A 110,165-nucleotide genomic window follows, 5' to 3' on the forward strand; every position below is an offset into this window, starting at 1 on the left:
GCAGACATTACTTCACCCGTAATCGAGATCGGTATGTACAGGGACTTCTGGTCGAATGCAACTATGCTCGCTATTTTCACTAGCATAAACTAGCTGACTGTTCAAGCACTAACTTTGGTGTAGAGCCAAAAATAATAAAGCCATTTAAAAATAAAAAAGTTGTTTAAAAATATGGTGTGAAATGGAAGTTTCATATGTTGTAAAATATAATGAATATAAGAATATTTTGATATTCGTATATTTAAGAAATGGGCATAATAGGAGTGGATTAAGATGTTGGATAAATTGAAAGATGCATTTCTATCTAAGGAATTAACTTGTACTAATTGTGGTAAAAAAATCGGAGAAGGTGAACGTTTTACTGCTATTTTAACAATGCCTTCTGAAAAAGATATGTTAGTATCACGATTAGATAATGCAATCGCAAGAACTGCTGATAGTGTATTGTGTGAAAGCTGTAAATAAGGGCGCACTTTTATAAGATTGTTCTCCGAAAATTATACAACTTTATTATCAATTCACAAATCTTTCATTAACGGATGCGTTAATTGAAAAAGAAAGGATATAACATATTAGTCATATAAAATATGTTATATCCTTTCTTTTATCTAACTTTTTTTAATTTAGGTCTTGATAACAGTAAGAAGATTGGTCTTTTTGGGCTTGGCCAAGCTGCTTCAATCAGACGAAATGGTTTATAGAACTCTCATTTTGAGTTAATATGGATATCAGCGGACCCATCAGGTTTCGGACCAGGACTAGGATCAGGATTCAGATAGACGTTAAGTGACAGGAAAGGTATGGTAAAGAATGGATCAGCATAAAATGGTAATCGGGCAGGCCGAGCGTTTCGTACAAGAAGAGCTCGGGACTGACCGCAGCGGCCATGATTGGTGGCATATCCACCGTGTCAGGAATATGGCTTTGCGTCTTGCGCGCCAGGAACAGGCCGATTTGCTGGTGTGCGAGCTGGCGGCGCTGCTCCATGACATTGCGGATGAGAAGCTAAACGCCTCCAAAGAAGCAGGACTGAATAAAGTAAGTGTATGGCTGCAACGGCATGTTTCCGATGAGGACGTGATTCATAAAATCATGTCGATCATCTCCACGATGTCCTATAATGGAGGCAAGAACCCGCCGATGACGACATTGGAGGGGGAAATTGTACAGGATGCCGACCGGCTGGATGCGATAGGCGCGATTGGCATAGCCAGAACCTTTGCTTACGGAGGCTCCAAAGGCAGATCTATGCACGAACCGGAGCGCGATTTTTCGAATATGGATTATCGAAGTGAAGGCAATACGTCCATTCATCATTTTTACGAGAAGCTTCTGAAGCTGAAGGACCTGATGAACACAGACTATGCCAGACAGCTGGCAGAGTCCAGACACGCCTTTATGCAGCAGTATTTGGACCAGTTTTATCAAGAATGGGACGCAGCAGACAAAGATGCATAAATAATGACTGACGACAGGTGATACAGGTGAGAATTGCTTTTTTTGATTCCGGGATCGGCGGAATAACCGTACTGCATGAAGCGATGAAGAAGCTTCCTGACGAGGACTTTCTTTATTTTGCCGATACCCTTCATGTTCCTTATGGAACGAAATCCTTGACCGAGGTAAATCAATACGTAAAAGAGTCGGTTGGCACCATTATGCAGGAGGAGATCAAAGCGCTGGTCGTGGCCTGCAATACTGGTACAAGCGCGGCGATCAACGAACTGAGAAGCCTATATACGATCCCGATCATCGGGATGGAGCCGGCTGTCAAACCTGCAGTAGAAAGAAGTCTCGAAGAAGGAAGAAGAGTGCTGGTGTTCGCTACACCACTGACGCTCAGTCAATCCAAGTATGCCGATTTGGTTGCGCGTGTCGATGACCACTCCATCGTGGATTCCTTGCCTCTTCCGGAACTGGTAGAATATTGCGAGAATCTGAACTTCGACCGTCAGGAAATCGGGAACTATTTTAAACGGAAGCTTGGGCATCTGGACTTGGGGCAATACGGAACGGTAGTGCTTGGATGCACGCATTATCCCTTCTACAAGGAGATTTTAAAGGAGATCTTGCCAACGCACCTTGAACTGATCGATGGCAGCAGGGGGACTGTAAACAGGTTAATCGACAGGCTCAGGGAGCAAGGTTTGCAGGGAACGCATGGGACAAACGATATCAAGTTCATGTGCTCGAATGAAGATCCTGCTTATCTGGACAAGATGGAGCGGGCGCTTGCCTTCCTCAGGAACCGTTGATTTTTAAACCGCACAAGAAGCTCTGATCAAAAGGCGATAAATGCGCAGACTGTCCTTGCTGGACGGTCTTTTTTAGAATAAGGGGGACCTAAAGATGATTTTATTTCAGAGCGGGTACATCCAAGCCAAACGCTTGACTGAAGCTGATTCTCCACTTCTGGTAAAGTGGCTTTCGGATGTAAGGGTTTTGGAGTATTACGAGCAGAAAGGATGAACAGCCATGAAAAGACTCTTGCTGGCGGACGATGATCCGCATATCCGCACACTGCTCAGGCATTTTTTGACCGCCGAAGGATATGCGGTATTGGAAACAAGGGACGGGCAGGAAGCTATGGACAGGCTGCAAAGCGAACCGGTGGATCTGGCTATTGTGGATGTCATGATGCCGAAGGTGAACGGTTTGGAGCTCTGCAGCCACATTCGGGACAATTATGATATACCCATCATTCTGCTGACTGCCCGCGAGCAACTGGCGGATAAGGAACAGGGATACATGCGCGGGACGGACGATTATGTCACAAAGCCTTTTGAACCGGAGGAGCTTCTCTTCCGCATACAGGCGCTCTTTCGACGCTACTCGCTTGCATCCAAGGACCGGATCAGGCTGGGCAAAGTGATCATTGACCGTAAAAATTATGAGGTGCTGGATGGAGATTCCGTCATGCTGCTTCCACGAAAAGAGTTCGAGCTTCTGGCCCAATTAGCCCAGTTTGCCGGACGCTTATTTGCGCGGGAAGAGCTGATCCGGCTTGTCTGGGGGCCGGATTATGACGGGGATGAACGCACCGTGGATGTGCATATCAAGCGTTTGCGGCAGCGTTTTGCCGATTATCAGGAAATCTTCGCGATTCAAACGGTCCGCGGTCTCGGCTACAAGCTTGAGGTGACGGGCAAATGAAATCGCTCTATGTGCGGATTTGCCTGATGACGCTTGCCACCATCATTATCAGCAGCTTTCTCGGATTTATAGTGTCCAATGTTTATTATCATATGAAACTGAAACCGTATAATGATAGGAAGCTGACCCGGATGGTTCAGGACATGCAGCGGTTTATGGAGCGTAATGCCGGCGAAACCGATGAATATCTCCGGAACATAGGTTCCCTGGGATATGAGATTTATTTGACGGATGGAAGAGGAGAGGATCGTTTTTACGGGGCGCGTTTCCGGTTGCAGGATTTGGCGGCGGAGAACATCCGGCTTGTCCTTCAAGGACAAGCTTACCACGGGGTAGCCGAATTTCCCGGCGGTCCGTTGATTACGGGCTTTTTCGATAACCGGCTTAGCAATACAGTCGGCGCTCCGGTTAATATTAATGGCGCTAACTATGCGCTCTTCATGCGTCCGGATACGAAAATGCAGTTTGGAGAGCTGCGGATTTTCTTCGCCATGATTATTCTTTTTACGGTGCTTTTCAGCATTATGCTCTTCTTGATTGCCGCAAGGTATGTGGTTAGGCCGATCACGCGGCTGACGGAAGCAACCAAAGCCATCGCGGGTGGCCGTTACGATATCAAGCTTGCCACCCGGCGGCGGGATGAAATCGGGCAGCTTGCATCCCATTTTACGGTAATGAGCCAGGAACTCAAGCGTTCGGACCAATCGCGGCAGGAGTTTGTATCGAATGTGTCCCACGAAATTCAGTCGCCGCTTGCTTCGATCCAGGGATTTGCCGCAGCGCTCCGGAAGAAGGAATTGTCTCCCCCTGAGCAGGAGCATTACCTGAATATCATTGAAGAAGAGAGCCGCCATTTGTCGACGCTGAGCAAGCAGCTGCTTACCTTATCCATGCTGGATGATAAAGAAGAAGGCGGTATACCGAAGGAGACGGTCGAGCTGCGTTCCCAGCTGTGTCAGGTCGCGCAGGTTATGGAGTGGCAGCTTGCCGGGAAGGAGCTGGCCCTCCTGATGAATGTGCCCGAGTTGTCTGTCCCCGGGAACAGCGGACTATTGTATCAGGTTTGGATGAACCTGCTGTCCAATGCCGTCAAATTCACCCCTGCCTCCGGGACGATCCGAATCCGCGCCTGGAAGGAGGGGGCCTGGTGCAAAGTGGCTTTCTCCGATACGGGCGAAGGGATTTCGAAAGAGGAGCTTCCCCATGTATTTGACCGGTTCTATAAAGCTGACAAAGCCAGGGATCGCTCTTCAAACTCATCAAACAGCACCGGGCTCGGCCTTTCCATCGTTCGGAAAATAGTAAGCCTGCACGAAGGAACCATTGAAGTGTCCAGCCGACCGGGAGAAGGGAGCACCTTTACGGTGACTTTACCACATTTGTAAAGTGTTATTCACATTGCGTTCATATTCGCTTCCTAAACTGGGTCTGTACCCTTGATCAGTCCCTGTTAGGAGTGAATGAACCATGTTTTTATCCCTTCGGGAAATCCGGCACGCGAAAGCGCGTTATGCCCTTTTGCTGGTTATTATGCTGCTGCTAACCTTTCTGGTACTGTTCGTAACAGGTTTGGCCAGAGGTCTGGCCTATGCCAACGGCTCAGCCATAGAGAACATGCCGGTAAATTACTTTATGCTGCAAAAAGATTCAGATAACCGTTTCAGCCGCTCCATGCTGGACCAAACTCAGCTGAATGAAGCGCGAAGCCGGATCGGTAAAGATAAGATGGCTTCTCTCGGCATTCGGATGAGCACCATTACCGTAGACGGCGGTTCCCGGAAAACGGATATTGCCGTTTTTGGCGTCGATATGTCGGGTCTGCTGGCGCCTGACGTGATCCAGGGAAGCGCAGTCGCGGATACGGACGAAGGCAAGGTTGTTGCCGATCGCAAGCTTGAACAATCGGGCGTGAAGATCGGGAGCACGATTAAGGATCAGGCCACCGGCATGTCCTGGAAGGTCGCCGGATTTACGAGCGATGCTTCTTACAGCCATGCGCCTGTTGTCTTTATGAATGAGCTGGAGTGGAGCAAGCTCGCCCGGACGTCCTCGATGCCCGGCGGGCCCGCAGAGGGAGCTTTCAATGCGATTGCTGTCAAAGGCGATAAAGCCGTTTTGGCGGAAGCGGCGGGCACGATGACCGACGTCGATCTTATTTCCAAAAAGACAGCCATTGCCGGCATCCCGGGATATTCGGCAGAGCAGAAGTCGCTAACGATGATGATCGCCTTTCTGTTCATCATTGCCGCATTTGTGCTAACGGTTTTCTCTTATGTCATCACGATTCAGAAAACGGGCCAGTTCGGAGTTTTAAAGGCGATTGGCGTGAAAACCTCTTATTTGGCAGGCAGCGTGCTCACCCAGATGCTGCTGCTGTCCTGTACAAGCGTAGCCATTAGCCTGCTGCTTACGTGGGGGATGGTTCAGGTCCTGCCTGCGAGCATGCCGTTCAGCTTGAAACCTGCGGTCATCGCCTTTACAAGCCTGCTAATGATTGCCGTCTCGGCGGCGGGAGCGCTCATTTCTGTCATTCGCGTCGCCAAAATCGATGCGCTGGATGCGATAGGGAGGGCGGTCTGATGAAAAGAACCATGCTGGCGTTGCGTCATGTCACCCGGACCTTTGGAGACGGCGAATCTTCGATCACTATTCTTGACGATTTGTCATTTGAAGTGAGTGAAGGCGAATTTGTGGCCGTGCTGGGTCCTTCGGGATCGGGAAAAAGCACCTTTCTCTCCATCGCCGGCGCTCTGCTGACTCCGACAGAAGGGGAGGTCGTCATTGACGGACAGCCATTAAGCGGATTAAACAGTCAGAAACTCGCCGGTCTCAGGCTGAACAAGATCGGTTTCATGTTTCAGAGCGCCAATCTCATTCCTTATTTGAAAGTCGAGGAGCAGCTGTTGTTTGTGGCCAAACTTTCAGGCATGGACAGGCGGGAAGCGCAGCGCAGAGCAGGTGAGCTGCTTGAACGGCTCGGTCTTGAGAAGCGGAGGAACTACTATCCGGAGAGGCTATCGGGCGGCGAGAAACAGCGGACCGCCATCGCCCGGGCCTGGATGAACAGGCCGGCGATTCTGCTGGCCGACGAGCCAACGGCAAGCCTCGATTCAAACCGCGGACAGATGATTGTGCGCATGATTGCCGAAGAAGTGAAAGCGGAGAAGAAAGCCGCCGTTATGGTTACGCATGATGAACGGATGCTTCATTACTGTGACCGTGTGCTGCATCTGGAAGACGGCAAATTAAGAGAAGCTTAAGGCCGTTGTTGCCCCTTCCGAAACCCAGAAGGGGCTGCTTCAGTTCTGGCATAACCTTCATTCAGGACAGCAGCTCAATCGGCTCATCAGGGGCTTCCTGTACAAGCCTTGCTTTGGTGTTCCGGTGCGTCCAGGTCCGGTAATATTGGGAGTTCTTGCCGTAGGAATTGTCGATCAGCACGTGCGGCTTATCCATCAAGCAAGCGAGTATATGACCGTGCAGCCGGGAGGTGTGAATGATCCGGTAGGAGCCGAACAAGCTTACCGCTTTGCGAAGCAAATAATCGGTGTACATGTACCAGAACAGCCGGGTGGGCAAGTATCCGCCCAGTTTTTTATCAAGCTTGCAGAATTTCGCCAAATGATGCGTAACTTTGCTTTCCATTCGGCTGAACAGCGTGTCCCAGTCCCGGAAATCGCTTTGATTTCCTCCAACATTCTGCGGCTGCGCATTCCCCGCCTCGATATCGGTTCGAATGAAGTAAAGGAGATCCTTCTCGCCCTTTTTGGGCGGAACGATCGGCCAAAGCTGGTGAGCCATGTCCGGCGAGAGGTAAACGCGGCAGCCCGAAAACTTTCGTTTCGCAAGTTCATAGCACGCTTTGTCCCGGACATAGAGATGGAGGTCAGGGTGGGCATTGAAAATAGCTGCCGACTTGTCGTAGTTGGCCTCATTCTGGAAGTAGATCGTTTGCGGCATGATGACAATGCGGTGTGTTGGAAACTGTTTCACTACTCGCTCCCGAAGCTCCTGATGATGAGTGTACAAATCCCCAAAGTTGCCTCCGCCGTTCAGAACAAATATACTGCCTGGAACGGCTTGAAGCTGATCCGGAAAATCATACAGGTTATAGCGGGCCAGAATATGGATGCCGTAATCCTTGAAAAATTTTTCCGTTCCTTTCATGATCAGCATATCCCCGCCGTTGTTGTACACCGGATAATCCAAATAATAGATTTCTGAACCTGAAGGAATGACGTCCAGAATTTGACGGAGCTGTTCTTTCAATTCAGCCATGGGATGCATATTCATGTACCTCCTCTTTGCGGTGTTTTCGTTTATCGCCAATCGTTTGGAGCAGGAAGGACAAGTCGCTCGGGTCAAACAAAATGCGTCTTAACGGGACTTTAAAGAACACCGGGAAAGACAGTACGGATACAGCCAGCCGGACAAGCGCTCCCGATAACAGGGCAAGCGCAATGCCGGGAAGTCCGAGCCAAGGCGTAAATACAAAAAACAGTCCGGCCGTAACGAGATAGGCTGCAATTTGCCGCACAAGGACAAGTCCCGGGCGTCCCAGGGCATTAAAGGCGGAAGCAAGGATCCAGGAGGCCCCGCCGATAATGCATTCCACCGAGAGCAAATAAAAGGTTCCGGCTCCGGCTAAAAACGTAGTGCCATACAGCAGGCCGAGCAGGTATTTGCCGACGAACAGGCTGGGAACGATCACGATGGCCATGCCGACCATCGAAATCCGAAAGGCTCTGCCGATTTTGTCGATAATGGCGTCATGCTGCATCCCGGTTACTTTTGGAAAAATGACGCTCGTAATTGCATTCTGCACAACGTTGAATACGCGCGACAGGGCATACACAACGGAATATAGCCCAAAATCGGCGGGCGAGAGCAGGGAGACAATGACGATTTTATCCGTTTGATTGCTGAGCGTCCCCATCAGCTCCATCCCGTAAACGCGGGCTCCGTAACTATAGTAAGGGCGGAGCACATTGTTTTGGACAAACCAGCGGAGTGCGCGCCAATGAAGCTGTCCACGCATCCGGTACAATGCCCATGCGAGCGTGGCGATCCCGGCCGTTAGATTAACGGCGGATGCAGTCAGGACATCCAGCGAGCCGAGCAGCCACAATACGATCAACCCGCCGAAGGTCAGGAACGGGACGAAAAAGAGGATGGCATTGTACACGCCAAATTTGTCCAGACTCTGCGAAAGCGCGATGCCAAGGTTGGTCAATACCGCCAGCGGAATGGCGGCGAGCGTATAGATTTGCGCCACGCGTATGACATCCGGCGGATAATTTCCGAGCCAGAGCGGCATGAGGATCCATGCAAGAACTCCTGCGGCCAGGCTAGCCGGAATCTGGATCCGCAGCGCGAGACCGAGCAGATCTGTGACGCTGCCCGTTTTTTTCTTCACGTTATAAATCAGCGAAGTGGGAAGGCCAAATCCGATTAGGCTGCCCAGCAGGGAAGGCCAGAACAGTACGGCTGACAGCTCGCCTTTTCCATCCGCGCCCAGCATCCGGGCGGTCAGAATGGAAGTCAGTGTGGTCACCATCAGAACGAAAAAGTTGTTGAAGCTGGTGCGCATGATTGTTTTGGCCAGGCTATTCCCTCCGAAAACTTGCTTGGCTGCGGAAATGGCGCTCATTGTGCAATCCTTCCTTCCACCCTTGTTCTTGTAAGCATTCTCTCTAGTCTCATCTTGCCCCCAAGCGGGACGCTGCTAATCAGCCAAAAATTCACGATATTTGTTCTTTAGGGGGTTGAGTACGAAGCCGATCCCCCGGATGTAGCCCAAGGCAGCTCCCAAATTTCGCTTGACTGTCTCTTTGCCGGTCAGGTACAAAAGCGTCCACATGAGCGCAACATAACCGCCGGGCCCGGCTTTGCGAAGAGCCAGCAAATAATAGTGATTGACCGCGGTAGCCATGGCCACCTTGCCCGCACGGTCGCGCGAACGGGGGGACTCATGGTGCACGATTTTCAGCTGAGGGTTGACCAGAAGCTTTCCGTATCTGGCCGCAAGACAGCACATATACAAGTCGTCGCCTACGGCGTAGCTGGTCATCCACGGAAAAGGGAGCATATCGCGCAGCGCATCACGCTTGAAGGACATGTTGCAGCCGTGGAAAAAATCGCTTTCAAACGGCCGCTCGGCTTCTCCCCAGTACAGCAGCGACCCCGCCAGACTGCTCGGGGACAGCTTGCCGGGAGAGGTAGACATCTGGCATGACAACACACCCAGCAGCCTGCCCAGCCGGCTTGTCCGCAGGCCTTTGGCTACCCCGCCGACGCCCGCAATGCTTTCATCCTGCTCATACATATCGATCAGCCGCCGAATATAGAGAGGGTCGTCAAGCTCGGCGTCATCGTCGAAATAGAGCACAATATCATGGTGGGCGAGCGTGAGCGCCTCGTATCTCGACAGCCAGACGCCTGGTCTTGTTTTTTTATAGTAGATCAGTTCTGCGCGTCCCATTACGGCGGCAAGGGTCCTGAATTTCTCAAGCACGTCCTGCGGAATTTGACCGTCATCCACGATGATGATCTGGATTTCGGTGTCTGATATTTGCTGCTGGGAGCAGATCGACTCTACACAGCGGGACAGATCGGGAACCCTGTTGCGCGTTGGAATAATAATGGACACGTCAAACATGCATTGGCACCTCCTCTACAGCCGGACGGCCGTGCCGTCAAGCCGCTTGTATTTAATCCCCGAGAACAGATTCCATAATCGGAACATACAGCAGATAGCAAAAAATCGGCCGAATATGTCGCTGGAGAGACTTCCGCCGGTCCTCTCACGGTAAATGCTCATCGACCGACCAAAGGCGAGACGGCGCATGTAGAGGCCAAACTGGGAGGCATCCGCTGAAGAGGTTGTTTTGAGCGCCTGGCCGATCATTTTTCTGCCTCCGCCCGATTTGTAGATTTGCGTTATGCAGGCATTCATCAGATCGTACAGCAGAACCGGGAGAACGGGCTCAATTTCCTGCCTGCGGCTTAAACGGTCGCAGTAATGTTTAAATCGTTCGACAAGCGTTACGTACTGAGCTCCGATCTGGGGGGAAGGAGCCTGCATAAGCGAACCCTCACGCTGTAAATAGAAATAGAACGATCGGTCAATTGCAGCGATATTCCGCGCATGGCAGAGAACATAAAGGTTAAACAGCAGGTCCTCCGAAAAAATTTCCTTATTCGGCTCGAAGCGGATCGCGTTCTGCACCAGAATGTCGCGCCGGTACAGCTTGTTCCATACTTCATGACCATGCGCATAAGTAAACAGATAGCGGTACATATATTCCGCCAGCCCTAGCTTCCGGACGTCTACGATCTCTTCTTTCATTTGCAGAAAGCTCCGTTCGGTATGGTCTGCAAATACTTTATCGTAGTTGCACACGACCAGATCGCAGTTTCCAGCTTCTGCTGTATCGTACATGTGCTCCAGCATCTCCGGTGCAATCCAGTCATCGGAATCGATAAACGCGACATAATCACCGGTGGCGATCTCCATTCCCGCGTTGCGCGCGGAGGAAAGGCCGCCGTTCGGCTTGACGACCATTTTGATTCGCTTGTCCCGAAGCGCATACTCGTCGATAATCCGTTCGCTGCCATCCTTCGTTCCGTCGTTGACGATGATAATTTCCAAGCGGGAATAAGTCTGGCCGCATATCGAATCCAGACACTTCGGCAAATAGTTTTCGACATTGTACACTGGCACGATAACACTGATCAGCCGATTCATCGCCCAATCACTCCTTGTCAGCCCTATTCTTCCCGCGCATCCAGTGCGAGCCTTATTTGCGGGTGTCCGGCTTTATAATGCTAAGGATTTAATAATTTTCTGCTTACGCAAAGCGATCCGCATAAATTGCAAAGTAATTTCGTAACTTTGCAGCGGTTATTTTTACAGTAAGTTTACTCTCGTCGCATGGAAGCGTACATACCACTTTTGTATACTTTTTCTGCATGCGCGAAGAGCAACAAAAACGCGTTCCGTAAGGAACCAGTTTGAGGTTCCGACCATTGAACGCTGAACTATTTTCAGCATATTTAAAGGTCAAGTCATGGCGATTGAAACGCCCCAAATATCTTTATTCCGCAAAAATGGTTAAATATAGTAGAATTAATTGGGGTTCATACAAATTATCCTGCATTCAAGTACACAAGAGGATTCGGATCGCGTGTTCCGGATTTAGAACAAGGAGGAGAACATGAACAAAAGAGCAACCGGCATGATGTTTATCGGCATTGCGGCATTTTTATATGGCATTCGGTATCTGGCTGCGGCGATCTTTAGCTCAAATATCACTTCCTGGAGCACAGAATTATTCCACACGATGCTGGATTATATTGGGAATGGACCGCTCGTTTTGGCGTGCATTTCATTGGCGATCGGGGTAATCTATCTGCTCATCGCCGAATTTGGCACTCATATGCAGCGGCAGATGGACCGAGTTAAACAGAACTGGAATGAAAATGAGGATGATGAATTGAAAAAGGGGCAGCCCAAAGACGAATAGACCGTCAGGAGAGCCCCTAATTCCATTATTTCTTCAACAATGCTCGAACTTGATCGTTTACGGCATCAACATCAACCGATTTTAGCGGCTTGTCGCTCAAATTGTATTTTTGCTTGAGCTTAAGGACCCGGTACACATGCTTGTCGATGTCTTCCGAAGAAATCGTGCCGTTTCTGGCGGCTTCTCTTAAAGCCTCAACAACTGCGGATTCGCTTTTGTCGTCATGCCCGACGAGGACAAGGTCGCTGCCCGCCTGAACCGACTTGACGGCTGCCTCAGCGATGCCAAAATGTTTGATGATTCCGCCCATGGTCATATCATCCGTGATGACGACTCCGTCATAGTGAAGGGAGTTTCGCAGCAGATCCGTTATGATCTTGCTCGACATGGAGGCTGGGAACTTGTTATCGATTTTCGGGATTAAAAGATGAGCAACCATGACTGCATCAGTGTCGTTTTGGATGGCCGACTTGAACGGAAGCAGCTCGAACGATTCCAGATTTTTAAGGCTTTTGTTCACAACAGGCAGCTCGAGATGCGAATCTACGGAAGTATCGCCATGACCGGGAAAATGCTTCACAACAGCAGCAACTCCCTCGGACTGGATTCCTTTCATGACCGCAATGCCATGCTTGGTAACGGTATCGGCCTTGGCGCCAAATGACCGGTCACCGATCACCGGATTGTCCGGATTGCTGTTAATGTCGAGTACGGGCGCGAAATCCATGTTGAAGCCGAGCGACTTCACCTCTTCGCCCAGCGCCTGACCGATGCGGTTAGCGTAATTTTCGTTATTCGTATTTCCAATTTGCCGGGCTTTAGGAAGCTTCACATAACTCTCAGGCATGCGGCTGACCCTGCCGCCTTCCTGATCCACGCTTAGCCATAATGGGGCAGCGTTGTTCCGGTTGGCCTTTTTCAGTTCATTCAGGAGAGCCGGCGTCTGATCCGCATCGGTAATATTGTTCTTATACAAAATAAACCCGCCAACCTTGTAAGTATCGATCATCTTACGGGTCTGCTCCTGAAGGGTGGTGCCTTCCAACCCGACAATGACCATTTGGCCGATCTTCTCGTCCAGGCTCATGTTCTTCAGTTTCTCCTTCACGGGATCGGGCGTTTCGGTAGGCTTTGGAGCCTCCGGTACAGTAGAAGTTTCGGCAGAGGGAGTGGGCGAAGGGTGATCGGTGCTTGCCGAACTGGAATTGGAATTCGCATTTGCATTCGCATTGGTATTTGTATTGGATTGGCCGCAGCCGGCCGGAAAGATACAGATCGCAGCAGCTGTCAGCAGAAGCAGTAACCGTTTGCTTTTTATCATCGTAGATACCTCCCATGGTGCGATATCGCGTGAACAGGATTTTTCATTCGTATGTAGAATAATCAAAAAAATGGAATAGCGCAAACATTCCGGACAATCTAGCAGCGGACAAGGCAGGATCATAACAAGTGGCATAAGGAAGTGGGTTTATGGAAAATTTGAACAATCAAAGGTATCATGTGCTCGCAAGAGGAGTGATCGTGTCTGAGGGGCATTTGCTGATCGCTCACTGCAAAGGATTGGATAATACATTTCTGCCGGGCGGCCATGTGGAGTTCCATGAGGGCATTAGGGAAACGCTGTCCCGGGAAATTCGTGAAGAACTGGGCTGGGCCAGTAAGGTCAAGGAATATATTGGAGCGGTCGAAGCTGAATTTGACCATGAACAGGTTTACAACCAGGAGATGAATCATCTGTTTGCCGCCGAAATTCCAGGGCTTGATTGCAGCACGAATCCGGTGTCCCAGGAAGGTCATCTGGAGTTCTACTGGATCTCTCTGGACACGATGGAAGAGCACAATCTGCAGCCTTTTCCGGTCAGGGAGATGATCAGGGATTACATTCGAAATAGAAGAGGGGCGGGCCGATTCGGCACTACATTTTCATCATGAAGGATTGCTTGCTTTGAATAAAATGAGTTTAACAAAGCTACAGCTTGTCATAGTTCATTCCCCAAATTCCGCCGATGGCATATATTAAGGCAAGGAAAATAATCAAGATAAGAAAAAGACGATAGATATTGAAGGATTTTCCTCTACGGTATGGTCTTTTTTTCATCGGACTGTCCTTCTCTCCTTCCACTTCAAATTTCGGCATCGGGCATCTACAAGTATATCAAAAAATCACATCATTATGGTAAAGTAGGATTCAAAATGGATGAGGGAGAGAAGAAATGAACGACATCAAAGAGCAATACAGCATTACGGAAATGACAATCGATGATTATGAAGGGGCCTATCGGCTCTGGAAAAATACGAAGGGCATGGGACTCAGCGCCGCCGATTCCCGGGAATCGATCGCTTCCTATTTGCAGCGCAACGAAGGACTAAGCTTTGTCTGCAAGCAGGACGGACAGATCGTCGGGACCGTTCTATGCGGCCATGATGGAAGAAGAGGGTTTATGTATCCGTTGCGGTTGACGAAGAACACCGCGGTCAAGCCATTGCCGGGACACTTGTGGACCGGAGCTTGTCCAAGCTGCGGGAGCAGGGAATCGGCAAGTGCCATCTGATGGTGATTGAAGACAATGAAGTCGGCAAGCGGTTCTGGTCGAGATCCGGATGGCTGAGAAGAGACAACATCTTATTATACTCGCAAGATACATAAAATGGGGGAAGCTTTCATGGTTCATCACGATTTTATCATCAAGCAAGCAGGTATCGAGTAGCTGGATGACGCTTGTGTCCTGTTCGAACAATAAGGATTACCGGGTGTACTACAAGCAAGCGGAAGTCCGAATTTGCGCGCTCTAATTCCGGAACTTCCGCTTTTACTCTCCAGTGGATGGATAGCTTGCTATTCGTCTTCCTTAAAGACGGGGGAGATCAGCAGCTTAAAGGCAAACTGCTTTTCCTCAAGCCGATAACGGTTCTGTAGCTGCGGTCCGCAAGACCCTGAGCCTACACCGCTCATTTTGTAGTCCAAATTCACGATCGTTTCTTTCCGTTTCTTGAGTTCATACGTATGCGCCGCTTGCGTCAAATCCTCCGGCGTGAAATGCGAAGCATTGAAAGAGAAAGGCTGTTCCGCTCTAAATTTAAGGCCCATTCCGAGCAGATTGGAGACGATAGTCCAATCGGTCCCGTAGCGTGAACCATTTTCCTGCGGCATAATATAGTCCGTGAACATGCCGTCTACAGTTGTCAGATATTCGCCTTTTCGGACACTAAGCCGTTTGTCCATATAGCTTTCATGAGGACCGTAGCCGTAATACTGGACTTCTTCCGTACCTGCGGGCATGGTCAGTTGCAGGCCAAAACGGGGCAAATAGTCAATCGTTTCTTTCACGGCAGCGTCAAGATCCAGCAGGATTTCCCCGGTTCCGAATACGGTCCAGCGGGCGGAGCCGTGCAGGATCGGGCTTTGAGTATACCCGCCCAGAGAAAAGTCCACCTTGACTGTGGCCGAGTCTTCCGCTTTTTGCTGGACTTGCCAGCGATATACCTTCATAAAAGCACGGTCAAGGCCTTGGGACTTCCACATCGAAGTGACGTGCATGTCATTATCGATTGGAGCCCGCCAAATTTGAAACCGCGCGGGGGCTGCAAGAAAAGGAACGCCGTTTTTGGAGATCTGGCTGAACATACCGAGATCAGTATCAAATCTGTGGCAAAAATCATGGCCCTCGATCACCAAACCATTCTCCTCCTGCACCACCGTTACAGGTCTAGCATTATCTTTCGTTTGGGGCAGAAGCGTGCTGGCAGGAGCAACAGCAGGAAGTTCAAATTGTTCGAAAGTCAGCTCATATCCGGCAGGAGCCCAGAATGTTTCTTCCCGAGTCCGGCACGAAAGAGTCAGCAGGCAGGATTCGCCGGATTTTTTCAATAGTGCGGCCGGCGCTTCAGGAAGAGCCAGGATTCCGGAGCTTTGAGGTTCGATCTTCAGATCATCGATTGTACCTTGAGCTGCAATCCGGCCGTTCTGTTCGATTTTCCAATGGATGAAGATAGATGAAAGATCCGTGAAATCATACCGGTTAACGACATTCAATTTGCCCTGCTCCAGATCGACTGCCTCAATCCGGACCGGAGCCAAAATTTTCTTCAATTCCAGCAACCCGGTATGGGGCTTCCGGTCGGGCGATACGAGGCCGTCGATACAGAAATTGCCGTCATGGGGCAGATCTCCGAAATCTCCCCCATAAGCGTAATAAGGGACGCCGTCTTTCGTTTCCACCCGAATGCCGTGGTCGCACCATTCCCATACGCAGCCGCCGATCAGCTTGGAAGCCTGGTAAATGATGTCCCAATAATCCGCTAGATCTCCGGGACCATTGCCCATGGCATGTGAATACTCGCAGAGCAGCAGCGGCTTGGTGCTGGCCGGATCCTCCGCATATTTCCGGATTTCTTCAGGAGAAGAGTACATCCGGCTCTCCAAATCCAGACATGCCGTGTTGGTATTCCCTTTATAATGAGGAGCCGCTCCTTCATAGTGAACCGGTCTGGAGGCGTCCCGCTGCTTGGTCCATTCCGCCATGGCGATGTGGTTGATGTCATACCCGGACTCGTTGCCCATGGACCAGATGATGACGCACGGATGATTTTTGTCCCTTTCCACCATGCGGACAGCCCGATCTATAAACGCCTGCTGCCATTCCTCGTTCGCCGACAATTGATGAAAGGCGCCTTCAGCCCAGTCAAAGGCAGAGCCCATCCCGTGGCATTCGAGATCCGCCTCGTCGATTACATAAAAACCGTATTCGTCGCACAAATCCAGAAAACGGGGATCATTCGGATAATGGGAAGTGCGGATCGTGTTAATGTTATGCTGCTTCATAAGCATTAGATCCTGTTTCATATGGTTCAGCGGAACCGTCTGCCCGAGAAGCGGGTGGGAGTCGTGACGGTTTACCCCCTTCAGTTTGATAGGCACGCCATTGATCGTAAATACTCCATCCGATATGGAGACCGTCCGAAATCCGACCGTAAACCGAAGCACCTCTGATCCCGCAAAAATATAGAGCTGATAAAGGTAAGGGCGCTCCGCGTTCCACAGAACAGGCTGTGTGACATCAAACTTGGCCTCATAGGTTTCGGCGCTTTCTTGTACGGCTGCTCCCTGTGCGATTGTTTGGTGATCCGCGTCCCTAAGCTCGATCCGGGGGGCGATGTTTCCGGAAGATTTCAATTGAATACATAGCTCTCCGGATGAGAAATCGGCCGAAAGCTTTTGCTGAATCTCTACATCGCGGATGTGCTCCTTGTCCCTTGCCAGCAGATAAACATCCCGGAAAATGCCGCTGTACCTCCACAAATCCTGATCTTCCAGGTAAGTGCCATCGCACCATTTAAGGACCATAACGGTGATCCGGTTTCTTCCTTCGGTCAGATAGGAGCTGATCCGAAATTCGGCAGGCACCCGGCTGCCTTGGCTGTAACCGGCAAACTGCCCGTTGACCCAGAGATACAAACAGGAATTTACGCCCTCAAAAACGATATATTTCTCTTTGTTCTGCCACAAGCCGCTCAAATGAAACTCGCGGACATAGAGTCCGGCAGGGTTACGGTCAGGGACGAACGGAGGGTCGCACGGAATCGGGTAATTGACGTTCGTATAGTGCATTTGGTCGTAACCGATCGTTTGCCAGCAGGAGGGGACAATCAGCTCATTCCAGCTGCCGACATCCGCGTCCCGTTCGAAAAAGCGGTCATTCACCTGCTGCACGCTTTCCCTGTAATCAAATTTCCAGCTTCCGTTTAAAGTTTGATAATAGGCGGAAGAGCCGCGCCTAGCCGCTCTGGCTGACGGCGAATCCTGATAAGGTATGAAGGCTGCCCGAGCCGGTTCCCGGTTTTTGTGCAGAATGCCCGGGTCCTGCCAATATTGTTCCAGTTCTATCATTCTTCCCGATCTCCCTTTCCGTCATTTCAACTTTTCGCTACAGCCAAATTATAAATGTGTTATATTGTGAACCATAGGGTTGATTGGGACAAAATACCGCACAAAAAGGACATCGGTAAACAGGATATGAAGTTGTATGAGCTCAGAACAAACTTGAATATGCCTTTCTCGGAGGGGCTTCCTTTCGGAATTTATACGGTCGGTACGGAGCAGCAGGCGCCGATAACCAGATTTCGCGGATTTTCAGCCAAGCAGATCATCCTGACCTTCTCCGGGTCGGGTGCTTTTCGAAAGATAGGCCATGACAATTGGGACATCATCACCGCCGGAAAAATGCTGTACATTCCGGCTGGACTTCCGCATCAGTATGTCCCGATGGCCGGAGAGCCCTGGCAGGTAGGATATGTTACTTTTGTGGATGGACCCAAGGGAGGGCTGCAAAGCTGGGGGTACGGCGATCACCTCCATATCGCAGCTTTGGCCGAGACGGAGAGACTGTTCTCCCTGATCGAGCAAATTTGGCGCTGTTCAGGACCGGATTATGATTTGTGGCGTTCCGCCGAGCTTTTTCTGCAGTTTTGCGTGGAGCTCAAGAAGCAGACAGTCACAGTCGCGGGAAAGCAGCTGTTTCATCAGCTTCCCTCACCGGATCGGCATCCGAGTACGATGGTGGACCGGATGACCCGCTTTTTGCATGACCATTTGGAACGGAACTTCACTATGTCGGAGCTTTCCTCCTATGTTGGGTACTCCGCCAAGCAGACCGTCAGGTTGTTCAGACAGCAGCATGGCATGACGCCGCATCAATATTTACAGAAAATACGGCTTCAAACTGCCGCCCAGCTTCTGCAAGATCATCCGGATATGACGATCGGTCAGATCGCGGCCCATGTCGGGATGGAACCTGTTTATTTCAGCAGGCAATTCAGCAGGCTGTACGGCGTTGTACCCTCTGCGTTCAGATCCAGAGGCAATAAGAGACCTTAAGCAGACTAATGATCAGGAACACCACCGCATTTTTAAATATAAGGAGAATTCGCATACATGAATCTGAAATTGCACTCGTCCCAATCGGCGGTCGACACCGCCTCCACCTCCATAACCCGCACGAAAAGAATCACTTTCGCCGTAATTTTGGGGATGCTGTCCGCGATCGGTCCTTTTTCGCTGGACATGTACTTGCCTGCGCTGCCGGGAATGGCCAATCTGTTTCATACCAGCGCATCTGCGGTGCAGCTTAGTCTTACGGCCTGTATGCTGGGTTTGGCGTTAGGCCAGATTTTTGCCGGTCCCTTAAGCGACATGAGGGGGAGAAGGGGGCCGTTGATCGCGGCTCTTTCGGTCTATGCCATAACTTCCTTATTATGCGCGTTAAGTCCGAACGTCGGGATCTTGGTTGCATTAAGATTGCTCCAGGGATTATCCGGCGCTGCCGGAATTGTGATATCGAGAGCGGTGGTCAGGGATTTGTTCTCGGGCTCCGAGATGACGCGTTTCTTTTCGCAGCTTATGCTGATTAACGGTGCGGCTCCCATTATTGCTCCTGTACTGGGCGGCCAATTTCTCAGATTCGTCTCATGGAGGGGAGTATTCGTCTTCCTGTTTGTTCTCGGCCTTGCCCTCACGCTTGCCGTAGTCTGGGCGCTGCCTGAAACGCTGCCCAAGGATCGGAGGCAGAGCGGCGGTTTGAAAAAAACGCTGGACACATTCAAGAATTTCGGGTCCGATCGTCTGTTTATGGGGTACGTGCTCGCTTTGGGGCTCGTATCTGCAGGAATGTTCGGCTACATTTCCGGTTCATCCTTCGTCCTGCAAAATTTGTATCATGTCTCCGAACAGGGATATAGTCTGATCTTCGCCATGAACGGTCTTGGCATCATTCTGGCTTCCCAGATTACGGGTCGCCTTGCTGCAAAGTTTGATATCGGCCGTCTGTTCCTGAACGGACTTGGCGTGGCCATGACAGGCGGAGCAGCGCTGCTGCTGTCGGTTCTTCTTGACGGCGGACTCGTCTTTATCGTGATTTCACTGTTCCTAGTTGTTTCCAGTGTCGGTATTGTAAGCACGACTGCGTCTTCTCTAGCCTTGCAAAATGCAGGCAAAGCGGCAGGAAGCGCCTCCGCGCTGCTCGGACTCCTTCAATTTGTGCTCGGAGCTGTCGCTTCTCCGCTTGTCGGCCTGGGAGGCAGCAATACGGCGCTGCCTATGGCCGTTACCATTTTCAGTGCGGAAATACTGGCCGTTCTGATCTGTTTCATTCTAGTAAAAGGCCGCAGAAAAGCAACTGAATAAAATGCCGGCGCCTTTGGCGAAAGGGTCGGTTTCTATAACGCATGAACCACCTTGATCCGCTGCCAGATTGCTTGCCAGTTCTTCGTGACAAGGCGTCTTTCGTAAATGCTCGCCCCTTGCGCACTTCCCAATTTCAAAAAGTACGGTGATGGCCTAACGACCATATTCAGTACATCTTCAATCCCGCAGGGAGCCCTCAAAATTACGCGATGCCGGGCATCCAATTTCAGCCCCAATGCCGTAGCCGTTTCGGGGAATTTGGAAATCGCGTCCACCGCTGAGGAATAAGGCGGAATGTTATTGACGGTATGCATTCTGGCTTCATTTTTGACTGACCAGGGAACGTCAGGCATTATGCTTCTCAGCTTTTCTTGCCATTTCTTCTCCGTTTCTTCCAGGACACTGCTTGGATCAAAATAGATCACATCGATATCGGGCAAAGGCGTTCTTTCGGTAAAGCCGTGCAGCATATCCCAAATTTTGGAGCGCACAAAACCGGCGCAAACCCACCAATCAGGCAGGTTAAGGGTAGCTGCGGTTTCCAATATATCCATCATCCATCCGTCTGCTTCAACAAGGTTGATAATGTCTTGTTCATCTTTCATGATCCAAGCGGTGCCTCCTCACGAACATATATTCCCATTATAGCTTAGAATTTTGTCTTCAACCAGCTTGAAATTCAGAGTGCCGCCAAACCTTTGAAACGGGATGGTCTTTTATTTTATATTTAATAATTGTAAAATTATAGGATGACCAATGGGTCCAGGCTATGAGAAAGGAACCTCTGCTATGAATAAATTATCCATCAAACCGATTGCCGCGCTGCTCAGGACGCAGCCGGTCTTTTATGTATTTGTGCTGCTGCTGCTCAAGCTGCTGCTGCTGCGGTATTTTCTGTTCCGGGATATTATGTGGAGCAAAGTGTGGGCGGACGCTTTTGCGCTGTGGGTGATTCTTGGCCTGTTTGAACTGATTTCGCCTGCGGGATGGAAGAAATATGTGTACTGGCTGCTGAATTTGCTGATTTCGTTAATTCTGTTTGCGTCTACGCTATACTACACGCACTTTGGTTCTGTCCCGACCTACACGGCGCTTTTGCAGCTCCATCAGGTTATGCAGATCAAAGCCAGCGTCCAGTCTACGATCCGGACCGAATTTTATATGTTTTTCATTGATTTGCCGATATTGGCGGCAGTCTGGCTGATCAGACGGAAGCAAAGAGTCCGTGCGGCAAGAAGAAACGTGGTCTGGAAAACGGCAATTTTGGTCACGGTTATTGTGTGCTTCTTCCTGTCGGAACGAAGCATTCAGGCTGGCAGCTCCATTGTGAACGAAATTGTGCAGGTGGAGCATCTCGGGTTTCTCGATTATCAGGTCGCTGCGGCGATTAAGACGAGCCGGGAGGAGGCGGCTATACGTAACGGAAACATTCAGGATACGATTAAAAAAATCAGGGCTCTGGAATCCACGTACACTTATCAAAGCAAAACTTCTGCTGCCGCAGCAAAGCCTGCCCATTTTGGCGCGGCAAAAGGCAAAAATCTGATCATCGTGCAGTTGGAGGCGTTCCAGAACTTCCCGATCAACCTGAAGGTGGACGGGCAGGAAGTGACGCCGAACCTGAACAAGCTGCTCGGCACCAGCTTCTATTTTCCTTATGTCTATCAGCAGATCGGACAGGGGAATACGTCGGATGCGGAGTTTATGTCCAACACATCCATCTATCCGACCGGAACAATAGCGATGTCGACAGGGTTTGGTGACCGGGCGCTGCCGAGCCTGCCGAGGTTGCTTGAAAAATACGGCTATGAAGCGGACACCTTCCATGTGAACGATGTCGCCTTCTGGGATCGGATCAAGCTGTATCCCGCGCTGCACTTCAAGCGTTATTTCGACAAGCCTGATTATAAGAACGATCACTTTAATGACTTCGGCGCGTCGGATGAGGAATTGTACAGGGTTGCGGTAAACAGGATGAAGGAGATTTCGGATGGCGGTCAAGCCTTTTACACCCAACTTGTTACCGTATCCAACCATTTTCCGTTCAAGGTGCCGGAGGATCGCAAACGGATTACGCTGCCGGATTCGCTGAAGAATACCCAGCTCGGCGACTATTTAACGGCTGTTAACTACACCGACTATGCGGTTGGGACATTGATCGACAGGCTTAAAGAGGCGGGGCTGTGGAACAATTCGGTGCTTGTGCTGTATGGCGATCACTTCGGCCTGCAGCCCGATGCCAACGATCCGGATTGGGTCAAGTCCCAGCTCGGCATCAAATACGATTCGAGAGTATCGAGGTTCAATATTCCGCTGATCATCCATTTGCCGGGAGAGCAAAAAGGGCAGAGGATAGACCAGGTCGGCGGCCAGCTTGATATCATGCCGACAATCGCCAATCTGATGGGCATTTCCCTGAAGGGTGAGAACTTTACGGCCTTTGGCCACGATCTGCTGAATATCGACCACAATGTGTTCGGCATGCGGTATTACTTGCCGACCGGATCCTTTTTCAATGATGATATCCTGTTCGTATCGGGCACCGGCTTCGATGACGGAACAGCCATTTCGCTGAAAACACTTGAACCGGTGCAGGATATCGCGCCTTATCGCAAAGATTACGATTACATCCTCAAGATGATGGGGTTATCGGATGAATATGTGAAGCTGTTGCCCAAGCGTGGGCCGGGCAGCGATTAAGAAAATCCATCACGCCACAAGGACATGCGTATAGTGGAGAACGCCGCGCTTTGCGCTTTTGGGACCGGAACGTTCCGGGTCGTTTGCAAACCGTAAGATGAACGTGTCTTTCAAGGAGAACAAGGATTTCTTCCGCAATCAGCGAGAAAGAATCCTTGTTTCTTGTTTTCCGGTTATTTTATGCTTCCTCTGAGGGTTGCTTGATCTTCTCAAAAGCCTGGGCAACGAACCGCTTGTGTCTTTTTCTCATTTTTTGCTCCGTTCGGGTGTCCAGACCCCACCCTGCCAGTTTGGAGGCCGGGCGCAATGCGGCGCACAAATCCCAGTAAGGAAGGGTCGAAATATCGATTTCGTTATGTTTTAGATAATGATCCGTAAAGCTGTGCATAGCCTCTAGCCCGAAAGCCCACAGCAGTTCCAGACGGACATTTGCCAAATCGGCAAGCGGGTCGCCGGTTTGGGCGTCCTCCCAGTCAATAACGGCTGCAATCCGGCCGTTTTTCCATAATACGTTCCCTGGCCAGAAGTCCCCATGCAGAAGAGCGGAGTTGTTATGCTGCGGCAGCGGCCAGACCTTCTCCAAAACATCGCGGATTTCACCTTCCTGAAGTGATTCATCCAGCGTTTCAGGTCGATTCCCGATCCTCTTGCCATAATCGTCGTGCAGCCGGGGCAAAAAGGACAAATCTGCCCTTGAAATATCCAGCTTGTGGATGCAGGATAATTGCTCGGCAAGCTGAAAGATATAAGAGGGGGAAGGGTCCTCGGGGAAATCTGTGCTACCTTCTACGTATTCGATGACGAGGTACGGTTTATCCCAATCAACCGAAGACTGCAGAGCATAGTAGTAAGGCTTCGGTACGGCAAAACCTTGCGTGTGCAGCATATGCAGCAGTTCGTATTCATCTTTGGCCACTTTTGGATTCCGTTTGCGGTCAATTTCACCGTATTCACGGACAATCTTTTTTTGAATCCTGTCGCCTTTTTGTTCAATTTCAACATACATGACGTTCGCTGAGACCCCGCCCGTAAGTTCTTTGGCATATAGCAGCTTGTTTTGGGCATCCATCTGCAGGATCAATTGCTGGAGTGCGTCGTTAATCATGATATTATGTCTCCTATCTTCAGGGGTTTCCTGGAAAAAGCAGGATAATTCTTGATTGAATTATTATTCGTATGGATGTATTATTATTTATATTTTATTAGAGGAGGTATTGCGCCCTGAATCTTTCCTATCGCACGGAGCTTCCCGCCAAGGATGAGTATTTTCATTTATACCAGAGTACGGGTTGGGACTCAAAGGGTTTTTGGACTAAAGACATTTTATACGAGGCCGTCAAAAATAGCTGGTACATAGTCACTGTTTATGATAATGATAGACTAGTGGCTTCAGGGCGTATAGTGTCAGACGGGTATCTACAATGTTTTATTTGTGAAATGATTGTCCTGCCTGCTTATCAGCATAAAGGGATTGGCCGAGGGATTATGGACCGTCTTCTGAACCATTGCAAAACTCAAGGAATTCGGTGGGTTCAATTGGCGAGTGCCAAAGGCAAAAAGGGTTTCTATGAAAAATTCGGATTCCAAGCGAGAGATGCTGATGCTCCGGGTATGAACTTGGTTCTTAATTGATAGGTAGAGGAGTCAGAAAGCATGTATCTAAGTGACTGGATCGTAGAGTCGGACATTGAGTCCATGCAAAGGGCTATGGAAAAAGGAGAGGTATGCTCCGTTGATTTGGTGGAAGCCTATTTGCAGAGAATACATAAGTTCGATCCTCTTTTACATTCCGTTCTGGAAATGAATCCGGATGCGGCGCAAATCGCACGTTTCCTGGACGAAGAGCGGAAAGAAAAGGGCAAACGAGGTTTGCTGCACGGAATTCCTATTCTGCTCAAGGATAATATCGATACGAAAGACGCTATGCATACCAGCGCAGGGTCGCTAGCATTGGCAGGTACAGTTGCCCGGGAGGACTCCGCAGTGGCAGCGCGTCTTCGAGAAGCCGGAGCGGTGCTGCTCGGCAAGACCAATATGACGGAATGGGCCAATTACATGTCGGGCTCAATGTGGGCCGGGTACAGCGCCAGAGGTGGGCTAACATTGAATCCTTACGGGCCAGGCGAGCTGTTTGTAGGCGGTTCGAGCTCAGGTTCTGCAGTCGCAGTCGCCGCCAATTTCGCAGCTGCCGCTGTCGGAACGGAAACCTCCGGCTCTATTATAAGTCCATCCTCTCAGAACAATCTCGTAGGCATTAAGCCGACTATCGGACTTGTTAGCAGAACGGGGATTATCCCTATTACACGCAGCCAGGATACGGCAGGTCCCATCGCCAGGACTGTGGCCGATGCAGCTGCTCTGCTGGGCGCACTAGTCGGTACTGATCCGAAGGATGAGGCCACTTTGCTGGCAACAAATCGCATGAAACAGGACTACACGGCTTATCTGGACAAGTCTTTCCTGAAGCGCTCCAGAATCGGGATACCGAGATATTATTACCGGAATTTGGACGAAGCCAGACTTTCCATAGTTGAACAGGCGATCTCTGCGCTTCGTGATCATGGGGCCACAATTGTAGATCCTGTTTCGCTTTCCTGCGAACAGACCAAATGGGAATGGAACGTGCTGCGCTATGAGTTTAAAAAATACGTCAACGATTACTTGGGCAGCTTGAGTGAAGACGCACCTGTGCACAGCTTGGCGGAAGTGATCGATTTCAACAATAAGTATGCCGAAGCCGCTCTGAAATATGGGCAAAATTTGCTGATCTGGGCCGAACAAACGAGCGGGACTTTAACAGAGGAAGAGTATTTTGCCAGCCTGAAGCTTAATGAGTCGGCGCGCCGGGGAATCGACCAAGCGCTTGAGCAGCACGAACTGGACGCGCTGCTGTTCCTCGGCAACGAAGGAGGAGCCGACTTGGCGGCCAGAGCTGGCTATCCAAGCATTACGGTGCCCGGCGGTTATATAACCAAGGGCCCGCAAGGCATAACGTTCGTCGGAACCGCATTCAGCGAACCGACCCTGATCAAGCTTGCTTACGGATTTGAGCAGTTAACGAAGCATCGTTATGCGCCAAGGTTTAAAGCCCGTTGAAAAAAACGCTTGACTAGCAACTCTAAATGTAACTATAATAGTTACATCAAACTCTTAAAGGGAGGGTCATCATGAAGATCAGCAGTCGTTTTTCTGTGGCCGTCCATATTTTATCCCTGATTTCAATCGAGAACAATGAAGACAGGTGCACTTCGGAATGGATTGCCGGGAGCGTCAATACGAACCCGGTAGTCATCCGCAGAATTATGAGCATGCTGAAAAACGCGGGGTTTATCCAGGTTCGCCGCGGCACCGGCGGAGCATCGCTGATACGGCCCATTGACGAGATTACTCTGCTGGATATCTACCAGGCCGTAGATGTGGTGGATGAGGGCGAATTGTTCCAAATCCACGAGAATCCGAATCCGGATTGCCCTGTTGGGGCGAACATTCAATTTGTGCTGGAGATTATTCTGATAGAGGCCCAGGAGGCGATGGAGTCGGTTTTGGCAAACGTTCGACTGAACCAGATCATTTCGGGTATAAAAGAAAGGATTCAATGATCCTTTTTTTTAACCAATATGTAACTAATACAGTTACATCTTATATATATTTTAATATATCCTATTGGAGGCAGGAATTATGAAAATTGGAGTTATTGGAGCAACCGGCAAAGCAGGCAGCCTGATTGTCAAAGAAGCGCTGAGCAGAGGGCATGAGGTTACGGCCATCGTTCGCGATGCGACAAAGGTGAAAGAGGATACGGTTTCCATTTTGGAGAAGGACATTTTTGATCTTACCGGCGAAGACGTCAGTGCTTTTGACGCAGTGGTCAACGCCTTTGGCGCTCCGCTGGGATCCGAGCATTTGCATGTGGAAGCGGGCCGCTCCCTGATTAAAGCATTCAAGAAGGCCCCGGATACCCGGTTACTCCTGGTTGGAGGCGCAGGCAGCCTTTACGTGAATGATGAGAAGACGGTGCGTGTTGTAGACAGCCCCGATTTCCCTCCCCAGTACAAGCAGACTGCATTAAATCAGGCCCAAAACCTGCAAGATTTGAAGCAAAGCGAGGGCATCAAATGGACGTTCATCAGCCCATCCGCTTTCTTCGACCCGGCAGGCAAACGCACTGGATCCTATGTGGCAGGTCAGGAAAATCTGCTCCTGAACTCCAAAGGCAACAGCTATGTAAGCTATGCGGATTACGCGATTGCCGTTGTCGATGAGATTGAGACCGGGAAGCACGTGAACCAGCGTTTTACGGTAGTTTCCGAAGCGGAGTAAGATGGTTTGCTCAGCCAGACATATCGTAGAAAAAGATAGAGAACAGTCCAGACGCATCCTATGCGGCCTGGGCTTTTCTTTTTCACGAGCGACATCATGCATTCGCTGATCTCCCTTTTTAAAGCATCTGTCACTTTTGCTCGGATAAACTTCCCCGCGGATGATCCTACGTTAAACTGGGGATGCTTTTGATATGTCCGCATTTGGCGGAAATAGATCAAAGTATAGGAGAGAATATACGTTATGATGATTGTCGGAATTATTGTGGGAGTCCTCTTGCTGATTGCGGTTGCCGCTTATATCTTCATCCAGTTGTACCCGCCGTATGGGGGTACGGTGGACAGAACCCGTAAATTAGCGGATTCGGATCATTACGCGGATGGGAAATTTATAAACTTGATCCCCACCGAGTCAAGGGATCGCAGCTTTAGAAGCACCGTTACCCTTTTTTTAGACCGTTTGAAAAAGGATCCGAAACGGAAGCCGCAATCGGACCTGCCTGTACATAAGGTAAGCGCTGAAGCATTTGAGAACAAGACAGGTTCCTCAGTCACATGGCTTGGTCACTCCGCTGTGCTGCTGAAGCTGGAGGAAGCTACGCTGCTGCTGGATCCGATGTTTGGCAAGTACTCATCGGCTATCCAGGGAATCGGTCACAAGCGATACAGCCCTGTCCCGCTAATTATCGAAGAGCTACCGAAAATCGATGCGGTTCTAATATCCCACGATCATTGCGATCATCTTGATTATACATCCATTCGGAAATTAAAAGACCGCGTAGAAACCTTTTATGTTCCGCTCGGGGTGGGCACCCGTCTGATCCGTTTTGGGGTCGAGAAGGAGCAAATTCGGGAATTTGACTGGTGGGAGGATACCGACTTGAAGGGACTGAAGCTGGTGTGCACACCGGCCAGACACTTTTCGGGAAGAGATCCGCTTAACCGGGACAAGGATTCCACCTTATGGTGCTCATGGGTCATCACCAGCCAGAGTACAAGGGTATATTTCAGCGGGGACAGCGGTTATGGCCCTCACTTCAAAAAGATCGGCGAAACCTACGGCCCCTTTGACGTCACCTTGATGGATTGCGGCCAATATGACCGGCGCTGGGCCGATATTCATCTGTTTCCGGAACAAGCCGTAGAGGCCCATCTGGATGTTCGGGGCAAATTGCTGCTACCGGTCCACTGGGCGGTATTTGTATTGGCTTTTCACGGCTGGGCTGAGCCGGCGGAACGAATTTCCCTGGAAGCCAAGCGAAAAGGCGTGCAGATTACTACACCTTTGATCGGAGAGACAGTCGTTCTGGGGCAAGCGCATGCTCCGGCAGAAAAATGGTGGAGACTGGTGAAATAAGCCTGTTTCGGCGGGGGTGTGAGGTTTTAATTGGGAAATTCATCCGGGCAAGCGTATAATAATAGACGGATGGATTTAGGAGAGGAGGAGAAGTATGAGCGGAACTATAAAAGATACAATCACGCTCAATAACGGAGTACTTATGCCTCAGCACGGTTTCGGGGTGTACAAGATCGAGAATTTGTCCGAAGGGGAGACCGCGATCCGCAAAGCGATTGAGGTCGGCTATCGTTCGTTCGATACGGCTCAATTTTACAACAATGAAGGCATGCTCGGTCAAATTCTGAAAGACAGCGGAGTTCCCCGGGATGAACTGTTTATTACAACGAAGATAACGAACGAGAAGCAGGGATATGACCAGACCTTGTCTTCCTTCGAGCAGTCGATGAAAGAGCTGCAGCTGGATCAGCTCGATTTGCTCCTAGTCCATTGGCCGAGCCATCTTCATTTCTATGATACATGGCGGGCTTTTGAAAGATTGTATGATGAGAAAATAGTTAGGGCTATCGGGGTAAGCAATTATCAGATTGACCATCTGGAGAAGCTTGCGGCCAAAGCCAACGTCATTCCGGCGGTGAATCAGATCGAGTGCCACCCTTATTTGACGCAAAAACCTTTGATTGCCTATATGAAGGAGCATCAAATTGCTTCGGAAGCGTGGAGTCCGCTTGGCCGTGGAGCCGTGCTTAAGGATGCTAAACTGGAGGAAATCGCTAAACGCTATAATAAATCCGTGGCGCAGATTATTTTGCGGTGGCATCTTCAGTCGGGCAACATCATTATTCCAAAATCAAGCACGCCCGGCAGGATTGCGGAGAATGCAGATGTGTACAACTTCCTTCTGACGGAGGAGGACCTGGCCGCCATTGACGGGTTAAATCAGGACATGCGGACGGGTCCGGATCCGGATAAAGTATATTTGGAAATTTAAACGGATGAACATTAAAGCAACAACAAACGGGAGCCCCTGGACTGTCTGTCCAGGGCTTCTTTGTATTGACAACTAGCGGCAATGATCTTACGATAATTATCGCTTCAGAATGAAAATATTGAGAATAAAAAAAGAGAGAGAGTATAACACATGTCTGCCAAACCCAATGCCGCAATAACATCGCAATCCCAGCTGTACACCTGGTATCCGGTTTTGTTCGCCATCAGTTTTGTCCATTTGCTGAATGACACGATCCAGTCGGTTATTCCAGCGCTGTTCCCGATCTTGAAAACATCTCTTGCCCTGAGTTACTCCCAGATTGGCCTGATCTCGCTGATGATCAATTTGACGGCCGCGGTGCTTCAGCCTGTGATCGGGCTGTACACCGATTCAAGACCGCTGCCTAAACTGCTTCCCGCCGGAGTTCTGTTTACCTTAACGGGGGTAGTCCTGCTTGCCTTTGCAAGCGGCTTTACGTTTGTTCTGTGCGCGGTCATGCTCATCGGAATCGGCTCGGCCATATTCCATCCGGAATCGTCCCGGGTAGCATATCTGGCCGGGGGAGCCAAAAAAGGAGTGGCCCAGTCGATTTTTCAGTTTGGCGGGAACATCGGCCAGTCCCTGGCACCGGTTATGACGGCACTTGTCTTCGTATATACCGGCCAGCGGGGGGTGATCTGGTTTTCGCTGCTGCTGGTGATCGCCTTCGGCGTACAAACCTATGTATCCGGCTGGTACAGCCGTTACACAGCCCGTAATCCTGTGGACAAGAAGCCTTCTTCAGCGAACAATCTCGCTGGCGGCGGACTTCCCAAGGGACGGGTCGTTTTTGCTTTCATCGTACTGATGGTGCTTGTATTCTCGAAAAACGTTTATATGGCCGCTATCACGAGCTATTATTCGTTTTTTGCGATATCGCATTTTGGTCTTTCGACCGGAGGGGCTCAAATGCTGCTGTTCGTGTTCCTCGTTGCGAATGTGCTTGGCCTGATTATCGGCGGCATGCTTGCCGACAAGTTCAGCCGAAGGGGGCTGATCTGGTTCTCAATCCTTGGCACGGCGCCATTCGCTCTGGCGCTTCCTTATGCGAATCTGGCTTTTTCGATCGCGCTAATTTTCTTTGCCGGCCTTATCATGGCCTCCTCCTTTTCCATTATTATGGTGTATGCCAATGAGCTTTTGCCTGGGAAGGTAGGATTGGTCTCGGGCATCTTCTTCGGATTGGCTTTTGGGCTCGGCGGAATCGGCTCGGCAGTAATGGGCAAACTGGCCGACGCTACAAGCATCAGTTTTGTGATTTCATGCAGTTCATACCTGCCGCTGCTTGGATTGTTCACCGTTCTGCTGCCCAAAGACGAGAAACTGAGAGAGCTACGGGAATCCAAGGCTTAATCGGGCTAAATCCATGAGCATCCTTCCAGGTTGCCTTGAGGCCCTATTGCCAAAAACAGACCAATCCGATATATTTAACTTTAACTTCATAGTGAACACGGGGGCTGGATGAAGTCCGGCTGAGATTGGAGCCTTATGTTCCTGACCGTTAATCTGATCCAGGTAATGCTGGCGTAGAGAAACGTTTTCGAATTGTTAAAGCCATTCGTGTGTTCTCGGATGGCTTTTTTTATTTTAAAAAGGCTTGTTTCGATGAAGGAGGGATAACGATACGATGGCGGAACGATTTACGGAGAGATTACATACTTCTGTTCGGGAGGTGTGGCGCGCCTGCCACAATCATCCTTTTCTGGTTGAGCTGAGGGAAGGGACGCTGGATCAGGAGCGGTTTATTTTTTACATGAAGCAGGACTATGTCTTTTTGAAGGAATATGCCAAGATGTTTGCCCTCGGCAGCTTGAAAGCGCAGGATCTTGCGACTATGGGCAAATTTGCGGAACTGCTTCATTCGACGCTGAATGTCGAGATGGAGCTGCATCGGCAGTATGCGCAGCGGTTCGGCATCACAAGCGAGGAGCTGGAGAACACGCAGGCGGCTCCCATCACAGTCGCTTACACCAGATATATGCTGGAGGCCGGATTGCAAGGCTCGCTCGGGGATGTTGCAGCTTCGCTGCTCCCCTGCATGTGGAGCTACCGCGAGATTGGCAGCTCTTTTGTCCGGGATTATCCGCATTGCCTGAATCATGAGCTATACAAGGAATGGTTTCTGATGTACAGCTCGGAGGAGTTCGGCACGCTGACGGACTGGTGCATCGATTTGATGGACAGCATCGCGGAAGGCCTGCCGGAAAGGGATCTGGCAAGGCTTGAGGAGCGTTTTGTAACCACATCGAAGTTTGAATATATGTTCTGGGATATGGCCTACCGGCAAGAGGAGTGGCCGGTGTAATGGCGGCGGAACTTGAGGGTATGAACCTATCCTTGTCCGTTCGCGGCCTCTGCTATTCTTTCACGAAGGAGCAGCCGCTGTTTCAGGATTTGGATTTCGATTTGCGGCAAGGCGAATTCGCCTCTTTGCTTGCGCCGAGCGGACTCGGAAAAACAACGCTGTTCCGGCTCATTGCCGGCCTGCTTGCTCCGGAACGCGGAACGATCCGCATCTTCGATAATCAGGCAGCAGAACCCGTGAACGGGTCCGTTCGCCGGCCCGGACGGGTGGGCTATATGCCCCAGCGCGACTGCCTGATGCCGTGGCGAAATGTAGTGGACAACGCCGCGCTCGGGCTTGAAATCAGCGGTATCCCGAGACGGGAGGCCAAACGGGTCGTAACCGGCATGCTGCCTGAATTCGGGCTCGAAGGGGCGGCTGACCGCATGCCCCATCAGCTGTCCGGCGGAATGCGGCAAAGAGTTTCGTTCATGCGCTCCATGTTAAGCGGAGGGGACCTCCTGCTCCTTGATGAGCCTTTCAGCGCCCTGGATGCGATGACACGTATCAGCATGCAGGAATGGCTGCTGCAAATTTGGGAGAAGCACCGCAAGACAATCCTCTTCATTACGCACGATGTGGATGAAGCGCTGCTGCTGTCGGACCGGCTGCTCGTGGCATCTGCCGCGCCGGTTTCGACTCTGGCAGAGGTAGAAATTCGGCAGCCGAGGCCGCGTACCTACAAGGATTTGATGAACGGAGAGTTCATTGCCCTGAAACAGCAGGTGCTGGAGCTTCTTCACTACCGTCTTGATGTGACGGAACGGAAGACAGGCGCGGCTGAAGAAGAAGGGACGGAAGGGGGGGCTTTTCGTACATGATGAAGCGAATGAAGTCGGCCCTTCCTGTTCTGCTGCTTCTGCTGCTGCTCGCCGCCTTGTGGGAAGCCGCGACAGCCCTGCTCCAAATCCCGCATTATATGATTCCGAAATTGTCAGACGTATTTGTATCGATGTGGGACAACCGGTCGCTGCTTGTCAAGCATTTTGGCGTTACGCTGCAGGAATCGCTGATCGGCTTATGTTTCTCGGTTGTGCTTGGCACACTCGCAGCCGTCTGGATCGAAAGCTCCTCGCTTGCCAAGAAGACGATCTACCCGCTGATCATCGCCTCGCAGACCGTTCCGATCATCGCCTTGTCTCCGATCATGGTCATGTGGTTCGGCTACGAAATCTGGAGCAAGGTGGCAGTGGTCATACTGTTCTCCTTCTTTCCCTTGGCCGTGAATACGGCGGACGGATTTCGCACGGCGGACGAAGGAATCGGGGAATTGATGCGGACGATGGGGGCGGGAAGACGGGATCTTTTTCTCAAATGGAAGCTGCCGTCGGCACTGCCCGGTTTTTTCACAGGACTGAAAATGGCGGCAACCATCAGTGTAGGGGGAGCTACTCTGGGGGAATGGCTCGGCGGCGAATCCGGACTTGGCATGTACACCAAAAGAGCCTCCAATATGCTGCGCGGGGAAGCTGTATTTTCAGGCGTTCTGCTGCTTTCAGTCATGGGGATTCTCATGTTCCTGTTCGCGTCCTTGCTGGAGGCGATCGTTTTGGCCCGGAGAAACGGGCGTAAGTAACAAACGTTTATTTGAAGCTTGAATGAGAAGGAATCTTACACATAAAGGGGAATGTAATACAATGAAGGCTTACGTACTTAAGAAAAAAAGGCTGTTTCTGTTTATGATCGCGATGTTGTGCTTATCCTTGAGCTTCACGGCCTGCTCATCAGACAAGCAAGCGAACAAAGACTTAACGGAAGTTACGGTTCTGTTGGATTGGTATCCTAACGCCGTCCATTCCTTTCTGTTTGCGGCCCAGCAGCAGGGATATTTCGAGCAAGAAGGCCTTAAGGTGAATCTGGAAACGCCGGCCGATACGAATGATGCGATCAAGCTGCTGGCCAGCGGCAAGGCGGATTTGGCGCTCAGCTACCAGATGCAGGTGGCAATGTCGCGTGCCGAGGATATTCCGGTTGTGTCCGTTGCGGCTCTGGTCCGCCATCCGCTGAATCAGCTGTTCGTGCTGGAATCGTCCGGCGTTAAAAGCCCGAAGGATTTGGAAGGTAAAAAAGTAGGCTATCCTTCCATTCCGCTAGACGAGGCGATCGTGAGCACGATGGTGAAAAGCGATGGCGGCGATCCGTCCAAGGTGAAATATGTCGATATCGGATGGGATCTGATTCCGGCCATGACCACAGGCAAAGTGGACGGGATCATCGGCGGATACATCAACCACGAAAAGCTGCTGATTGACAAAGAAGGCGTCAAAATGGTGACCTTTGATCCTTCGAAGTATGGACTTCCGGATTATTACGAGCTGGTTTTGACAGCTAGTGAAGACGGCCTGAAAACCAAGGGAGACATTATTCAAAAATTTATGAAGGCAGCTGCCAAAGGGCAGGAATATACGGTACAGCATCCTGACGAAGCGCTGAAAACGCTGCTGGATCACGAGAACAAAGACTTTCCGCTTGATCCTGAAATCGAGAAGCAGAGTCTGAATATTTTGCTTCCGTTGATGGATGGCGGTTCGGAAGGGTTTGGCGCGCAATCCGCCGAGTCCTGGAATTCGGTGATCCAGTGGCTGAAAGAACATGATCTGATCAAAAAAGAGATTAAGGCAGAGGATGCGTACCGTAATCTTTAATAAACGGGAAGTGAGAGAATCGTGAAAGAGCGGTATTCGAGGCAAATGCTGTTCGCCCCGATCGGCGAAGCGGGGCAGAAGAAGCTTATGGACAGCGCCGTTTGTATCGTTGGCATGGGGGCGCTTGGAACGGTGCTGGCGAGTCATATGGTCCGATCGGGCGTAGGCCATGTTCGGCTGCTAGACCGGGATTATGTGGAGCCCAGCAACCTGCAAAGGCAGATGCTGTATGACGAGGAAGATGCGGAGCAGGTCTTGCCAAAGGTTTTTGCTGCCAAAAACAAGCTAGGCCGGATTAATTCCTCCGTGCGCATTGAAGCCATTTTTTCGGATGTTACTGCGCGTAACATTCACGAGGCGCTGGAGGGCATGGACCTGGTGCTCGACGGAACGGATAATTTTCAAACCCGGTTTCTGCTGAATGACGCCTGTTATGAACAAGGAATTCCTTTTATATACGGCGGTGCGGTCAGTTCACGCGGGATGAGCGCTTTATTCGTACCCGGTGTCACTCCGTGCCTGCGCTGCTTCATCCAATCGGCAGATTCCGGCGGTCAAACGTGCGATACGATTGGCGTTATTTCGCCGATTGTGGACATCGTGGCCTCTTATCAGGCTGCCGAGGCATTGAAATATTTGGTCGGCGCCTCGGAGCAGAGAAGAGACAGCCTGCTTACTTTTGATATTTGGCACAATCAATTCTTTGAAATGAAACTGGGCAAGCCGCGGGAGAAGTGCCCCTGCTGCGGGCTGAAGCAGTATCCGGCCCTGCAAAAGGAAGAGGAGACGATGGTTTCCTTATGCGGCCGGGAATCGGTTCAAATTTCCGGTCATGCTCCGTTTGATCTGGAGCTGTGGCGCCAAAGGCTTGAATCCGCAGTCCTGACAACAAAATCGAATCCTTACCTGCTCCGGGCTGAGCTTCGGGAAGGGGAGCGGCTTGTCCTGTTTGCCGACGGACGCGTGTTGGTACAGGGAACGGACGACCCGGCCAGGGCCAGATCGCTGTATGCCCGTTATATTGGAAGCTAAAATGAGTGCTAAAGAAGGGAGCTATAACTTTAGAATGAAGGACTTTCGTTTGTATGCGATCACCGGTGAAACCTTTCACCCGGGCAGAGGGCTTGTAGAGGTCATGGAGGAAGCGATACAAGGCGGCGCTGACATCATTCAGCTGCGGGACAAAACAAGCAGCAGGGAAGAGCTGCTTCGCAAGGCGAAAGAGCTGCGAGAACTGACCCGCCAATATAATGTCACCTTTATCGTCAATGACCATGTCGATATTGCCATGGAGGTGGATGCTGACGGCATCCATCTGGGACAAGGCGATATGGCGCTGTCCGAAGCGAGACAGATCGTCGGCGACAAAATCATCGGCATCTCCACCCACGCTATTGAAGAGGCGCTGCTTGCCGAAGAGCAGGGCGCCGATTATATCGGAGTGGGGCCAATTTACGCGACGAATACGAAACCGGATGCTGTCGCTCCGGTCTCCCTCTCTTATGTACGTGAAGTGGCAAGCCGCATTTCGATCCCATTTGTGGCTATTGGAGGGATTAAGCTGAGCAATGTGGATGAGGTGATCATAGCGGGAGCCACCCGTGTTTGCGCCATCAGTGAAATTGTCGGCAGCAGCGATGTGGCGGGCACGTGCCGGGCATTTATCGAGAAGCTGGAAGGGAGCAAGTAACGGGGTGGAACTGATCATCAACGGTAGCGAGCGGGAGCTTGAAGCCGAAACGATTGCCGACGTTATTGAACGGCTTGGACTCTCAGGCAAGCCTGTTGTTGCCGAAGCGGACGGCGTCGTTCTGACTTCGGAGCAGTGGTCCGGAACCAAGGTTGCTCCGGGCATGAAGATTGAACTTGTCCATTTTGTGGGAGGAGGATAAGCGAATGAAGCAGGATACGTGGCGGATCGGGGACCGGGTGCTGACATCGCGCTTTTTCATAGGGACGGGTCTCTTCCCCAATCCATATGTGCAAATGGAGGCCATTGCCGCCTCGGAAGCTGAAGTGCTGACCTTCGCCATCCGGCGGGTTAACTTGGAATCGGCGGAGGACGATTCCATTCTGCAGCATGTTCAGGGCAACGACTATATCTTTCTGCCCAACACATCGGGAGCCCGAACAGCGGAAGAGGCCGTGCGGATCGCACGCCTTGCCCGCGCTTCCGGCTTAAGCGACTGGGTGAAGGTGGAGATTAGCGCGAATGAACGGACGCTGCTGCCGGATCCGATTGAAACGCTGAAAGCAACGGAAACGCTGGTCAAAGAAGGATTTACGGTGCTGCCGTATATTTCGGATGATCCGATCATCTGCAAAAGGCTGGAGGAAGCCGGAGCTGCCGCTATTATGCCGGGAGCGGCTCCGATTGGCACCGGACTGGGCATTCTGAATCCATACAATATCGGATTAATCGTTGAGGAAGCCACGGTTCCGGTCATTGTGGACGCAGGACTTGGCACCGCCAGCGATGTGACCCGGGCTATGGAGCTTGGCGTATCGGGCGTTCTTATGAACACGCCGGTGGCCAAAGCTAAGGACCCGGTCATGATGGCGGAAGCGATGAAACGCGCGATTGACGCGGGCAGGCTTGCCTATTTGTCAGGCAGAATGGCCAAGAGGCGCTATGCTTCGGCAAGCAGCGGCTATGAACAGTTCAAAATACAGTAAACAGGCAGCTTAGGGAGCGGATGAAATGAAAGAGCAAATTGTTGTCATGGGCGGAGGCGTTATCGGTTTGTCCTGTGCGTTCGAGCTGCAGAGCCGCGGTTACGGGGTGCATGTTCTGGAAATTGAACGCTGCGGAGGACAGGCCTCCGGGGCAGCTGCGGGGATGCTGGCTCCCTATTCGGAAAATCTGGAGTCGCCCGATGAGTTTTTCCGGTTTTGTGCGGAAAGCTTGCGGCTGTATCCGGAATGGCAGCGAAGGGTGAAGGAGATTTCCGGTTCATCCTTCGAATATACCGAGTCCGGCAGCTTATATGTCGTCTATCATGAAGCGGACATGCTGGCCCTTGAAGGGAGAATGCTGTGGCAGCGTCAGCATGGGTCCTCGGCAACCATTTTGCAGGGTGATGAGCTGTTCGCCGCCGAGCCCCAGCTGTCCCGTGATGTCCATGCGGCGCTTTTGACACCGGAAGAAAGCCATGTTTATGCGCCGGATTATGTAAAAGCCCTTGAAGAAGCCTGCCTGAACATTGGCGTCCAGATTGATGAACAGCTTGGCTCTCTCGATCTAACCGAATGGCAGGATGGAATTGCCCTGCGAGCGGGAGATGGACGAGTCTTCAAAGGGGATAAGCTCCTTGTTTGTACCGGAGCCTGGGCGCAGAATATGTCAGAGAAGCTGGGCATCCGAATCCCTGTGCGTCCGATCCGGGGGCAGATTTGCGCCTATGAGGTGCAAGGGGATTTGGGGCAGACCCATCATATGATTTTCAGCAGCCAAGGTTATCTGGTTCAGAAGGCTAACGCTACGCTTGTTTGCGGAGCATCCGAAGATATGGCCGGATTTGACCGGACGGTTACAGGCAGGGGGATTCGCCGTCTGCAGCAGTGGAATAAAAAAGTGTTTCCGGTGCTGGAACTGAAGGAGCCTTTCCATCGCTGGGCAGGTCTGAGACCTGCCACACAGGACGGATTTCCGCTTATCGGCAGCTTGAATGCTGCCAGCCGCGTCGTCATGGCGGCTGGACATTATCGTAACGGCATATTGCTGAGTCCGGCTACCGCGATGCTGGTTGCTGACGGTATAGAAGGTAAGGAGATGCCGGAATGGTCATACGCTTTCCGTCCGGATCGCTTTGGCGCCGTTTAAACGAGCTGCTTGTCATAACAAAGGCTGTATTCACTGCCTATGTATTCCCAAAGCATGGGATCGGTTTATATCCGTTCTTCTCATAGAAATTTAAAAAAAGGGCAGAGCAGGAAACCTCCTTGCTCTGTCCTTTTTTGCCACTCGGGCTCCTGTCTATCCCGTAAGAGCAGGATCATTCAGACGCTCCGGCTTCTGGAACGGATCTGCACATTAACGAGCAGGATGCTGGCCAGAATGAGCAGCAGCCCTAACGCAAGCCGCACTGTAATATGCTCGCCCGTGAACAGGGCGCTGAAGCCGAGCGCAAGCAGAGGAATAAGGAACGTGAAAGATCCCACCTTGCTGGCTTCCCCCGACTGAACCAGTTTGAAAAAAACAAGCCAGCCGATGGCAATGACGAACACGGAAATGAACAGCAGGTTGATGACAAAAGCCGAATTCCATACAATAGCCGAAAATTTCTCCGCCCAAAAACCGGAAATAAAGAGCAGGATGCTTCCGATGATCAGCTGCATGGCCGTCATCCAGATTATATCCACGGAATCACTTTTTTTCTTCATGAAGACTGTTCCAAAACACCAGCTAAGCGCGGAGGCAAGCGCCAGCCCGATCCCTTCGGGGGAAAGTCCTGTACTGAGCCCGCTCACGCTGATCACCGCCACTCCGCAGAAGCCAAGCGTGAGACCGCATATTTTGGCAACCGTCATGGACTCGCCAAGCCATAGCCAGGAGCAAATGCCTAGCAGCACCGGCTGCAGGAACACAATCGCCGAGAACATGCCGGCGGGCATATATCCCAGTCCGATCGTCTGAAGACCGTAATATAAACTGATATTCAGAACACCGGCTATGGCATAAGCGGGCCAGTTTTGTTTGAGATTCAGTCTTTGATAGTTAGGAAGTGCAATCAGGCACAGCAGAATACCGCCAATCAGGGTGCGTAGAGCCGCAAAAAGCACGGGAGGCGTATAGCTGAGAGCCAATTTGGAAAGAGGCCAGTTAATCCCCCACACGATTACGAGGAAAGTCAAATAGAGCGCCGTTCGGCGCCGGGAAAGCTGATTCATACGTACATTCTCCTTTTTTAAGTTACTTACTATTATAACGTAATTTTTGTCATAGAGTATGAAATAAATGAATGGAAGAAAGCTAATGTCATTCCTTTTGGAGTTAGCGTTTTAATGCATCTTGGAGAGATTTCATCCGATGTGTAATCGGACAAAAAGAAGTGAATATTAAGAATGTTTGGCATAAGGGGGCGGATTTATCATGAAAACAGCTAATATCCAAAAGACAATCACGAGTGCGGCCATTCTTCCGATGAATACCGAACAGGAGGCTTGGCGGATTTTTATTGCCATTCCCATACCGCAGCCAATTCAGGCTGAGCTGGCGAAATGGTGCCGGGAGCAGCGGAACGTACTCCATTTTCAAAAATGGGTTCACGATGCGGATTATCACATCACCCTCCAATTTCTTGGAGATACAGATGTTCAGAAAATAAAGGAGATCGCTCAATCGTTGGAGAAATCGGTAAAGGGCTTTGAGCCTTTTGAATTGCGGCTTGCGGGTATCGGGACGTTCGGCCGCAAGGAACAGCCGAGGGTGCTGTGGGCAGGGGTACAAGGAGAACTAGACCGGCTACATGCACTGCATAGCTCGGTCACGTCGGCGATGAGCCCGCTTGGTTTTATTCCGGAGGACCGTCCCTATAGCCCGCATGTCACGCTGGCACGTAAATGCGCCCCTGAGGCAGTGTTCCATCCGTTATCTGCTTCTTCGTCCGTATTCGGGAGCTGGCAGGTTCAGGACATTGTCATTTACCGGACAAAAATGGGGCATAAGCCCATGTACGAGATTTTAGAGACGATCTCCCTGGCTTAAAAAGACAAGAACTCCCTGCCGTCAGTATCCTTTACAGCTGACAAGAATTTCTGCTTTTTACCCTTTTCATTCCAAGAAAACAGGAGGTTCTATGCATTCATTTAACGCCGTATTTATACAGCTGCTTATCCTGCTGGCTATTTCCATTTCGGTCATAGCCGTCGCCAAAAAAATCAATTTATCTTACTCCATTGCCCTGGTTATCGTCGGACTGCTGCTCGGGATTAGCCATATTCCGTTTCTGGACGAGGCGGAAGCGTTCATTACCCAGTCGCACGTATTTCAAGCGATCATTATCTCCTTGTTTCTGCCCATTCTGCTCGGAGACGCGACGCTCAAGATGCCCTTCTCCCAATTGAGGGAACAGACAAAACCCGTGTTAGCCTTGGCGTTCGGGGGGACTTTGTTATCGTTTCTCATCATAGCGTTGATGGGGTATTATTTGCTTCAATTGCCGCTCACGGTAGCTTTTACTTTCGCAGCGCTGATGAGTGCAACAGATCCTATAAGCGTGATTTCAATCTTTAAATCTTTGGGGGTACCAAAGCGGATTGTCACCATCATCGAAGGGGAATCCCTGCTGAATGACGGAATCGCGGTTGTGCTGTTTCAAATTTCTTCCGTTTATTTGCTCACTTATATGGAAATGGGCTGGGAAGGCTTGGGCAGAGGCGTGCTGCTCTTTTTTCAATTCGGCTTGGGCGGAGCGGCTATTGGCGGAATTCTCGGCTTCCTATTCTCACAGCTCATCCGGTTGTACGACGATTACCCGCTGGAGATCGCTTTTTCGATGCTGCTCTTTTTCGGGAGCTACTTTATAGCCGAGCACTTCCATGTGTCGGGAGTCATTGCTGTGGTCATGGCCGGGATGATCTTCGGCAATTACGGAGCAAGGATCGGAATGTCGGAGAAAACGGAAATGAATATTAACTCGTTCTGGGATGTCATCACCTTGGTTGCCAACTCGCTTATTTTTCTAATGATCGGCCTCGAAATCAAATATATTAGCTTTCATGATAAGTGGCTTGTCGTTGCCGCAGCGATTCTAATTGTATTGATTGGAAGAACAGTTGCTCTGTATGCAAGCGTCGCCGGACTAAAAACGCTCCCTGCCTCCTGGAAAGCCTTGCTCAACTGGGGCGGACTGAAAGGCAGCTTGTCCCTGGCGCTCGCGCTAAGTCTCCCACCGTCCTTTGAAGGAAGGGACGACGTTCTTGTGCTCACCTTCAGCGTTGTTTTGTTCTCACTCCTCATACAGGGGCTTACGATCAAGCCGCTGGTGCTGAAGCTGCGACTGAACGAAACGGCATCGGATGCCAAATCATCGGACTTCAATTAGTGGTTTTTTCCTGTGAGGACTAGTATAATACAAGTTCAGGATATGGCTGTAATTTATTGCTGCTATCCAGATTTCTCAACTAACATTCAGAAAATAGGAGTTTTTGCATGTTTCGATCCAAACCATTTAAACAGCTCAATCAGACTAGATTCAGTCCGCCCCAGATTTTATCCATCGGTTTTTTAATCATGATTGTGATCGGCGCGCTGTTGTTGACGCTTCCGATTTCAACCAGACCGGGCAAGCACATTTCTTTTCTTGACGCTTTGTTTGAAGCTACGTCGGCCGTCTGTGTGACAGGCCTGGTAGTGACGGATACCGGTACGACTTTTACCCCGTTTGGCCAAGTAGTGATTATGAGCCTTATCCAGGTTGGCGGGCTAGGTTTTATGACCTTAGGTATCGTTGTCGCACTGCTGCTTGGCAAAAAAATTACCCTCTCGGAACGAATCATCGCGCAAAATGCACTGAATCAGTATGATTTGTCCGGTATCGTCAAGCTGGTCAGACTGGTGATTATGACAACCGTGATTATCGAAGGAACGGGCGCATTGCTGCTCGCTATCGTATGGTCACAGGATATGGGATGGGGGAAGGCTTTGTATTACGGCCTGTTTCATTCGGTGTCTTCATTTAATAATGCGGGTTTCGATATTATGGGAGACTATAAGAGTATGACCGAATATGTAGGCAACGTGCCGGTCAACCTGATTTTATCTACTTTATACATAGTTGGCGGACTGGGCTTTACCGTAATCATGGAGGTCGTGCGAAAACGCAATTTCCGGAAATGGTCGCTGAACACGAAAACGGTGATCGGGGTCACTCTGGTTTTGAATCTGGTTTCATCGGTGTTGTTTTATTTGCTGGAATACAATAATCCGCACACGCTCGGAGCGCTTCCGCCGGAGGAAAAAATCATCGCATCCTACTTTCACGGCACCGTTCCCCGGACCGCAGGCTTTAACACGCTGGATTTGACACAGCTCAATAGCGATTCCATTCTGCTAACGATGGGTCTCATGTTTATCGGGGGAGCTTCAGGCTCTACAGCGGGAGGGATTAAAATATCGACCTTCTTCCTTCTGCTGCTGGTCGTGTGGACGATGATCAAGCAGCGAGAGGACATTACTTTTCTGCGAAGAAGAATTCCGAAAGATCTTGTTTTCAGGGCGCTCTCCATTGCCATGATCGGGATTGCCCTGATCTTTACGGCTTCGTTCCTGCTCGAAGTCACGGAGACCGGTATCCCCTTGATGAGTCTTGCCTTCGAGACGGTTTCCGCTTTCGGCACCGTTGGTTTGTCGCTTGGGGTTACGACCCAGCTCAGCGATGCGGGAAAATGCGTCATTATGCTTCTCATGTTTATCGGCCGGCTTGGGCCTTTAACAATCGCGCTTGCGCTAACCAGAGACAAGAACAAGTCCAAGCTGAAATATCCTGAAGAGAAGATATTAATTGGATAATATATTGATCACAGAATCGGCGAAAGCCGCGGATGAAGCCTCCCGGCCAAGGGGAGGCTTTCTTTCCGTTTTGACTATGTCTTTTTCTAGGTTCAGGCAGGATTTGACGGTTATTGCACCCGAAATTATCTTAAATTATTCCCGTAAAGGAGGATTCAAAGATCTTCCGGGAAAAGGGAAGCCTGTGCAAATCGAAGAAAGCGATGATTTATACACCAGAACGTTGAAAAGCTCGAATTTAATCCCGGCATGGCTTGCGCTGAGAAAGGAAATCGTAAGGGACATGAAGACGATCCTGGACAATATACAGACAAACGATGAGGACCAAATCGAGCAGCTCAACCAGAAAATCCGCAAATACAACCGCCAGGTGCCAAATCCTCTACTGCAAAAGGGAGTCGTAACCAGTCAAAATATTCAGGAAAAATATGAGAAGTGGCTTTAGGACGTTCTTCCCTGGCTGCTTCTTTTTTTATGACCCAAAAAGGGAACATATATACGCTTTTTCTCTTCGTCATGCTATAATAAAGAAATCCAAATCTTCCCGGGGATGACCTGAAATTTAGCGAATGGTGATGCATGGAGCATGAAATACGAATCAAGGCCTGTAGAGTTTGCCGAATTGGATTTAAGCGAAGAAGATGAGGGAATCCGCATTCCTCTTCGTGATGCAGCGATTGCCCGACCGGAGGGTGAAACCGAAAGATCTTCCGGGACCGAGGCGGAAACAGCAGAGGCGTACACGGGCATGTTCCGGCTCGTATCCAGGGAGCGCAGCTTTACGGAAGAAGCACAGCGCTGCGCCAATCTTGAAGGACCGGCTGCGCCATTCGTTCCTTTCATGAGCTATTGGCCCACTTATGAGCAAATGGCCGAATCCCAATCCAGATGGTATTTTTACTGGAGATCCGAGGTCCGCAAGGAGCATTACCCGGATACCGATCTTTCTTATATATTTATTTACATTTATGAGCTGATTCACGGCATAGGCTGGGACAAGCCGGAGAAAGGGTACGAGCTTCTGACGGAAGTGTGGATGGCCTACCGGGCAAGGCATCCTCAGCTGGACGGCTACCTGAAGGAGTGGGTTTCGGATTTTGTGCTGGTTCATCGGCTGGACGTTCCGCTAACGGAGATTTTTTCGGTATCGGAACAGAACGTTTCCGGCGAACTGGCGGACATCGAGCTCCTGAGGCTGCTGGAGGAGCAGCCCCTTCAAGTTCCGCCCCAGCTGCTGTTTAGTTTGAGCGACTACGATACAAGGCGCAGCAGTTTCTGCACGGCCGGGGGGATTGTCGAACTGGAAGCTTATCTTCCCAAGATCGTAGCGCTTGTCGATTCCTATTTGCTGAAGACGTCTCAGCTGCGGATCATCGACATGTTCCGTCCCGAGCAGGAGCAGACGGTGGAACGGTACTTGTTTCGCAGCGCGGTTTATGATGACTCTTATTACGGCAGGACGATTCGGATTTCCACGCTGCCAATCACGCAGCACGCGCCGCTCAGGAAATACATGACCGAACTCATCCGGTTTACCGAGAACAAGCTGCGAAAGCTTAAAGGCTTCAAAGGACGTCTTAGAGGCATTGCGCTTGAGCCGGAAATCGGACATCTGATCGAGCGCTATCTCGAGCGGGAATTTTCGCCGCAGGCCGCGCCGGTCCGGCCGAAGATTACCATAGACACGGCAAAATTGGTGGCGCTCCGGCAGGATACCGAATATGTACGGAGCATGCTTACGATTGAGGACGAAGAAGCATCTGGTGATGTTCCGGAAACGGAGCTTGATCAAGAAGAAGAGCGCGATCTGCCTGACTGGCGTGAAGAAGCTCGGACTGCGCTGGACGGGACTGTATTAGACGGTACTGTACACCGGGAAAGTCCGCTGACTGACTCCATAAGCAAGCCGAGTCGGGCCGATGAGACGTCGGCATCCCTGATTTGGGATACGGACGGACTTGACGAAGAGTGGGCTTTGTTTGCCGAAAAGCTGGGTCCGGCTCACATGGAAGCCCTGTCAGCCTTGGTTAGCTCATTTCCGGAATCGGAGCTGACGCGTGTGGCCGATTCATACGGAACGATGCCCGCGCTGCTCGTCGACGAAATCAATGACGCGGCAATGGAGACCGTTGGCGATCTGGTCATCGACGAAGCTCGGATTGCTGAGGACTACCAGCATTTGTTTGAACATTTGAAGAGGTGACGTATGGTGAACGCAATGAAAATTCCGAAGCGGATTACGACAGCCCTTGTGCATTCATTAACTTCAGGCGTCGTGCCGCGGATCGGGCTTGAATATATAGCGGTGGGGCGGAAGCCTGAAGTGGAGGCCCTGCTGCGGGATATGGACAATATTGCCGAGGGAGGAGCGGCCTTTAAATTCATTACGGGACGCTACGGCAGCGGAAAAAGCTTCCTGCTGCAGACGATTCGCAACTATGCGATGGATCGGGATTTTGTGGTGGCGGATGCGGACCTGTCTCCGGAAAGAAGGCTGGTCGGAACCCAGGGGCAGGGACTGGCTACATACAGAGAGCTCATGATTCACCTGTCCACCCGGACCCGTCCCGACGGTGGAGCGCTCGAAGCCATGCTGCAAAAGTGGATTTCATCTATTCAGCAGGATGTAATGAAAGAGCATGGGCTTCGCCCGGCCGATCCGGCGCTGCATGTAGAGGTGGAGCAGCGGATTTTTGCCGTAACGGGCGAAATGCAGAACATGGTGCACGGCTTTGACTTCGCCCAGGTGCTCTCGGCATACTGGGCCGGGTACAAGCTGGCCGACGATGATCGCAAGCAGGCGGCGCTCCGCTGGCTGCGCGGCGAATACCCGACCAAAACCGCAGCCAAGCAAGAGCTTGGCGTCGGCGTCATTATCGACGACGACAACTGGTACGACTACATCAAATTATGGTCGGAGTTTGCGGCGCGGATCGGGTACAAGGGGCTGTTGCTTTTTATAGATGAAGCCGTTAATTTATACAAAATTACGAACAGCATTTCCCGTCAAGGCAATTACGAGAAGCTGCTGACGATGTTTAATGATACGATGCAGGGAAAGGCAAGCCATCTTGGCATTTTCGTGGGCGGAACGCCCCAGTTCGTGGAGGATGAGCGGCGCGGCTTGTTCAGTTATGAAGCGCTGCGGTCGCGGCTCGTGGAAGGACGCTTCTCCGGCAGCGGTTACCAGAATTACACGGGGCCGATCCTGAAGCTGGATATGCTGTCCCATGAGGAAATCCTGATCCTGCTGCAAAAGCTGCTGCAGATACACGGCCTTCACTTTTCCTATGAACCGTCTTTGACGGACAGCGATCTTGTCCTCTTCATGCAAACGGAAGTCGGCAGAATGGGCGCAGACGTGCTGCTTACGCCGCGTGAGGTGATCCGCGATTTTATGGACCTGCTCCATACGCTGCACCAAAATCCGGACGCTACGTTTGAAGGGCTGCTGGGCGAGCGTGCGGAGCAGACGCCTGATTCGAAGCAGGATGAGGCGGACGATTTTCTGGCCGAGTTTGAACTATGAAGGATCATCCATTTTACAGACTGGCTCCGTTTATTCAGGAATTCATATATAAAAAGAAGTGGGATACCCTTCGGAGCGCACAAGTGGAAGCCTGCAACATATGCATGGGTACGCCCCATCACTTGCTGATTGCGGCTGGGACCGCATCGGGGAAGACGGAGGCGGCATTTTTTCCCGCGTTAACGGAGCTATGGCAGCAGCCTTCCTCTTCGGTAGGTATTCTGTACATTGGCCCTTTGAAGGCGCTGATCAACGACCAGTTTGAACGGCTGAAGGATCTGCTTCAGGAAGCCCGAATTCCGGTCTGGCACTGGCACGGGGATGTGCCGCAGTCAGAGAAAAGCCGTCTGATGCGAAAGCCGTCCGGGATTCTGCAAATCACTCCCGAATCGCTGGAAGGTTTGCTTATGAATAAACCGAATGCGATACCTGCTTTGTTCAAGGATCTCAGAACCATTATTATCGATGAAGTCCATGCGTTCATGGGTGTGGACCGGGGCATTCAGGTTCTGAGCCAGATCGCCAGGGTGGAGAGAATGGCCGGATGCTCGCCAAGGCGTGTCGGACTGTCCGCCACATTAAGCGACTATGAAGAGGCCAAGTCCTGGCTTGGCGCTGGAAGCCGCCAGCCGGTCGAAGTTGTGTCTTCGCCAGGCGGAAGGAAGCTCCGGCTGAGGGTCGATCACTTTTCGTTTCCCGATGCCCGCGACGAAGAGCAGGCCGAGCATCTGCAAAATGCCCGCAAGGCGTATTACGATTTCATTTACGAGAGCACCCATCTGAAGAAAGCCTTGGTCTTTACCAATAGCCGCACCGACGCGGAATATACGACGCTTGAATTGCGCAGGGTAGCTGAAAAACGCCATCAGCCGGATGTGTTCCATGTGCATCACGGAAGCATCTCCGCCATGCTGAGGGAAGAAGCGGAAGCCGCCCTGAAGGGCGGCCCCGGACCAGCCGTGGCGGCTGCGACAATGACGCTTGAACTCGGAATCGATCTTGGGGAGCTGGAGCGTGTTGTTCAATTGGGTGCGCCTTACAGCTCGTCCAGCTTTGTCCAGAGGTTGGGAAGATCGGGAAGGAGAGATGATGCAGCATCGGAAATGCTGTTCGTTTGTCCGGAAGAGGAGGATGAGGAAGCCCAGCTTCCTGCACGGATGCCGTGGACGCTGCTGAGAGCCATTGCTGTCATAGAACTGTACGTGCATACCAAATGGGTTGAGCCGCTTGAGCTCCGGAAGCTGCCCATGGGCCTAATGTATCATCAAACGATGAGCATCCTCAAAAGCATGGGCGAAGCAGAACCTGCGGAGCTAGCTAGGAATGTGCTGTCGCTGCCCTCTTTTAAAGAGATCAGGCCAGATCAGTACAAGGTGTTCTTGAATTATCTGCTGCAAACCGATCATATTCAGTGGACGGAGGACAAGTCGCTCATCATCGGTCTGACCGGGGAAAAGATCGTGAACAACTTTCGTTTCCTGGCTGTATTTAAAGATGACGAGGAGCATGCGGTTTATAACGGATCCGAGGAGATCGGATCCATTACGACGGTGCCGCCGCCCGGCTACTGCTTCTCCCTGGCGGGGAAGCTCTGGAAGGTTGTGGAGGTGGATACGAAGCATAAAGCGGTATATGTCAAAGCGGCCAAAGGAAAGGTCGATACGCTATGGCTCGGAGCCGGCGGAGACATTCATACCCGGGTCCTTCGCAAAATGAGAGAAGTACTCTCAGGGCAAGCGATCTATCCGTATCTTTCCCCGCAGGCTGTGAACCGGCTGGAACGTGCGCGCCGCCTGGCACGGGAAACCGGACTGCTGAAATCTTTCGTGATCCCTGCAGGAGGGGATTCCCTGTTCATTCTCCCATGGATAGGGAGCAAGCCGTTTCGGACATTGGAGCGTCTGCTTAAAAACAGACTGGCGGACAGGCTCTCTTTGCGCTCTGTTGTTCCGATGGAGCCGTATTATTTCGTCGTTTCAGGCAAAGCGGATGGGCAGACTTTGACGGATCAAATCCTGATGGAATGTTCGGGCCTCGAAGATGAGGCCAGTCTGCTCGCGCCGGAGGAAGCTCCTTATCTTGGCAAGTATGACGAGTTTGTCGCACCTGAGCTGATTCGCAAGGCTTTTTTGGCAGACGGGCTGGATGTAAAAGGCTTATACGCCGGCTTGTTGAAATTCGCCAATGTCTGATAGGGGAATATTGGGAATGCCGCTTCTGAAAAAGAATAGGAACAAAAAAACGTATGCCGGATTATAAGCCGACGTACGTTTTTTTCATCTCAGACTTAAGCTGTTATTTATTCCACTCCGGCAGTGACTCGACATAGTGGTCCGACATGCTGATCAGCTCGTGCGCACGATTGTACTCGTCTTTGGAAACGAGCGGTTTGGCAACTTTTCCGCCATTCAGCGGCCATGTAGTCCCATCCGTGTATCCGTTGCCGGGTACGAATGCCCCCTTGGAAGAAATGAAGGAGCCGGAAGGCAAATAATAACGTTCAGGCAGCACATTATCGGTATGATTCAGCAAATCCTGACCGAAGTGCACCTGATCCCCCAGCGAGACGCCAATCAAATTGGCCACGCTTGGAAAAATATCCGACTGTGCGCCAACCTGCTGAAAAACCTGGGCTTTTTGTCCCGGCACGGACACGACAAGCGGAATGTTCATCATATCCGGCAAGCTGTAATCACGGCCGTATATTTCCTTCATCAGCGCCTTTTCGGATTTGTTCAAAGAATAAATCGGCAGGCCCTGGTGGTCGCCGTACAGGATGACGACACTGTTGTCCCAAACCCCGTTCTTCTTCAGTTCGTCAACAAACTGGCCGAGGGCGTAATCCGAGTAGTTCTGAGCCTGAATATAGTTGCCGACCAAGGTTCCTTTATACCGATTCGGCAGCTGCATCTTGTATTTTGCTGCCGGAATACGAAAAGGGTGATGGCCGGACATCGAAATGACCTGCGCATAGAACGGTTGCCCGCTTTGCTGGAAGCGTGCAAGCTCCTCGGACGTTTTGGCGTACAGAACCTCGTCGGAGGAACCGAAGGCAACCGGATCGCTTTCGCCAAAATAGCGGTTGTCGTAGTATTTTTCCCAGCCTAGCGCCTTGTAAAGCTGATCCCGGTTCCAGAAGATGACGTTGTTCGTATGGAACGTTGCTGTCAAATAACCGTTCGCGGCAAAAGCTTTTGGCATACTGGGCAGCTCTTTATCCGCATAAACCTCGGAAGCGGCTCCGTTCGGCGGAACATACAGGGACGTATTCACTACAAATTCTGCATCAGCCGTATTTCCTTGACCGACCTGCTGGAAGAAATGCGGGAAGTAGAAATGATCCCGGACGAGCGCATTCATATTGGGCGTAACTTCTTTGCCGTCGATTTTAAGATTGACTAAGAAATTCTGGAACGCCTCAAGCTGAATAATGATGACATTTTTGCCCTTGGCGACCTCCCAGTAAGCCGGCTGTGCCGGTTCAGTAATTCCTTTTACCTCTGCAATTTTCGCAGCGGTTACTGTGTTAGGATCGATCTTCAAGTCCTTGGAAGATGCGAAGGCGACGTATGCCTCATAATTAATGACGCCCATATCTCTTGCCTGATGCAATTCATTCATCCCATGGCGGTAAGGCAGAATGGTCAGAATGCACAGAACGAGTGTTAATGCCTGAAGACTCCAAAACACACTGCGACGCTCGCGAACCGCGAGACTTTTGCTAAAGGCCCGAAAGCGCCGGTTTGACAAGAGCAGCACGAACAGAACCACGATATCCGTAAAGATGAACAGATAGTAAGGATCCATCAGCGACATGACGCTGGTGTTCACTTCAGACACCTGGTTGACCTGGCGCAGCTCATGATAGGTGACGATGACGCCAAAATATTTGTAGTACATGATTACGGCAAAATAAATAATCGTAAGAACCAAGTCGACAATCAGATAAGCGCCCAACTTCCGCTTATAGACGAAGTTTTCAAGCAAGCAGAAGATGAACCAGACAGGCGGGATGCCGGACAAAAGCGTCAGCACCAGGCTCCCATCCTCTTTAAATACAACGCTCCAAACGAGCAGCATTTTCAAAATCATCAGAATGGTGAAAAATACAAACGGTTTCCGAAGAATTCCGTTCCACCCTATACGTTTAACCAAAATCCAATCCTCTCCCTTAACATACTTAATAAAGCGGGCCTTTCGAGCCGGGGTACTCCGGTAAAGCCGAATCAGAAGGCGCAGTTCTTTCGAATTTTTGGCGAGCATGCCGAATACGCCGCCACCTGCCGCCAGTCGGATATTGAATCTATTCACCTTCATGAATAGACAAATCCCGGGAAAGGCGAGGCTTTCCCTACCTACATATTGTTACACTTTCTATTCATTATCTTACATTCCAGACAAAAAATCTAATTTTCCTCAAGGCGATGGGGCTGAAGGTGTGATGTATTCGTCCTAATAACCGGATTTATCCTTATATAATGATTACTAATAAATCTTATAAGAGGTTCCAAATTGACCGTCACCGCCATATGTGATAGGGTCAAAAGTAGCGATAAATAAAGTATATAAAAATACTAGGAATTTAAAACATGCATGCAGCGCGAGGTGGATATTGTTGGAACTTCAAGTAACGAACAGTCCTTTTACTCAGGAACAGGTTGAATTGCTGGGCCGTCTTCTGCCTACGCTGACGGATTCGCAGCGAATCTGGCTGACCGGATATTTGACAGCTTTACAGGGAGCTGCAGCTGTACCAGCGACGGTTGCAGCGGGAGTCCCATTGGCTGCGGCAATTTCCCCGGCAGGGATTGCAAGCAGTCCGGCGGTCCCTAAAGAGGCAACGGTACTCTTTGGATCGCAGACCGGAAACAGCCAGGGGCTGGCCAGGAAGCTGGCCAAGAAGCTCGAAAAGCAAGGCTTTCAGGTGACGCTCTCCCCGATGAGCGACTTCAAGACGAACACTTTGAAAAAGGTGCGAAACCTGCTTATCGTCGCAAGCACACACGGAGAAGGAGAACCGCCGGATAACGCCCTTTCTTTCCACGAATTTCTTCATGGCAAAAGAGCGCCTCAACTGCCGGACCTCCAGTTCTCCGTTCTGGCTCTGGGGGATACGTCCTATGAGTTCTTCTGCCAGACAGGCAAAGATTTTGATGAGCGCCTTGCGCAACTCGGCGCCAAGCGGCTTGCACCGCGTGTCGATTGCGACGTGGATTTCGATGAGCCTGCGGCGGAATGGATGAACCTGGTTTTGGCTGCGCTTGGCGAAGCATCTGCCGTTTCAGTGAGCCCGGCAGAAGCCGGTTCTGCGGCGACGATTGACACGGAATCGGAGTATTCCAGAACGAATCCGTTCCGTGCGGAAGTTCTGGAGAATTTGAATTTGAACGGACGCGGATCGAGCAGGGAGACCCGCCATCTCGAGATTTCCCTGGAGGGGTCGAATCTTAAGTATGAGCCGGGCGACAGTCTCGGCATCTATCCGGAGAACCATTCGCGGCTGGTGGACGAGCTGATCGCGGTCATGGGCTGGCAGCCGGATGAGCCCGTTGCCGTTAACAAGAGCGGCGACAAAGGGACATTGCGCGACGCCCTGCTGCGTCATTACGAAATTACCGTACTCACCAAGCCGCTGCTGGAACAGGCTTCCAAGCTTGCTCCAGGCAGCAGTCTCAAGGAACTGCTGGAAGCGGGACGCGAGCAGGAGCTTCGCGCTTATCTGCACGGCCGGGATTTGCTCGACCTAGTGCAGGATTACTCTCTTAAAGGCATCCCGGCAGGGGAGTTCGTATCTATTCTGCGGAAGCTGCCCTCCCGCTTGTATTCGATCGCAAGCAGCCCAGAAGCTTACCCGGACGAGGTGCACATCACGGCGCGCGCCGTACGCTACGAGTCCCAGGGACGAAAGCGGTACGGGGTCTGCTCCGTTCATCTCGCCGAGCGGGTACAGCCTGGCGATACGCTGCCGGTGTTCATTCAGCACAACCCGAATTTCAAGCTGCCTGACAATCCGGATACGCCGGTCATCATGGTCGGACCAGGCACCGGCGTCGCTCCGTTCCGGGCCTTCCTCGGCGAACGGGAGGAGACGGGAGCTCAGGGCAAAACATGGCTGTTCTACGGCGATCAGCATTTTGCCACCGATTTCCTGTACCAGGTGGAGTGGCAGCGCTGGCTCAAAGAGGGCGTGCTGACGCGTATGGATGTAGCATTTTCCCGCGATTCGGACAAGAAAGTATACGTTCAGCACCGGATGCTTGAAAAAAGCGCGGAGCTGTACAAGTGGCTGCAGGAAGGAGCATGCGTATATGTCTGCGGCGATGAAAAGCAGATGGCGCATGACGTGCATGCAACTCTGGAAACGATCCTCGTACAGGAGGGCGGTCTGACTCCGGAAGAGGCAGCGGACTATTTGAGCGCCATGCAGCAGCAGAAACGTTATCAGCGGGACGTATACTAAATCACGGTGTCCCTAAGATTACGAGAGGAGATAAGGCATATGTCAGATAATAATTTGCTGTCGTCAAACAGTGCGCCGCACAGCGATGTTGAAGATATTAAACGCAGAAGCCATTACCTGCGGGGCAGTCTGACCGAGACGCTGGCTGACCCGATCACAGGTTCCATTCCCGAAGATGACAACCGGCTCATGAAGCACCATGGCAGCTATATGCAGGATGACCGGGATTTAAGAAACGAACGGGCCAAGCAGAAGCTTGAGCCGGCCTATCAATTTATGCTCCGCGTGCGCGCGGCCGGCGGGGTCGTTACGCCCGCGCAGTGGCTCATGATGGACCGAATCTCGCATAAGTACGGCAACGGAACGATTCGTCTGACAACCCGTCAATCTTTCCAGCTGCACGGCGTGCTTAAATGGAATCTGAAGAATACGATCCGGGAAGTGAACGAGTCGCTGCTTAGCACGCTGGCGGCCTGCGGTGACGTCAACCGCAACGTGATGTGCAACCCGAATCCGTATCAATCGGAAATCCACTCCGAGGTTTATGAGTGGGCGAGCAAGGTGAGCCATCATCTGGATCCGCGGACGAGAGCCTATCACGAAATTTGGCTCGATGAAGAGAAAGTGGTGGACAGCCGGGATCAGGACGTTGAACAGGAGCCAATTTATGGACCGGTCTATTTGCCAAGAAAGTTTAAAATCGGCATTGCGGTTCCGCCTTCGAATGATGTGGATGTGTTTTCCCAGGATCTGGGCTTTATTGCTATCGTGGAAAACGGCAAGCTAGCCGGCTTTAACATAGCGGTAGGCGGAGGCATGGGGATGACGCACGGCGATCCGAAGACGTATCCGCAAGTCTCCAAAATCATTGGATTCTGTACGACGGAGCAAATGATCGACGTGGCGGAGAAGACGGTTACGATTCAGCGGGACTATGGCGACCGTTCGGTCCGCAAGCATGCCCGTTTCAAATACACGATCGACGATCGGGGTATTGATTGGTTCGTGGGCGAATTGACGGCCCGTTTGGGATGGAAGCTGCAGGATGCTCGTCCTTACCATTTTGAGAACAATGGGGATCGTTATGGCTGGGTGAAGGGCAGCAACGGCAAATGGCACTTCACGCTCTTTATCCAGAATGGACGGATTAAAGATATGGACGGCTACCCCCTGATGACAGGTCTGCGTGAAATCGCCAAGGTGCATGGCGGGGATTTCCGGCTTACGGCCAACCAGAATCTGATCATCGGCAACGTCAGCAGCCAGAAGAAGAAGAAAATTCAGAGCTTGATCGACCATTATGCTCTTACGGACGGAGTTCATTATTCCGCGCTGCGGCGAAACTCCATGGCCTGCGTCGCTCTGCCGACGTGCGGGCTGGCGATGGCTGAATCGGAACGGTATCTGCCAACACTGCTTGAGAAAATCGAGCCGATGCTGGAAGAGGCCGGCCTGCGCGATGAGGATATCGTCATTCGGATGACCGGCTGCCCGAACGGCTGCGCCAGACCGATGCTCGCGGAGCTCGCCTTTATTGGCAAGGCGCCCGGCAAATACAATATGTATTTGGGGGGCGGCTTTGCCGGGAACCGGCTGAACAAGCTGTACAAGGAAAACATCGGCGAGGACGAAATACTGTCGTCTCTTCGGCCCATGATTAACCGTTACGCGAAGGAACGGCTTGAAGGCGAACATTTTGGCGATTTTGTCATTCGGGCGGAGTATGTGAAGGAAGTGACTGACGGACAGGAGTTTCATTCCTGATTTTTCGGAAAAATAAAGCGGAGCGCATCTGACAAGGTGTGCTTCGTTTTTTAATTTTAGGAGCGGAAGGCCCGCTCTCACCAAACATGGTAGACTTTAAGGTGTTGCTAGGGACTGAATAGAAATTTAGACGCCAAGGGAGAGAAAAAAATGATCCAAACCATTGATTTCCAAAATGTAGAGCTCGTGAAAACACTCTTCAATTTGCAGCGTGATTCTTATGTGGTAGAGGCTGAACTGATAAACTTTTATGAAATCCCTCCATTAATGGAGTCATTTGAAGATTTTCAAAAGTGCACGGAGCAGTTTTTAGGTTATTTCGAGAATCTCGAATTGGCTGGGGCCGTTTCGTATGAGCTGGAAGGCGATGAATTAACCATATGCAGACTGGTGGTCGATCCCGGACATTTCAAAAAGGGGATTGCCCAAAAGCTATTGGATGCGGTTGAATCATCAAATGCAGACGCCTCGCTGATCAAAGTATCCACAGGCAAAGACAACGTTCCTGCAAAGAATCTGTATTTAAAAAACAAGTTCAACTGGATTCAGGATTTGGAGGTAGTCCCTAATCTTTATATCAGCCTCTTTGAAAAGAAAGTCGGGCATGAATCGGCCGAAGCGGGATATTGACATTTTTGGCATATCAAACCTGCGGCCATTCACGTTCATATTTTACCAAGTAAAAGGGTGTTAACAATCCGGTTAAATTATTGCGCAGCATTGCCGATACTATAATAAGGTCGTCAATGATCTGACGTGGCTCGAAAAGTAATTAATAGGGGCAAGGAGAAACACCAGTAATGATTCAAGAGATCTTGCAACGCAAACCGTTCTCGGCTACCTCCCAAAATATTATTGAAATTTTGCGTCAATCCATAGATGTCAGTACCATCTTTATTGCCATCAATGATCATGTGAAAGATACGATCCTGAAAGCCTTCAACCAAGGAGGCGTTTGGATCGAAGAAGGCTTGGAGCTGCCTTTTGAAGAGAGCTACTGCCGGCTCGTTTGCGCAAATGGCCGGATGGCGACGGTCATCGCCGATACGGAACAGGACCCTTTGACCGCTTCGTTGCAGATGACAAAGCTATTGGGCAGAAGTTCATTCATTGGCGTCCCTCTCCATTTGGAAGATGGGACAACCTTCGGAACGATATGCGCCATTGACAGGAAGCCTGGTACTTTTAAGGAACGGGAAATTAGCCTCTTTCTCGCTGTGGCGGAACTGCTCTCGAACGTGGTAGGGCTTGAATATGCCCAGTTCAAGGACACGGTAACCGGGGCTTTCAATCGAATATTTTTGGATACGATGAGCCAATTTTTTAACATGAAGAGCAAAGCATTAGGTATTCTATTTGTCGATATTGATAATTTCAAAGCAATCAACCGGGAGTTTGGTCATGCGTACGGAGACAGACTGCTCGTACAATGCGCCCGGATCATGGAACGGGTCTGCGGAGAGAATCCAATCATTATCCGGATGCAAGGGGACCAGTTCGTGATCATTTTTCATGAGACTAATCTGAATCGGTTGATTAAGCACGCGCAAGCACTGCTCGCGGCAATCCGAAGAACTTCGCTGCCTTCAGGCGGAAATATATCGGCAAGTATTGGCATAGCGCTTTCCGAAGAATGGACAACCGACGTCCTGGAGCTGCTTCAGCGGGCAGATGCCAAAATGCTCACGGTTAAAAACCGGTCCAAAAATGGATTTGCCTATTAAGGAGTGACATCAAGAATGAGCTTGCTTGAAAGCGTACAATTAGTAGGCCTTGCCATTTTTTTTATTCTCATTCAGATATACATAATCAGGAAGGAATTCACAAACCGCTTAAAAGCAAAGGCACATTCCTGCGAGTGTTACAAACCTTTGTTTTATTATAGCAATGATCCCGTCTTTGAGCTGAATCGGACAGGGCATATCATTGGGCAAAATCCGGCCGCCAGGATGCTTGCGAATCAGGCAGGCACCGTTTATGTTCATCGTCATTTTACGGAATTCATTTCCCCAATATGCAAGGAAAAGGCCGAACGCGCTTTTTCGGAAGCCCGCCCGGCACAACCTGCGAGCATCGAGACTGCCTCCCCATTTTGTGCATCAGAAGCTGCCAGCTTTCGTTTGACTTTTCTTCCTGCGGACCAGGAGGGAGCCTTTTTAATAGCACAAGATATCACGGAACATAAAAAAAACGAAAGTGCCATAAACAGGAACGAGGAACTTTATTTTCAACTCCAGAATAGTCTTGACCGATTTTCCGAGGACGCCTCAGGGATGATGAAAATTGCGGAACTGGAAAAACGAGTCGTTCATGAACTGCAGGAGGTCCTGGAGACTTCGCGAGTCTCGTTGATCGAGACAGGAAATTTCCGAAACTTTGCATGCAAGGCCGGCTGCCAGCCGAATGAAGAGGTTCTTTCAGGATTGACCAGGTATCAGGGGATCCGTCTTCCTGAGGGGCAGCTATTTCCATACGGTGAGGCTGCCATCTTTTTAATCGGCGATTGGCGTGGAATGACCAACCTGATTTTAATCGAGGGACGTCAGCCAAAACTGTATAAAACACCTGTCAAGGTATGGATTAGAACGTTGTCCCGGTACTTGAACGTTTGTTATGACAATATGCTGAAAATAAATGATCTAACGGATGAACTGGAACGGTTGACCAAAGAGCAGAAGACCCCGGCATGGCTTCCCAGGCTGCAGTATGCAATGGCCGAGAAGGAAAGAAAGCACCTGTCCCAGGATTTGCACGACTCTGTATTGCAGGAACAAATTATCCTGTACCGAAAGCTTGAACTAGTGCAGTATTCGGAGGCGGCCAGTGCGGAGCTCAAACAGGAGCTGCAGGATATCGGAGAGGGAATGCTGGATATCATTCATCAAATCCGGATGACCTGCAACGAACTTCGTCCTCCTTTTCTGAAAGAGTGGGGGCTTAATCAAGCCCTGGAGGCGCTGTATGAACATGTTCAAATGCGGGTTGACTACAGAATCATCTTCGATAGCGAAAGATTTTGTATCCCTTTGCCTGACGAGCAAATGATCGCCGTTTACCGGATCAATCAGGAGCTCCTGAACAATGCGTATAAACATTCCCAAGCGACAGAGGTCTTCATTTCGATCGCAGATCATGAAGACGGCTTTCTGATGACGTATCAGGATAACGGAATCGGCCTGCAATCAGGAGAATTGAGAAATTCATATAAAACGATGGGGCTTTATGGCATAAGAGAGAGGGTTCGCAGTTTGGAAGGCGAGATCCATGTACTTACGGCACCAGGGGAAGGATTGACGATCCATGTTTATCTTCCGTGTCTGCAGACGACGATCCCGGACGCCTTAAAAACCTATTACTGACTGTGGAGGTACAACATGCTGAAGATATTATTGGTAGATGATCATCCGGCCGTGACCGAAGGTACGAAATTTATACTGGAACAAGATCCGGAGTACAAGGTCACCGTTCAAAATCAGGTTTCGGGCCTCCTCGAACTGATCCAAAACGAGCACTTTGATATCATGCTTTTTGATTTGTTTATGCCATCGGTAAACGGAATTGATCTTGCCGCAGAAGTCCTGAATATACAGCCGAACGCTTGTATTCTGATTTATACAGGTTTCGATATCGGCCCTCATCTGAACAAACTGATCGAAATGGGTTTGGCCGGTTTTGTGCCGAAAACAGCCACCAGAGACCAACTTATCAATTCCATTCGCTGTGCTCTCCGTCAGGAAGTTGTCCTTCCGCTTGACGTGTTCAGGACGCTTCGAAAAAATAAAATGGATGCACTGCCTGCCTTGTCGGCCGTCTTTAAACCTGCGCTCCGTGAGCGCGATGTAGAAATTTTGCAGCAGATCGCCCAGGGAAAGGGCAATCGCCAAATTGCCGAGCAAATGTGCATGAGTCAAAGATCGCTTGAATACCAGCTGACGCATCTGTTTCAAAAGCTGGGTGTAAAATCCAGAATTGAGGCCGTAACCAAAGCGAAGGATGCCGGGATTTTAGAGAATGTATGGGTCTAAAGCCGCAGCGGAAGTCGCGGTTTTGAAAATCCTGCCGATACCTCACGGAGAGCAGGCAGGATCCTCAAATTTCACTTTTTACAGCAAACCAACCATTTTAAGCCCGTGGAAAATACCGTCTTCATCCACAGGTTTCGTTATGTATTTCGCAGCCGCTTTCGCTTCAGGCACGCCATTTCCCATAGAGACACTGTTCACGATCGTCCTCAGCATGACGACATCATTGAGCCCGTCGCCAAAGGCATATTGACGCTCCGGGGGAACGCGCAGCTTTTCGGTGATCTTGGCAATACCTTTCGCTTTGGAGCCTCCGTGCGGTACTACGTCTACGGAATTCGGATGCCAGCGAATCAGATCGAACGCTTTGCATACCGATTCATAATAGTGCTCTTCATCCTCCTGGCAAAAAAGCAAAGCCTGATAAATTTCTCTGCCTTTGTAGTACACCGGATCGTGGGAGGGTAGATGCTTTAATTTCAAAGTGCCCATGCTCGTTGTGATCATTTCGTTATTCGGTGCACTTGCCTTCATATCCTCATGATCCATATACACCACCGCGTGTTCATGGAGAAGCGCCAGATCGGTTAGCGACTGCAGCGCAGCCTTGTTCAGCGGATTGGTATAAATGACCTCGCCCCGCAGTACGACATACTGCCCGTTATAGCTGACAAAGGTGTCTATTTCAAGCTCTTCCCGAAGATCCTTGAACATAAAAGGGGCCCGCCCTGTCGCGATCGCTACGTCATGCCCGCGTTCTTTCAAGGAGAATACCGCATCTTTGGTCGATTTGGGCACCTTCTTATCGTGATTGTAGAGAGTTCCGTCAATATCGAAAAAAATAATACTGTGATCTGTCATACTCTTCACCTGACTTTCAAAAAATGGTGGGGTTTTTGCACCTTGTATGCTCAATTATAACAAACGCTAGCTGATGTGGACATCTTTGGCATGAAACTTTGCGAATGTTATTGACATAAGGAAAGCACAGCGGTTATCATATGCCTAAATGAGAATAATAATCATTATCTTAGGGGGATGTTTGGAATGATAAAACGGAAATTATTCGCTCCATTGCTTACGGGAGTGGTAGCTGTAGGTCTGTTGGCCGGATGCGGCGCTAACAAGGCAAATGAATCCGGTGCGAATTCAGAGAAGAGCGAGCCGACTGCAAAGACAGCAAAGCAAGTCGTTAACATTTATTCCGCTCGCAACTATGATGTCGACGCACTCCTTTATAAGAAGTTCACGGAGCAAACCGGAATCAAAGTCAACGTGATTGACGGTAAGGCGGAGGAATTGATTGAGCGCCTGAAGCGTGAAGGGGAAAGTACGCAGGCTGACCTATTCCTTACGGTCGATGGTGGCGTCCTGAACAATGCCAAGCAGGCCGGGCTGCTTCAGCCGGTCACTTCAGAAACGATTAACCAAAATGTCCCTAAGAAGTTTCGCGATCCCGACAATGAATGGACCGGACTTTCAACACGTGCCCGCGTCATCGTCTACTCCAAGGAACGCGTAAAGCCGGAGCAGCTGTCTACATATGAGGATCTGACCAGCCCGGCCTGGAAAGGCAAAGTGCTTGTTCGTCCATCCTCAAGCTTGTATAATCAGTCCCTTCTATCCTCATTCGTTGAACTGAACGGCGAAGAGAAAGCGGAAGAATGGTCTAAAGGGCTTGTAGCCAATCTGGCACGTACTCCGGAAGGAAATGACCGTGACCAGGCCAAAGCGATTGTTGCCGGTGTAGGCGATGTGGCGCTGATGAATACTTACTATGTCGGCCTCCTGCTGAATTCGGATGATCCGGAAGAAGTGAAGGTCGGACAAAGCATCGGCGTCTTCTTCCCGAACCAGGACACATCAGGTACTCATGTGAATATCAGCGGCGCAGGCGTAACCAAGCACAGCAAAAATAAGGAAAATGCCGTCAAGCTGATCGAATTCCTGACCGGCGCCGAAGCACAGACGATGGTGACCAATGAGAACTTTGAGTTCCCGGTAAATGCGAAAGCGGAGCTGCCTGAACTGCTCAAATCCTGGGGTACGTTCAAAGCGCAGCAAATCGATTTCAACAAACTGGGCGCTCACAATGCCAAAGCCATTGAGATCATGAACAAAACAGGCTGGAAATAACATATGCGCTTGAACACAGTTAAGGTAAAGATAAAAAGAAGCCTTGGCGGTTGGCGGATCGTAAGCTTAACGTGGGCGGCAGTCATTTTGCTGCCCATTCTTGTTGTATTCCTCTCGATCTTTGATCCGCCGAATGATAACTGGAATCAAATCAAGCAGTATCTCATCAAAGATTATATTTCGGAAACGGTTCAGCTGACGTTAATGGTCGCCGTGCTGACGGGATTGCTCGGTGTGACGCTGGCCTGGCTGGTGGCCGCGTTTGATTTTCCAGGGAAACGGTTCTTCAGGTGGTCGCTCGTTCTTCCTTTAGCCATTCCTCCATACATTGCTGCCTTTACATACAGCACGATGTTCAGCTATACCGGCGTTGTCCAGACCACGCTTCGCAACCGGTTCGGTATTGTTCCCGATCAGGATTTCATTACGGTTTCATCGATGCGGGGCGCGGTCATTGTATTTACCTTATTTCTGTATCCTTTTGTATATCTCATCACCAAGTCCTTTCTGGAACGACAGAGCGCTTCTTATATTGAAAATGCCCGGCTGCTAGGAAGGAATGGACTATCGATTTTTATTAGGATCGCGCTTCCTTTATCCCGGCCGGCCATTGCCGGCAGCGTCAGTCTGGTCATGTTTGAGGTGCTCAGCGATTACGGGGTGACGAGCTATTTCGGAATACAGACCGTCTCTACGGCGATCTTTCAGACCTGGTTCGGCATGTACGATGCGGATTCGGCCATGCGCCTTGCCTCCTGGCTGATGATGATTGTAATCGGCATATTCTTGGTCGAAATGCTCCTGCGCAAACGCCGCGCTTACAGTGCAACGACCAGCAAGTCGAGACCGCTTGTGCCTCGGCGACTAACGGGGCTTCAAGGTTGGACAGCTTCCCTGTTCTGTATGCTCGTTTGGTGCGCAGCGTTCTTGTTCCCGGTCCTGCAATTAATCGTATGGGCGGGCTGGACCTTTGAGAGCATGTGGAATCGTGAATTTATCCGGCTCGTATACCAGACCTTGTCGGTGGCAGTCGTCTCCACCTTGTTGATCATGATTTTTTCACTCATTGTTGCTGCGGCCAACCGGACGCGCTCCACAACTTCATTCTTTATCTCTAAGGCGGTAACTGCCGGATATTCGGTGCCCGGGGCCATCATCGCGATCGGTGTTTTGGTTGTTTTTCTGCAATTGGATAAAGGCTGGGCGGCCATTCATCATCAGTTTGCGTTAATGGGAACACCCTTGGTACTAAGCCTGACTCTCGCGATGCTGGTCATGGGATATGTAATCCGGTTTATGGCTACAGGATACAACGCAGTAGAAGTCGGGTTTGAGAAAATAGGCCGGAAATATACGGAAGCTTCGCGAATGTTGGGGCTCGGAATGACAAAAACATTTTTAAAAGTGGATCTGCCTTTAATCAAAGGAGCGGTGATGAGCGGGAGCATCCTGACTTTTGTGGAAATATGCAAGGAACTACCGCTTGCTTTAATCCTCAGACCCTTTAATTTCGAGACCTTGGCCACAAAAGCTTACCGGTATGCCAGCGATGAGCAGATTTTCGAGGCGGCCATCCCTTCTCTGCTTATTATTGGCATCAGCTTGATCTCAGTTTATGTCATGCATTATTTAGACAGGAGGTGGGAGCAATGAGCATAGTAGACATCCGTAATCTATCGTTTTCTTATGGACGGGGAAAGCCCCCGGTGATCGAGCGGTTCTCCTGTTCCATTGACAAAGGGGAAATTGTAGGTATTGTTGGCGCAAGCGGAAACGGAAAAAGCACGCTGCTGCGGCTGATTGCGGGACTGGAGATTCCTTCAGGAGGGGAAATCCGGATTAACGGAGCTCCTGTTGTGAATGAGGGCAACTTTATCCTGCCCGAGCGGAGGGGTGTCGGCATGGTGTTTCAGGATTACGCCCTGTTTCCTCATATGACTGTCCGGAAAAATATTGAATTCGCCCTGCACCGTCTCCCTCGAAAAGAGAGGGCCAAAAAGCTGGAGGAAATGCTTGACCTTGTTCAGCTTGGCGAATATAAGGAACGTTACCCGCATGAGCTGAGCGGCGGGCAGCAGCAGAGGGTTGCGCTGGCCCGGGCGCTGGCGCAAAAGCCGGCGATTCTGCTAATGGACGAACCCTTCAGCAATCTGGATGCGGGGCTAAAGGACACGATCCGCTCCGAACTTCTGGCTATTTTAAAGAAAGCGCAAATGACCTGCTTGTTCGTAACTCATGACCGGCAGGATGTAGTAGCGATCAGCGACCGTTCGATTCATCTGGGACCTGGTAATCTTCTTTAAACACTCGTAATGAGTGTTTTTTTTTGTAATGTTATGCCTATTGCCCTGCCCGGGTTCCCTGCTTCGCTTCGCTGATCCGGCCACAGGTTCTAAACAGAGCGGGAAATTCTTCTGGCTTGCTCATTGAGAATAACCCCCCCCAGGGGGATATAATAAGAATATATTTCGTAAGGAGGTACGTATGGCAAAACCTAATACAACCGATCATGATCATGATCACAACCACGAGCACAAGTACAGAAAACAGATCGTTAACCGTTTGGCCAGAATTGAAGGCCATATCCGTTCGGTCAAGGAAATGACCGAGAGCGGGCGAGATTGTTCGGAGGTTCTTTTGCAAATTGCAGCCGTTCAAAAAGCATTGGATAAAGCAGCAAAGCTTCTGCTCAAGGACCATTTGGAGAACTGTGTCGTGGATGCGGTCATTCACGGAAATCAGGACAAAGTACTCGAGGACTTGAACAAGGCGCTCAACAATTACATTCGGTAAAGAAAGGAGAGCTATGCAGTGTCAAAAGGGATGGAGATCAAAGATACGACTCATAAAGAAAAAATCAAGATCATTTTAGCCCTGGGGATCCCGGCCATGATCGAGAATCTGCTGCAAACCGTCGTCGGATTCGTAGATACCCTCTTTGTATCCAAATTGGGTTTGACAGAAGTTACGGCTGTTGGAGTGACCAATGCCATTCTGGCTGTTTATCTGGCCATATTTTTGGCGATGGGCGTCGGCACCTCTTCGTTGATTGCCAAAAGCGTAGGGGCTGGCGATTTGGAAAAAGCGAAAGCCATCGCCCGGCAATCGACGCTGATTTCGGCTCTTCTCGGACTTGTTTTTGGCGTTATTACTTTATTCTTCGCCAAACCCCTCCTTGAGCTCATGGGAGCGGAGCCGGCGGTATTAGAGAGCGGAGTCATCTATTTCCGGATTGTGGCGGTGCCATCTATCTTTATTTCGCTTATGACCATATTCGGGAGCATCCTCAGGTCTGCAGGCGATACCAAAACGCCTATGAAAGTCGGCCTCTGGATCAACCTGCTGCACATTGTTCTCGATTACATACTGATCTTCGGCGCGGCCGGCATTCCCGGGATGGGGATCGCGGGGGCTGCCTGGGCGACGGTTCTGGTCCGTTTGGTCGGTTCGGTCATGCTATTTATGTATATCCGAAAATCCAAACTGGCTTTTTCTTTCAAGAAACGGGCCGGCGAATATACGCTGCCGCTGCTGCAGCTATCGGTTCCTGCGGCCGCCGAGCGGCTGATCATGCGCTTTGGCCAAGTGCTGTATTTTGGACTTATCGTACGGATCGGAACCGAAGTTTACGCAGCCCACACCATAGCAGGCAATATCGAAATCTTTTCGTATATGCCGGGCTATGGACTGGCTGTCGCCGCAACCACGCTTGTAGGGCAGTATTTGGGCGCCGGGCGCCGTGAGGATGCATATCGTTTTGGGCTGCTTACGGCGGGAATTGCCGTCCTGTTTATGTCAGGCGTTGGTGTTCTTCTGTTTATATTTTCTCCAGTAGCCGCGACATGGTTTACCAGTGACTCTTCCGCCATTGAAATGGTTACGACCGCGCTTCGGATCGACGCTTTTGCACAGCCCTTCCTGGCTATTGGACTTGTGCTGGCGGGAGCTTTGCAAGGGGCGGGAGATACCAAGAGCCCGATGTACAGCACGGCGATAGGAATGTGGCTGATCCGCGTTATTGGGGTGTACGTGCTTTGTATCCATTTTAATATGGGCATCGCCGGAGTTTGGCTTTCCATTGCCTTTGATCTATTCGTCCGCGCTATTTTCTTATATTTCCGGTTTAAAAGTAAAATGCATAAGGATGCTTATGCGCAAGCCGGGCAGGCTGCAAAGGCAAAATAATTGCCCTTTTTTTGTAATCCCTTAACTAATCTTACACAGAGATAACACTTTTCTAATCAAATTTTCATTTTGCCATTCTATACTGAGGTTAAAGGCAAAGATTATGTATCTCTCGAAGAACTGGAAGGGGGATTATCCGTGTACATTCATCATCCGCGCATCATGATATTAACGGCCAGCTACGGAGAGGGACATGTTCAAGTATCCCGGACGCTGCAGCATTGTTTTCTGGCAAAAGACGTCCAGGAGGTACAAATCATCGACTTGATGAAAGAAGCGCATCCTTTGTTAAACTCCATATCGACGAGACTCTACCTCAAAAGCACACGCACATCCCAGTACGGACTCGATTTTTACGGATGGAGTTATTACATGACCCGGGATGCCAGCCCGGACGGTTCCTTGAGCAAGTATTTTAACAGCCTGGGGAAAAAGAAATTGAAAGAAATGATCAAAAAAGCTCGGCCGGATGTGATCGTCAACACATTTCCATTTGGCGCCGCATCTGAAATTGGCCGTGATTTATCGATCCCTACATGTACGGTTCTGACGGACTATGCCCTGCATGCCCGCTGGATTCAACCCTACATGAACAAATATTATGTGGCCACGGAGGAGCTGAAAGCGGAATTAGTCGCCAGGGAAGCCGCCGTGCCTCATCAAATCGAAGTGACCGGGATTCCGGTCAGGTCCGGTTTTTACGCGGCAACCGCTGTCCGAAACCGTTTCCTGCCCATGCTGGACCGATCGAAAGAATTGGTCCTCATCTCGGCAGGATCTTATGGCGTGCTTCATCACATAGAAGAAATCGCCCGGACGCTGCTTGCGAAAGGCAACTGCCAACTCGCGGTTGTATGCGGGCGAAATCAAAAGATGGAGCAGAAATTGAGAATACTTTTTGAACACGAGCCGGATGTCCATATTTTCGGATTTGTCTCGCAGATTCATGAGCTGATGGCCCTCTCATCCTGCATCGTAACCAAAGCCGGCGGAGTGACTTTATCCGAAGCGCTGAGCCTTATGCTGCCCGTTTTTATCTTCAAGCCTTTTGCAGGGCAAGAGAAAGAAAACGCATTGTATTTTGCAAACAAAGGCATCGCCAATATTGCTAATAACGCCCAAGAGCTGGGGGAGCAATTGGATAGATTATTATCGAATCCGGTTGATACACATGGAATGAAAAAGCGGATGGCCGCGTTGTTTAAAGGAGAAGCAGCTGAGCTTATCGTGAACGATATTATGCAAACAATCGGAGAACGGTTGAGTGTTACGGTATGAACGATGGAGGGGAAGAACATGTTAAATAACCATGCTTTAGAGATACAGCTGTTTTTGGAGGAAGTGCATCTGATTGAAGCCAAAGTGACTCAATTGATTGTGAGGTCCGGCTTGTCCGAGAAGGAGAAGCAGTATATTCTGGATCATATTCTTATCGTACCAGGGAGTAAGGCCCTATGAATCCATATGCAAGAAAGGCAATGACTTGCTTTAGCATCATTAGCTTGCTTGCTATTGTTGGAGTTATCGGTTATTACTTGTATCTCCTGTATAATGGCGAAGCGCAGAAGCTGATGAACTCCATTCGGCATTATGGCGCCAGCGGAGCCATAATTGGCATAAGTATCCAAACTATTCTGAATATACTTCCTTTGCCGGGAGAACTCACTTCCATTCTATTATTGGAGATTTACGGACCGGTTTGGGGCGGATTGTATTCGTGGATTGCGGGAGTCGCAGGGTCAGTCGGCGGTTTGTATCTGTCAAAGTGGATTGCCAAGCCTTTCTTCGGCAAAATGGTAGAGCCCTATATGAGCAAGGTGGATGAATGGATGAGGAAGCACGGGGGTTTGGGACTGCTGCTCATCCGGTTCGTTCCGCTTGTTCCTTATCATTTTGTCAACTACGCCGCCGGGCTGCTGCAGGTAAAATTATGGGGATTCTTGTGGACAACAGGACTTGGCATTCTGCCTTATACGATCGTTATGAGCGCTCTATACGCAGGCATACGGTGGGGCTCGATCCTTTGGGGGCTCATCGGCTGCGGAATGCTGCTCCTGCTTTCGGCCGCTGGCTGGTATGTCAAAAGACGCAAGCAAAAATCTCTTGTCAACATGTCATAAGAGGCAATCTCCAAAAAAGCTCCAGCCCGTTTTTTAACGGGAAATGGAGTTTTTTTTGGCGCGTTGATCTTTTTGGTTTATGATGGACAAAGACTATATGAGTTGAACTAAAGAAAAGCATAGAGAACGGAGAAGATGGATAGATTCAGAAGAAGCGAAGCGTTCGCCTTTGCCCCCGGATTTCTCCTACTTAAGCCTATTCAAAGAAATCCGGGGGGAACAGCGATCGTAGGAACTATCCATCTTCGCAGTGACACATGATTCAATCATTTGTGCGGGCTTATATAGTATAGTAAGAACTGGAGGAGTTGCCGGCATGGATCCATTACTGCAATTTAACGGACTGACCAAAACGATCATTATTCCTGAATCCAAAACTCTGTTCGCGCAAGCGTCGGGAACCATAAACGAGGGGGACCGCATCGCCGTGACCGGCCCGTCCGGGCAAGGGAAGAGTACGCTGCTGCGCATTTTGGCGCTGCTTGACGAACCCGACAGTGGCGAGCTGTTTCTAAAGGGAAAGCCGAAGAACCGGTGGGAACCGCGTCTATGGCGAATGGAAGTTTGTTATGTGAGCCAGTTTCCGGTGATGCTGAACGGAACCGTTGAAGATAATCTGAAAACCGTCAGCCGGCTGCACCAAACCGCATTCGATGCGGCCTATGCATCCAGGCTGATGGCACATGTGGAACTCGGCGAGATGAGCTGGTCGAAAGAAGCCTCGTCGCTGTCGGGGGGCGAGAAACAGCGGATCGCTCTAGTACGCTCCTTGCTGCTCCGGCCCAAGCTGCTGCTCCTGGACGAAGTGACGGCTTCCCTCGATGAAGCAAGCAAACTAGCCGTAGAGCAGCTTCTTAGGGAAACGAACCGGAGTGAAGGAACCGGTTATGTCTGGATTTCGCATGACCGGGAACAGGGCAAACGGATTGCCGAGCGGAGTTGGCAGCTATCTGGCAGCGAACTGTCTGAAGGAGCGGTCACATGTCTTTAATCGCGCTGGGGATGACGCTTGTATTTGTCGCCGTTTCGATCGGCATTTCCATCTGGCAGAAACTTTCGCTTGAGAAGGACATATTGATCGGAACTGTCCGATCGGCGGCTCAACTGCTGGCAGTCGGCTTTGTCCTGCAGTATGTATTCGGTACGAGCCATCCGCTGATCGTGCTGCTGATGCTGCTGATTATGATTGGGGTTGCCACCTGGAACGCGGGAAAGCGCGGAAAAGGTCTTCGGGGAATTCTGCTCCGAATCGGCATCACCATCTCGATTACGGAGTTTGTTACGCTGGGCTTGCTGCTTGCATTAGGCATTATTCCTTTTTCGACCCGCTACATCATTCCGATCAGCGGCATGACGATCGGGAACGCCATGGTCGTCTCCAGCTTGTTTCTCAATCAGATGAAAAGAGAAGCTGAAACGTCGCGCGGTGAAGTCGAGACGCTGCTGTCGCTTGGCGCGACACCGCGCCAGGCTATACACGAGCTGCTGAAACGATCGGCGCGCTCCAGCATGATTCCAACGATCGACGGGATGAAAACGGTCGGCCTCGTTCAGCTGCCGGGCATGATGACCGGCATGATCGTTGCCGGCGCGAGCCCGCTGGAAGCGGTGCGATACCAGATTCTGATCATGTTCGCCTTCTCTTCTTCCGCAGCCCTTACCAGCATACTGCTTGCCCTGATGAGCTATCGTCTGTGGTTTGGAACTCAGGGGCAATTTAAGTCGTCAAAGACGAGCGCGTGATTCAATTTTTCCTCAATCGCCGCAATGTTGACCATTGTGATATAATGCTTTTTATATCGTACAGGATATTTGTTAACGATTATGAAAACCATATATATCATTTTGAACAGGTGAAGCCTAAAAATGAAAAATATACAAAAGGATAATTTATTGACGAGCTGGCTCTCTTTGAACCAGATCCAAATGACGATTGCAAACGAGCTGGAATCTGTCCTGCAAGAGAAGCATCAATTGTCGTTAAAAGAGTTTTACTTGCTGTTATTTTTATTTGAAGCTCCGGAGCAGAAATTAAGGCTGCAGCAATTGGAAAGTATGGTGGGTTTGAGTCAAAGCGCCATGTCGAGATTGGTAAGCAGATTTGAGGCGAAAGGCTGCGGCGCATTAAAAAGGGAAATTTGCGAAGCAGATCGCAGAGCCGTCTATACGGCTTTAACAGAAATAGGGGAGGCTAAGCTTGAAAAAGCTCTGGTCTCCGTCAGAATGGTGCTGGAGAAGTTTTTTGCCAAACCCGATATTCAGGCTGAATTTCAAAAGTTGATACATTCTGCAGCAAACCGTCAAACTTAAGCAAAATTAACGTTATAGCTGGCAAAGCAGCGGATTCCAAGCCCTCTCACTTCATGAGAGGGTTATTTTTATGACTTGACGCGAGAAAAGAGGTCTGTTAATTTATATGCATGCGCATGCAATTAATAAATCTAGATTATGACAAGGAGAAGGAGATGCAAAAATGAAGGATTTATTCACCCCTTTCCAATTTAAAGGTTTGGAGCTAAAAAATCGGGTCGTCATGCCTCCGATGTGCCAGTATTCGGTCACCAAGAAAGACGGAATTGCCACGGACTGGCATTATCAGCACTATGTAAGCCGGGCTGTGGGAGGAGCTGCTCTGATTATTATTGAGATGACGGATGTGGAGCCCGACGGCCGCATTACGGATTACGATCTGGGATTGTGGTCCGATGATCAAATTCCCGCGTTGGCCCGCATCATAGAAGCTTGTCACCAGCATGGAGCCAAAGTCGGTATTCAAATTGCTCATGCAGGCCGCAAGGCGGAAGACGCGGCTGTCCCTGTGGCACCGTCCGCCGTTCCGTTTGATAAGGAATTCAAAACGCCTAGAGCGCTTTCCACCGAAGAAGTGAAACAAATGGTCGACAAATTCCGGGTGGCTGTAGACCGGGCCGTCAAAGCCGGGGTAGATGCGATCGAATTGCACGGCGCTCATGGTTACTTGATTCACCAATTTCACTCTCCATTAACCAATAAAAGAACAGACGAATACGGACAAGATCTGACTAAATTCGGCAAAGAGGTCATTCAGGCCGCAAAAAGTGTCATGCCTGCAGATATGCCGCTAATTATGCGTATCTCAGCGAAAGAATACGTAGAGGGCGGATATGGAATTCAGGAAAGCATCGCTTTCGCCAAACAATATCAGCAGGCCGGAGCCGATATGTTCCATATCAGTTCCGGAGGTGAAGGTCCTATTGCCGCCTTTGGCAAACCGGGAACGCATGCTGCCTACCAGGTGCCTCTAGCAAGTGACATCAAGCAGGCTCTGGACATTCCGGTCATCGCGGTAGGCAGACTGGATGAGCCTGTGCTTGCAAACGCCGTTATTGGAAACGAGGATGCCGATCTTGTTGCCGTAGGAAGAGGAATGCTGAGAAATCCATATTGGACCCTGGAAGCTTCGGTGCAGCTGAATAAGGAAGCTGAAAAACCCCAGCAGTACCAATTCGGATTTCCTGGAATCCGAAAGTAAAGATCTGCCTGAGGGCAAAGAGATTTCCCGAAGGTTAGCGTATTAGAAAACCGGCCTAATGCTAGGCCGGTTTGCCATTTATTTTTGCATTTTCCGGTTATCAAACACCTCTTTCGCCACGGTCAGGATCGTGTTCAACGCGACTGGAAAGCCGGCGTAGATGATCATCTGCATCATGACTTCCACAATCTCTTCCTCAGTCCAACATACATTAAGCGCCCCATTGATATAAAATTTGAGCTGCTGTGTATTGCCTAACGCAGTCAATCCGGCCACCGTTGCAAGCAGGCGTGATTTCAAGTCCAGCTGAGGACGGGAGAAGATGAGTCCATAGTTGAACTCGACCGCTAATCTTCCCAGATCAGGGGCTGGGGATTCCTTAAAGCTGTCTACAATAGACTGGTAGTTTTCCTTGTCAAGCCTGGCCAGAATTTCCAAGCCTTTTTCATAATTTTCATCACTGAATGCCATTTGTGCGTCTCTCCTTTTATTCAATTTGATTCGAGGGAAGTTTGATTCTTCCCCGATGTATTTCTCCATCTGATCAGGCCGCTGAAGGATACCAGAATCATGGCGATTCCCGTTATGCAGACCCCTGCCCATTGCCAGCGGCTCCAGGCAAGCACCCCCAAGTAGGAGCCCAATGCCCCGCCAAGGAAGGTCGATACCATATACAATCCGTTTAACCGGCTGCGCATTTCGGCCGATAGCGCGAAGATACGGGCTTGGCAAGCCACCTGATTCGCCTGGGTACCGACCGTGAGCAGGAAAGCGGCGAATACGACTGCCGGCAGCGAGTAACCGCCGAACAGGAACAGGACGAAGGACATGAGAGCGACGGCGGTACAAGCTATGCCGGCAAATACTGCGCCTTTTCGGTCGACGAGTCTTCCGATGACAGGCGTTGCAAACGCGCCTCCGATGCCGACCAAGCCCACCAAGCCTACGGTCTCAGTACCCAAGGAATAGGCAGGGGACTTGAGCAGGAAGGCTAGTGTTGTCCAAAATACGCTGAAAGCTCCGAACACCAATCCTTGGCTGACGCAGGCCTGTCTAAGCACTTGCTCTCGTCGCAACAACGGCCCCAGAGACTTGATCAGCCCGAGGTAAGACATAGCAGTACTGCTGCGGCTTCGAGGGAAGCGGGTACGGATAAGTGCCATCAGCAAAACCATGCAGCTAAAGGAAATCCAGTACATCGCTCTCCAGCCGAATAACCCGTCCACCCAGCCGCTTATAAGTCTGGCACCCAAAATTCCGCAGACTAATCCGATCGCCACGTTGCCAAGCACTTTGCCGCGCTGCTCGGCCTGCGCAAGCGACGCAGCCAAAGGCACGACAATCTGGGGAATGACGGTAGTAAGCCCAACTGTAAAATGAAAGACGACCAGCCAGATCAAGCTCATGGAAGACGCTACTGCCGCCAGGGACAGGCTGACCAGACCAAGCAGGATCAGGATAAGCCGCCGCCGCTCCATCATGTCCCCAAGCGGAACAAGAAACAGGTTTCCAAGCGCGTAGCCTACCTGGGCCAGAGTAGCGACAAGTCCTATTTGCGCAACCGTAACTCCAAATGTTTGAGCCATGCTGGCGAGCAGCGTCTGGTTCAGATACACGTTGGCTACCGTGAATCCACAGGTCAGGGTCATCAGAAATACGAGCCCATGCGTTAATTTGGGACGAAAGGTTTCCTCCGCATCATTGAGGTTCATGGCCTCACTCCTTCCTAAAAGAATAAGTTAGAACGGTTATGATAGAATGATAAATGAGTTTTTATAATAGAAATAGGTTCCTGTTAATCATAGTATTAATAGTAACTGTTATAGGAGTGGATAAGGATTGGATAAGACGAAGAGCGATATGGAGCGGAGAAAAGAGTTAGGAGACTTTCTAAAGTCGCGCCGAAACCGGATGCAGCCGGCCGATTATGGGCTCAGCGCCGGACCAAGGCGCAAAGCGAAAGGGCTGCGGCGGGAGGAACTGGCCCAGCTCGCGGGGATCGGGCAGACCTGGTATACATGGCTGGAACAGGGAAGAGATATCAACGTATCCGCCGGAGTTCTGGAAAGTTTGGCCCGTATAATGCGCATGGATGCCGAAGAAAGGAAGCATCTGTTTTTATTGGCTCATCATCAGCTCCCCATTACGAACCAGGAGGAAGATAACAAAGGAAACGTTCGCACCGTATTGCAAAATTTTCTGGAGCATTGGGCCGACTGCCCGGCTTTTATGATGGATTACAAATGGGATATTTGCGCGTGGAACCGTGCGGCGTGCGTAGTTTTCGGGGATTTTGCCCAAATGGGCCCCAAAGAGCTTAACGCGGTTTGGAGGTGTTTCATGTCCGCCTCTTACAAGGAACTGTTCGCCGATTGGGAAGGCCATGCCCGCCGCCTTCTAGCCTCCTTCCGGGCTTCTTGCACCAGGTTTATAGGGGAACCCTGGTTCAAGGAGCTTGTGGACGAGTTATCGGAACAGAGCAAGGAATTCCGTTCATGGTGGCCGCTGCATGATATCATGAGCATCCCCATTCCTATCGGGAAAAAAGAAATCCGGCATCCCAAGGCCGGAAGTATGGTGATGGAGCATATTACTTTTCAAGTTTACGACGATCCGGATCTGAAGGTAACCTTGTACCGTCCGCTACATGAGAAAGAAACAGTGGAGAAATTGAACAAGCTTCTTGAGGAAGCATTAATCACTCCAGCAGTCCGAGCGCCTGATAAACCCGAGTTGTAACAACTCCGTTTGGCGTCAAATTGTGGTTGCGTTGATAGTTTTTTATGGCGGCGGTTGTATTCGAGCGGAATCTGCCGTTGCAATTCCCATTGAAATATCCCGCGCTCTTCAATCGGGATTGAATCAGCTGAACATCTCCTCCAACGTCGCCCTCCGCCAAATCTCTCGGTTCATGATTGGGATCTCCCAATACGTGACCGTAGATCGTCACTTTTGTGCCCACCGGGATGATGTCGAATAACTCGATAACATCTTTGTTGCGCATTCTGATGCAGCCATGACTCAGATGCTGGCCGAGAGAGTGGGGCTTGTTCGTGCCATGAATGCCGTAATATCCCCAAGGGACGTTTAACCCAAGCCAACGAGGGCCATATGATGGCCCCCAATTTTTCCCTTTGTACACGATTTGATATTCCCCTACAGGGGTAGGGGTTGTAGGATTTCCAACCGCGACAATATAGGTCTTGAATTTCTGCCCCTGTGCCCGGACAATAAGCTGATGATAAAGCGGATACACTTCAATGGAGAAGATCCCCTGGTCAGATACGATCGGCAGGGATGGTTCGGCATAAGCAAGAGCGGAATCGATGTGAACCGTTATGCTCACAAGGCCCAAAACAAACGCAATTACTCGCAGCATAAGGGAAGATATGTTGCGTTTCATGTTTCACCACCATATCCATTGTTGATGCAGTTTCCTTCTTCGTATTTATAAATTGTCCAGATCAGCTTATATCATACGCGAGTCGTTTTTCTTTTCAACAATCCGCATTCAGCACCAAATTTTGTTAGGCGAATATAATGGTCCAGGAAGGAAGATAAGGAGAGGATAGAATATGATGAATTCAGGGCTTCTACTTCCCGAGAGACCATCAAAGCCCAGACAGCATGGCATTACCGCATTGATTGATAATGGGGTTCCAGTCAGCTTATTCAGAGATACCATTGAAAGCGCCGCTCCTTATATCGATTTTGTGAAATTCGGATGGGGAACATCGGTCGTTACTCCCTATCTGGAGCAGAAAATATCTTGTCTTCGCGTACATCAGGTTGACTTTTACTTTGGAGGGACGTTATTCGAAAAATATTTAAGTCAAAATAAACTCGATGAGTACCATCTTTTTTGCGAACGGCATAACGCATCCTATATAGAAATATCAAATGGAACAATCGGGATCTCGAACAGGGAGAAAGCAAAGTATATTTATGAGTTTGGAAAAAATTTTAACGTTATAAGCGAAGTGGGGCATAAGGACGCGGAAGTTTCCGTGAATCAAAGTTCCGCGGAATGGATTGAATCGATTCAAGAGGATCTGGAGTCAGGAGCCCATTTGGTCCTTACAGAGGCAAGGGAGAGCGGAACTAGCGGAATTTGCAATGGAAAAGGCGACCTTCGGCTTGATCTTATCGATGACATTCTGAAATCAGATATCCCTTTGAATAAAATGATGTTTGAGGCTCCCAATAAAAAGCTGCAAACCCGTTTCATTAAAATGGCAGGCTCCAACGTGAATCTGGCCAATATTCCCTTCAGCGATTCGTTAGCGCTCGAAACGCTCCGCCTCGGCCTTCGGTCCGATACTTTTTATCTGGTCGAATAGTATTGTGATCTGAACAAGGTTGCCAAGGAATCTCTTCATCTCTTCAGCCAACAAAGCCTGTATTTTTATGGTCTTAAGCCATGAGATACGGGCTTATTTTATCCCGAGTTTTTGCGCAGAATGAGAAAGGAGATGCCACTCTTTTAGCGAATATACATATGCTGACTTTTCCTGTGCAAATTGGGGATAGAGCTTATTTTTAAGGCGCTGGGAGTGGTATTGGTTGTCTATTCATCGAATCAAAGTCCTTGGTATTCCCTTTATTTCTACTTTGATTGGTATTTCCTCCTTGATTTTAGTACAGCAGAAGCATTTGGCATTGCTCATTTTATGGAATGTTTGTTTTATATTGAGTGTTGTTCTTGAGCGTAAATTTTCATGGCTGAGAGGGTTGCAGTTTGTTTTTTTGGGAGCATTTCATTATACGAGCCATCTGAACTGGTGCGTTTTGCTGTATTACATTCTATTGATCAATTTGATACAACATAAAGCAAAGTTTAGAGAGATCATGCCTTTGGGGTTTTTAATTGTTTTGGAATATACGGTGATACGTCTGACTTATATGCCGGCTACTATGTATAATTTGCTTGTCTCCGTCTTTGATTTCATTACGTCAATTGTCGTCATCCTTGGATTTTTAATTATTATCCAGATAGAATCGGAGAAGAAAAAGTTATGTTCAGAGAACGACTTTCTGATCACTCACGACCCTCTAACAGGACTTCTCAATTACGAAGGCTACATGCAGGCCGTTTACAGCCTGGTTGAGAAGAAACAAGAGTTCCAATTGGTGCTGCTGGATATTAATAATTTTAAGTCTCTAAACGCGAAAGACGTTTCCTCCGCCAACGATATTCTGATTCATTTATCGGATGTTATCCAAAGCATCTTTCCTGATGCTTACGGGCTGTCGAGGTATGCAGGCGACCGTTTTGCCATCCTGGCTCCATTAGAACAAAATATCAATGATCATGTTCTGAATTTTGATAAGCTTGGGCTCCAGATCACCTTCAGCATTACACGTTATCCTGCAGAAGCTGATACTTTGCAGGGGATCGTCATCATGGCGGAAGACCGGATTTTGCATATGAGACGTGAACTGTGGGTAAAAAGCCAGCAAGATCTGATGCGTTCAGAAAAAATGAAGGTGATCGGTGAATTGGCGGCAGGAATGGCGCATGAAATCAGAAACCCTTTGGCTTCGATTAAAGGTTTTATTCAGCTGTCAAAAAGCAAACAATTCAATATCGAGCCGTGGTATGAAGTCATCATGAATGAAATCACCAGAGTCGGCGAATTAACAGCGGAGTTCCTGCAATTTTCGAAACCGCAAGCAAACAACATGAAGATCGAGTCCTTAACAGACTGTGCCGCGAGGGTCTTCTCATTATGCGAATCCGAAGCAGCGTCCCGAGGACACAGTTTTATTTTTGAAAACGCTAACCAGGCTATTCTGATTCATATGGATCGTGACAAAATGATTCAGGTATTAATTAATATCATACGCAACGCATTTCAGGCGATGGCACATCCAGGGGAAGTATATTTTAGGATCAAAGCGGAAGAACAAGCGGCTGTTATTGAGGTGAGGGACACAGGAGTCGGCATCGAGCAGCACAACCTGTCTAAAATTTTCGATCCTTTCTTTACCACCAAGGAAGACGGAACTGGCCTCGGCCTATCATTATGCCAGAAGATTATTGAGGATCACCAAGGCGCGATAGGTGTAGAAAGCGAGATAGGAGCCGGAACTACTTTTACGATTAGATTGCCTCTGGCCAAAGGATAGCCGCGGAACCTGAGTAACCACCAGCATCCTATTACAGATTTTCCGAACGGGGAAGCCCGCTACGGTGCGATAGCACCCCCTTTAGGGGTGGGATGATAGTGAGGTCGGATACGAGTGCCACTAAAAACTGAAAGGTTTGTGGCGCTTCAAGTATCCGAAAATTCCACTCTTTTTTATTTGCATGTCCGTTTTAGTTTATAAATAAAATTGATACAATGTGTATATGAACGAATATAGAAGAACAAACACAACCGTATCATGTAAGGTGTAGGGCTTGCGACTTTAGTCGTGGGAGTCTCAATCATATTCCCTAATTGTTTTTAAACGGACCCCGGCCGTGCATCCAAACACCAAAAGCAGACATCCTATGACGAACATAACGGCATTTGGCGCAAACAGATCAGCAAAAAAAGAGACAACAACTAATCCAACAGAGGGCGCAATGCTCATCAGGGAGCCTAATGTCCCGAACACTCTGCCTTGAAGCTCATCCGAAACCTCTAGCCTTAAAATAATGTTGATTAACAAAGTGCAAAGCGAGAACATGAAACCGATCAACAAAATCATCGGAATGGCGATATAAGCAAAGCGGCAATAAGACAGAAGCATATACCCGGGACCAATCAACACAAGGTTAAGAACGACAAGCTTGCCTCTATGTTTTAATCTGGGGCCAAGGACTACGATCATCCCTGCTCCAAGCATATATCCTGCGGGTATGCAGGACTCCATTAATCCGAACTGAAACGGAGTTGCAGTCCACACCTTAACAGCAATGACTTGAGTCAGCATCAGGGAAGACATGAAGAAGAGCATTAGCGTAGGAGACAGTATTGTAACCGCTTTAGCAAAAGGGTCCTTCCATATAAATTTAAGGCCGGTAATGAAGTCTTCCTTAAACTTCTTCTTATGCTGTTCTCTCTTCCTTGGAGAAGGGAAAGACCCGGCCAGTATAACCAGAAAGAAGGTGAGCAGAAAAGTTAATCCATCGAACAGGATCGTCCAAGCACCGCCAAAAGCTGCTACGAAAATCCCCCCAACGGTAAATCCGGCGGTTCTTGAAATGTTTTCCGAAATGTTCATGAGCCCTACAGCGCGCTCAATATGATCTTTTCCGACGATGGTAATGAGAGAGGACTGAAAAGCCGGGGAATGGAATAGCCCAAATACCGTAGAAAGCCCTGTAAGGCACACGATCATCATAAAGGACGTACCGGGAATCGTGATAAAGAAGGCAGTCATTAAAGCAAGCCCGCAACGACTCAAATCGGAAAGCAGCATCAAGTGGCGCCGGTTCATTCGATCCGCGAGCGTTCCTGCAATGGGACCGAATACCGAGCCAAGCACCAGATTCATAACGAGAACAACAGTCATCATTCTTGCGCTGCCTGTCTTGTTTAAGATCCATAAATTCAAGGCGATGTTGTGAAAAGAATTGCCGAAAATAGAAAAGGTATGCGCGAAGAGCAACAGGATATATTGCTTGTTTCTCCAAAGGGCAGGCAGGCGATGGACTGCTGCATCCAGCTGCTTTCCGACTGAAATTTGAGAATCTGTCAAAATAGCCACCTCCGTTAACTTAAACGCTTAAGTCATAGGCAAAAAAAATTATAACTTCACTTTTGCAAAAAACTGATTGCTATCTTGCTGCACAGGCTCCTGATGTTTCAATAATTGTTCCATCATTTGAAACGCAAGCAATGACTTATTCTCTTGAAACGTAATTTTTCGAACTTGAAACCCCAAGATTTCCGGACAGTCGCAGGTACAGATAACCGTCAGGCTTTTGAAGCGATTAGATTGCTCAACATAATTGCCAATAAATTCGTTGATCACAATTGCATGATCATAACTTGCATGCTCGATAAAGCTGTCCAGGTCCGAAAGTTCGTTTACGGTATGGATTGCGCTCGCAGGCAGATTTACACTATTTTGAATATAACGCGCCAAAGAGGAATTGTTGTATTGCTCCATGATCAAACAATAGGGGGCCTTAATAGCAGCAGCGGCAAGCTCTAAAGCGGTTTCGAAGTCAAAAGTAATTTGCTTAAAAAGCTTATCCTCGATAAGGCTATCGATCAAAATCAGGGGGACTCCCTCCACGAATTTAGAGGAAATTTCATAAAAGTGCTCATTCTTAACATCAATCAGAAAGACTGCCTCCAGTTTTCTCTCGATGATGACATCCAGAGACGGGTTAGAAGCGTCCAAAGTAAATAACAGGGTATGAAATCCTGCATTTATCAACAATCTCTCCAGTCCATCTACAAAAGACAGGTGATGCTGCCGTCTCCAATAAGGCGGGTTAGGTTCTTTATTAATAAGTATTCCTGCCAAACCGGTTTTGTTCGTGGCAAGCGATCGAGCAACCAGGTTCGGAATATATTCGAGGTCCTTGGCAATCTGAAGAATATGGCATCGTGTAGCCTCAGGAATACTTTGATTCGTGACATTGTTCAGGACATAACTGACTGTCGCCACTGACACATTGGCGATGCGGGCAATATCTTTCATCGTTGATTTTGGCATAGCGTGCTCGCCTCCCCCTCATTTTTTCCTGAATATACCACAAAGGGTAACATCTATTTAATCAATAAGTCAATCCTGATTTGTTCTATTTCGAATTAGGTGTTTAGTAGTGGGTAAATAGAATCACCTTCCTGAATAATAGGAATAAAGTTTCGAATTATAGTTCTGCGAAATCATATATGCCATTAAGTTTTAAGGCCATATAGACTATGAATTATTCGCGGTATTGTAACGATAAATGATGTAGAGATACTTTTTTGCAGGTTCTATCCTGATGGGGAGTATCACTTTTTGCAGGAGGGGAATCTATTTGAAAGTCTCAGTTATGAATCTCCAAAATGGCGATCGTCTTCAAAAGGACACCTTTAATGACTTTGGACTTCACATTCTCCGTAAGGGGGCTGACATCAGGCCTGAGGATGTCGTGCTGCTGCTTCAGCACCATATTGATTATGTCGAAATCGAGCCGCGAGTTGACAACCAGATTCCCGTTAAGAGAAATAGTTCTTTAGATAACGAAAAACTAGCAGAACAAAAAATCAAGCCGCGCTTTGATTTCACGGTTCATAATTATCAGTCCGTTTTTTTGAGAGCTTTGGTAAACGGACGCTTCAATTCGACAATGGTGAATAATGCAATCCAGCCGATGGTTAGTGAACTCAGTCAACAAAAGGATGTCGTTCGATTGTTGATGATGCTGGAACGCGACGACGTCAACAACTACACGCATTCGATCCAGGTCGGATTATTATCTTTTTACATAGCTAGTTGGCTGGGGTATTCGGAGCAGGAGTGTTATCAGATTAGCAAGGGCGGCTATTTGCATGACATAGGGAAATGCAGAGTTTCGCTCCGAATTCGCCACAAAGATGAAGCTTTAACTCCGGATGAATGGAAGGAATATCAGAATCACACGGTTTATGGTTATGACATTATTCGGAATTCCATGAAGGATGAAACGGCAGCTCTTATAGCGCTTCAGCATCATGAGCGGGAAGACGGAACAGGTTATCCGAACCAGCTGCAAAAGCAAGAAATTCATCCCTTTGCGCAGATTGTTGCCGTGGCGGACGTGTATGTCAGCATGCGGGAAAACCTGAATCAAGGCAAGCAAAAGAAAAATCTGATCACCAATTTGAAAGAACTGTATGCGCTAGGCTTCGGGAAACTAAACGAAAGACCGGTTCAAACGCTTATCCAGCATCTTCTCCCCAATTTCATTGGAAAAAGAGTGCTCCTCAGCAATGGTGAAATAGGCACGATTGTGATGCACAATATATCGGATGTATTCAGACCGCTGGTAAAAGTGGATACTAACATCTATAGAGATTTATCCAAAAATCGCAGTATCGAAATTGAAGATATTCTGATGGTATAAAGTCAAAAGCAAATCGGAGGGTGGAACAAAACGGTTCCATCCTTTTTGCATTGGTCATTTGGAAATGGAGACGGTATCTACTTGGCGCAGCTGACGTCGTCAAAGACCGTCGGCACCGCCGTCGTTTCGGGGACTCTGAATGGCTACCCTATGGCATCAACCGTTTCCGTCGTATTTGCACCAATGGGTCCGTCGGTTACGAAGTCGACGGTTACGGTGTTGTTGTATAATGATTATGCAGGAAGGAATAACCATACTTCTTTTAAAAAATAGATCGATCATCGCCCGTGCCCCGGCACGAATCCTGTGCAGCGATGTGTCTACAACAAACCTAGAAAGGAGAAAACATGACTCGGCATCAAATAGAGTTACATCAATTAAATCACAATGATCTTGAGGACATTGTAAAACTATCTGCAAAAATCGGTTGGGATTACACGGAGTCTGATCTGAATACAATATTTTCTTGCGGGACTGTATTTGGCCACAAGTGTTTGAACAAAGTCATTTCTTGTTCGGCATTATTTCCTTATGAGAACTTTGCTTCTGTTGGAATGGTAATCGTAGATCCGGAATACCAAGGTCATGGTCTCGGGAAAGCTGTAGTACAAGCCTGTTTAAATACATTTCAAAACAAACCTGTTACCCTTGTTTCTACATCTGAAGGGTTACCTTTATATTCTAAACTAGGTTTTCAACCCGTTGGCACATTACATAAATTAATTGCATCGGAGTATCAATCTAGAGAATCTTTCGTGTTAAATCACGACTTAAATTGTAGAGATTATATGGAAACTGATTTTTATGAGGTAGTTAGATTTGATGCGGCTGCATTTGGCGCAAAGAGGGAAACTTTTTTGAGACAAAGAATATTTCAGGCCAATCATAAGCTAGTTGTTACCGATCAGTTTGGAAAGATTGCAGGTTTTGGTCTAAGTATTTTATTGCCCGAGATGCTTCTTATTGGCCCAATTATAGCCGACAATGATTTTATCGCACATTACTTGATCAACAAATTATCGACAACCTATAGTGGAAAATTAAGAATTGATGTCCTCAGTAATAAAGATACATTAATAGAAAAACTGATACATTGCGGATTTGAAATCGTAAATCAACCACCTGTATTAGGTATGAATGCTGAATTATTTCCCTCAAGAAATAATCATTTATATGCTATTGCAGCCCAAGCGTTTGGGTAGCAAGGCTAACTTCACCAACATATCACAACAAATCGCATCATTCGCAGTTTTTGAAGGTACAAGTTCTTGTCCTTCGGTTTGGCCAAGAACTTGTAACCTTTGATCAAGGGGGAACCGGCCAGTACGTTTCTTTGCCCTTAAGGCAGCAGCGTCTGAAATTCCGCCTCCGGATAATTGGCATTAGGTCCGCCGATCAGCGTGCCTGCGTCGCCCTTTAAATATTTGGTGAAAAAATCCAAAACGTATTGGTTTGCAATGTATGCCCCTCTGTGTCCCTCTATATTCCCGGTCATTCCCATATACTTAAACAAAGGTGAATAGAATTGAAAATCCGTAAAATTATAATGGGCGGTTCCTTTAATATGAATGCTTTTGCCTCCGTGTTCAATAACGCTGCGGATAGTCTCCATCTCCTTGGTTATCCGTCCTCTATGCTCATCAGGAATCATATTGTCATGATAGGCTTTAATCATCTTCTCAGAATCATCGGATTGCAAGAACATAAACGGCTTGCTCAATTGATCACGATTGTCCAAATCAAACAATGTCCCGTCCATATTAATTCCGGCTTTGATCTTGTCCATCAAATAGGCTGCGTTATATGCAGTTGCCCCGCCAAAAGAATGGCCCATAATTCCTACATTGTTCAAATCTATCTTACCTGTAAAATCACTCTCAATCCGTCCTGAATTTATTAATTCTAATTGGTTGATTACAAATTCCACATCCTTTGTCCATATCTCTCCGATGATTGGAACCTTATCATAGAAATCATCAGCAGAAAATTCCGTTTTGAACCCTGTTATACGGCCATCCGGAAATGCCGTTGCCGCCGTACTGTAAGTATGGTCGATAGCAGCTACGATAAAACCATGGCTTGCCAGATTTTCGGCTTGCGAAGCATGCAGAACTCTGCTGGTTCCCATTCCATGGTTTATAATAACCAAGGGATACGGTTTGGCAGAAGGCAAGATGGCTGCATTCGGAAATGAATTGCTGCGTGAGTACTTCCAGTAATCCAACGCGAACGCAGGAAGACGCATCCCATCGGCAAAAGCAGCGATATAACGGTGAAAGATTTTCGGATCCTGCGGGAACAGGAACTCTGTCTTGCCATCCATCTTTTCCGCCGGATACCATACTTGAACTGCCAACTCCCGCTTATCTTCCGGATCGGCTGTAAGGGTCTCCTCACGGTTTTTATCTATCCAATCGAAGGTGACTGTTCCAACCGTGTCTGCTCCGTCCGGCTTTGGCAAATTAAATACCGGCAAGCTTATAGCCAGAAAGGTAGAGATCATAAGCAGGACACTCAGCAAAACGCAGTTTATGTATTTGAGAAAACGACCTTTTTTAACTGTTCGAACCGGTCTGAGTATTCTATACAGAATGTTTGCGAATAAGATCAGAGTTACAACATAAAGTGGAACCAGCTGCCAACGGTAGCCCTCCAGAAACAGTTGTAAAGCCGAGACTGCTGCCAATCCGGCGCCAAGCAGCAGTCTTGTTACATTTTTCTGGGAGAATGGTTTGCATAACACAAAATACAACACAACCAAAAAATCAAAAGCTGTCAGGGTTATTTCAAACACACGCATAGATAAATCTCCTCAATTCTTCATATTTGCTATCATCATATCGTATCAAGTTTAATTCTATGGGGGATAAAGTTTAAATTTGGTTAAAACTTGTCGAAGGCGAATCAAAATACTAGGAGAATCGATGCTGGTCGTTGAACCTGTGACCAAGAACGCAATCTTTTGCAAGTTTAGGACATATGTCCTTCCCCAATGATCCGGATATAGCATTTAATTAGGGACAGATCTAAACTTGAGGAGAGAGAAGAAATGCGGGGGAGTTTATTTGCGTTCTTTGGCGGGGCATTTATTACCTTACAGGGAGTGGCCAATGCCCGGATCAGTCAGGACATTGGCACTTGGCAGGCGGCGATGATTACGCAGTTTACCGGATTCATAACGGCCCTTATGATCCTGCTGTTCGTCCGGGACGGAGAATGGCAACAGTTTAAGCAAGTGAAGCCTTTATATTTGATTGGGGGAGCCTTCGGGGCGGTCATTGTTTTCAGCAATGTCACGGCTATTCATCAGATCGGTGTTACCTATACGATTTCTGCTCTGCTGATAGCCCAGCTTTGCCTGACCTTTGTCATAGATATAAACGGTTGGTTCGGCGTGGTGAAGCAGAAGATGAGGCTGCCGCAGTTTGTCGGCATCGGGATGATGATTGCAGGCGTGATGATCCTCAGGTTTTGACAGGTTGAATGTTCATGAAAGAAGGCAGGGAAAAGGCTGGGGGTGAGAACGAGCAATGAAAGAAATTCACGATCGGGAGCTGCTTAAATCTTATTTGCATGCTCATCAAATCGAATCTATATTTAATGAGCCGTTAATCCCGTATTTGTCCCTGTACAGCTATGATCAAGGGGAGCTTATTTGCTCCCAAGGAGAACCTTCACAAGCCCTGTACTTGCTTGTAAAGGGAAAGATTAAAATCTATACCACCTCGGCAGAAGGGAAGACGCTAATCCTCTCTTTTAAGACACCGCTTGAGGTTATCGGGGATATTGAATATATACAGGGCATTGACTTTATCAATACGGTCCAGGCGGTATCGTCAGTCTGTATGATCGGTGTTCATCATCGCTGGTTGAAAAAATACGGCAAAGATTATTCGCCGTTCCTGCAATTTTTACTGGAAATTATCACGCAAAAATTTCATATCAAATCCAACCACTTGAGCTTTAATTTGATGCATCCGGTGGAAGTGCGGCTTGCGAGTTATTTGCTGTCTGTCTCTTTTGACGAATCCGATTCGCTATTTCAAGGGCAACTCAGCACATTCAGCTTAATGGATACAGCAAACTTGATTGGAACCAGCTATAGGCATCTGAATCGGGTCATCCAAAAGTTCTGCGCAGAGGGGCTGATCGAGCGTAACCAAGGGTTCATCCTGGTGAAGGACAGGGAAGGATTAAGTGAACTCGCCGGTCATAATATTTATGAATAGAAGATCATGTCAACAATGGGAGGAGCCTAAAGTCATGATTCCAGGATTATTAATGGCGATTGCTGCAGGATCGCTGGTCGGTCTGCAAAATATTTTTAACAGTAAAGTGAATGAACGGGCGGGGTCTTGGGCAACAACGGCATTAGTGCTGGGAATGGGATTCGCGGCTTCGCTCACGATCGGGTTCATTCTTGAAGGGAAACGTATTTTTACCTTGCAAAATATGCAGCCGTGGTATTGGATCAGCGGTATGATCGGGGTAGGAGTGGTCATTTGTCTGGTGCAGGGAGTAAAGCGGCTCGGCCCAACGTATGCCATCTTGATCGTCCTGACATCACAGCTCGTATTGGCTTTATTATTTGATTCACTAGGCCTGCTCGGACTGGACAAAGTCCCTTTTACTTTCAATAAGCTGCTGGGTGTGCTGGCGATCGTCGGAGGTGTTATTGTCTTTAAAATAGGCGGTGGACGCAAGTTCCAGAAATCCGTTGTTCAGCGAAAATGAAGAAAATGAAGGAGAATAACCCGGAATGATAACAAAAATTGATAAGATTGCATGGATACATGTTGTAAAAGGTCAGATTTTATGCGCCCGTTCCAAAGGCAAAGAGATCTGTTATTTACCTGGAGGAAAAAGGGAACCCGGTGAAACAGATACCGATACGCTGCTGCGGGAAATAGAGGAGGAATTATCCGTTCGAATCAAGCCTGAAACGATCTCGCATTTTGGAACGTTTGAAGCCGAGGCCCATGATAAGCCGGAAGGTGTTCTCGTCAAAATGAGTTGTTATTTTGCGGATTTCGAAGGGGAGCTCAGTCCTGCTTCCGAAATCGAGGAATTGGTTTGGTTAACCTATCAGGACCGGGATCGTGTGTCTTCTGTCAGCCAAATGATTTTTGAACAACTACACGAGATGAAGCGGCTTTCATAAGGATTCGGGAAGGAATAATGAGGCGGCTTATGAGCAAGCTGACGTACAATGATTCTTCTGACTGCTTGTTTGGCCGCCTTTTCTGGAAGTTTTCTAATGACTGATTTGAACTCGTTTTCCCGGGTTCGTCAATGCGCCTTCAAACATATCTATAATTTCCAAAAACCGTTCCGCCTCACGGAAAACATGATCAGCCAGCAGAGGATGGATAATGCTCTTGATTTTACATTGTTCAATTAATTGTTTGGCAGTTTGCTTGAAATCCCTAAGCGATTTCACCGACACTCTGTTTTGGTCGAGAAATTGGCTTAACAAGGGCTCAGTCTGGGATTGAGGGCGCATAGAATCTATATCCTTGGCCTGAAGCATCAATTGATCAAAATCGTGGCTGAATTCGCGGGCCATGTCAACCAATTTTCGTTCAGAGGGATCCAGCAGATGGCCGATAAATTTGGCATGATCCGCCATTATTCTCAGAAAAAATACGTTCTCATCGATAATGGCATCGTAAAGCGGTTCAAGTCTCCCTTGATTTAATTCTTCCAGGCGGTTTCTAAAATAATTGGCCTCTCTGCTCACGTGGTCTACGAGCAATGGAAAATTCGTCTGCCCGGGAAGTTGACAGGTTAGAATTAAGCCTAATATTTTTCTTTTAAATGCCCAAATATGGGATACAGCGGTATGAACCTCAACGTTGAACCGTCGAATAAGCGCGGGGTCAACATCAGGCTGGAAAGAGTGGGACTTTTGTTCGATGGCTTCAAATATTTTAAAAAAATGGTTTGCTTCAGCAATAAGCTGAGTATCCTCACAACGAAATCCTAATCTTAGGAAAAGCGAATGTTCTTTCATGATGCGGGACCAAAACTGTACTTCATAAAGCGAACGGGCAACGAATGCATCAGACATACATTCAGACCTCCACAAGGAATTTTAGAATCATGTATATGCCGTTTTATTGACTGATAGACTCACAATTTTTTACATGAGCCCGGAAAGGCCTGCATCCCTCATCTCTAAACTCCCCGAATGCTCTTTTTGATTTCCGGCGCTGCGGCCGCAGAGGAAGTCGTTGTTCCGGTGTCGACATTGAAGCCTGCCGTTCCGATGACCAAGCCGGTTCTGACACCAACAGGCGGGAAGCTGATCCTTAGCGATTCGCCCGAATCCCCGAAGACGGAAGGCGCCTATTACAGGGATAATGTGAGCGGGCAGTTCCGGGTGTTCTGGCATCATCAAAATATGACCGGTTCCCCGCTAAACATTTCGGTTGCTGTAACCAATACTTCCGATCAGAGCGTCATGTTGTTCACCGAAGGACAAGGGGTGGGAGTCGATTATTACCCGGACGTCGCGGGACAGGCTGCCCTTGACGATTATATGAAGACACACGCCAGCCAAAAATTAGCCGCCACGCTTAAGCCCGGCGAAACGTACGAACTGAGCGCCGAGACGCCTGATACATATACCGCCAGCGGTATTGTTCAGCTGCATGCGGTTAATCAGCGCGGCAATACGGACGCCTCCGTGACCGTTACCACGCTTGGCTACGTACACCCGCCCGAGCATCCGGAGCAAGTGCCGATCCTGCCAGGGGATGTCCACGTCAGGGGGACGTTTCCGCATTTTGACCGGACGGGAACGCTAACCTACAACACATCGGCCGGCAATTCTCTCATTCGAATTTCATCTGCTCCTTCCGGGAAATGGAGCGACAGCATGCCTGGCGAATACGAGAACGGGTACAATGCCGTTGACGGGACGACTGTTGTAAACAGCGGCAACTACGGCGTGATGTACAACCTGTCGGTGGAAGTCAATAACGAGAGCGATGCCCAAAAGCTCATATCCGTCTACAACAGTCCGTCCGGAGGTGCAGGACATTATGTAATCGGCTGGGGCGGCGATATTTTGCAATCCGGTTTCCTGAATTACACGCAGGCATGGAAATTCACCGAATTCAAAGTCAACAAGAAAGGAAAAACGGTTGTGGCCAACCTCAGCCTGACCGGCGGAGCGGCGGGACCACAGACTCTATTTTTCACCAACAATGACTTTTTAGGCGGGGAAGCAGGCGGCCAGCATTAATACGCTCTTTTGCAGCTAGCTTGATCGGCTGAGGGCGTTTTACCGGGGAGGGCGCATGACCGGGCTCTCCTTCTTTTAGTTTGATCACTGAAGGAATTAAACCGTTTGCACGTGCTCATATGACCAAGATGCACGCGAACGGTTTTTTTGTGCATTTCGAAAAGTCTTGGAAAAAGTGTGACATTTCGTACTATAATGGGACCGGGGTGAGCATATTGGAACATCAACTTGAAGATAAATGGAATCGTCCCTTGCGCGACTTGCGGATATCCGTTACCGATCGGTGCAATTTCCGGTGCCGTTATTGTATGCCGGCTGAAATATTTGGCCCGGATTATGAGTTTTTGCCGAAAGACCATATATTGACCTATGAGGAATTGACTCGTTTGACCCGGATTTTTGTGTCCTTGGGTGTCAAAAAAATACGGGTTACCGGCGGAGAGCCCCTGCTGAGAAAGGATCTTCCATCCTTCATTCACTTGTTGAATCGAATTGAGGGCGTTGAAGACATTGCCATGACCACAAACGGCGTGCTGCTGCCCAAATATGCAGCAGAACTACGGGCTGCTGGCTTGAAACGGGTCACAGTAAGTCTGGATTCACTAAATGATCAGCAGTTCCGTTTGATGAACGGGGGAAGAAGCGGCGTTCAAGCTGTTTTGGATGGAATTGAAGCTGCGGCACTTGCTGGATTGCATGTGAAGATAAACATGGTTGTCCAAAAAGGGGTCAACGATTCGGATATTTTACCCATGGCGGACTATTTTCGGGAGAAGAAGCAGATCCTCCGTTTTATCGAATTCATGGATGTCGGCAATACGAATGGCTGGAAGTGGGATCAGGTGGTGCCCAAACAGCAAATCCTGTCCCTCATTCAGGAAAAGGTGCCGCTGGAACCCATAGACGCCCATTATGCGGGCGAGGTGGCTTCTCGCTATCGTTACAAGGGAAGCGACGAGGAGATCGGAATCATCTCATCGGTCAGCGATCCGTTTTGTGGGGCTTGCTCGCGTGCCCGGATTTCAGCCGAAGGGAAGCTGTACACCTGTTTGTTCGCTTCCAAAGGTCATGACTTGCGTGCGCTGCTTCGGTCGGACCAAACGGATAGCGAAATCGAAACGTTTATCGAAAGCGTATGGAAAGCCAGGACAGATCGTTATTCAGAAGAAAGAATGCTTCACTCGCAATCATCGCCAAAAATAGAAATGTCTCATATCGGCGGATGATATTTTGACACAAATTATTTTTCATATGCTATACTAGTTATGAAAAAAATCATTGATCACGTTGTAACGGAAAGTTGCTGCTTGATCCTGATTTTCTTGTCCACGGATGGCGGGAAGGATAACGGGTATTGTGAATCAATGCCTCGTCATTAACCCACCAAAAAAATGGTTTGTGTACTCGGTACACAAGTTGTTTTTTTGGTGGGTTTTTATTTGTTTTATTTGCACAGGGAGAGGATCTAAAGTGAAAGAAAAAGTAAAGTTTACCCTTAACGGAGCAGCCCACGAAGCGGAAGAGGGAACTCGAATACTGGACTATTTTCTACAGCAGGGAATCGAACATCCGCATATCTGCTACTCACCCATTTTAGGGCCGGTGCAAACTTGCGACACCTGCATGTGCGAAGTAGACGGGAAGGTCATGCGAGCTTGCTCCACTGTTCTGCAGAATGGAATGGACGTTCAGACTTCAACCAGTGAGGCTAAAGGCGCCCAGTCGGAAGCGATGGACCGCATTTTGGAGAACCATATGCTGTACTGTACCGTGTGCGACAACAATAACGGGAATTGCCGGGTGCACAATACCGCCGAATTGCTTGAGGTTGAGCATCAGACGCGTCCGTTCCGAGAAAAAGGGTATGAGGTGGATATGTCGCATCCCTTTTATCGATATGACCCGGATCAATGCATATTGTGCGGAAGATGCGTTGAAGTATGCCAGGATCTGCAGGTGAATGAAACGCTGACGATTGACTGGGAGAAGAGCACCCCGCGGGTCATTTGGGATGACAACAAATCGATCAACGAATCATCGTGCGTTTCCTGCGGCCAATGCGTAACGGTCTGCCCGTGCAATGCTCTCATGGAGAAATCGATGCTGGGCGAGGCCGGCTTTATGAGCGGCATTGGAAAAGATCTGCTGAACCCGATGATTGATCTGGTGAAAGAAGTGGAGCCCGGATACAGCGGGATATTCGCCGTCTCGGAAGTTGAAGCTGCCATGCGGGAAACGCGCACCAAGAAAACGAAAACGGTATGCACCTTCTGCGGTGTCGGCTGTTCGTTCGAGGTATGGACAAAGGGCCGCCACATTTTAAAGATCGAGCCGACCGAGAATGCGCCGGTGAACAGCGTCTCAACCTGCGTGAAAGGGAAGTTCGGATGGGATTTCGTGAACAGCGACCAGCGGCTGACGACTCCTTTAATCCGGAAAGGAGATGCGTTTGTTCCGGCAAGCTGGGAGGAAGCCCTTTCCCTGATCGCGGAGCGGCTGGGTGCAATCAAGAACTCTTATGGCGGTGATGCCTTGGGATTTGTCAGCTCGTCCAAAACGACGAACGAGGACGCCTACCTGATGCAGAAACTGGCGCGTCAAGTCTTCGAAACGAACAATATCGACAACTGCTCACGTTACTGTCAATCCCCCGCCACCGAGGGGCTTCTTGCAACGGTTGGCTACGGAGGAGACGCCGGAACGATTCAAGATATTGCGAGTGCGGGGCTAGTCATTATCGTGGGAGCGAACCCGACGGAAGGCCATCCGGTGCTGGCAACCAGAATCAAACGCGCCAAGAAATTATTCGGCCAAAAGCTGATTGTTTCCGATCTTCGCAAACACGAAATGGCGGATCGCTCTGATCTGTACTTGCATCCTAAACAAGGAACCGACTTTGTGTGGATCACAGCCGTTGCAAAGTACATGATTGATCAAGGCTGGCATGATGAAACCTTCATTGCATCACGTGTCAACGGGTTTGCTGAATACAGCGAGATGCTTGAGAAGTACACACTCGACTACGCCGAGCAAGCAACAGGCCTTTCAAAGGAACAGCTGATCGAGACCGCCCAGATGATCCATGAAGCGGATGGAACTTGCATCCTATGGGGAATGGGGGTCACGCAAAATATCGCGGGATCGCATACGTCTGCTGCAATTTCAAATCTTCTGCTCGTTTCAGGCAACTATGGCCGTCACGGTGCGGGCGCTTATCCGCTGCGGGGGCACAACAACGTACAGGGTGCCTGCGATATGGGCACGCTGCCGCAATGGCTTCCGGGCTATCAGCACGTAGCGGATGATGTTGCCCGTGCCAAATTTGAGAAGGCTTATGGCGTGAAGATCGCAAGCCAACCGGGACTGACGAATATCGACATGCTGAAAGCGGTGGAGGATGGCCGTCTCAAAGCGATGTATCTGATGGGAGAAGACATGGCATGGGTGGATTCCAACTCTACGCATGTGCATGACACGTTAAGCAAGCTGGAATTCTTTATTGTTCAGGATGTCTTTTTCACAAAAACGGCGCAGTTTGCCGATGTCGTCCTGCCGGCATCCCCTTCTATGGAAAAAGACGGGACGTTTACGAACACGGAACGGCGCATTCAGCGTTTATACCAGGCGATGGAACCGCTTGGCGATTCCAAGCCCGATTGGTGGATCATCCAACAAGTAGCCAACCATCTCGGAGCCGGCTGGAATTACCGTCATCCAAGCGAGATCATGGACGAAATTTCCAGCTTGAGTCCGATCTTCGCCGGAGTTTCTTACGAGCGTCTTGAAGGGTGGAACAGCTTGCATTGGCCCGTTCAGCAAGACGGGACGGATGAGCCGCTTCTGTATGCGGACCATTTCAATTTTCCAGATGGCAAAGCGAATTTTTCGCTTGTGGAATTCATTCCGCCGATTGAGTTCCCGCAGGAATTTGATCTGACTCTAAATAACGGCCGTCTGCTGGAGCATTTTCACGAAGGGAACATGACGAACAAATCGAAGGGTATTCAGTATAAACTGCCGGAAGTGTTCGTCGAAATTCCGCCCGAACTGGCTCGTGAGCGGGGCGTTCAAGACGGATCATTGGTACGTCTGATTTCGCCTTACGGGGCCATCAAGCTGCGTGCCGTAGTGACGGATCGCGTAAGCGGGAAAGAGCTGTATGTTCCGATGCACTCGGTTAGTCATGAAAATGCCATCAATATGCTGACCGGAAGCGCGGGGGACGTTAGAACGAAAACACCGGCCTACAAGCAGACGAAGGTGCGTATGGAAGTTTTGAAAATAAAAGGAACGACTCCGCTGCCGATGTACAATCCCCGTTATGCGAAGCGCAATCCTCAGCTTGGTGTGCAAGTGGAACGAAAATGGGCACGGGAAGATTATATGCCAATTGCGAGCGTGAACGTTACTGGAGGTACAGAATAATGGCCAAACCGATTACTCATATTTCCAATCCCGAACCGACCGAGCAGGAACAGCAAGATCAAGCGCTTGAGCATGTCATTCATGATCTCGCCCAAAATGCGGAGGGAATCCGGGAAGCCATCAAACTGCTTCAGCAGCTTCAAGAGAGCGGAATTCTTGGCGCGCTGAACGCCGTCGTTGAAGCCAAAGACAAAGTGGCGAAAATCGCGGTCGGACAGCTCGTACGGCCGCCTGTCACGAATGCAATCAACAATGCGATGGCTGCCGCAGGCGCCTTAACCGAGCTTGACCCGGAAATGACGAAAAAGCTGCTCGGAGGCGTAGCGAACGGTCTTCAAAAAGCGGAGCAAGGGCTTCAAAACGATGAGCGGACGGGAATGTTTCAATTGCTGAAGGCACTGCGGGATCCGGATATTAACCGAGCCATCGGCTTTGGGCTGAATTTGCTTAAAGGGATTGGAGAAGGCTTAAAAAAGTGACCATTGAGGAGGGGACCGGATGTTTGATTTAAACGACCTGAAAAGCAAAAATTGGTTCGTCAAATTCTCTCAGGCATTGCTTAATGTGTCCCTTGTCATTCTAGGACTGATCCTGAGTTATTGCCTTGTTCGTGAGCTCTACTTCATTATTAGAGGGGTAATTCTCGGAAACAATGTTCATAGCGTTCTGGAAAATGTTTTGGTATTCTTCTTATACTTCGTGTTTATATCTATGATCGTAAAGTACTTTTGTGAAAATTATCATTTTCCGCTGCGGTACCTGATATACGTCGGGATCACTGGCTCGATTCGGTTTATCCTCGTTAACCACGAGAACGCGTTAGACAATTTCATTTTTTCACTGGCCATTCTAGCGCTTGTGATCAGCTATATACTGTTAACTCCGGGATTGAAACGGACTCATGAGGAGAGAGAATCGAATGACCAAAAACCTTGAGCACGAATTCAGCGTATTGGTGCGGGAAATCCGCAAAGAATATGTTGGAAACGGCCCGAAAGAAATTATTACCCGCTTTACAGGTTCGTGGGCCATCAGCGAAATGAAAGGCAATTTGACCAATATCGAGAAATTTATGCTCGGATCTCCCGAGGGGAACCGGATGGTGCATGAAGCCCGCACTAAATTCGTGAAAAAGATTTATCAGAATCCCAAGGTGCTGGACCGGTTCGAACAGCTGGTGAAAGCCAAAATCGTAAGAATATTCACCGATATCAATATCGAGGAAGATGTTGCGATGACCGTGTATGTATTTGACAAGACGATTGAAGTTAAAGCAAATAACCATGCCAGGGAGCAGTGAGCGCAGCATGAGTAATCCTGTACAAGTTTCACGGCAAATCCTCCATTATCAGAATTCTTCGCTAAGCACGATTGAGGATACCATCGTAACCGAATATCCGCTTACCCTCATGGTGAACCAAGAGGAATTTGCCACATTGGTGTGTACTCCGGAATATCTTGAAGATTTGGCAATCGGCTTTCTGGCATCCGAAGGAGTCATCGGCAGCTTTGCGGATATCAAAGAGATCAGAATCATCCAAACAACCGGCCATGCCTATATCGATACTTTGAAGGTCAATAAATTCAACCAACTGTTTCATTCCAAAAGATATGTGACATCCTGCTGCGGCAAGAGCCGGCAAAGCTTTTATTTTTACAGCGATGCGAATACAGCCAAAACGATTGATACCGGAAATTTAACCATTTCCGCCGAAGATTGTTTCCGATTGATGGAAATGATGCAGCAGTCGGCTACCACGTTCATGCATACAGGGGGCGTTCATAACGCCGCGCTGTGTGACCGGAACGGGATGATCCTGTCCAGAATGGATATTGGACGGCACAACGCACTGGATAAAATATATGGCCACTGTTTGAAAAATGCGATTGATTTGAAAGACAAGATCATCGTCTTTAGCGGGCGGATTTCATCGGAAGTGCTGCTGAAGGTCGCCAAGATCGGGTGCGGCATCGTCTTGTCAAAATCTGCACCAACCGAATTGGCGCTGCAGCTGGCTGAGCAACTTGGTATAACTACGGTGGGCTTTATTCGCAATCAGTCGCTGAATATTTACACCCATCAAGGGCGCATCGAAGTGTAACTTTAAGGCATATTCGCGCTGGACCATCATCGGGTCCGGCGCGTTTTTTTTACAAGAATGGATTGAAATGTTCAAGGGTTCGACATTCCTGAAGGCAGGAACAAGAAGTGTTATTGACGAATTTATGGGAAATCGAGCGAATTTTTCCGCTGTGATAGAAGAAATCGGGATGCCCGGCTTCTCCATTTCAAACATCGCTTATTTCTGCCAGAAGTCTCCCAGCCTGAAATCTGTGAGAGGAGTCCTTTCCTTGTTAACAATGCTAAAGAACAAAGTTTTCCGGCGTATATGGTTAACTCAAACGTTATCGTCATTAGGCGATGCAATCCGAAATTGGGCTATTTTATTCTGGGTATTTCTGGAGGCGGATCAATCGGTCTTTTATCGTACGGCACTTTTATTTGCCGAGATGCTCCCCGTCTTTCTTATTGCTCCACTGGCCGGGACATGGGTCGATCGACGAAATCCGAAGAAAGTTCTGCAAACCAGCTTGGTTATTCGGGCATTGATGTCTCTTATACTGGCAGGTTTAATATGGCTTGAGCAAATTCCTTTATTATTAGTTGCACTAGCCTTTACCTGTTCGATTCAGCAGTTTTTTCAGCCTGCGATCAGTAAATTGACAGTTGCCGCGGTAGAAGACAAGGATTACGGAACGGCCAGCTCTTCCGTACGGACAGTGGATACTTTGTTAGCTCTGGCAGGACCGGCAATCGGAGCTTTTCTCTTTCAATGGTGGGGGGCGTCTCTTTCTTTGATTGTTGACGGCATTTGTTTCTTCCTCGGCAGCCTGCTTATTTTGCGAATCTGCACATCGCCTGCGCTTTTATCCCATACCTCGGATCTCTCCACACCAGCTTCCGCTTTCTGGAAAGAGTTCTTGGAAGGATTTAAATATATTGGAGCCAATCAGCTGACCAAACGGCTGTTTGTTCTGTCTGGAATTATGGGTCTGAGCGTAGGAGCAGTTAATTTATTGAACATTTTCTTCGTTATTGATGAGCTCCATTTAAGTGAAGACTATGTGGCTTGGGCTAGTACCGCTAGCGGAATTGGCATGTTTGCCGGGGCGATCGGTCTGAATGTCCTTGGATCAAGGCTCAAAAATTATGTGAAAGTCAACATTTGGGGGACAGCGATCATGGCCTGCGGACTTTTGCTGCTTACGCTGTCATTTCATTCTGTTACCATGCTGCTCAGCCGGTTCATGCTAGGTATTGGTTCATCGATTCTTGGAATTACGCTGGGTACAATTATCATGATGTTTATTCCAGAAAAGCTGCTTGGCCGGGTAGGATCCGTATTCGAGGGCGGACCGCTGGCTGCCACTTTGTGCGGATATGCCTTTTTTGGATGGTTGTACCCTTACACTGGAGCCCGGTTCATTTTCGGCACGTCATTTGTTCTGTTTGTCATCGCTTTCCTTTTTGCGGTAAGCCTTCTCTCTATAACATCCGTAGCAAAAAAGCATTCCTCTGTTCAGGAGGAATTCATCAGTGACTCCCAAGTGAATACGAGATGAACTTTCTTGTCTCCCAAGGTGAGTATTCCGGATAGAGGCAAGTTGATTGTATAATGGAATCAGATTAATACGCCTGGCTTGGAGGTATACTTTATGATCATAAGAGAACTGCATCCAAATGATAATTCTGCAATAGAGAAAATAATCAGAGATTGCTTGATCGAATTTGGCGGAAACAGAGCGGGGCTCGCCTGGGAAGATGATAGCCTGCATGATCTATATCGTTACTATGACCATAATGCGAGAGCCTACTGGATCATTGAAAGTGAAGGGGAGATTATGGGAGGAGCCGGAATTACCCCTTTTGCTCAATCCAATGAAATTTGTGAATTGCAGAAAATGTACTTATCTCAAAGCATCAGAGGAACAGGCATAGCCTCGAAGCTTTTGCAAACTGCTTTGGAATTTGCGAAGCTTCATTATAACAAATGCTATTTGGAGACACTAAAGAATATGGATGCTGCCAATCGTTTTTATAAGAAGCACGGCTTTCAGCTTTTGGATGCTCCTCTTGCCGGTTCGGAGCATTTCGCTTGTGATGCCTGGTATATTAAAAATTTATAGGTCGAAGAGGATGTCAGCTGGAAAACAAGTACACTCATTAAATCCGCGCCCAGTGCGGGTTTTTCTTTAACGATAGGTACATTCAGGAACTGGAGAATGACCCAACCCGAGGTACACTAGATAATATGATTTATAAAATAGCTGCTGATCGAAAGGTTACATTGGTTTATGCCGCTAAAGATACAGATCTCAACCATGCCAATATTCTGCGAACTTGGCTCCTTTCCCGCTAAATAAAATAGGCTGTCCCTAACCTTGGCAAGGTAACGGGACAACCTTTTTATTTTCAACAAGTAACGCTTACGCGCCCAGGAACATCTTCATGTCGTCTTCCACATTTGTAATGCCGCCGATTCCGAAGTTTTCAACCAATACTTTGGCAACATTGGGTGAAAGGAAGGCGGGCAGAGTTGGTCCGAGATGAATATTTTTGACCCCGAGATAGAGCAGTGCAAGCAGGACAATGACGGCCTTCTGTTCATACCAGGCAATATTATAAGAGATTGGCAGCTCATTGATGTCGTCGAGGCCAAACACCTCTTTCAGCTTCAAGGCGATGACGGCAAGAGAATAGGAGTCATTGCACTGACCGGCGTCGAGCACGCGCGGTATGCCGCCGATGTCACCCAGATCGAGCTTGTTGTATTTGTATTTGGCACAGCCTGCAGTCAAGATGACTGTATCCCGGGGGAGCTGCTTGACGAAATCCGTATAGTAATTGCGCGATTTCATCCGTCCATCGCAGCCGGCCATGACGAAGAATCTTCGAATGGCGCCCGACTTGACCGCATCCACTACCTGGTCGGCAACGCTCATGACTGCTGCATGGGCGAATCCGCCGACAATTTCACCGGTTTCAAGCTCCGTTGGAGGAGGGCACCCCTTGGCTTGGGCGATAAGAGCAGAGAAATCTTTGGGCTGTCCGTTCTCACCGTCCGGAATATGGTGTACACCCGGATAGCCCGTGTTGCCGGTGGTATAGATGCGGTCGATATAACTTTCCTTCGGCGGCACTATACAGTTAGTGGTCATCAGGATAGGACCATTGAAGGCTTCAAATTCCGTATTCTGCTTCCACCACGCATTGCCGTAATTGCCGACGAAGTGATCGTATTTCTTGAAGGCCGGATAATAGTGGGCAGGCAGCATTTCGCTATGTGTGTAAACATCAACACCAGTTCCCTCGGTCTGCTTCAGCAGTTCCTCTAAATCCTTCAGATCATGCCCACTGATCAGAATGCCCGGACGCTCCCGGACTCCAATATTGACCTTCGTAATCTCCGGGTTTCCGTAGGTGCTTGTGTTAGCCTGATCGAGCAGAGACATCGCCTCCACGCCGAACTTGCCTGCCTCCATGTTAAGGGTGATGAGATCTTGGGCCTCGAGTGAATCGTCAAGTGTTGCAGCAAGACCCCGGCGCATGAACATGTCGACTGCAGTATTCGCATGATCCAGGTGGTACGCATGATACGTGTAAGCAGCCATGCCTTTCAATCCGTAAGTCAGCAGCTCGCGGAGCGATCGGATATCCTCATCGACCGTGGACAGCACCCCAACTTGCTGAGCCTTGGCATCAAAAGCTTCCTCGGTATCCGCCTGCCAAACGGCAGCGTCAGGAAGACTTGCTACCGCGTCTGGAAACTGTTCATCCCGGTACCCTCTCACTTCATTACGGAGAACGAAAGCTTCCCAAATCTTTGAAACGAAGATGCTCCGGTCGAAGTTGGCATTGGTAATCGTAGCGAACAAGGAATCCATAATGAACAAGGAGACCCGCTGATTGAGCGCTTCCGGCAATTTCGTATCAAGACTGATAAAAGAAATTCCTTTTAGCAGGTAGACCAGCAAATCCTGCAGGTTTGCAACGTCGTGCGGTTTTCCGCAGACACCGGCTATTGTGCAGCCTGTGCCTTTGGACGCCTCCTGACATTGAAAACAGAACATGGAAGGCTGTTTAGGAAGAGAGCTAGACGCATTATTATTCATTAAAATAGTACCTCCTGGAAGAAGTTGAAAGTAAGGAGTGGAGGGGAGGTTAACACACTAAATGAGTTAACTCTGCACCAGTAAAATGGTCACACCTCCGATTAGTAGGAAGTATAACCTAGAAAATATGGGGACCTAGTGATTGGAATCACTTTTTGAGAAAATGAATCATCCGGATTTTTTTGCAAAAGGTCCGTTAGAAAGCTCTGCAACACGAAGCGGGATTTGATATAGAACTTCATTATTTGAAGCTGCTGAAAGAGGAATATATGGATAGGGTGATCCTGCTGACCTCTTCTCCAAAATCACAGCAAATCGAATTTTTCGAGGGTCATTCGGTTCCTGTTATTTTCGCCAGCCATACCGACAAGGATAGCAGATTCGCCAGCATCAACATCGATGAATTTCAGGCTACATACGATGCAACCCGGTTTCTTATTCAATCGGGACATCGAGGGATTGACAGCTGGAGCGGATAAGGGTAATTCCCATTGAGGCCCATCACAAGGCTGCTCTAGCGGAAAGATAGATGCATTAAAGTTCTAAAGTCAGTGCCGTGCACGGATTTTTTCTTTGCTCTTTCCCTTCATCTGATTATAAAAATAAGCTGCCTGGCTATAATAAGTTCATTCAGCGTTACTCAGAAGAGTAAACAATTCTTGTTCTGTAACCAGAAAGGAGCAGTAAATATGGGAAATTCGGACAAACCTTTAGAGCGCGAAGAGGCTCAAATGCAAAACAAAGAAACAGTTGTTGTTAACAACGAGATGGACATAAAGTCGGATAAAGAGCTTAAAGAGCAAGAAAGATTGGTTGAATCCATGAAGGTTAATGAATTCGAATACTAGCTTCCACGATGTTTGAAGTGGGTATAAGAGAAGAGCGTACCTCATGACTGGATACTCTCTTCTCGTTTTTGTATTAGCATGATTTGGACGTCTCCGTGCTCTGTGATCCTGCAGGATTTTCCCGTAATTGCTGGCCCCTGTGAAAGAAGGGGAAGGCGGTGAATGTCAGCAGCGTGAGGATGCCGAAAATGACCGGTCCCTGCTCGAATCCAAGGCCTTGAAGCAGCAGCCCGCCGGTCCAGGCGCAGATACTCTGTCCAAGAAATGCAAAGCCGCTTGCGCCATAGTAAGCTCCCCGAAGACGCTCTGGAGCTATTTCGCCGATTAGCACATCCCCAAGGACAAAACACAAGATCTCTCCCATGGTAAACAAGACCATCGATAGGTACAGCAGGATGATATTCTCAAAGATGCCAAACCCGAAGAGCCCGATCCCAAACAAGAGGCAGCCTACTTTCAGAGCCGTCAGGGAAGTGAAACGCTTCATGAATTTCGTCAGGGGATATTGAAGCGCCAGCACAGAAAGACTGTTGACGACAAATAGGCTCGAATAGAGCGCGACCCGGTCATGGCCGAAATACTGCGACAAGGTTGTGTCCAGATGCGAATAGGCACCGGCGACGAAAAAATTGCCGAGCAGAAGGTAGAGAAACACCTTATCGGTAAACACGATCCTTACCATCTGGTTCACCGTCACGTTGGATGTCCCTTTACTCTGGCGCAAAAGCCGATAGGAGAACATGAATATGACGAGCAGCACGGCATAGACTGCAAAAATAATAGCGCTAACGAGAAAGAGAAGCAGGGACGAAGTCCCCCCGATGCCCAGCTTAAGGCCGTTTCGGGGCCAGGGAATGGACGTTCCATCTGAAGAAAGGCATCCTGTTCCATCACGGAAGGGAGCTAACGGCAGAGGATGTGATGTTTACCTTGAACAGGATCAGGTTCCAACCCGACCGATTCCAAGGCGGCTGGATGTTCAGAGGCATCGATCAGATGGAAGCTCCGGATCGAAAAACCGTCCGGATCCGTCTTAAGGAACCGAATTACTTGTTCTTGAGATATCTGTGCTCGATTACGACCGCTATCGTTCCGGAAGATGTGGTTCGCCGGGACGAATCAGGCTTTGCAAAAGCGCCTGTAGGCACAGGTCCCTTTCAACTGGTTTCCCACAATGAGGGAAAATGCGTCTTGGAGGCCTTCCCGGCACACTTCCGAGGACGGGCTCACCTGGACCGCGTGGAGGTGCTGATCCTCCCCCAAGTAGAAGCCGGCCGGTTGAAAGAACCGGATTGGACGTCTCTCATGATGTCTCACGGGGAGACATCCAGTGCAAGCCGGAAGGCTCTGCTGAACGGGGGCGAAGAATGGCACAATCTGGAGGCGCAGTTCACCTGCTGCAGTCTGCTCGTTTTCAACCAGAAGAAGAGCGGGCCGCACAACCATCCCTTATTTCGCGAAGCGCTTCACCATATACTGGACCGCGATGCGCTAATTGCCGAGCTGGGAGGTGACCGGATATGCTCAGCACGAGGATTCCGTCCAGGTGCGGCCCTGTCGGAGAAGGAGAGCGCCTGCCTCCCCAAGAGAAGCCGATCTGAAATCCTGGCGCTTCTGGAGAGAAGCGGATACCGGGAGGAGACCCTGGAGCTTGTTACCAACTCGTATCTCGAGGCGGATGCCCGTTGGATTCGAGAGCGCGCCGCCTCCTTCGGCGTGACCCTGGAAATCCGAATCCTAAGCACGGCAGAATGGACGGATCACGCTTCGCTGCAGCAATCTGACTGCCAATTGTACGGCGTCGTTCTGGGCGGAGACGAGGTGCGCGAGTTGGAGGTGTACCTGCAGAACAATTATTTCTCCTCTTTATGGGATAGCCGGACGGCAGAGGTCGTGGAACAAGAAGCAGCTGCGATTCTCCGGGAAGCCGAAGAGACAGAACGGAGGGCGAGATTGGCGGAGCTCGAGCAATGGATAAGACAGGCGCACGCCGTCCTGTTCCTCGTTCATAAGACAACGAACACGGCCTTCCATCAATCCGTCCGGGGGGTTGGAATCAACTCCTACGGGTGGGTAGATTTCCATAACATTTGGTTCAATCCGAGCGTCTCGTAACGTGGCTTAATATCAACCATGGTATGCAATTAACCCGATTGATACTGCAATAATGATCATGAAAAGCCATAAATAAAGGAGGAGCCTCGTGGGTCGAGAGATGTCAATAAGGAACTAAATAACCAGGGCCAGCGGGAGAGCAGCAACGCTTATCCAGACGAAAGGAGTCTATTCCGGCTTATTATTTACATTTGGATCCGGGGTGTAGTTGCTATGGTAATCCGTATACATAACATCGGTTACCATTCCTGCTGATGCATGGTGCAGGTCATGACAATGGAACATCCAGTCCCCGGGATTATCTGCTTCAAAAGCGATCACATATTGTTCGCCTGGTTTTATATTCAGTGTATCTTTCATAACCGGGGATCCTTGAAGCGGCTGTCCGTTCTTACTTAACACTTGGAAGAAGTGACCGTGCAAATGCATCGGATGATCGTCGGACATGGATTGATTCACGAAAGTCACCTTGACTTTGTCGCCTTTTTGTACTTTGATTTTTTCAGTATCCGGAAACACCTTTCCATTTATGGTATATACCATCTCGCCATCTTTCATTTCCGTATTCAAATTCATGCTCACTTCTTGATTGAATTTTTGAGTCAGTGAAAATTTACCTTGAGTCTGTTTACCATAGTGAGCAAGATCAAATTTGGAAAGCTCCTCGGATGAAGACGAAGTATCGTTCTTCACATCAGAGCCTTCATACTGAATAACGGCTTTCATGTTATTTACTCTTTGTTCTTTACCGTGCTCTTCAAGGAGCCAGGACCCAGGATGGTTTGCTGTAAATTCAATATCGTAACGCTCTCCGGGAGCGATAGCTAGCACCTGATCTTTAATTCGTGCCGGATTGTTGATCGGTTGTCCATCTGTGGCAATGACTTTGAAATCATGCCGTGCAAGTGCATTTGATGCGAAAGATACCCGGCGTTGATCAAGCGAATTCTAACTTTATCGCCTTCCTTTACGGATAGCTTCTCAATCGAGTCATTGGATTTTCCGTTGATCGTGTAAATATCGTACTTACTCATATCATGCCCGCTCATATCGGATCCGGACAAGTTCATATGCCTATGATCCATTCCTTCCATATTCATGGTACTGTGATCATCGGCATTTGTGTTACCCATGTCCATATCACCGGAACTCATCCATTCGTCCAGCATAAGCGTATAATCCCGATCATATTTTTCCTTTGGATCTTCGACAATCAGAGAGCCGTATAACCCCTTATCCAGTTGGTTCACACTGTCTTGGTGCGAGTGGTACCAATAGGTTCCTGGTACAGTCGCTTTAAATTTGTAAGTAAACGTTTTGTCGGGAACGACCGCATCTTGTGTAGGTGATGACTGCTATAGATCCTGCAATAATTAGAACTTTTAGTAAATTACTTTTCATTAAACTGTCCTCCTGTTATTGATTAGCTGCTTATGTAACAAACAATAAAAGAAATTTGTGTAGAATTTATGGAGAAATATTAGATATTCAAATTTTAAAAAAACTGCATGCCCATGATGATCAGGCGGATATCCGGATCAAGGATCGGGTGAAGGAGCTTTTCGGTTTGAAGTAGCTTGGCAAAAACAATAAAAGAAGAAGCCAGCGAGACTATCCCTCGCTGGCTTGTACTTATTCTATTTTAGGGTACTTCCTCCAAATAGGAAGCGTTTCTCCCAGTGGGTACCCTCTATTTTGTCAATTCGGACACCGCCAGACTCTTTCGAGTAGGTGTGCAGTATTTCCCCGTTTCCAAGGTAGATTCCGGTATGAGTGATTCGAGCTGTATTTTTATCTATCCCAACGTAATTTGATTCTTTGCTGCCTCGGTATGACATAAAGAACATGATATCTCCTGGTTTGAGGTCTTTCCAGTTCGTACTATACGTACCATTCTCTTTAACATGGGCCCCTTGAGTTCTAGAGTTTGCCGGCAGTGTAATGCCTGCCCCTTCCAGATAAGCTTGTTTCACAAAATCTGAGCAATCGAATGTTGTGGTATCCCTGCGGCTTGAGCCAAATTCGTAAGGCGTACCTAAATATTTCTTTCCCATAGCGATTATATTTTCCCGAACAGTACTTGCTGAGGCATCAGATTGAGCAGGGACATCGCTAGCTGCATGAGTAGCATTTATCCCGAGCGGGCTCATGAACAGTGCTGCAGAAACCAATAAGAAAGCAATCCTTTTCTTCATGCTCATTCCTCCTAAAAGTGTTTTGTAGACATGACGACATCCTAACATAGAGTTTCAGTGCCTGTAGAGGCTTAATATATGGAAATTAAATATAGAAATAATTACATCTCATAAAATTGGCATTTAAAATAGACAAGTTTGTAGGGACCCATTCCTATATTTTGAATTTAAAAGTCCATGTAATCCGCAATGTTTCTACATGAATTCCACACAATCCCCGGATAGAATAAAGACATCAAGACAAACGAAAAATTAAGGGAGGAAGTAGAAAAATGAATTGCTGCGGAGGCCACAATCATGACAGCAAAGATCACGGCGAGCAACACACCCATAATCCGAAAAAACATAACTTGATGATGCTGTTATGCTGCGTACTGCCCATTGCATTATTTGTTGTTATTTTTCTAGTAAATGGATTTAAAGGAACGGGCACAAATATAATTCCGTACCTCTTATTACTGATTTGTCCTTTATCGCATCTGATTTTGATGCCAGTCATGATGAGAAAGAAGAAGCATTAAGTAATCTGAAATTGAGGAAATATATTTCAGCATGGTCGCGCAGCAGATTAATAATTTGTCATTTCTTATATCGACGAATGAGCTCTTATTCATACAGGAACATATAACACCTCGACAAGGGCTCCTTTTTTTTTTGGTAATTTCGTAATTTACACGGCATTTTCCAACATTTTGTATTGCAAATCTAATAGAAATGCAATAACCTAATAACAGGTTACAAAATATTAATAAATTCGCCGAATTTCGTTTTGAAAACGGGGGATCCAAACTTGGGTGAATTACTCTTTCACATAGGAGAGTATAGGGAACATACCTTCAACCGAACCCGCAGCTAACTCCGTAGGCATCGAAGGGAGAAGTATTTTTTTGAAGAAATTGATCCTATCTGTAGTTGGTGCAGCTTTACTCTTCTCGTTCGGTGCTACCAGCGCATTTGCAAATGAATCGAACCTTCGAAATGAAGTGAGTCAGGTGGTCGGAACTCCTTACAAATGGGGAGGGACCACAGTGAACGGTTTCGATTGTTCCGGATTTATTCTATACATATTTGATAAATTTAATTTGGATCTGCCCCGCACCTCGGTATCTCAATCGGAAGAAGGGGTCGAAGTAGATAAAGAGGATTTGGAGCCAGGCGATTTGGTGTTTTTTAATACAACCGGTAAAGGGATATCCCATGCGGGCATTTATCTTGGAGACAATGAATTTGCCCATTCTTCAAGCAGTAAGGGCGTAAGAATCAGCAATTTGAGCGATTCTTATTACAAAACCCGTTTCGTCACAGCGCGGCGTGTGGTAACCCAGGAAGAATATGAGCAAATGATCAGTGAAGACCATAAATAGCAAAAGGACAAGCCGGTGAGATATCACCGGCTTGTTTTATAAATATTTCCACTTTTCCACGAATAGAACATTGCCGATCCATTGAATCTTTTCTTTCTTAATAACTTCTTCACAAGATGCAAATTAGTTCTTCATATCTATGGTTTATATTTGTAACCATAAGGAGGCGAGAACAATGAAAAAAATATGGATTGGAATAACGGCATCGGTATTGCTGATGGGGATTGGAACGGCTGGTGCTTATGCTGCGTCTACCGGCAACAATAACGGGACTAGTGCTGACAACAGCAAGGACTTTTTTGAACAGATGCTGCCTTATGGGAAGCAAATGCATCCCAATCTTACCGATGAGCAAATTAAGAAGATGCACAACATTTGTCACGATAGCAATGGCACGGGTATGCGGCAAATGATGAACCATTCACAGGTTGCGCGGCCGTAACGTGAATTTCTAAATCTGCCGTGATAAGATAGACCTCGCAACTGTCGTGAGGTCTATCTTTTTTTATACAGGGAAAAGGATGATGGGTATGGAGCGGGAGAAAATTTTAATTATCGATGATGAGACAGATATCCTCAAAGTGATAAAGGCCTATCTTGAGAAAAATAATTATATCGTTTTTGAGGCGGATACTGGGAAAAGTGCGCTGCAATTATTTGAAAATCTAAGGCCCGATTTAATTGTTCTGGATTTAATGCTGCCGGACATGACTGGAGAAGAGGTCTGCAGAACGATCCGCAGAGAATCCAACATTCCGATTCTCATGTTAACGGCCAAAAGCAGCGAGGATGACATGGTCAACGGGCTGCTCATCGGCGCCGACGATTATATTACCAAACCGTTCAGCCCTAGAGAACTGTTGGTACGGGTCATCAGTTTATTAAGAAGATCCCGGATCAAGGCCGTATCAGATCAAGAAAAATCGCTCGCTTTTGCTGGCAATCGCCTATCTATCGATCAGGAACGGCATGAAGTCAGCGTTATGGGAAAACCCGTCTCATTGACGCCTATTGAATTTAAACTGCTTGAACTTTTGGCAAGGCATCCGAAAAGGGCATTCAGCCGTTTGGAATTGGTGAATCTAATCCAGGGGGACTCATTTGAAGGCTTTGAACGCACCATTGATGTTCATGTCAAAAATATCAGGCAAAAAATCGGGGATGATCCCAGACACCCTACATTTATTGGCACTGTTTTTGGAGTCGGGTATAAATTTCAGGTGAATCCGGATGAATAGCGGGGGACTTCGACGAAAACTGCTTTTATCGCATCTGGGTGTGGCCATCAGTTCATTGTTGTTGATCGTGCTTCTTGTCCATTTGGTCATGACCTATTCTTTCGAAAAGTATACTGAAAATCAGCAGGAGGCAGAAGCAGCTGCTTTAATTGAAGACTTGGAAGCATCCTACAATCATTCAACAGGCCAATGGACAACAGAAACACTGATGCGTATTTCGCATCAAGCCATGCTTCGCGACTATATCGTGAGGATATATGATAGCCGGAAAAATATGATCTGGGATTCCAATAAAATGGGCATGTCTATGCATTCAAATGAAGCAAAGGGCAAGGGTGCTCAGTCGGCAGATGACCAGCCATCTATGCAAAAAGCAATCATGAGAGATGGGCAACAGATCGGCTTGCTAGAGATTCAAGGAATTGCAGGGCCCTTTCAAGTCCAAAATCAACGATTTTTATCGACGTTTACCACGTTAATATGGGCGGCTCTGGTTCTGGTGATCGTTGGGGTCTATCTTTTTAGCGTATATATATCAAACGGCATTAGTCACCCTCTGGTGCAAATTAAGAAGATTGCCCTCAGGATGAGGGAAGGGGACTTGTCTTCGCGGGTTACGCTTGCCAATCAAACTACAGAAATAGAAGAGGTCGGCCTTGCGCTTAATCATCTGGCGGAAGCTTTGGAGAAGCAGGATAAGCTGCGCAAAAATTTAACGGCGGATATTGCTCACGAATTGCGAACACCGCTTGCCAAGATCCAAAGTCATATTGAGGCTTTTCAAGACGGGGTTTGGGAAGCGACAACGGATAAACTGCAGGTTTGCCACGACCAGGTTATCAGACTGGTGCAGCTCATCAGCGATTTGGAGAAACTGACGGCCGCAGAAAATCCCATGCTTCAGCTTCAGAAAGAAGCCATTTGCCTTAACGAAGTGATTCATGATTCTTTCAGCACAGTGGCGGGACAGTTTAAAGATAAACAGATCTCGCTAAATGTAGTTGAAAATAAAAAGGTGTACATGACCGGTGATTATGCGCGTCTGGTGCAAGTTTTTGTCAATTTGCTGAATAACGCCTATAAATATACCAATAAAGGTAGTATTGATGTAGTGGTCTCGGAAGATCGAACGGAAGCGCGAGTCGCGATTAAGGATACAGGAATGGGGATTGCTTCCGATGAACTCCCGTTCATCTTCGAGCGATTTTACCGTGGCGAGAAATCCCGCAACCGAAAAACCGGCGGGGCTGGGATCGGTCTTGCGGTAGTGAAAGTCATCGTTGAAGCGCACGGCGGGAATATTACGGTGCAAAGCAAATTGGATGAGGGAACCGAGTTCAGTGTTCATTTTCCCAAAAGTAGAAAGGAGTAGGAAGTCATGATGATGGGTTTTGGTTACGGTATCGGGATTTTCGGAATTTTAGGCGTTCTGCTGAATCTGCTCATTATTATCGGAATTGTTCTTCTGGTTGTCAGATTAGTAAAGGGAAGCGGAATTCAGGGAACAAGTGAGAAAACGGCTGAAACCATACTCGCTGAACGGTATGCGAGAGGTGAAATCACGGAAGAAGAGTACCGCCACATGAGGGATGTGCTGCGTCATTAACGGAATAAGATTCGTCAAGCCGTTTAATCAGCGGCACCCCTACTTTTTTTAAAGGCGCGGTTCTTTTGAACCGTGTCTTCTTTTTGCCCACACATTCCGCAATGATTCTCCATGATTTCCACATAATCTTTCTCTACAATTAAAGCATCAAGAAAAAAAGCATCTTAAAAGGAGAAATGAGTTATGGATTGGTCCTGGCTACTGTTTCTGGCTTGTCCGCTGATGATGGTATTTATGATGTTCGGCATGGGAGGAATGCACAAATCAGGTTCCCACACGCATCACAAATCAACCGATGCAGCGATTCAAGGTGAGCTTAGGGAACTGAAGGCGCAAAATGAGCAAATGAGACAAGAACTTGGAAACCTCTCGCAGAAAGAAAATTCTCCGGGTGTGTCAACCGGACGGGAGAGTTCGGATATCCGGAATGAATATTAACCGAAGAACGCTGGATAACATTGGGTAATTGCCGATTTGTGCCCCGCTAACCATAGAATGATATATAAGAACGACGAGAACATATTTTTCCTAAAATCGCACGATATATATTCAAATGAGAGTAGTTTTTTCCTGGTGTCATAAGAAAATAAAGTATTAGACTGAAAAATAAAGTGTTAGACTAACCATTAAATAAAGCCGTTTCAGAACATCTTGGGTCTTTTACACAACGCCCGTTACACTTAAGAAATCGCTCTATGCAAACAACAAAAAATCTTCCGCAATGGACGCACCTCTGGCGGGAGTCTACAACTTTATTTTTTAGAATAATCCCAGTTTGCAGTACGGACACCTTCTCCTAGATATCCAGTCTAATACTTTATTTTTTACTGACATCTATTTCAAATTCTCGTTATTCTCTAATAAAAAATGGTTCAGGATGTATATTTAATCGCGCAGCATCGCATGTTATAATATCCTCATTAATGGAATAAGAGGGAAAAAATGAATAAAGAGACATTTGAAAAAAAGCTATTCTATTTGGATGGCGTTAGGGGCCTCGCGGCATTTGCCGTGGTTATTTCGCACTACATACAAGTATTTTATCCAGCTGCGTTAAATGGAAGACCGCAACAAGCTCATTTTAAATGGGATATCTGGTACGGACATTCTCCGATTAATTTATTTTATAATGGACAATTTGCCGTTTGTTTGTTTTTTGTGCTAAGTGGTTATGTGCTCAGTGTCAAAATGTTTGAAAATGAGCTCGATAGTGAGACCTTTCTAAAATTGTTGCATTCCAGCGCCCTACGAAGGTACATTCGGCTTGCCGTGCCGGCAGCGGTATCCGTATTGCTTGTGTATCTAGCTATTATTACGAATGCCTTTTATCTCCAAGATATATGGGGAACAACATGGACGGATATGAAAAAGAACTACTACGCTTTAGATACAAATATATATACCGTTATCAAGGCTGCTATTTTTGATCCGTTTTTCCGTTTTGAAGCACATCCATACAATCCAGTTCTTTGGACAATGAGCTATGAGCTATTAGGTTCTTTTTTGATTTTTGGTTTTCTTGCTTTATTTGGACGAGTAAAGAAAAGATGGATTGTGTATGTGGTCTTATCCTTTGCTTTTATTCAAACCTATTTTGTCGCTTTTTTGTGGGGAATGCTGCTTGCCGATTTGCTCAAGCACAAATGGGTCCAAAGTATACTAATGAAAGTACTTGTGCTTTTAATGGGGATTTACTTAGGTTCGGCGCCTTATACTTCATTAATGGGGACTATGTACGAACCTTTAGAAGTGTGGACAAAAAATTTTGACATCGACCCACGACTTCTTGCACGAACCCTAGGTGCTGCTATGATTTTGTTTGCTCTGCTTCGTTCAAAAGTGCTGCAACATGTGTTTGGATGGAAACCTTTTGTTTATTTAGGACAGATTTCATTCTCCCTTTACCTCATTCATTTCACTATCCTAAATACGTTCTCCGCGTTCCTGTTTAGTAAAGTAATTCATTATTTTAGTTATAATCTTGCCTATGCAATTACGTTTCTGGTTTCCATGGTGCCCTTATTTATTTTATCGCATTATTATATGAAATATATCGATCAAGGTGCATTAAAACTAGCTCGAAAAGTTGAAAAAAGGATGACCGAATAACCTAAAACGCAGAGTTGAAATCAACAATTCTGCGTTTTTTTGGTAGATTACCTACTTTTGTACGGAAAATACAGGTAAATAATTATAGAGACATAGGGGGAAATAGCAAAAATAAAGCTCGTTCCAGACCTTCATGGGGAAGAACTTCAAAACAAGCGATTCACTGAGCGTGAACTTGTTGACAAGGATCTTGTCGAACAATGTAAGAGTCTCGTTTTACAAGAGAAATTTTTCGAAAAAGTGAAAGGCTGGACAGTGAAAAGTTCTAAGGGTTAAGAAGCCAGAGAATCGCTGTCAAAATCAAGCTGCTCTTGCTTGGAGCGGATTATTCTCGTTATGGATAGATGCGGGTTGCGAGCAAACAGGTGAAAAATA

At 48.7% G+C, this 110,165-nt stretch carries 106 protein-coding genes, 2 pseudogenes and 1 riboswitch; of the genes and pseudogenes, 86 read left to right on the plus strand and 22 right to left on the minus strand.

Going from position 1 to position 110,165, the window contains the following annotated elements; genetic code table 11:
• Positions 1-273: 273 nt before the first annotated feature.
• The 7 genes from K7397_RS10450 to K7397_RS10480 all read left to right on the plus strand — a co-directional run bounded on the left by K7397_RS10450 (position 274) and on the right by K7397_RS10480 (position 6,413).
• Entirely contained in the window at positions 274-465 is a 192-nt protein-coding gene (locus K7397_RS10450; protein WP_223067903.1) for a hypothetical protein, read from the plus strand.
• Between the two features lie 345 nt (positions 466-810).
• Positions 811-1,458 carry an HD domain-containing protein gene (locus K7397_RS10455; protein WP_223067904.1) on the plus strand — a complete coding sequence of 216 codons (648 nt, stop codon included), beginning with the start codon at positions 811-813 and terminating at the stop codon, positions 1,456-1,458.
• Between the two features lie 26 nt (positions 1,459-1,484).
• Positions 1,485-2,255 (plus strand): glutamate racemase, encoded by a 771-nt coding sequence (gene murI / locus K7397_RS10460; RefSeq protein ID WP_223067905.1) that lies wholly within the window; start codon positions 1,485-1,487, stop codon positions 2,253-2,255.
• 220 nt (positions 2,256-2,475) lie between these two features.
• Positions 2,476-3,153 (plus strand): response regulator transcription factor, encoded by a 678-nt coding sequence (locus tag K7397_RS10465; RefSeq protein ID WP_223067906.1) that lies wholly within the window; start codon positions 2,476-2,478, stop codon positions 3,151-3,153.
• The gene (locus tag K7397_RS10470) at positions 3,150-4,538 is read left to right on the plus strand and encodes a sensor histidine kinase (protein ID WP_223067907.1); all 1,389 of its coding nucleotides are present in this window, start codon (positions 3,150-3,152) and stop codon (positions 4,536-4,538) included. Before K7397_RS10465 ends, K7397_RS10470 begins: the two co-directional genes overlap by 4 nt.
• An 82-nt stretch (positions 4,539-4,620) precedes the next feature.
• Positions 4,621-5,733: an ABC transporter permease gene (locus K7397_RS10475; protein WP_223067908.1), complete on the plus strand. Its 1,113-nt coding sequence runs from the start codon at positions 4,621-4,623 to the stop codon at positions 5,731-5,733.
• On the plus strand, positions 5,733-6,413 hold the full coding sequence (locus K7397_RS10480) for an ABC transporter ATP-binding protein (RefSeq protein ID WP_223067909.1): 681 nt from the start codon (positions 5,733-5,735) through the stop codon (positions 6,411-6,413). The genes K7397_RS10475 and K7397_RS10480 overlap by 1 nt, the downstream gene beginning before the upstream one ends.
• A 61-nt stretch (positions 6,414-6,474) precedes the next feature.
• On the opposite strand, the gene K7397_RS10485 is transcribed toward K7397_RS10480, so the two are convergent.
• The 4 genes from K7397_RS10485 to K7397_RS10500 all read right to left on the minus strand — a co-directional run bounded on the left by K7397_RS10485 (position 6,475) and on the right by K7397_RS10500 (position 10,900).
• Positions 6,475-7,446: a polysaccharide pyruvyl transferase family protein gene (locus K7397_RS10485; protein WP_223067910.1), complete on the minus strand. Its 972-nt coding sequence runs from the start codon at positions 7,444-7,446 to the stop codon at positions 6,475-6,477.
• The gene (locus tag K7397_RS10490; RefSeq protein ID WP_223067911.1) at positions 7,424-8,803 is read right to left on the minus strand and encodes a lipopolysaccharide biosynthesis protein; all 1,380 of its coding nucleotides are present in this window, start codon (positions 8,801-8,803) and stop codon (positions 7,424-7,426) included. Before K7397_RS10490 ends, K7397_RS10485 begins: the two co-directional genes overlap by 23 nt.
• A gap of 75 nt (positions 8,804-8,878) precedes the next feature.
• The gene (locus K7397_RS10495) at positions 8,879-9,811 is read right to left on the minus strand and encodes a glycosyltransferase family 2 protein (protein WP_223067912.1); all 933 of its coding nucleotides are present in this window, start codon (positions 9,809-9,811) and stop codon (positions 8,879-8,881) included.
• Between the two features lie 15 nt (positions 9,812-9,826).
• On the minus strand, positions 9,827-10,900 hold the full coding sequence (locus tag K7397_RS10500; RefSeq protein WP_223067913.1) for a glycosyltransferase: 1,074 nt from the start codon (positions 10,898-10,900) through the stop codon (positions 9,827-9,829).
• Between the two features lie 469 nt (positions 10,901-11,369).
• Here K7397_RS10500 and K7397_RS10505 point away from each other — a divergent pair, with 469 nt between their 5' ends.
• Positions 11,370-11,678, plus strand: a complete 309-nt coding sequence (locus K7397_RS10505) for a hypothetical protein (protein ID WP_223067914.1) — start codon at positions 11,370-11,372, stop codon at positions 11,676-11,678.
• 25 nt (positions 11,679-11,703) lie between these two features.
• Here K7397_RS10505 and nagZ read toward each other — a convergent pair whose 3' ends face one another.
• Positions 11,704-12,999, minus strand: a complete 1,296-nt coding sequence (gene nagZ, locus K7397_RS10510; RefSeq protein WP_223067915.1) for a beta-N-acetylhexosaminidase — start codon at positions 12,997-12,999, stop codon at positions 11,704-11,706.
• Between the two features lie 149 nt (positions 13,000-13,148).
• On the opposite strand from nagZ, the gene K7397_RS10515 reads away from it, so the two are divergent.
• The 3 genes from K7397_RS10515 (at position 13,149) to K7397_RS22020 (ending at position 14,325) form a co-directional block, all read left to right on the plus strand.
• Positions 13,149-13,610 (plus strand): NUDIX domain-containing protein, encoded by a 462-nt coding sequence (locus tag K7397_RS10515; protein ID WP_223067916.1) that lies wholly within the window; start codon positions 13,149-13,151, stop codon positions 13,608-13,610.
• Between the two features lie 281 nt (positions 13,611-13,891).
• On the plus strand, positions 13,892-14,230 hold the full coding sequence (locus K7397_RS10520) for a GNAT family N-acetyltransferase (protein ID WP_337926706.1): 339 nt from the start codon (positions 13,892-13,894) through the stop codon (positions 14,228-14,230).
• Complete coding sequence (locus tag K7397_RS22020; RefSeq protein WP_337926707.1) at positions 14,176-14,325, plus strand: N-acetyltransferase; 150 nt, start codon at positions 14,176-14,178, stop codon at positions 14,323-14,325. Before K7397_RS10520 ends, K7397_RS22020 begins: the two co-directional genes overlap by 55 nt.
• Before the next feature lie 189 nt (positions 14,326-14,514).
• Here K7397_RS22020 and K7397_RS10525 read toward each other — a convergent pair whose 3' ends face one another.
• Positions 14,515-17,565, minus strand: a complete 3,051-nt coding sequence (locus tag K7397_RS10525; protein WP_223067917.1) for a glycoside hydrolase family 2 TIM barrel-domain containing protein — start codon at positions 17,563-17,565, stop codon at positions 14,515-14,517.
• Positions 17,566-17,631: 66 nt separating this feature from the next.
• On the opposite strand from K7397_RS10525, the gene K7397_RS10530 reads away from it, so the two are divergent.
• Entirely contained in the window at positions 17,632-18,552 is a 921-nt protein-coding gene (locus K7397_RS10530) for an AraC family transcriptional regulator (protein WP_337926708.1), read from the plus strand.
• Positions 18,553-18,609: 57 nt separating this feature from the next.
• The gene (locus K7397_RS10535) at positions 18,610-19,857 is read left to right on the plus strand and encodes a multidrug effflux MFS transporter (protein ID WP_223067918.1); all 1,248 of its coding nucleotides are present in this window, start codon (positions 18,610-18,612) and stop codon (positions 19,855-19,857) included.
• 32 nt (positions 19,858-19,889) lie between these two features.
• On the opposite strand, the gene K7397_RS10540 is transcribed toward K7397_RS10535, so the two are convergent.
• Positions 19,890-20,462: a nucleotidyltransferase family protein gene (locus K7397_RS10540; protein ID WP_223067919.1), complete on the minus strand. Its 573-nt coding sequence runs from the start codon at positions 20,460-20,462 to the stop codon at positions 19,890-19,892.
• 184 nt (positions 20,463-20,646) lie between these two features.
• Here K7397_RS10540 and K7397_RS10545 point away from each other — a divergent pair, with 184 nt between their 5' ends.
• Positions 20,647-22,557 carry an LTA synthase family protein gene (locus K7397_RS10545; RefSeq protein WP_223067920.1) on the plus strand — a complete coding sequence of 637 codons (1,911 nt, stop codon included), beginning with the start codon at positions 20,647-20,649 and terminating at the stop codon, positions 22,555-22,557.
• Between the two features lie 178 nt (positions 22,558-22,735).
• Here K7397_RS10545 and K7397_RS10550 read toward each other — a convergent pair whose 3' ends face one another.
• Positions 22,736-23,662 carry a phosphotransferase family protein gene (locus tag K7397_RS10550; RefSeq protein ID WP_237690837.1) on the minus strand — a complete coding sequence of 309 codons (927 nt, stop codon included), beginning with the start codon at positions 23,660-23,662 and terminating at the stop codon, positions 22,736-22,738.
• Positions 23,663-23,778: 116 nt separating this feature from the next.
• Between K7397_RS10550 and K7397_RS10555 the strand changes: the two genes are divergently transcribed.
• The 16 genes from K7397_RS10555 to thiO all read left to right on the plus strand — a co-directional run bounded on the left by K7397_RS10555 (position 23,779) and on the right by thiO (position 38,015).
• On the plus strand, positions 23,779-24,189 hold the full coding sequence (locus K7397_RS10555; protein WP_223067993.1) for a GNAT family N-acetyltransferase: 411 nt from the start codon (positions 23,779-23,781) through the stop codon (positions 24,187-24,189).
• 21 nt (positions 24,190-24,210) lie between these two features.
• A complete protein-coding gene (locus tag K7397_RS10560) occupies positions 24,211-25,653 on the plus strand; it encodes an amidase family protein (RefSeq protein ID WP_223067921.1) in 1,443 nt (480 codons plus the stop codon).
• 71 nt (positions 25,654-25,724) lie between these two features.
• The gene (locus K7397_RS10565; RefSeq protein WP_223067922.1) at positions 25,725-26,156 is read left to right on the plus strand and encodes an Rrf2 family transcriptional regulator; all 432 of its coding nucleotides are present in this window, start codon (positions 25,725-25,727) and stop codon (positions 26,154-26,156) included.
• A gap of 79 nt (positions 26,157-26,235) precedes the next feature.
• A complete protein-coding gene (locus K7397_RS10570) occupies positions 26,236-26,877 on the plus strand; it encodes an NAD(P)-dependent oxidoreductase (RefSeq protein ID WP_223067923.1) in 642 nt (213 codons plus the stop codon).
• A gap of 243 nt (positions 26,878-27,120) precedes the next feature.
• The gene (locus K7397_RS10575; RefSeq protein ID WP_237690838.1) at positions 27,121-28,233 is read left to right on the plus strand and encodes an MBL fold metallo-hydrolase; all 1,113 of its coding nucleotides are present in this window, start codon (positions 27,121-27,123) and stop codon (positions 28,231-28,233) included.
• Positions 28,234-28,327: 94 nt separating this feature from the next.
• Positions 28,328-29,164: an aldo/keto reductase gene (locus tag K7397_RS10580; protein WP_223067924.1), complete on the plus strand. Its 837-nt coding sequence runs from the start codon at positions 28,328-28,330 to the stop codon at positions 29,162-29,164.
• A gap of 150 nt (positions 29,165-29,314) precedes the next feature.
• The gene (locus K7397_RS10585; RefSeq protein WP_223067925.1) at positions 29,315-30,556 is read left to right on the plus strand and encodes an MFS transporter; all 1,242 of its coding nucleotides are present in this window, start codon (positions 29,315-29,317) and stop codon (positions 30,554-30,556) included.
• Between the two features lie 274 nt (positions 30,557-30,830).
• Entirely contained in the window at positions 30,831-31,508 is a 678-nt protein-coding gene (tenA, locus tag K7397_RS10590; protein ID WP_223067926.1) for a thiaminase II, read from the plus strand.
• Entirely contained in the window at positions 31,508-32,368 is an 861-nt protein-coding gene (locus K7397_RS10595; RefSeq protein ID WP_237690839.1) for an ABC transporter ATP-binding protein, read from the plus strand. The genes tenA and K7397_RS10595 overlap by 1 nt, the downstream gene beginning before the upstream one ends.
• The gene (locus K7397_RS10600; protein ID WP_223067927.1) at positions 32,365-33,123 is read left to right on the plus strand and encodes an ABC transporter permease; all 759 of its coding nucleotides are present in this window, start codon (positions 32,365-32,367) and stop codon (positions 33,121-33,123) included. The genes K7397_RS10595 and K7397_RS10600 overlap by 4 nt, the downstream gene beginning before the upstream one ends.
• A gap of 61 nt (positions 33,124-33,184) precedes the next feature.
• On the plus strand, positions 33,185-34,192 hold the full coding sequence (locus K7397_RS10605) for an ABC transporter substrate-binding protein (RefSeq protein WP_223067928.1): 1,008 nt from the start codon (positions 33,185-33,187) through the stop codon (positions 34,190-34,192).
• Positions 34,193-34,213: 21 nt separating this feature from the next.
• Entirely contained in the window at positions 34,214-35,224 is a 1,011-nt protein-coding gene (locus K7397_RS10610; RefSeq protein WP_337926709.1) for a ThiF family adenylyltransferase, read from the plus strand.
• A 34-nt stretch (positions 35,225-35,258) separates the two neighbouring features.
• Positions 35,259-35,882, plus strand: a complete 624-nt coding sequence (thiE, locus tag K7397_RS10615) for a thiamine phosphate synthase (protein WP_223067929.1) — start codon at positions 35,259-35,261, stop codon at positions 35,880-35,882.
• 4 nt (positions 35,883-35,886) lie between these two features.
• Positions 35,887-36,084 carry a sulfur carrier protein ThiS gene (gene thiS / locus K7397_RS10620; protein WP_223067930.1) on the plus strand — a complete coding sequence of 66 codons (198 nt, stop codon included), beginning with the start codon at positions 35,887-35,889 and terminating at the stop codon, positions 36,082-36,084.
• 4 nt (positions 36,085-36,088) lie between these two features.
• A complete protein-coding gene (locus tag K7397_RS10625) occupies positions 36,089-36,868 on the plus strand; it encodes a thiazole synthase (RefSeq protein WP_223067931.1) in 780 nt (259 codons plus the stop codon).
• Positions 36,869-36,893: 25 nt separating this feature from the next.
• Positions 36,894-38,015 (plus strand): glycine oxidase ThiO, encoded by a 1,122-nt coding sequence (gene thiO / locus K7397_RS10630; protein WP_223067932.1) that lies wholly within the window; start codon positions 36,894-36,896, stop codon positions 38,013-38,015.
• A 176-nt stretch (positions 38,016-38,191) separates the two neighbouring features.
• Here the strand turns inward: thiO and K7397_RS10635 are convergent, their stop codons facing one another.
• On the minus strand, positions 38,192-39,082 hold the full coding sequence (locus K7397_RS10635; protein WP_223067933.1) for a DMT family transporter: 891 nt from the start codon (positions 39,080-39,082) through the stop codon (positions 38,192-38,194).
• 202 nt (positions 39,083-39,284) lie between these two features.
• Between K7397_RS10635 and thpR the strand changes: the two genes are divergently transcribed.
• The 7 genes from thpR (at position 39,285) to K7397_RS10670 (ending at position 48,425) form a co-directional block, all read left to right on the plus strand.
• Positions 39,285-39,899 carry an RNA 2',3'-cyclic phosphodiesterase gene (gene thpR, locus K7397_RS10640; RefSeq protein WP_237690840.1) on the plus strand — a complete coding sequence of 205 codons (615 nt, stop codon included), beginning with the start codon at positions 39,285-39,287 and terminating at the stop codon, positions 39,897-39,899.
• A gap of 91 nt (positions 39,900-39,990) precedes the next feature.
• The gene (locus K7397_RS10645; protein WP_223067934.1) at positions 39,991-41,238 is read left to right on the plus strand and encodes a cation:proton antiporter; all 1,248 of its coding nucleotides are present in this window, start codon (positions 39,991-39,993) and stop codon (positions 41,236-41,238) included.
• A gap of 107 nt (positions 41,239-41,345) precedes the next feature.
• Positions 41,346-42,704 (plus strand): TrkH family potassium uptake protein, encoded by a 1,359-nt coding sequence (locus K7397_RS10650; RefSeq protein WP_223067935.1) that lies wholly within the window; start codon positions 41,346-41,348, stop codon positions 42,702-42,704.
• Positions 42,697-43,149, plus strand: a complete 453-nt coding sequence (locus K7397_RS10655; RefSeq protein ID WP_223067936.1) for a DnaJ family domain-containing protein — start codon at positions 42,697-42,699, stop codon at positions 43,147-43,149. Before K7397_RS10650 ends, K7397_RS10655 begins: the two co-directional genes overlap by 8 nt.
• A 141-nt stretch (positions 43,150-43,290) precedes the next feature.
• Positions 43,291-44,907 (plus strand): TerB N-terminal domain-containing protein, encoded by a 1,617-nt coding sequence (locus tag K7397_RS10660; RefSeq protein ID WP_223067937.1) that lies wholly within the window; start codon positions 43,291-43,293, stop codon positions 44,905-44,907.
• 6 nt (positions 44,908-44,913) lie between these two features.
• On the plus strand, positions 44,914-46,233 hold the full coding sequence (locus K7397_RS10665) for an ATP-binding protein (RefSeq protein WP_223067998.1): 1,320 nt from the start codon (positions 44,914-44,916) through the stop codon (positions 46,231-46,233).
• Positions 46,230-48,425, plus strand: coding sequence for a DEAD/DEAH box helicase (locus K7397_RS10670; protein ID WP_223067938.1), 2,196 nt, complete (start codon positions 46,230-46,232; stop codon positions 48,423-48,425). Before K7397_RS10665 ends, K7397_RS10670 begins: the two co-directional genes overlap by 4 nt.
• A 103-nt stretch (positions 48,426-48,528) precedes the next feature.
• Here the strand turns inward: K7397_RS10670 and K7397_RS10675 are convergent, their stop codons facing one another.
• Positions 48,529-50,325 (minus strand): LTA synthase family protein, encoded by a 1,797-nt coding sequence (locus K7397_RS10675; RefSeq protein WP_237690849.1) that lies wholly within the window; start codon positions 50,323-50,325, stop codon positions 48,529-48,531.
• Positions 50,326-50,848: 523 nt separating this feature from the next.
• Between K7397_RS10675 and K7397_RS10680 the strand changes: the two genes are divergently transcribed.
• The 6 genes from K7397_RS10680 to K7397_RS10705 all read left to right on the plus strand — a co-directional run bounded on the left by K7397_RS10680 (position 50,849) and on the right by K7397_RS10705 (position 58,482).
• Positions 50,849-52,693, plus strand: coding sequence for an assimilatory sulfite reductase (NADPH) flavoprotein subunit (locus K7397_RS10680; RefSeq protein WP_223067939.1), 1,845 nt, complete (start codon positions 50,849-50,851; stop codon positions 52,691-52,693).
• 39 nt (positions 52,694-52,732) lie between these two features.
• Positions 52,733-54,457 (plus strand): assimilatory sulfite reductase (NADPH) hemoprotein subunit, encoded by a 1,725-nt coding sequence (cysI, locus tag K7397_RS10685; RefSeq protein WP_223067940.1) that lies wholly within the window; start codon positions 52,733-52,735, stop codon positions 54,455-54,457.
• Between the two features lie 150 nt (positions 54,458-54,607).
• A complete protein-coding gene (locus tag K7397_RS10690; protein WP_223067941.1) occupies positions 54,608-55,087 on the plus strand; it encodes a GNAT family N-acetyltransferase in 480 nt (159 codons plus the stop codon).
• A gap of 170 nt (positions 55,088-55,257) precedes the next feature.
• Positions 55,258-56,181: a sensor domain-containing diguanylate cyclase gene (locus tag K7397_RS10695; protein ID WP_223067942.1), complete on the plus strand. Its 924-nt coding sequence runs from the start codon at positions 55,258-55,260 to the stop codon at positions 56,179-56,181.
• A gap of 549 nt (positions 56,182-56,730) precedes the next feature.
• Positions 56,731-57,816 (plus strand): sensor histidine kinase, encoded by a 1,086-nt coding sequence (locus K7397_RS10700; RefSeq protein WP_223067943.1) that lies wholly within the window; start codon positions 56,731-56,733, stop codon positions 57,814-57,816.
• Positions 57,817-57,831: 15 nt separating this feature from the next.
• Positions 57,832-58,482, plus strand: coding sequence for a response regulator transcription factor (locus tag K7397_RS10705; protein WP_223067944.1), 651 nt, complete (start codon positions 57,832-57,834; stop codon positions 58,480-58,482).
• 78 nt (positions 58,483-58,560) lie between these two features.
• Here the strand turns inward: K7397_RS10705 and K7397_RS10710 are convergent, their stop codons facing one another.
• Positions 58,561-59,340, minus strand: coding sequence for a Cof-type HAD-IIB family hydrolase (locus tag K7397_RS10710; RefSeq protein WP_223067945.1), 780 nt, complete (start codon positions 59,338-59,340; stop codon positions 58,561-58,563).
• A 186-nt stretch (positions 59,341-59,526) separates the two neighbouring features.
• On the opposite strand from K7397_RS10710, the gene K7397_RS10715 reads away from it, so the two are divergent.
• The 12 genes from K7397_RS10715 (at position 59,527) to K7397_RS10770 (ending at position 70,431) form a co-directional block, all read left to right on the plus strand.
• The gene (locus tag K7397_RS10715) at positions 59,527-60,615 is read left to right on the plus strand and encodes a Fe(3+) ABC transporter substrate-binding protein (RefSeq protein WP_223067946.1); all 1,089 of its coding nucleotides are present in this window, start codon (positions 59,527-59,529) and stop codon (positions 60,613-60,615) included.
• A gap of 3 nt (positions 60,616-60,618) precedes the next feature.
• On the plus strand, positions 60,619-62,268 hold the full coding sequence (locus tag K7397_RS10720) for an ABC transporter permease (protein ID WP_223067947.1): 1,650 nt from the start codon (positions 60,619-60,621) through the stop codon (positions 62,266-62,268).
• Complete coding sequence (locus K7397_RS10725) at positions 62,265-62,918, plus strand: ABC transporter ATP-binding protein (protein WP_223067948.1); 654 nt, start codon at positions 62,265-62,267, stop codon at positions 62,916-62,918. Before K7397_RS10720 ends, K7397_RS10725 begins: the two co-directional genes overlap by 4 nt.
• Positions 62,919-63,099: 181 nt before the next feature.
• The gene (locus tag K7397_RS10730) at positions 63,100-63,408 is read left to right on the plus strand and encodes a metal-sensing transcriptional repressor (protein WP_223067949.1); all 309 of its coding nucleotides are present in this window, start codon (positions 63,100-63,102) and stop codon (positions 63,406-63,408) included.
• A gap of 30 nt (positions 63,409-63,438) precedes the next feature.
• Positions 63,439-64,800 (plus strand): MATE family efflux transporter, encoded by a 1,362-nt coding sequence (locus tag K7397_RS10735; RefSeq protein ID WP_223068000.1) that lies wholly within the window; start codon positions 63,439-63,441, stop codon positions 64,798-64,800.
• Positions 64,801-64,938: 138 nt separating this feature from the next.
• A complete protein-coding gene (locus K7397_RS10740; protein ID WP_223067950.1) occupies positions 64,939-66,078 on the plus strand; it encodes an MGDG synthase family glycosyltransferase in 1,140 nt (379 codons plus the stop codon).
• An 18-nt stretch (positions 66,079-66,096) separates the two neighbouring features.
• Entirely contained in the window at positions 66,097-66,258 is a 162-nt protein-coding gene (locus K7397_RS10745; RefSeq protein ID WP_223067951.1) for a hypothetical protein, read from the plus strand.
• The gene (locus K7397_RS10750) at positions 66,255-66,920 is read left to right on the plus strand and encodes a TVP38/TMEM64 family protein (RefSeq protein WP_223067952.1); all 666 of its coding nucleotides are present in this window, start codon (positions 66,255-66,257) and stop codon (positions 66,918-66,920) included. Before K7397_RS10745 ends, K7397_RS10750 begins: the two co-directional genes overlap by 4 nt.
• A 316-nt stretch (positions 66,921-67,236) precedes the next feature.
• Positions 67,237-67,911, plus strand: a complete 675-nt coding sequence (locus K7397_RS10755) for an ABC transporter ATP-binding protein (protein ID WP_223067953.1) — start codon at positions 67,237-67,239, stop codon at positions 67,909-67,911.
• Positions 67,902-68,663 (plus strand): ABC transporter permease, encoded by a 762-nt coding sequence (locus K7397_RS10760; RefSeq protein ID WP_223067954.1) that lies wholly within the window; start codon positions 67,902-67,904, stop codon positions 68,661-68,663. Before K7397_RS10755 ends, K7397_RS10760 begins: the two co-directional genes overlap by 10 nt.
• Before the next feature lie 123 nt (positions 68,664-68,786).
• On the plus strand, positions 68,787-69,230 hold the full coding sequence (locus K7397_RS10765) for a MarR family winged helix-turn-helix transcriptional regulator (RefSeq protein ID WP_223067955.1): 444 nt from the start codon (positions 68,787-68,789) through the stop codon (positions 69,228-69,230).
• A 163-nt stretch (positions 69,231-69,393) separates the two neighbouring features.
• Positions 69,394-70,431: an NADH:flavin oxidoreductase/NADH oxidase gene (locus K7397_RS10770; protein WP_223067956.1), complete on the plus strand. Its 1,038-nt coding sequence runs from the start codon at positions 69,394-69,396 to the stop codon at positions 70,429-70,431.
• 78 nt (positions 70,432-70,509) lie between these two features.
• Here K7397_RS10770 and K7397_RS10775 read toward each other — a convergent pair whose 3' ends face one another.
• Both K7397_RS10775 and K7397_RS10780 read right to left on the minus strand, forming a co-directional pair.
• On the minus strand, positions 70,510-70,902 hold the full coding sequence (locus K7397_RS10775; RefSeq protein WP_223067957.1) for a carboxymuconolactone decarboxylase family protein: 393 nt from the start codon (positions 70,900-70,902) through the stop codon (positions 70,510-70,512).
• Between the two features lie 20 nt (positions 70,903-70,922).
• Positions 70,923-72,143, minus strand: a complete 1,221-nt coding sequence (locus tag K7397_RS10780; protein WP_223067958.1) for an MFS transporter — start codon at positions 72,141-72,143, stop codon at positions 70,923-70,925.
• A 148-nt stretch (positions 72,144-72,291) separates the two neighbouring features.
• On the opposite strand from K7397_RS10780, the gene K7397_RS10785 reads away from it, so the two are divergent.
• A complete protein-coding gene (locus K7397_RS10785; RefSeq protein ID WP_223068002.1) occupies positions 72,292-73,170 on the plus strand; it encodes a helix-turn-helix transcriptional regulator in 879 nt (292 codons plus the stop codon).
• Here K7397_RS10785 and K7397_RS10790 read toward each other — a convergent pair.
• Positions 73,130-73,834 (minus strand): L,D-transpeptidase family protein, encoded by a 705-nt coding sequence (locus K7397_RS10790; RefSeq protein WP_237690842.1) that lies wholly within the window; start codon positions 73,832-73,834, stop codon positions 73,130-73,132. The genes K7397_RS10785 and K7397_RS10790 overlap by 41 nt on opposite strands.
• Before the next feature lie 172 nt (positions 73,835-74,006).
• Here K7397_RS10790 and K7397_RS10795 point away from each other — a divergent pair, with 172 nt between their 5' ends.
• Both K7397_RS10795 and K7397_RS10800 read left to right on the plus strand, forming a co-directional pair.
• Entirely contained in the window at positions 74,007-74,771 is a 765-nt protein-coding gene (locus K7397_RS10795) for a phosphosulfolactate synthase (RefSeq protein ID WP_223067959.1), read from the plus strand.
• A gap of 223 nt (positions 74,772-74,994) precedes the next feature.
• Positions 74,995-76,560 carry an ATP-binding protein gene (locus tag K7397_RS10800; protein WP_223067960.1) on the plus strand — a complete coding sequence of 522 codons (1,566 nt, stop codon included), beginning with the start codon at positions 74,995-74,997 and terminating at the stop codon, positions 76,558-76,560.
• Between the two features lie 297 nt (positions 76,561-76,857).
• Here the strand turns inward: K7397_RS10800 and K7397_RS10805 are convergent, their stop codons facing one another.
• Both K7397_RS10805 and K7397_RS10810 read right to left on the minus strand, forming a co-directional pair.
• A complete protein-coding gene (locus K7397_RS10805; protein WP_237690843.1) occupies positions 76,858-78,120 on the minus strand; it encodes an MFS transporter in 1,263 nt (420 codons plus the stop codon).
• Positions 78,121-78,168: 48 nt separating this feature from the next.
• On the minus strand, positions 78,169-79,089 hold the full coding sequence (locus K7397_RS10810) for a LacI family DNA-binding transcriptional regulator (protein ID WP_223067961.1): 921 nt from the start codon (positions 79,087-79,089) through the stop codon (positions 78,169-78,171).
• Between the two features lie 310 nt (positions 79,090-79,399).
• Here K7397_RS10810 and K7397_RS10815 point away from each other — a divergent pair, with 310 nt between their 5' ends.
• The 3 genes from K7397_RS10815 to K7397_RS10825 all read left to right on the plus strand — a co-directional run bounded on the left by K7397_RS10815 (position 79,400) and on the right by K7397_RS10825 (position 81,669).
• Positions 79,400-80,467: an HD-GYP domain-containing protein gene (locus K7397_RS10815; RefSeq protein ID WP_223067962.1), complete on the plus strand. Its 1,068-nt coding sequence runs from the start codon at positions 79,400-79,402 to the stop codon at positions 80,465-80,467.
• Between the two features lie 81 nt (positions 80,468-80,548).
• Positions 80,549-80,740, plus strand: a complete 192-nt coding sequence (locus K7397_RS10820) for a hypothetical protein (protein WP_223067963.1) — start codon at positions 80,549-80,551, stop codon at positions 80,738-80,740.
• A gap of 74 nt (positions 80,741-80,814) precedes the next feature.
• A complete protein-coding gene (locus K7397_RS10825) occupies positions 80,815-81,669 on the plus strand; it encodes a GNAT family N-acetyltransferase (protein WP_223067964.1) in 855 nt (284 codons plus the stop codon).
• A gap of 137 nt (positions 81,670-81,806) precedes the next feature.
• On the opposite strand, the gene K7397_RS10830 is transcribed toward K7397_RS10825, so the two are convergent.
• Positions 81,807-83,267 carry an alpha/beta hydrolase family protein gene (locus K7397_RS10830; RefSeq protein WP_223067965.1) on the minus strand — a complete coding sequence of 487 codons (1,461 nt, stop codon included), beginning with the start codon at positions 83,265-83,267 and terminating at the stop codon, positions 81,807-81,809.
• 249 nt (positions 83,268-83,516) lie between these two features.
• On the opposite strand from K7397_RS10830, the gene K7397_RS10835 reads away from it, so the two are divergent.
• Genes K7397_RS10835 through K7397_RS10850 form a run of 4 tightly spaced genes read left to right on the plus strand, consistent with a single transcriptional unit; the run spans position 83,517 to position 85,628 of the window.
• A complete protein-coding gene (locus K7397_RS10835; protein WP_223067966.1) occupies positions 83,517-83,942 on the plus strand; it encodes a DMT family transporter in 426 nt (141 codons plus the stop codon).
• A 55-nt stretch (positions 83,943-83,997) separates the two neighbouring features.
• Entirely contained in the window at positions 83,998-84,696 is a 699-nt protein-coding gene (locus K7397_RS10840) for a Crp/Fnr family transcriptional regulator (protein ID WP_223067967.1), read from the plus strand.
• 34 nt (positions 84,697-84,730) lie between these two features.
• On the plus strand, positions 84,731-85,201 hold the full coding sequence (locus K7397_RS10845) for a DMT family transporter (protein ID WP_223067968.1): 471 nt from the start codon (positions 84,731-84,733) through the stop codon (positions 85,199-85,201).
• A 25-nt stretch (positions 85,202-85,226) separates the two neighbouring features.
• A complete protein-coding gene (locus K7397_RS10850; protein ID WP_223067969.1) occupies positions 85,227-85,628 on the plus strand; it encodes an NUDIX hydrolase in 402 nt (133 codons plus the stop codon).
• A 93-nt stretch (positions 85,629-85,721) separates the two neighbouring features.
• On the opposite strand, the gene K7397_RS10855 is transcribed toward K7397_RS10850, so the two are convergent.
• Entirely contained in the window at positions 85,722-86,537 is an 816-nt protein-coding gene (locus K7397_RS10855; RefSeq protein WP_223067970.1) for a DUF2935 domain-containing protein, read from the minus strand.
• Positions 86,538-86,708: 171 nt separating this feature from the next.
• Between K7397_RS10855 and K7397_RS10860 the strand changes: the two genes are divergently transcribed.
• The 10 genes from K7397_RS10860 to K7397_RS22195 all read left to right on the plus strand — a co-directional run bounded on the left by K7397_RS10860 (position 86,709) and on the right by K7397_RS22195 (position 96,562).
• The gene (locus K7397_RS10860; protein ID WP_223067971.1) at positions 86,709-87,716 is read left to right on the plus strand and encodes a hypothetical protein; all 1,008 of its coding nucleotides are present in this window, start codon (positions 86,709-86,711) and stop codon (positions 87,714-87,716) included.
• A gap of 215 nt (positions 87,717-87,931) precedes the next feature.
• On the plus strand, positions 87,932-88,942 hold the full coding sequence (gene moaA, locus K7397_RS10865; RefSeq protein ID WP_237690844.1) for a GTP 3',8-cyclase MoaA: 1,011 nt from the start codon (positions 87,932-87,934) through the stop codon (positions 88,940-88,942).
• Between the two features lie 244 nt (positions 88,943-89,186).
• A complete protein-coding gene (gene fdhF / locus K7397_RS10870; RefSeq protein WP_337926711.1) occupies positions 89,187-92,141 on the plus strand; it encodes a formate dehydrogenase subunit alpha in 2,955 nt (984 codons plus the stop codon).
• Positions 92,141-92,620 (plus strand): helical membrane plugin domain-containing protein, encoded by a 480-nt coding sequence (locus K7397_RS10875; RefSeq protein ID WP_223067973.1) that lies wholly within the window; start codon positions 92,141-92,143, stop codon positions 92,618-92,620. Before fdhF ends, K7397_RS10875 begins: the two co-directional genes overlap by 1 nt.
• 19 nt (positions 92,621-92,639) lie before the next feature.
• A complete protein-coding gene (locus tag K7397_RS10880; RefSeq protein WP_223067974.1) occupies positions 92,640-93,077 on the plus strand; it encodes a phosphate-starvation-inducible protein PsiE in 438 nt (145 codons plus the stop codon).
• Positions 93,061-93,441: a Na-translocating system protein MpsC family protein gene (locus tag K7397_RS10885; protein WP_223067975.1), complete on the plus strand. Its 381-nt coding sequence runs from the start codon at positions 93,061-93,063 to the stop codon at positions 93,439-93,441. The genes K7397_RS10880 and K7397_RS10885 overlap by 17 nt, the downstream gene beginning before the upstream one ends.
• A gap of 7 nt (positions 93,442-93,448) precedes the next feature.
• On the plus strand, positions 93,449-94,243 hold the full coding sequence (fdhD, locus tag K7397_RS10890; RefSeq protein ID WP_223067976.1) for a formate dehydrogenase accessory sulfurtransferase FdhD: 795 nt from the start codon (positions 93,449-93,451) through the stop codon (positions 94,241-94,243).
• 259 nt (positions 94,244-94,502) lie between these two features.
• Positions 94,503-95,765 carry an MFS transporter gene (locus tag K7397_RS10895; RefSeq protein WP_237690853.1) on the plus strand — a complete coding sequence of 421 codons (1,263 nt, stop codon included), beginning with the start codon at positions 94,503-94,505 and terminating at the stop codon, positions 95,763-95,765.
• Between the two features lie 93 nt (positions 95,766-95,858).
• Entirely contained in the window at positions 95,859-96,329 is a 471-nt protein-coding gene (locus K7397_RS10900) for a GNAT family N-acetyltransferase (RefSeq protein ID WP_223067978.1), read from the plus strand.
• Between the two features lie 41 nt (positions 96,330-96,370).
• Entirely contained in the window at positions 96,371-96,562 is a 192-nt protein-coding gene (locus K7397_RS22195; RefSeq protein ID WP_223068005.1) for a DUF488 family protein, N3 subclade, read from the plus strand.
• Between the two features lie 67 nt (positions 96,563-96,629).
• Here the strand turns inward: K7397_RS22195 and hcp are convergent, their stop codons facing one another.
• Positions 96,630-98,315 carry a hydroxylamine reductase gene (gene hcp / locus K7397_RS10910; protein WP_223067979.1) on the minus strand — a complete coding sequence of 562 codons (1,686 nt, stop codon included), beginning with the start codon at positions 98,313-98,315 and terminating at the stop codon, positions 96,630-96,632.
• Positions 98,316-98,521: 206 nt separating this feature from the next.
• Between hcp and K7397_RS10915 the strand changes: the two genes are divergently transcribed.
• Positions 98,522-98,794 carry a type 1 periplasmic-binding domain-containing protein gene (locus K7397_RS10915; protein WP_273545613.1) on the plus strand — a complete coding sequence of 91 codons (273 nt, stop codon included), beginning with the start codon at positions 98,522-98,524 and terminating at the stop codon, positions 98,792-98,794.
• A gap of 210 nt (positions 98,795-99,004) precedes the next feature.
• Positions 99,005-99,163, plus strand: coding sequence for a hypothetical protein (locus K7397_RS10920; protein WP_223067981.1), 159 nt, complete (start codon positions 99,005-99,007; stop codon positions 99,161-99,163).
• A 73-nt stretch (positions 99,164-99,236) separates the two neighbouring features.
• Here K7397_RS10920 and K7397_RS10925 read toward each other — a convergent pair.
• Positions 99,237-100,010, minus strand: a pseudogene (locus K7397_RS10925) (MFS transporter); the annotation flags it as partial.
• Positions 100,011-100,045: 35 nt separating this feature from the next.
• Here K7397_RS10925 and K7397_RS10930 point away from each other — a divergent pair.
• Positions 100,046-101,278 carry an ABC transporter substrate-binding protein gene (locus K7397_RS10930; protein WP_237690854.1) on the plus strand — a complete coding sequence of 411 codons (1,233 nt, stop codon included), beginning with the start codon at positions 100,046-100,048 and terminating at the stop codon, positions 101,276-101,278.
• A gap of 168 nt (positions 101,279-101,446) precedes the next feature.
• Here the strand turns inward: K7397_RS10930 and K7397_RS10935 are convergent.
• Both K7397_RS10935 and K7397_RS10940 read right to left on the minus strand, forming a co-directional pair.
• A pseudogene (locus K7397_RS10935) lies at positions 101,447-102,621 on the minus strand (multicopper oxidase family protein); the annotation flags it as partial.
• A 294-nt stretch (positions 102,622-102,915) separates the two neighbouring features.
• Positions 102,916-103,473, minus strand: a complete 558-nt coding sequence (locus K7397_RS10940) for a C40 family peptidase (RefSeq protein ID WP_337926712.1) — start codon at positions 103,471-103,473, stop codon at positions 102,916-102,918.
• Positions 103,474-103,829: 356 nt separating this feature from the next.
• Between K7397_RS10940 and K7397_RS10945 the strand changes: the two genes are divergently transcribed.
• From K7397_RS10945 to K7397_RS10980, 8 genes are all read left to right on the plus strand, one after another.
• Complete coding sequence (locus tag K7397_RS10945) at positions 103,830-103,994, plus strand: DUF2933 domain-containing protein (RefSeq protein ID WP_237690855.1); 165 nt, start codon at positions 103,830-103,832, stop codon at positions 103,992-103,994.
• A 224-nt stretch (positions 103,995-104,218) separates the two neighbouring features.
• Positions 104,219-104,355, plus strand: a riboswitch (cyclic di-AMP (ydaO/yuaA leader).
• A 5-nt stretch (positions 104,356-104,360) separates the two neighbouring features.
• Positions 104,361-104,837, plus strand: coding sequence for a C40 family peptidase (locus tag K7397_RS10950; protein WP_223067984.1), 477 nt, complete (start codon positions 104,361-104,363; stop codon positions 104,835-104,837).
• A 175-nt stretch (positions 104,838-105,012) separates the two neighbouring features.
• A complete protein-coding gene (locus K7397_RS10955) occupies positions 105,013-105,279 on the plus strand; it encodes an FAD/FMN-containing dehydrogenase (RefSeq protein ID WP_223067985.1) in 267 nt (88 codons plus the stop codon).
• An 88-nt stretch (positions 105,280-105,367) separates the two neighbouring features.
• Complete coding sequence (locus K7397_RS10960; protein WP_223067986.1) at positions 105,368-106,075, plus strand: response regulator transcription factor; 708 nt, start codon at positions 105,368-105,370, stop codon at positions 106,073-106,075.
• Positions 106,068-107,447, plus strand: a complete 1,380-nt coding sequence (locus K7397_RS10965) for a sensor histidine kinase (protein WP_223067987.1) — start codon at positions 106,068-106,070, stop codon at positions 107,445-107,447. The genes K7397_RS10960 and K7397_RS10965 overlap by 8 nt, the downstream gene beginning before the upstream one ends.
• A 6-nt stretch (positions 107,448-107,453) precedes the next feature.
• A complete protein-coding gene (locus K7397_RS10970) occupies positions 107,454-107,681 on the plus strand; it encodes an SHOCT domain-containing protein (RefSeq protein WP_223067988.1) in 228 nt (75 codons plus the stop codon).
• Between the two features lie 183 nt (positions 107,682-107,864).
• A complete protein-coding gene (locus K7397_RS10975; protein WP_223067989.1) occupies positions 107,865-108,119 on the plus strand; it encodes a DUF2933 domain-containing protein in 255 nt (84 codons plus the stop codon).
• A 504-nt stretch (positions 108,120-108,623) separates the two neighbouring features.
• Complete coding sequence (locus K7397_RS10980) at positions 108,624-109,790, plus strand: acyltransferase family protein (protein ID WP_223067990.1); 1,167 nt, start codon at positions 108,624-108,626, stop codon at positions 109,788-109,790.
• Positions 109,791-110,165 lie beyond the last annotated feature (375 nt).

This window comes from Paenibacillus caui, assembly GCF_019904135.1.
In the GTDB taxonomy this organism is placed as follows: Bacteria; Bacillota; Bacilli; order Paenibacillales; family Paenibacillaceae; genus Fontibacillus; species Fontibacillus caui.

Bases quoted from the DNA above. Each gene is read 5' to 3' on its own strand.
- K7397_RS10450 (WP_223067903.1), top strand. From the start codon at position 274: ATGTTGGATAAATTGAAAGATGCATTTCTATCTAAGGAATTAACTTGT.
- K7397_RS10455 (WP_223067904.1), top strand. From the start codon at position 811: ATGGATCAGCATAAAATGGTAATCGGGCAGGCCGAGCGTTTCGTACAA.
- K7397_RS10465 (WP_223067906.1), top strand. From the start codon at position 2,476: ATGAAAAGACTCTTGCTGGCGGACGATGATCCGCATATCCGCACACTG.
- K7397_RS10470 (WP_223067907.1), top strand. From the start codon at position 3,150: ATGAAATCGCTCTATGTGCGGATTTGCCTGATGACGCTTGCCACCATC.
- K7397_RS10475 (WP_223067908.1), top strand. From the start codon at position 4,621: ATGTTTTTATCCCTTCGGGAAATCCGGCACGCGAAAGCGCGTTATGCC.
- K7397_RS10480 (WP_223067909.1), top strand. From the start codon at position 5,733: ATGAAAAGAACCATGCTGGCGTTGCGTCATGTCACCCGGACCTTTGGA.
- K7397_RS10485 (WP_223067910.1), bottom strand. From the start codon at position 7,446: ATGAATATGCATCCCATGGCTGAATTGAAAGAACAGCTCCGTCAAATT.
- K7397_RS10490 (WP_223067911.1), bottom strand. From the start codon at position 8,803: ATGAGCGCCATTTCCGCAGCCAAGCAAGTTTTCGGAGGGAATAGCCTG.
- K7397_RS10495 (WP_223067912.1), bottom strand. From the start codon at position 9,811: ATGTTTGACGTGTCCATTATTATTCCAACGCGCAACAGGGTTCCCGAT.
- K7397_RS10500 (WP_223067913.1), bottom strand. From the start codon at position 10,900: ATGAATCGGCTGATCAGTGTTATCGTGCCAGTGTACAATGTCGAAAAC.
- K7397_RS10505 (WP_223067914.1), top strand. From the start codon at position 11,370: ATGAACAAAAGAGCAACCGGCATGATGTTTATCGGCATTGCGGCATTT.
- nagZ (WP_223067915.1), bottom strand. From the start codon at position 12,999: ATGATAAAAAGCAAACGGTTACTGCTTCTGCTGACAGCTGCTGCGATC.
- K7397_RS10515 (WP_223067916.1), top strand. From the start codon at position 13,149: ATGGAAAATTTGAACAATCAAAGGTATCATGTGCTCGCAAGAGGAGTG.
- K7397_RS10520 (WP_337926706.1), top strand. From the start codon at position 13,892: ATGAACGACATCAAAGAGCAATACAGCATTACGGAAATGACAATCGAT.
- K7397_RS10525 (WP_223067917.1), bottom strand. From the start codon at position 17,565: ATGATAGAACTGGAACAATATTGGCAGGACCCGGGCATTCTGCACAAA.
- K7397_RS10535 (WP_223067918.1), top strand. From the start codon at position 18,610: ATGAATCTGAAATTGCACTCGTCCCAATCGGCGGTCGACACCGCCTCC.
- K7397_RS10540 (WP_223067919.1), bottom strand. From the start codon at position 20,462: ATGAAAGATGAACAAGACATTATCAACCTTGTTGAAGCAGACGGATGG.
- K7397_RS10545 (WP_223067920.1), top strand. From the start codon at position 20,647: ATGAATAAATTATCCATCAAACCGATTGCCGCGCTGCTCAGGACGCAG.
- K7397_RS10550 (WP_237690837.1), bottom strand. From the start codon at position 23,662: ATGATTAACGACGCACTCCAGCAATTGATCCTGCAGATGGATGCCCAA.
- K7397_RS10560 (WP_223067921.1), top strand. From the start codon at position 24,211: ATGTATCTAAGTGACTGGATCGTAGAGTCGGACATTGAGTCCATGCAA.
- K7397_RS10565 (WP_223067922.1), top strand. From the start codon at position 25,725: ATGAAGATCAGCAGTCGTTTTTCTGTGGCCGTCCATATTTTATCCCTG.
- K7397_RS10570 (WP_223067923.1), top strand. From the start codon at position 26,236: ATGAAAATTGGAGTTATTGGAGCAACCGGCAAAGCAGGCAGCCTGATT.
- K7397_RS10575 (WP_237690838.1), top strand. From the start codon at position 27,121: ATGATGATTGTCGGAATTATTGTGGGAGTCCTCTTGCTGATTGCGGTT.
- K7397_RS10580 (WP_223067924.1), top strand. From the start codon at position 28,328: ATGAGCGGAACTATAAAAGATACAATCACGCTCAATAACGGAGTACTT.
- K7397_RS10585 (WP_223067925.1), top strand. From the start codon at position 29,315: ATGTCTGCCAAACCCAATGCCGCAATAACATCGCAATCCCAGCTGTAC.
- tenA (WP_223067926.1), top strand. From the start codon at position 30,831: ATGGCGGAACGATTTACGGAGAGATTACATACTTCTGTTCGGGAGGTG.
- K7397_RS10595 (WP_237690839.1), top strand. From the start codon at position 31,508: ATGGCGGCGGAACTTGAGGGTATGAACCTATCCTTGTCCGTTCGCGGC.
- K7397_RS10600 (WP_223067927.1), top strand. From the start codon at position 32,365: ATGATGAAGCGAATGAAGTCGGCCCTTCCTGTTCTGCTGCTTCTGCTG.
- K7397_RS10605 (WP_223067928.1), top strand. From the start codon at position 33,185: ATGAAGGCTTACGTACTTAAGAAAAAAAGGCTGTTTCTGTTTATGATC.
- thiE (WP_223067929.1), top strand. From the start codon at position 35,259: ATGAAGGACTTTCGTTTGTATGCGATCACCGGTGAAACCTTTCACCCG.
- K7397_RS10625 (WP_223067931.1), top strand. From the start codon at position 36,089: ATGAAGCAGGATACGTGGCGGATCGGGGACCGGGTGCTGACATCGCGC.
- thiO (WP_223067932.1), top strand. From the start codon at position 36,894: ATGAAAGAGCAAATTGTTGTCATGGGCGGAGGCGTTATCGGTTTGTCC.
- K7397_RS10635 (WP_223067933.1), bottom strand. From the start codon at position 39,082: ATGAATCAGCTTTCCCGGCGCCGAACGGCGCTCTATTTGACTTTCCTC.
- thpR (WP_237690840.1), top strand. From the start codon at position 39,285: ATGAAAACAGCTAATATCCAAAAGACAATCACGAGTGCGGCCATTCTT.
- K7397_RS10645 (WP_223067934.1), top strand. From the start codon at position 39,991: ATGCATTCATTTAACGCCGTATTTATACAGCTGCTTATCCTGCTGGCT.
- K7397_RS10650 (WP_223067935.1), top strand. From the start codon at position 41,346: ATGTTTCGATCCAAACCATTTAAACAGCTCAATCAGACTAGATTCAGT.
- K7397_RS10660 (WP_223067937.1), top strand. From the start codon at position 43,291: ATGAAATACGAATCAAGGCCTGTAGAGTTTGCCGAATTGGATTTAAGC.
- K7397_RS10670 (WP_223067938.1), top strand. From the start codon at position 46,230: ATGAAGGATCATCCATTTTACAGACTGGCTCCGTTTATTCAGGAATTC.
- K7397_RS10675 (WP_237690849.1), bottom strand. From the start codon at position 50,325: ATGATTTTGAAAATGCTGCTCGTTTGGAGCGTTGTATTTAAAGAGGAT.
- cysI (WP_223067940.1), top strand. From the start codon at position 52,733: ATGTCAGATAATAATTTGCTGTCGTCAAACAGTGCGCCGCACAGCGAT.
- K7397_RS10690 (WP_223067941.1), top strand. From the start codon at position 54,608: ATGATCCAAACCATTGATTTCCAAAATGTAGAGCTCGTGAAAACACTC.
- K7397_RS10695 (WP_223067942.1), top strand. From the start codon at position 55,258: ATGATTCAAGAGATCTTGCAACGCAAACCGTTCTCGGCTACCTCCCAA.
- K7397_RS10700 (WP_223067943.1), top strand. From the start codon at position 56,731: ATGATGAAAATTGCGGAACTGGAAAAACGAGTCGTTCATGAACTGCAG.
- K7397_RS10705 (WP_223067944.1), top strand. From the start codon at position 57,832: ATGCTGAAGATATTATTGGTAGATGATCATCCGGCCGTGACCGAAGGT.
- K7397_RS10710 (WP_223067945.1), bottom strand. From the start codon at position 59,340: ATGACAGATCACAGTATTATTTTTTTCGATATTGACGGAACTCTCTAC.
- K7397_RS10715 (WP_223067946.1), top strand. From the start codon at position 59,527: ATGATAAAACGGAAATTATTCGCTCCATTGCTTACGGGAGTGGTAGCT.
- K7397_RS10720 (WP_223067947.1), top strand. From the start codon at position 60,619: ATGCGCTTGAACACAGTTAAGGTAAAGATAAAAAGAAGCCTTGGCGGT.
- K7397_RS10725 (WP_223067948.1), top strand. From the start codon at position 62,265: ATGAGCATAGTAGACATCCGTAATCTATCGTTTTCTTATGGACGGGGA.
- K7397_RS10730 (WP_223067949.1), top strand. From the start codon at position 63,100: ATGGCAAAACCTAATACAACCGATCATGATCATGATCACAACCACGAG.
- K7397_RS10735 (WP_223068000.1), top strand. From the start codon at position 63,439: ATGGAGATCAAAGATACGACTCATAAAGAAAAAATCAAGATCATTTTA.
- K7397_RS10745 (WP_223067951.1), top strand. From the start codon at position 66,097: ATGTTAAATAACCATGCTTTAGAGATACAGCTGTTTTTGGAGGAAGTG.
- K7397_RS10750 (WP_223067952.1), top strand. From the start codon at position 66,255: ATGAATCCATATGCAAGAAAGGCAATGACTTGCTTTAGCATCATTAGC.
- K7397_RS10755 (WP_223067953.1), top strand. From the start codon at position 67,237: ATGGATCCATTACTGCAATTTAACGGACTGACCAAAACGATCATTATT.
- K7397_RS10760 (WP_223067954.1), top strand. From the start codon at position 67,902: ATGTCTTTAATCGCGCTGGGGATGACGCTTGTATTTGTCGCCGTTTCG.
- K7397_RS10765 (WP_223067955.1), top strand. From the start codon at position 68,787: ATGAAAAATATACAAAAGGATAATTTATTGACGAGCTGGCTCTCTTTG.
- K7397_RS10770 (WP_223067956.1), top strand. From the start codon at position 69,394: ATGAAGGATTTATTCACCCCTTTCCAATTTAAAGGTTTGGAGCTAAAA.
- K7397_RS10775 (WP_223067957.1), bottom strand. From the start codon at position 70,902: ATGGCATTCAGTGATGAAAATTATGAAAAAGGCTTGGAAATTCTGGCC.
- K7397_RS10780 (WP_223067958.1), bottom strand. From the start codon at position 72,143: ATGAACCTCAATGATGCGGAGGAAACCTTTCGTCCCAAATTAACGCAT.
- K7397_RS10785 (WP_223068002.1), top strand. From the start codon at position 72,292: ATGGAGCGGAGAAAAGAGTTAGGAGACTTTCTAAAGTCGCGCCGAAAC.
- K7397_RS10790 (WP_237690842.1), bottom strand. From the start codon at position 73,834: ATGAAACGCAACATATCTTCCCTTATGCTGCGAGTAATTGCGTTTGTT.
- K7397_RS10795 (WP_223067959.1), top strand. From the start codon at position 74,007: ATGATGAATTCAGGGCTTCTACTTCCCGAGAGACCATCAAAGCCCAGA.
- K7397_RS10810 (WP_223067961.1), bottom strand. From the start codon at position 79,089: ATGCCAAAATCAACGATGAAAGATATTGCCCGCATCGCCAATGTGTCA.
- K7397_RS10825 (WP_223067964.1), top strand. From the start codon at position 80,815: ATGACTCGGCATCAAATAGAGTTACATCAATTAAATCACAATGATCTT.
- K7397_RS10830 (WP_223067965.1), bottom strand. From the start codon at position 83,267: ATGCGTGTGTTTGAAATAACCCTGACAGCTTTTGATTTTTTGGTTGTG.
- K7397_RS10835 (WP_223067966.1), top strand. From the start codon at position 83,517: ATGCGGGGGAGTTTATTTGCGTTCTTTGGCGGGGCATTTATTACCTTA.
- K7397_RS10840 (WP_223067967.1), top strand. From the start codon at position 83,998: ATGAAAGAAATTCACGATCGGGAGCTGCTTAAATCTTATTTGCATGCT.
- K7397_RS10845 (WP_223067968.1), top strand. From the start codon at position 84,731: ATGATTCCAGGATTATTAATGGCGATTGCTGCAGGATCGCTGGTCGGT.
- K7397_RS10850 (WP_223067969.1), top strand. From the start codon at position 85,227: ATGATAACAAAAATTGATAAGATTGCATGGATACATGTTGTAAAAGGT.
- K7397_RS10855 (WP_223067970.1), bottom strand. From the start codon at position 86,537: ATGTCTGATGCATTCGTTGCCCGTTCGCTTTATGAAGTACAGTTTTGG.
- K7397_RS10875 (WP_223067973.1), top strand. From the start codon at position 92,141: ATGGCCAAACCGATTACTCATATTTCCAATCCCGAACCGACCGAGCAG.
- K7397_RS10880 (WP_223067974.1), top strand. From the start codon at position 92,640: ATGTTTGATTTAAACGACCTGAAAAGCAAAAATTGGTTCGTCAAATTC.
- K7397_RS10885 (WP_223067975.1), top strand. From the start codon at position 93,061: ATGACCAAAAACCTTGAGCACGAATTCAGCGTATTGGTGCGGGAAATC.
- fdhD (WP_223067976.1), top strand. From the start codon at position 93,449: ATGAGTAATCCTGTACAAGTTTCACGGCAAATCCTCCATTATCAGAAT.
- K7397_RS10895 (WP_237690853.1), top strand. From the start codon at position 94,503: ATGCTAAAGAACAAAGTTTTCCGGCGTATATGGTTAACTCAAACGTTA.
- K7397_RS10900 (WP_223067978.1), top strand. From the start codon at position 95,859: ATGATCATAAGAGAACTGCATCCAAATGATAATTCTGCAATAGAGAAA.
- hcp (WP_223067979.1), bottom strand. From the start codon at position 98,315: ATGAATAATAATGCGTCTAGCTCTCTTCCTAAACAGCCTTCCATGTTC.
- K7397_RS10920 (WP_223067981.1), top strand. From the start codon at position 99,005: ATGGGAAATTCGGACAAACCTTTAGAGCGCGAAGAGGCTCAAATGCAA.
- K7397_RS10940 (WP_337926712.1), bottom strand. From the start codon at position 103,473: ATGAAGAAAAGGATTGCTTTCTTATTGGTTTCTGCAGCACTGTTCATG.
- K7397_RS10945 (WP_237690855.1), top strand. From the start codon at position 103,830: ATGCTGTTATGCTGCGTACTGCCCATTGCATTATTTGTTGTTATTTTT.
- K7397_RS10955 (WP_223067985.1), top strand. From the start codon at position 105,013: ATGAAAAAAATATGGATTGGAATAACGGCATCGGTATTGCTGATGGGG.
- K7397_RS10960 (WP_223067986.1), top strand. From the start codon at position 105,368: ATGGAGCGGGAGAAAATTTTAATTATCGATGATGAGACAGATATCCTC.
- K7397_RS10965 (WP_223067987.1), top strand. From the start codon at position 106,068: ATGAATAGCGGGGGACTTCGACGAAAACTGCTTTTATCGCATCTGGGT.
- K7397_RS10970 (WP_223067988.1), top strand. From the start codon at position 107,454: ATGATGATGGGTTTTGGTTACGGTATCGGGATTTTCGGAATTTTAGGC.
- K7397_RS10975 (WP_223067989.1), top strand. From the start codon at position 107,865: ATGGATTGGTCCTGGCTACTGTTTCTGGCTTGTCCGCTGATGATGGTA.
- K7397_RS10980 (WP_223067990.1), top strand. From the start codon at position 108,624: ATGAATAAAGAGACATTTGAAAAAAAGCTATTCTATTTGGATGGCGTT.